This window comes from Joostella atrarenae, from assembly GCF_021764745.1.
Classification (GTDB): domain Bacteria; phylum Bacteroidota; class Bacteroidia; order Flavobacteriales; family Flavobacteriaceae; genus Galbibacter; species Galbibacter atrarenae.
On sequence record NZ_JAETXX010000007.1, the window covers coordinates 1 to 115,343 of the forward strand.

The following is a 115,343-nucleotide window of genomic DNA, read 5'->3' on the forward strand; positions in this document are numbered from 1 at the left end:
TAAGTATGACTCAAAATAATTTTGCTTAATCTTTTTACTAGGTGATCTTAAATATAAATTTAAAATCGTGCTGTCAACAATATTTCAATGAACTCGTAAATTCTTTTTTTAGCTCCACAATTTTCGTTGTTAAAGCGGGTGCAAAAGTAAATAACTTTTTAATTCCTCGCAAGCTTTTTTGAAAATAAATTAAATCTTTTTTTTAAGCTTCAACTTAACCCCCAACTTACTCGAAAACACCTTATTTTAATGAACTTCGCTTATTCCTTCTAACTACATCTCTTTCCCTAAGCGGGTGCAAATATAGATAATTATTAATCCTATTTCCAAGCTTTTTATGCCCTTTTTTTTAAAGTATTTGGTAAGCCCTTAAATAACCGACACTTAACAGCAAAAAAACTTTTTGTTAACATACAAACACTGCTCCTTTTATGGGAATCCGAAGCCGCTTCTCTTAGATTCTCAGTGGGGATTGCTGAATGCATAACTAAAGCAAAAGCTAACAAAACAAGACCCACTCCCATTATATAGAGTGTAACTCCTAGAAAAAAACTTGAAAATTAATTATTCACTCAGGAAATAATATGACTTATTCAATAAGATCGATCGTCTTATTAAAGACATCCTTATATATACTTAAAAAATGAGTCCTTATATATAGGTGTATCTAAAACTAATATTGCAAACACCGAACTATCGCGTGAGGGATAGAAGCGGCATCCTCTTAGAGGTACGAAAAGAGATATAGCGTATAGCCCGGCCAAAACTGCTTCTTTCCAAGCAGTGTAGGCACGCCATGAACGAAAAGAAAGGCGACATTATATTTTTATTCTATACATTTGACCTGATTTTGTAACTTTATATAAAATATCTAAAACTATGTTTTCAAAAAGTAATAAAAAACCACAACATGAAATTGAACTTGACCAGCATGAATTAATAGAAAATGCGCAAGCTCGAATTAAACAAAAGAAAAGACTGTACTACCACTTTGTAATATTTTTGATTGGAAGCGTGTTTATGATTATAGCCAACAAATTTCTAAAATACGGAGAGGCTTATAATTGGTTTATATGGGGAATTTCATTTTGGAGTTTTTTACTCTTACTTCATTTTATAAATGTTTACTTTGTAGATCCATTTTTAGGAAAAGAATGGGAAAGAAAGCAACGTGAAAAACTAGTTGCAATCCAGAAAAAAAGGATTAATAAAATACAACTAGAAGTAGAGAAAGAATATCCTGAAGATATTGAACCTGAAAATAACATTAATTAATGATTACAATGATAGCTGCGGCAGCAGAAAATAATGCGCTTGGAAAAGATAATGATTTAGTTTGGCATTTACCCGACGATTTTAAAAGATTTAAACGACTCACCACAGGGCATGCAATAATTATGGGACGCAAAACTTTTGAAAGTTTCCCTGCTCCGCTACCAAACAGAAAACATATTATTATTACAAGGCAAGAAGATTACAATCCTGGGGATGCTTGTGTTGTTGTTAACACATTACAAGAAGCATTGGCCGAAGCTAAAGACGACGATCAACCTTTTATTATTGGTGGAGGTGAGATTTATAAGCTCGCCATGCCATTTGCTGACAAAATAGAACTTACTCGCGTTCATGGAAAATTTGATGCTGATACTTTTTTCCCTGAAATTGAAGAAGACAAATGGGAACTTATTAATGAGGAGACCTACAAAAAAGACGAGAAACATAACTTCGATTTTACTTACCTAACATATGTTAGGAAATAGCTCCGTAATATTTAAAAGAACTACTAAATCTTCTACTTAAAAAAACGTCAAAAATGTAAATAAGAAATTGTAGCTACATCCCTATAAACTCCCAAGAAAGATTCTAAAACATCAGGGTCTGTATTAGTATAAAATTCTAATGCAGGCCTTTTTTTAGTATCATTAAGAAAATGCAAGTTATCCAAAATATTCTGGGTCTGCTTTGCTACCGCCTTTCCGGAGTCTATGATATTTACTGAAGGAGGCAGGAATTGTTTAATCTTAGGTATTAGATACGGATAATGCGTACAGCCCAAAACTAAATGATCTATATTTTCTGCTATCATAGGCTGCAAATATTCTTGCAACAAGGCATCCATTTCTGGACTCTCTATTTTACCAGCTTCGATAAGCGGCACTAAACCGTCCCCAAATTGCTCGATTACTTTTCGATCTTTAGCATACAATGCAGTCGTTTTTGTAAACAAACTACTTGTTAAAGTTCCACGAGTTGCTAGAACTCCCACCACACCTGTTGAAGAATTCAATGCTGCAGGTTTTATAGCTGGCTCTATACCAATAAATGGAACATGATAGTTTTCGCGAAGATAGTTTATTGCATTAGTCGTTGCTGTATTACAAGCCACAACAATAATCTTACAACCACGAGATAAAAGGTATTCTGTATTTTTAACGCTTAATGCTAATATATCATTCTGAGTTTTCTCTCCATAAGGAGCATGCTTACTATCTGCTAAATAAATAGTAGACTCATTAGGAAGTAACTCGTGAATTTCTTTCCAAATAGAAGTCCCTCCAATACCAGAATCGAAAATACCTATGGGTTGCGTTTTCATTAATATTATTTAATTGTACCGATTGAGAATAAATATAATCAATAAATTATTGCAGTGATATGAGAATAAAAAATAACTTCTGTATTTATTAGGCATAAAAAAACTGCCTACAGAAATGTAGGCAGTTTTTTTACTTTCTTAATGAAATTAGATTCTTAGAACCCTAATTCTTTTTTTACGTCAGCCATAATATCAGTTCCTTCAGCAAGAATAACTCCAGATCCAGGAGATGCATCTAATACATACTGGTATCCTTTTTCTCTTCCTACTTTCTGAATAGCATCATTTGCTTTTTGTAAGATTGGCTCTAACAACTCAAGTTCTTTTCCTTGAAGTTCTTTTTGAGCTTGTTGACGAGCTTGCATAATTGTTTGTTGCATCCCATCTACTTCTTGAGCTCTTTTTTGATTTTCATCTTGAGATTTAGTTGGAGCTTCATTTTTGTAAAGCTTCATTTTATTCTCTAACTCTTGGTAGCTTGTTGTAATATCTGCTTGGTAAGTATCACTTAATTTCTTAAGTTCTGCTTGAGCAGTTTTCATAGCTGGCATATCTGCCATTAATTGCTGTACATTAATGTGAGCTACTTTACTCTGTGCAGACGCAAAACTGATTGAACCTACTGCTAATACAACTGCAATTACTAATGTTTTAAAGTGTTTCATGGTTTTCTAAAATTTCTAAAATATTTACTTGTTATTGAATTACTATTCCTCCCCTTCGTTTTCCGTCGTGTTAGAATTATTATTTTCTTGTTTTAATCTTTCTCTTTCTTCGAGCTTGGCTTTTCTTTTTGCCTCACGCTCTTCCAGCATTTTTGCTCTTCTTTCTTCGTATGCCTTTTTACGAGCTTCAATTTCTTTAAGCTTAGCTTCTCTCCTTGCCTCTACATCATTAGCCATATCTTCTTTTTTCTGCTGATATGCTTCTTCTCTTGCTTTTAACTCAGGATCTACTTCTTCAAATTCATCTAAAGCACTATTAGTATCATTTCTATCACCTTTTTTTCTGGTAACATTAATACTTCTTAGCACCTGCTCACTTATGTCATATCTCTTATCGGAGTACAACATAACAACATCTGCTGATTTATCAAAAACAAAATCATATTTTTTATTAGCAGCAATTTCTTGAACAGCATTAAAAACTTGATCTTGAATAGGCTTTACTAATTGACTCCTTTGGCGAATTAAATCTCCTTGCGGCCCAAATCTATCCTGTTGGTAATCTTTCATCTGACTTTCCAACGCATTAATCTCCTCTTCTCTCTCCTGAATAAGTTCTTTTGTTAAAAGAATTTTTTCAGCATTAAGATCTGCCCACATCTTTTGGATTGTACTTTCTTGATCTTCGGCTTCTAACTTCCATTTCTGTACTTTATTAGCAAGCTGTGTATTGGCCATCTGATACTCTTCTACATTTTGCAAAATGTATTCCATATCTACATATCCAATTCTTACTGATCGCTGAGCGTCTACAGAAAAAGCTGTTAAAGCTAACAATATTAAAAGAACGTATGTTTTCATCTTTCTGCGTTTTTAATTTCTGAATACGAAGAAAACAAAAATTTATTACTTATCAACCTTTTTCTATGCAATAATAACTAAACATGACTAACATAGAAAATACCGTGCCAAAAATTAAAACTGCTGGCCAATAATGAAATGCGTTTGCCATCCACTAGGCTCAATATCTCCCGGAATAGGATCAAACCCATAACCAAAGTCTATTCCTAATAAACCAAAGGCTGGCATAAATATACGCACCCCAAGCCCTGCAGAACGTTTTAAATCAAACGGATTGTAAGTATTGAAATCGTCATATGCAGCACCCCCTTCTAGGAATGATAACGCATAAATAGACGCTGTTGGCTTTAATGTAATTGGATAACGTAATTCTAACGAAAATTTATTGTAAACCGTAGAACCATCTACTCCAGATAACGATTGGTTAGGATATCCTCTCAAAGCAATATTCTCTCTACCATCTAAAGTATAGTTCCCTAAACCATCTCCCCCTAAGAAGAAACGCTCAAAAGGAATCACCCCTCTATCATCATTATAAGCTCCTAAGAAACCAAACTCAACTCCTGTCTTTAAAACTAGTTTTGCTACAAGGTTTGTATACCAGTTTCCACTGAACTTAACTTTATAAAATTCTAACCACTTATATTTTTCTTGATCAATTTTAGGCTGATCTGGAATTATTTCATTTTGAGAATTTGTAGTTTGATACTCTTCATCATCTCCTAAATTGGCATAATCAATTCCATTAAATAATGAGTAAGGAGCTGATAATTTCAAACTAATATTAAATTCTGATCCTGCCATTGGGAAGATAGGATTCACAGAAGTATTATTTCTTGATAACGCTATAGTATATGCCAAGTTATTTGAGTATCCGTCTCCAAATGTAAATAACGAAGTGTTATAATTCTGAAGGTCATAATGCTGGAAACTCAATGCATGAGACAACTGGAAGTAGTTATCTGGCCAGTTTAAACGTTTTGCCAACCCTACTGTTGCTCCAGTAATTACGAAACGTTGATCTTTATCTGCATCTCCTGTTAAAGGATTGTACCTAAATTGTAATGTTCTAGATACTGAAGTAGAAAACTGAACTGGTTTTTTACCTCCCATCCATGGCTCTACAAATGAGAAACTATATGTTTGGAAGTATCTACTGGCTTGCAAACGCAATGATAGTCTTTGACCATCTCCCATCGGAACTGGCTTATATTCTTCTCCTTTAAATATATTTCTGATAGAAAAGTTATTAAAAGAAAGTCCTAATGTACCGATAAAACCACCACCACCATAACCACCTTGTAGTTCAATCTGGCTAGATCCTTTTTCAACAACACTATAGTTAATACCTACAGTTCCTGTTTGTGGATTTGGATCTAAGATTTCTGGATTAATACTTTCAGGATCAAAATAACCTAGCTGTCCTAATTCTCGAATAGTTCTTACAACATTATCTTTTGAATAAAGTTGCCCTGGCTTAGTTCTTAACTCTCTATAAATTACGTGGTCATTAGTTTTATCATTTCCAGAAACCGTTACATTCTCAAAGTATGCTAGTTTACCTTCAATAATTCTAACTTCAAAATCTATGGTATCATTCTTTGCAGAAACTTCTACTGGATTTATCTGAGAGAATAAATATCCATTATTCTGATATAAATTGGTAATATCTTGCCCATCTGGTTTAGTTTGATCAGCAATACGTTTGTCAAATAATACACCATTATATACATCTCCTTGTTTTAAACCAAGAACTCTGCTTAATTGCTCATCTGTATATGCTGCATTTCCTACGAAATCAATTTTTCCGAAGTAATACTTATTTCCTTCTTCTAAATCTATTTGGATATCTATCGTATTATCTTCGTTATAAATAATTGAATCTTTTGTAACACGAGCATCTCTATAACCTCTTTCTTTGTATGCATCTACAATAGAAGTAAGGTCTGTTTGATAATCTTCTGGGATGAATTTAGATTTCTTCCAAAAGCGACCAAAGAATTTCTCTTTAGTATTCTTCATGGCTTTTTTAAGCTTCTTGTCAGACAGCTTCTCATTACCATTAAAATTAATATCTTGAATCTTAACTTTCTCACCTCTATCTATACCTACTACCATTTTAACAGCATTAGCTTCTGTAGTATCCGCTATGGTATTGATATTTACTTTTGTATTTAGGTACCCTTCTTTTTTGTATTTATTTACAAGGTAATTTCTTGTATTAGAAATAAAACTTTCTGTTACTTTCTTACCCTTTTTAAGATCGGCATCTTTCTCTATATCGTCAATCTTCTTTTTCTTTATTCCAGTAATTTTAACATCAGAAAGCGTAGGAAGCTCTTTTACATTCAGCTCTAAAAAGATTTTATTTCCTTGAACTTTTGTCTTATAAATATTAATATCACTAAAGAGGTTTAGACTCCAAAGCTTATTAATTACTTCACTTATTTCTTCACCAGGAACTGTAATTGCTTGTCCATTTCTTAAGCCTGTGTAGGTAATAACGGTTTGCTCATTAAAGCTTTTTACTCCTGTTACTTCTATTCCCCCTAGAATGTATTCTTCTCCTTTATCGAAAGTAGTCTCCTGAGCACTAGCATTTTTAGCAAAAGATAGTAATAGTATTAATACACCCAAATATCGTGTCAACATGATATTCTTAGTTAAGTTGTTCGCTTGTCTTTCCAAATCTCCGTTCTCTGTTTTGATAGTTTATTATTGCTTCCCACAAGTGCTCTTTGGTAAAATCTGGCCAAAGAGTTTTTGTAAAATACAACTCAGCATAGGCTATTTGCCATAGTAAAAAATTACTAATTCTGTGTTCCCCACTTGTCCTAATAAGGAGGTCCACATCTGGCAAATCTTGCGTGTAAAGATGATTATTTATTATTGATTCGTCAATAGAATCTATAGAAATTATATTATTTTTAACTTTAGTACAAAGCTGTACCACAGCATTTTTAAGCTCTTCTCTTGCTCCATAGCTCAAAGCTAAGGTGAGCGTCATACGTGTATTACTCTTTGTTTTCTCCATTACTTCGAGTAATTCTTTACGTGCTTTTTTAGGCAAAGTTTCTAGTGTACCTATTGCTTTTAGCCTAATATTATTTTCAACAAGAGTATGTAATTCTTTCTTTAAAGAAGAAACTAGTAGCTTCATAAGGGTCTCCACCTCTAGTTTTGGTCGATTCCAATTTTCAGTAGAAAAAGCATAAAGTGTTAAGTTTTCAACTCCCAACTTCGCGCTACCTTCTATAACTTCTTTGACGGCTTTAGCTCCATTTTCATGTCCAAAAACTCTCAGCTTCCCTTTTTGCTTAGCCCATCTACCATTACCATCCATAATAATGGCAATATGTTTAGGTAGATTTTCTTTATTAATTAACTCTTCATTCATTTCTCACTAATCATAACAACTATAGCATGGCCTTTTTCCAAAAGTATACGTTAATGTTACTCCTGAAAACACGTACCAATCATCGCTATATTGACTTCCGAACTCCACAATCGTCGATGTTGGTGGATCTATTGGATTACTTCCGTCTAAATTATCGGTAAATGTATAACGAGCTCCAACTTCTGCAGCTAGAACAAAACGTTTACTAATTTTCCCTTTTATCCCTAAAATCATAGGGATTGCAAATGTAGCTTTATTTTTTGATACATCAGCATCACCAGTCGAAGGAGTTGGACTACTTGTCCTATAAAATAAATCTCCATATCTAGTATATGCAACACCACTATATATATATGGTGTAACAGATTTTGAAAATTCGGTTAAATCAAACTCTAAAAAATTGAACTCCATCCCTAGCGAACCCTCTAATATTCTATTAGAAAAACTATACCCCCGAGATTGCCTTGCAGAATTATCAGAATCTAAATCTGATGCATGTAAAGTAGAATATGTAAAAGACCCTCTATAAGCATAACGCTTACTAATATTCCATTTAAAAACACCTCCAGCAGCAAGACTATTCGGTCTTACATACCAAGAAGATCCTACATCCCCTATGTAATTACTTCCACCAACAAAGGCCCCTACCTCAAACATCTGAGCATAAGACATTGTTGATGCCAACATAAATATTATGGTTAAGATTCTAAAATTCATAGCTTTCAAAGTTTGCAAATATATACAATATGATATTTTTTGGGTAATATCGTTTAAATGAATGTGCTTTTAAAACAAAAATTGTGAGGTTTTATTGCTTCCGCAGTTTATATTACATGTGTTTTTTGCTGTAAATATCAAATCAAACTAGCGTTTTTTAGATACTCATTAGCAATCCATTGGGGACAATTAATCTTAATTACGCTTATCTTCTCCCCACAACAGCTTATTACGGAGTGTGATTAAAAAATTTTCTTCTTTAAGGTCTACTAATTTAATTGTAAAAGGCGCTCTCTCTATAAAAACCTCAGTATCATTATCTAAAGTTGCTAATCTAGAATCTAAAGACACTAAGAACGTATCCTCTCTCCCAGAAACCTTTAGTCTAATTTTAGTTTTATCAGGAATAACCAATGGCCGTGCATTTAAATTATGAGGCGCTATTGGCGTTAACACCAAAGCATCTGTACTAGGCGCAATTACAGGTCCATTACAACTCAAGGAATATCCTGTAGAACCTGTTGGCGTCGCTACAATAAGTCCGTCCGCCCAATAAGACGTGAGATATTCTCCATCCAACCAAGTAGCAATCGTTATCATCGAGGTTGTATTTTTCCTACTTACCGCGATTTCATTAAGAGCAAAATTAACTTCTGTTTGCTCTTCCATATTACAGTTGGCAGCAGTAATCTGGAGCAAAGCTCTATTTTTTACTTCAAAACCATTTCTTAACACCTCTTCAATAGCTGCTTCAATATTTTCCTTTTGTACCGTAGCAAGAAAACCTAGTCTTCCTGTATTAATCCCTAAAATCGGAATATCTAAATCGCGAACAAAAAGAACAGTTCTAAGCATTGTACCGTCTCCCCCTACGCTTAAAAAAATATCAAAAGTATCATCAAGATCTTCGAATGAAGAAAATGTTTTATAAGGATTAGTGATTCCTAGCGGCTCTTTTATCTGAAGCAAATATTCACTTTCCAAATACACATCAGCGCTATTTCTTTCAAGCACTTCCAACAATTTAAGAATGTATTCTTCTGAATCTTCTTTATAATATTGACCGTAAATACAAACTTTCATTCGCTATTTTTTATTACTGAAAAATTAACTAAATCTCCCTTTATAAAAGGATTGATAATTAGTATTAAATCTTTAAAAATCTGTCTAAATAATTTGATCGCTCTTTCAAACCTTCAATATAAGAATCCTCTTCATTACCAGAAACAACATTATAACTGTATCTTCTAAAGGTTTGAATAATCTCATTTAATCCAGTATTCCCAATTTTCATTGTTATTTGAGTTACTTCTCCTTGGTCATCAGAAATAAAAGCACCTAATAATTTCCCATCATTACTTTCTACGATCTGAGACACTTCACTAAAAGAATAATCTGCATTCCCTTTTTCTACAATCAATATCCCTCCAGGCTCGTTTAAAAAAGGAGTTTCTTTAAACAAACTCATTATATCTATCAACTCATAATAACCAATATATTCATTGTTTTCATTTAAAATTGGCAATACGTTGGTATTGAACTTCGCAAATGCCTCTAAAACATCCAACCAATTTGTTTCTTTTCGCACAAAGAAAACATCCAAAGCATAAAGGTAATCACTCACTTTACTTTCAGCATCAAATCCCTGTACATCATCTTCAGAAATGTTCCCTACCAGCATATTATCTTCTACAACAGGAATATGGGTATTTGTACAATCTGAAAACATTCCTCTCACCATTTTTACCGGATAATTAGGTAATAACGGAAGGATATCATTATTTATATAAGAATGTAAATTCATAACAAGCCTATTTCTATTGCAAATTAATCAATTTCTATTACAATAACATAGCCTTTATGCACTAAGTAATATTTTAAAGTGTCTATTCATTTATAAATAAGGCAGACACTCTCTTTTATAGTTTTAAGTTTGTTATAGCCTACTTTACGTCGTATTTTTGTAGCACTAATAATCGATTTTTTTATACTGATGACAAAACTTAGTGTTAATATAAATAAAATTGCCACCCTTAGAAATTCAAGAGGCGGTAATGTTCCTAACTTATTAAAAGTAGCTAAAGACATTCAAGAATTTGGCGGAGAAGGAATTACAATTCACCCAAGGCCAGACGAACGTCACATTAGGTACCAAGACGCTAGAGACCTTCCCAGCGTAGTGACTACGGAATATAATATTGAAGGAAATCCTATTAAGAGTTTTATGGACTTGGTATTAGAAGTTAAGCCTACACAAGTAACTTTAGTTCCAGATGCCGTAGATGCAATCACCTCTAATGCTGGATGGGACACCATTAAACATAAAGATTTTTTAGTTGATATTATTGCTGAATTTAAAGCAAACAATATTCGCACTTCTATTTTTGTAGATCCAGTTTCTAAAATGGTTGAAGGAGCAGCAGAAACTGGCACCGATAGAATTGAACTCTACACAGAAGCCTTTGCTAGTGAGTTTGAAAAAGGAAATAAAGCAGGTATAAATCCATACATTGAAGCTGCTAATGTTGCTACTAAAGTTGGATTAGGGATAAATGCGGGTCATGATTTAAATCTTGAAAACACTGCTTTTTTCAAACAAAATATTCCAAATCTATTGGAGGTTTCTATAGGACATGCGCTAATTGCGGAATCACTTTATTTAGGACTAGAGAATGTAGTACAAATGTATTTACAGAAACTTAAATAAGAAGCTAGCGGATTAGCTTTTCAACTTTATATTTTTAACTTATTTCAACTTCATTATGAATATAATTACATCTAAAATTATAGGCTCAGGAGAACCTCTTCTTATCCTACATGGCTTCTTAGGAATGTCTGATAACTGGAAAACTTTAGGTAAAAAATATGCAGATGAAGGTTTTGAAGTTCATCTTCTCGATTTAAGAAACCACGGAAAGAGCTTCCATTCTGATGATTTTTCTTACGAGCTCATGGTTGAAGATGTCGTTAAATATACTACATCAAAAAATCTATCACAAGTAAATATTATCGGTCATTCCATGGGTGGTAAAGTTGCCATGTTATTAGCTGTATCTCATCCAGATGTTGTAAAGAGACTCTTAATTGCAGATATTGCTCCAAAATATTACCCTCCACACCATCAAACTATTATAAACGGATTAAAGTCTTTAGATTTCAACAAGATCACCACCCGAACAGAAGCAGATGAAGCGCTCTCTAACTATATTAACGACTGGGGAACACGCCAATTCTTGCTTAAAAACTTGTATTGGAAAACAAAAGACAAACTCGCCTTTAGATTCAATCTTCCAGTATTAGAAAATGCTCAAGAAGAAATTGGAGAAACACTTCCGGCACAAAAAACTTTTGATGGTAAGACTTTATTTTTAAGAGGATCAAAATCAGAATATATCTCTCCTAATGATAAAGATCTCATAAAAACACATTTCCCTATTGCTAATCTAGAAACTATAGACAATGCTGGACATTGGCTTCATGCCGAGAATCCAAAGCAATTTTTCGAAAAATCCATCTCTTTTCTACAGCATTAAATGTTAATTTTTTAACGATTTTGAAATATGAAGCCTCTCAAAATTGCATATGAATAATATTGTATTAAATTTGAAGAGCTAATATTCATAATTCTAAATTAACAAATAAATGAAAAAACTTACGCTTTTGGCGATGGTGTTGCTTACTAGTGCCTTAACTTATGCAGGAGGTTACCGTATCTCCCTGCAAGGGCAGAAGCAACTTGCCATGGGACATACTGGAGTAGCTGTACTTAACTCTTCAGAATTGGTGTTTTTTAACCCCGCTGGACTTACTTTTTTAAATGAAAGATTTACTGTTAGTGGTGGCGCTAATGCGGTATTCGCCAATATTAGTTTCCAAAACGAACAATACGGATGGTCTACAGAAGCAGACAATCCTGTATCTACTCCTTTCAATGTTTACGCAGCCTATAAAATTAACGATTGGGCAAGTGTTGGTCTAGGAATTTACACTCCTTATGGAAGTGGTGTTGAATACCCTACAGACTGGGAAGGTTCTCACTTAATAAACGACATTAGCCTACAGGCTATATTTATCCAACCTACACTTTCTATTAAAATAAACGATAAAGTTAGTATTGGTGGTGGACCTGTTTACGCTACTGGAGCTGTTAATTTCAACAGAAATATAGACAGAACAACTTCTAACCTAGAAGGAGAAAGAACTAATGTAACTATTGATAAAAGCGGAATTACTGCTTGGGGGTATAACTTAGGACTAATGGTTAGACCTACAAATGAGTTTACGCTGGGTATTAATTACCGTTCAGAAATAGAAATGAATGCAGAAAACGGAGAAGCAGATTTCCAAAATGTTCCGTCTGGAGCAAACCTAAATGGAGAATTTGACAATGTTACTTTTAACGCTGCTTTACCGCTACCCGCAGAATTAACTGTTGGAGCATCATACGCTATCACAGAGAAATGGTTAGTTGCTTTTGATTATAATCGCGCTTATTGGAGTTCTTACGAAGCTTTAGATGTGATTTTCAGCAACGGACAAGAATCTCTAAATCCTCGTAACTACAAAAATGCCTCTACCTATAGATTTGGTTTACAGTACGCAGCTACGAACCGTTTCATACTAAGAGGAGGTTATTATTTCGATGAGTCTCCTGTACAAGCAGGATATTTCGCTCCGGAAACTCCTAGAAATGATTCTAATAATTTCACTGGAGGATTCTCGTTTAAAGTAAGTGAACGTTTCGCAATAGATGCTTCTTTCTTATATATCCACTTTGATGAAGTTGATGAGTCTTACGACTACTACCAAGAAAACGGACAAAATGTTCCTTTTGAAGGTACCTACAAGAACAACGCTTTTGTTCCTGGCTTAGGAGTTACTTACGGATTTTAATTAACGCTAACTATTAAGAAAATGAAAAAAATACTATATATCTCTCTTGCTGCAGCCGCAATTACCGGATGTCAACCTGAATTTAACGATCCAGTTGATGAGCAAGGTTTTTACACAAACGGCGATGCCGATTTCTCTAACTTTGTTTCGGTTGGTAACTCTCTAACTGCAGGATATGCAGATGGAGCTTTATACTTAAACGGACAACAAAATTCTTTTCCAAACATGCTTGCTACACAATTTAAGCATGTTGGAGGTGGTGATTTCACACAACCACTTGTAAACGACAACCTTGGTGGCTTACTTGCTGGAGGCGAAGAAATTGCAGACAACCGTCGCGTTATTGTTATTGGAGCAGACGGAAGTCAAACTCCACAGATTTTAGAAGGCACTCCTACTACAGATATCACCAATGTATTAGAAGGACCATTTAATAATATGGGTGTTCCCGGTTCTAAAGTTTACCATTTATCCCTTCCTGGATACGGAAACATTGCGAACCTTTCTTTAGGGGCTGCCAATCCTTATTTCATAAGAATGGCTAGTTCTCCAGACGTTTCTGTAATTGAAGACGCAGCTTCTCAAAACCCAACTTTCTTTTCTCTATGGATAGGAAATAACGATATCTTAGGATACGCTACTACGGGTGGTGTTGGTGTAGATCAAACAGGAAACATAGACCCACGCACATACGGAGGTAATGATATTACAGACCCTAATGTCTTTGCGGCTTCTTACAACACATTACTAGAAAAGCTAACTGAAAATGGAGCAAAAGGTGTGGTTGCAAACATTCCAGATGTAACAACAATTCCTTACTTTACAACAGTTCCTTACAACCCAGTACCTTTAGATGAGGCAACTGCAACTTCATTAAACACGCAATTAATTGGACCTCTAAAACAAATTCTTACAGCTTTTGGGCAAGGAGATAGAGTTGTATTATTACAACCAGGAGCAAATCCATTAATGATAAAAGATGAAGATTTAACAGATTTATCTGCTCAATTAAACGCAGCATTACAGGCAAATGGAATCCCTGCACAGCAAGCTGCTCTTATGGCTTCGCTGTACGGACAAGCTAGACACGCTACCGCAGAAGATTTAGTTACTTTACCTACTTCTTCTTTAATAGGAACAGCACAAGCTGGAATTCCAGAACCATTTAATAATGTAGGGGTGACATACCCATTACAAGATGAAAGCGTTCTAATTCCTAGCGAGCAAGCTAATATCGCTACTGCGCAAACAGCATATAATGCAACTATAGAAGGATTAGCGACTCAGTACGATTTAGCTTTTGTTGATGCAGAAGCATTAATGACACAATTAGCTAATGGAGGTATTTCTTTTGACGGAGGAAACATTACTAATACATTTGCAACAGGTGGTGCATTTTCTTTAGACGGTGTTCACCCTACACAACGTGGATACGCTGTACTTGCAAATAATATGATTAGTGTAATCAATCAAAAATACAATGCAACTGTTCCTTCATTAAATCCTGGAGCATATCCAACAATTTTTGTTGAATAGGTAAATATTAAAATGCATTAAGTTTATAAAGCGCTTGTTACAGACAAGCGCTTTTTTTATATCTTTAATACATAACAACTTAAAATAGACACATGAAATTTATAATTAGAATCTTATTAACTGCTATTTCTGTAGTTATATTAGCAAAAATACTTCCTGGAGTGGGAGTCGAAAGTTACGGAACAGCAATTATTGTAGCTGCAGTACTGGCGTTATTAAATTTTATCGTAAGACCAGTTTTAGTAATTTTGACACTTCCAGTAACCATCATCACACTCGGTTTATTCTTAATAATAATCAATGGTATTATAATATTATTAGCAGATTACTTTATAAGTGGATTTACTGTTGAAAATATATGGTGGGCACTATTATTCAGCTTATTGCTATCAATTTTACAATCCATTTTCGAGTCATTAGCGGGAGCAGAATAATTACATAAAAAATACACTTTCTATCAAAAATCAAATTTCCCCTTCATTTTTGATAGAAAGTTCAACTTCAGAAATCATAAATATTTTATAAAATAAAGCACTTCAGAAGCGATTAATCGTTATTTCGACGCCTATTTAAAGGGCTATAACACCATCTTATGATGTAAAATTCAATAATTTGTGTTTCAGCTTTTTAAAAACTTGGTTAGCTTTTGAAAATGTTTTACTTTTGCATGCCCATTTACGGGCTATTAAATATTTTTTGAGAATGGATATCACAAGAGATCAAATTGACGATTTAAACGCAATAGTAAAAGTTGCTATTACAAAAGAAGATTACAGCGATAAAGTAGATAAAATTTTAACTGACTACCGCAAAACGGCAAACATTCCTGGTTTTAGAAAAGGACATGTTCCTATGGGGTTAGTAAAAAAACAGTATGGTAAAGCTGTTTTAGTAGACGAGGTAAATAAACTTTTACAAGACTCTCTAAACAAGTACCTAACTGAAGAAAAATTAGACGTGCTTGGAAATCCACTTCCAAAAGCTCAGGATGATTTAGATTGGGACGCTGAAGATTTTTCTTTTGAATTTGAATTAGGTCTTGCTCCTGCTTTTGATGTTGACTTAAAAACTAAAAAAGCAATTACACAATATCATATCATTGCCGACGATAAAATGATCGACGAGCAAGTAGAAAGAATTGCAAAACAATACGGTAAACTAGTTTCTCAAGACGAAGTTACTGAAGAAAGTGAAGTTACTGGAGTTTTCAAAAATGAAGAAAGAGAACTTGAAAATGAAGTTACACTTACTTTAGATAAAGTTAAAGGGAAAAGAAACCTAAATAAATTTGTTGGAGCTAAAGCTGGAGACACGCTAGAACTTAAAACAAAAGGGCTTTTTAATGATGATCATGATTTAATCAACTTCTTAAAAGTTGAACATGATGAGGCTCACGACTTAGATATCGAAGTTACTTTCACTATCAAAGAAGCTAACTTAAGAGAAGCTGCAGAATTAAATCAAGAGTTATTCGATAAGCTTTTTAGAGAAGGTGTTGTTACTTCGGAAGAAGAGATGAGAGCTAAAATTAAAGAAGATGCTGAAAAGCAATTTGCTCAACAAGCAGACCAAAGACTTCTTAACGACATTACAGAACACCTAGTTGAAAATACTAAATTCGATCTTCCAGCAGAATTCCTAACAAAATGGATTCAAGCTACAGGAGAGAACAACCTTACAGATGAGCAAGCAAGTGAAGAGTATGCTAAGTCTGAAAAAGGATTGAGATATCAACTTATAGAAGGTAAAATCATTAACAACAATGACCTTCAAGTAAGTTATGACGAATTGAAAGAATTTGCTAAGAAATATGTTCGTATGCAAATGGCTCAATTTGGACAACAAGATCCTGATGAAGAAGTATTAGAGAATATTTCTGGTCGTGTTCTTTCTAACCAAGAAGAAGCTAAAAGATTATCTGAACAGATAATGAGCGAAAAATTAGTGAATCTATACAAAGAGAAAGCGAATTTAAAGACTAAAGAAGTAACATACGAAAACTTTGTTAAAGAAGTTTACGAATAAAACCTTCTAAAATAATTTAAGTATCTTTAAGGCGTTAAACTGTAAGTTTTAACGCCTTTTTACGTACTAAAAAAACAGTAATTAAAATTTATGAATTTCGAAAAAGAATTTAAGGCATTTGCCACAAAAGATAGAGGTGTAAATAGCATGTATTACGATAAAATTGTAAGCGCTATGACTCCAGTGGGACTTACTCCAAATATTATAGAAGAACGTCAATTAAACGCTGTTTCAATGGATGTTTTTTCTAGATTAATGATGGACAGAATCATTTTTATGGGAACTGGCATCAACGATCAAGTTGCAAATATTATCCAAGCTCAACTATTATTTTTAGAAAGTGCAGATGCATCTAAAGATATTCAGATTTATATCAATTCTCCGGGAGGAAGTGTTTACGCTGGTCTTGGAATTTATGATACTATGCAATACATCAAGCCAGATGTAGCTACAATCTGTACAGGAATGGCTGCTTCTATGGGCGCTGTATTATTATGTGCTGGAGAAAAAGGAAAACGTTCTGCACTACCTCATAGCCGTGTTATGATCCACCAACCTTTAGGAGGTGCTCAAGGACAAGCTAGTGATATTGAAATTACAGCACGTGAGATCCTTAAGCTAAAAGGAGAATTATATGAGATAATCGCAAAACACTCTGGACAATCTATGGATAAAGTTACAGAAGATAGTGATCGTGATTACTGGATGAAAGCTGAAGAAGCTAAAGCCTATGGAATGATTGATGAAGTATTAGTAAGAAATAGCTAGTTTTTAAAAATCTAAGCAACAAGCATAGACAAATATTTAAAGACTATTTTTAAATAGAAAATACCAAGATTGTATTTTCACAAAAGAAACACAATGGCGAAAGAAGATTTAGAATGTTCATTTTGTGGTCGTAAAAAGCCGGAAACTAGCTTGCTTATTGCAGGTTTAGATGCCCATATTTGCGATCGCTGTATTGAGCAGGCACATGGAATAGTTATAGAAGAATCGCAACAATCTAAGAATACCGAATTATCCTCTGAATTGGTTTTAAAAAAACCAGCTGAGATTAAATCTTATTTAGATCAATATATTATTGGTCAAGATGCTACCAAAAAGGTAATGTCGGTTGCTGTATACAACCATTACAAAAGATTACTTCAGCCGGCATCTCAAGATGATATTGAGATCCAAAAGAGTAACATTATTATGGTTGGACAAACTGGAACTGGAAAAACACTTATGGCAAAAACAATTGCCAAGATGTTGAATGTTCCATTGGCAATTGTAGATGCTACTGTACTTACAGAAGCAGGTTATGTTGGTGAAGATGTAGAAAGTATCTTAACAAGATTACTTCAAGCTGCAGACTACAACTTAGAAAAAGCAGAAAGAGGAATTGTTTTTATTGATGAAATCGATAAGATTGCTCGTAAAAGCGATAATCCATCTATCACAAGAGATGTTTCTGGAGAAGGAGTACAACAAGCTTTACTAAAACTTTTGGAAGGAACCGTAGTTAATGTTCCACCAAAAGGAGGAAGAAAGCATCCAGATCAAAAGTTTATTGAAGTGAATACTGAAAACATTTTATTTGTTGCCGGTGGTGCTTTTGACGGAATAAACAGACATATCTCTAAGCGTTTGAATATGCAAGCTGTAGGTTACAGTGTTGCTAAAAAAGACATGGTAGATAGAGATAACTTATTACAATATGTTATTCCAAAGGATTTAAAAGAGTTCGGATTAATCCCTGAGATTATAGGGAGACTTCCAGCACTTACCTACATGGAACCATTAGATGCAAAAACATTAAGATCGATTCTTACTGATCCTAAAAATGCTATTATTAAGCAGTACACAAAACTGTTTGAAATGGATGATATCGAATTTAAAGTTAATGATGAAGCTTTAGATTTTATTGTTGAAAAAGCTATTGAATACGAATTGGGGGCTAGAGGATTAAGATCTTTATGCGAATCTATTCTTACCGATGCAATGTTTGATCTTCCTAGTTCAGAAGAAAAAGAACTTGTAGTTGATAAAGAATATGTAGAGCAGAAATTAAATAAGACTGCTGTAAACAAATTAAAAGCAGCTTCTTAAAGTAAAAATCTCCATATTAAGTAAACAATCAAGCCTCCTCAATGGAGGCTTGATTGTTTTATTGATTTAAAAAATATATCTTGTGCTATAACTTTACAACGATTTGGGAACAACTAGCATAAATAATTCTTTTTTTATTCAACAACTGAAAAAAGGTAAGGAAACTGCTTATGAAGCCCTTTTCAATCTATACTTCAAAAAATTACACTATTTTTCATGCCAGTACATCAACAATGATGAAGACGCTAATGAGATCGTTCAGAACACATTCTACAAGCTCTGGAAAAAAAGGCATAAACTCTCTACTGACATCAATTTAAACGCATATCTTTTTGCTATTGTAAAGAATGAATGCTTAGATTATTTAAAACATCAGAAAATAAAAAGTCAGTATAAAAATCAAATTGAAAGTGAGATAAACCTCATCAATCAAGAGTCATTACAGGACAACCCGAGCCTATTACTCATTGAAAAAGAATTACACAATAAGGTAAACCAATTAATTGAACAACTCCCTCCTGCCTGCAAAGATATATTTATTAAAAGCCGCTTTAATGGTCTCAAACATAAAGAAATCGCAGAAGAATTAAGTATATCACAAAAAACTGTAGAAGCACAAATCACAAAAGCTTTAAAGTTTTTAAGACATGAACTACAAGAATACATGGGCTTCTTTCTATGAAGCTAAAGCCTTAATACTTTATACCAAAATTCACCTAACACCTCAAATAAGACAATTGTTTGCGTAAATATCTAAACAAAAATTAAAAATTTAACATTTATGCGTTAGGGTATTTTTAAGTTGAATCGTTTTATTAGTATATGGACGAGAAAAGCTTAATAAAATTTATTCAAAATAAAGGTGATAAAACTTTCAAAAAGGAAGTTATTAATTGGATAAATTCATCAAAAGAAAACAAGGAAAAATTCAATGAAATTAAAGCAATTTACGTTGCTAGATTTGATGACGAAAATAATATTGACATCCCTAATCAATACAAAAGATTTAAAAAGAGAATAAGCATAAGAAAATATTCATATCGAATAGCAGCAGCAATAACTATTCTAATCTTAACTAGCTCAGCTATTTTCTTAAGCAGCAAATCTGATAACATCTTTACGCAAGAAGAATATTATGCCACTGGTATTGGCGAACAAAAGGAATTCATTTTGAAAGACGGTAGTAAGATACAACTCAACTCCGATAGTAAATTAATAATTACTTCAAGCTTTAATGAATCAGATAGAACTGTCAAACTTTTTGGCGAAGCTTTCTTTGAAGTAGCTAGAAATGAAAAAAAGCCATTTATTGTAGATACAGAACAAGGTTTTAAAGTAAAAGTTCTTGGTACTACATTCAATGTAAAAGCATATGATAATGATCCTACCGCACAAACTACTCTACTCTCTGGAAAAGTAGAAATATACAAACGACATAAATCTATTCCTGAAGTCACTCTAAAACCAAAACAAAAAGTGGTTTTTAATAAAACAGGAAAAACAATAGCTCTTTATAAGAATGTCTCCACACAGAAATCAACATCATGGAGAAATGGTATATTAACATTCGACAACACCTCCTTTAGTGAAGTTATTAAAGACCTAGAAAGATGGTATAATGTTACCATTACAATAGAAGACCCTTCAATAAAAAACTATTCTTTCTCAGGGAAATTTATGAGAAATAATAAAGTACAAGAAGTATTAGAAATAATAAAAACCTCATCACCAATTGAATACAATTATGACATAGAAAAGCAGAAAATAATTTTCAGAAAAAGATAGAGAATAAAGGAGGTGTTGCCGCACCTCCTTTATAGTAAAATCTGTCAGAATTAATCTAACATTAAAAACCATTTAAAATTATGAAAAAAAAGCAAAACAATGCCAAGCATTTTTTATGCAAACATTGTTCCTCCAGAAAACTCTTTCGCATCATGAAGATCTACCTATTAATTCTCTGTCTAACTATCGTTGAGATTTCAGCTTCCAGTAGTGATTTATATGGACAAACTATTAGTTTAAACTATAAAGACACTGAGCTTAAAGAAGTTTTATTAAATATAGAAAAACAAACCGATTATGTTTTCTTCTATAATAACTCAATAATTAATGAGCAGATAAAAGTTAACACAACCATAACAAGTAATGATATTGACGATGTACTGCATAATGTGTTAAAACATACTGACTTTAAGTATAAGTTAATGAATAATAACATTGTATTAGCTAAGGATTTTGAGCTTACTAATTCATCAAATAAAGACTCGTATAATAAAATCTCACGCTCTAATACTTTAATCACTTCTTTACTACAAGACAAAATTGAAATTTCAGGTACAGTTCATGATGAAAGTGGCGTCCCATTGCCAGGTGTTAACATAGTCGTAAAGGGATCTTCTACAGGAACACAGACCGACTTTGATGGTAATTTCAGCATTTCTACGGATAAAAAAAGCACTTTAGTTTTTAGCTACATTGGCTTAAAAACCAAAGAAGTTAGCATTGATGGTCCTAATTCTAATCTGAATGTAACACTCAAATCTGATGCGAATGAACTTAGTGAAGTAATAGTTGTAGCATACGACACACAAAGCAAATCCTCTTATACTGGTGCTGCTGTTGATGTTGATGTTGACAAAGTAGAAAACTCTCCGCTCCCCTCTTTTCAAGAAGCACTTCAAGGAAATGTTGCGGGTGTACAAATTTCAACTCAAAGCGGTCAACCAGGAGCTGCTCCAGATATTAGAATTAGAGGAATTGGATCTATAAATGCTAATTCTGACCCTTTATATGTAGTAGATGGAATTCCTGTTGTTTCTGGTAACATATCAAGGATTGCAACTAGTTCTAACACTATTGCAGGAATAAACCCTAAAGACATTGCTTCTATTACTGTTTTAAAGGATGCATCTGCTACTGCAATTTATGGTTCTAGAGGTGCAAATGGAGTTATTTTGATTACCACTAAAAGAGGGAAATCTGGGAAAACAAAATTTGATGCTAGTACTCAATATGGAGTAAGTAGTATGATTGTAAGAGATCATAATAAACCATTAAATACCAATGAACTTTCCGAACTCCTTGTTGAAGGGCGAGTAAATATTGGTGATACTCAACAAGAAGCAGAAGATTATATATATAGTAGAATTGATAGAACTGTAAATACAGATTGGTTAGATGTTATTTCTAGAGATGGGGAATACAATCAATATAACCTAAGCGCTAGCGGTGGAGGAGAAAAAACTAGTTTTTATGCTTCATTAGGGTATTTCGACCAAAAAGCAGTCATCATTGGCATTGACTACAAAAAGTTAAATGCTAAATTAAACGTGACACACCAAGCTACTGATAAACTAAAAATCAACATGGGCGTTTCTGTTAGCAATCAGAAAATAAACACAAATGAAGATGGTGGTAATGCTGCGAATCCAGTTAGAGCTATTTATAGAACTGTTCCATGGGAGCCTGTATATAATCAAGATGGCTCTTACAATACAGATATATTATTAACATACAATCCTGTAGGACTCGTTAATGAGGATATTAGAGAAACAAAATTATATGGCATCCAAGGGAACTTAGGGCTTACCTATGAATTTACAGACAATTTAAGCTTTGAGACAAAAGGAAATGTTGATTTCAACTTAGCTAACGAGTTTGAGTACAACAATCCTGATTTTGGAGTAGCACGAAATAAAGGTGGCGAAGGAACAGCTTATGATAATAATATTTTAAACTACAATATTACCAATCTATTAAAATACAATTGGGAAATAAATAACGATCACCGCCTGAACTTTATATTAGGACAAGAAGCCCAAAAAATAGACCAAAGTGATGTCTACGCAAACGCAAGCAATTATGGAGCACCAGGATTAACAACTCTCGAAAATGCTTCAGTTTATGAAAGCGCTTCAAGCAGTAAAAGTTCATCATCAATAATTTCATACTTCTTCAATACCAATTATACATTGATGAATAGATACATTGTGAATTTAACAGCGAGAAGGGATGGCTCATCAAGGTTTGGTTCAGATGTACGCTATGCTAACTTCGGTTCTGTCGGTTTGGCTTGGAATATAAGCTCTGAAAAATTCATGGAAAACCAAAACTTCATAAAGCAATTAAAACTGAGAAGTAGCTATGGAGTTAACGGAAATCAAGAAATTGCAAACTTTGCATCACGTGGACTCTATGAAACTGGGGAAGATTATAATGGAAGTCCAGGTTATGCTTACAGCCAACAGTCTAATCCACAACTTACTTGGGAGAAAAATAAACCCTTTAATGTTGGTATGGATTTCAACTTTATAAATAGAATAAGTGGAACAGTAGAATATTATACAAGAACAACTTCCGATCTATTATTCGAAGTACCTATTTCTGCTACTAATGGTATTACGAGCTACCTAGAAAACATTGGAGAAATGAAGAATTCAGGTTGGGAGTTTGCCTTAAATACCGTTAATATAGAAAACCCAGATGGTTTTAATTGGTCTACTAGCTTTAACTATACTTCAAATAATAACGAGATTACTAAATTAGATTCTGATGAGCCTATTATTGGCGACGAATACATTAGAGAAGTAGGAGGAGATTTTTACACCTTTTATATGCCTGGATATGCTGGAGTAGACCCTAATACTGGTGATGCATTATGGTACACAGATGGCACAGAAACACAAACCACCAATGAATATAGTCAAGCAAATCCTTATGCACAAGGAAGTGCACTTCCAGATTTTTATGCTGGACTTACCAACACTTTAAGCTATAAAGACTTTAGCTTATCATTTATGTTTTATCTGAATTATGGAAATCAGGTTTATGATTATTGGGGAAGATACACAAATAGTGATGGTAGTGCAGGACTTAACGATAGAGGTAATATGACTCGTAATATATATGAAAACAGATGGCAAGAGCCCGGCGACATTACAGATGTTCCAAAAGTTGTATGGAGTAATGATCAATCTGGTAGCTCGAGCCAACATTCTTCTAGATTTCTATACGACGGAACTTATCTAAGGCTTCGTGATATTACTTTTTCATATTCTCTTCCTGAAGATATCTCCAATAAACTAAACATTAGCAATCTTAGGTTTTATATAAAAGGAACAAATACGCTCACTTGGGTAAAAGATAAAAAAATTGAAATGGATCCTGAGGTTGGAGTTAATGGTAAATCTGACTTAAGAATTCCTATTTCAAAGCAATTTTTATTCGGTATAGACTTTTCATTCTAAAAACAAAAAACATGACAATCAATATAAAAAATATAATTATTTGCTTGTGTGCTATAATAGCACTTACGGCATGTAGTAGCGATTTTCTAGACATCGATCCTGAACAGAATGTCCCTTCCGAAAATGCCGTTACAGATATTAAAACACTACAAACCGCAATTAATGGTGTGTATAGCAAACTTCAAAGCGATGCATATTACGGTAGAAGCATGTATGTAATTCCAGAGTTAATGGCAGACAATTTATATCTAAGCTCTAGAAACACAGGAAGATACTTGGACTTCGATAATTTTATAGTAAATGAAGAAAATTCTTATGTCGAAGATACTTGGAATGCAATCTATGAAGTAATAGCTAATGCTACAAAAGCTATTAATGGAGGTGAGAAATTAGAATCTACAACTCCAGAACAACAAAAAGAGATTGATCAATTAATTGGTGAGGCCTATGCAATTAGAGCATTAGCACATTTTGATTTAAGCCGTTTATTTGCGCAACCATATAACTTTACTGCCAATGCAGATCACCTCGGAGTTCCAATTGTAAGTATTTCAACTGATGAAAATATCTCACCAAAGAGAAATACAGTAAGTGAAGTTTATGCCCAGATAAATAATGACCTAAGCACAGCTATTTTAAATATGACATCAACAAATAACGATGGAAGATTTACTAAATACGCTGCTAAAGCTTTAGCGGCAAGAGTAGCTATCTATCAAGAAAACTACAGCAATGCTATAAAATATAGTTCGGAAGTTATTGCAGAAGGTGGTTACTCATTAATTTCTAATGAAAATTATAATGATATTTGGGAAAGTGAATTTAACAGTGAATCAATCTTTGAAATCATTAATACCATTGCCGATAACGAAGGCACCAACAGCTTAGGTCATTATTTTGATCCAAGTGGTTATGCTGATGCTTTAGTGACACCAAATTTGTATAGCAGTTACGACGAAAACGACGTTAGGAAAACCGCTATAACAGAAGGCTCTAAACAAGGAGCTGAAGAAGATGCCCTCTTTGTATATAAATTTCCAAAAGGAACACAATATACAGACAACATTAGAATTTTACGTCTTGCAGAGCAATATCTTATTCGTGCAGAAGCATATGCCAAAAACAATGAATATGAAAAAGCACAAACAGACTTAGAAACCATAATGAGACGTGCAAACCCTAATGCAATAGACGTAACAGAAACAGGGCAAGCCCTAATTGATAAAGTAATTGAGGAAAGAAGAAAAGAACTAGCATTTGAAGGGAATAGATTGTTCGATCTTAATAGAAATAAAAAAGATATACAAATTATACAAGGAGAGAACATCATTGATGCATCCTATCCGAACGACAAGTTCATTCTTCCAATACCATTAGACGAGCTTAATGCTAATCCAAATATAAAGCCTCAAAACCCAGGATATTAAATGCTCTCATTATTATACAAAACATATAATTTAGAAAAAAAACATGTCTTTAGAATTGCAGGGGGTGCTAGAACTAGCACCCCAGCAATCCTAATTCAATTAACGTTTGCTAACTATATTGGCTATGGAGAAGCCTCTATGCCTCCATTATATGGAGAGAGCTTTCAAACAGCAATAAGTTTTTTAAATAAAATAGATCTGTCTCCTTTTAAAGACCCTTTTAATGCTGAAGACATATTAACATATATTGATAATGTAGTACCTAAAAATGTCGCTATAAAAGCAGCGATCGATATAGCTCTTCACGATTTAATAGGTCAACTGCTTAAAATTCCACTGCATTCTTATTTTGGATTAAGAAAAGAAAATCTTTCTACCAGCAAAACGATAGGGATTGACACTCCTGATATTATAAAAGAACGTGTAAAGGAGGCTAGTCAATTTAAATATCTAAAAGTTAAATTAGGAGGAGAAAATGATAAAGAAATCATTCATACCATTAGTCAAACTACAGATAAACCCCTATTTATTGATGCCAATCAAGGGTGGAAGTCCAAAGAAGAAGCTTTAGACAAAGTACATTGGTTAAAAGAACATGGTGCTGTATTTATAGAGCAACCATTACCAAAAAATTCTTATGATAGCCTTACATGGCTAGCTGCTCATTCCCCGCTTCCAATAATTGGAGATGAAGGAATTCAACGTTTACCTGATGTGATAAATGCTTCAAATTTTTATCATGGCATCAATATTAAGCTAATGAAATCCACTGGTTTAAGAGAAGCATATAAGATGGCTCAAACTGCCAAAATGATGAATCTAAAAATAATGCTGGGATGCATGTCGGAAACTTCATGTGCGATCGGTGCTGCTGCACAATTAGGCGCACTAGCTGATTGGGTAGATTTAGACGGAAATCTTGGCATCAAAAATGACCCTTTTACAGCTCATACAGTTAAAGAAGGCGTAATTCATCTAAATAACAAACCTGGTATCGGACTTATAAATCCAAATTGGGACAGAATCCTAGCATACTAATACCATGTATGAAATGATTAGAAGTCTCAAGAGGACAAAGGAAAGAGACGTTTCTACAAACAAGTTTAAATAATTACTAATGAAATTTAACATTCAAAACATACTCTTAATTCTCTCCGTTTATAGTTTCCTATTTCTTGTGTCATCATGTAAAAAGGAGACAAAAAAAACAGTAGAATCCAAGAACGCTTTTACCAATGATATTGCTTTAGACTCTTTTTTTACTGAACTTACTGACAAAGGGATGTTTAACGGAGCCGTTGCCGTGAAAAAAGATGGTAAACTTATTTTTAAGAAAGGATATGGCATCGCTAACTTTAAATTAAATACTCCTTTCCTACCATCAACAGCTATGGAGGTAGCCTCGGTTTCTAAACAATTTACCGCAGCTGCTATCCAAATATTAGCCCAACAAAATGAATTAAATATTAACGAATATGCCTATAAATATCTGGGAGATGAATTTCCATATAAGGAAATTAAAGTATCTCATTTATTAACACATACCTCCGGCTTAAAAGACTATGAAGAATATTTTAAAAAAGAATGGGATACCACTGCTATAGCTTACAACCAAAATATTGTGAACTATTTTACAGAACAAAAACCTCCCTTAGAAAGTACTCCTGGAGAAAAATATCATTACTCTAATTCAGGTTTTGTGCTATTAGCTAGTATAGTAGAAAAAGTAAGCGGCAAAACCTTAGATGTATTCTTAGATGAACATCTTTTCAAAACAGGACACATGAATAACAGCGGGTTCTTGGAACGAGATAGTATTTGGAATATTAATAATTATGCTCCTGGTTATATGTTAAATCCTAAGACATGCTCTTTTGATAAACCTGAATTATTACAAGGTAAAAAGTATTACAGGTTTTTAAGTGGTCGATTTGGCTCTGGAAGGCTATCTACTTCTATTGATGATTTATTGAAATGGGACAGCATACTACACACTAATACCCTTATAAATGAAAAAAGTAAGTCTTTAGCTTTCACACCTCACCCACCTAGTAAAGATTCTTCAGACTATGGCTTTGGCTGGCATATACCAGACACAACAGCTCAAAATAGAATAATTTATCATACTGGGAGTTGGGCTGGAAATAAATCATACATCAAACGTTTTATTAATAAAAAAGATGTAGTTATAATTTTAAATAATACGAATAGTCCTTATATGGTTCCTATTCGAAAAGAAATAGATAAATACGTTACTAATGGCACAGCACTAACTGTTCCTCCTCTGTTAGGTGAAAATGTATTGGAAAAAGAGATTTGCAAACTATCGACTGACAATATAAAATCTTGGTACGAAAAAAATCAAGAATTGAAGTGGGATCAAAAAGACCTATCCAACCTTAAAAAATTCTATTTAAAAAATAATGAAAAAAATAAAAGTGAAATAATATCAGTCCTTCTAAAACTGATATAAAAACAAAATTCATCAGAATTAATCTTATTAATTCTGATGAATTTTACTCTTTATCCATTGCCAACAATTCTTCCAAATAATGTCTATTACTAGAAAGTCTAGGTATTTTATGTTGCCCTCCTAACTTATTGTATTTTTTCAACCAATCATAAAAAAGGTTTTTTCTAGCTCTATGGACTGTTGGTTTATTTAATGTGATGTTATTATAACGTTTCGCCTCATAATCTGAATTCAATGCCTTAAGAGCATTATCCATAATATCGGTAAATACATCTAAATCTTCGGGCTGCTTCCGGAACTCTATCAACCATTCGTGAGCTCCCTTTTCTTTTCCTTCCATAAAAATAGGACCCGCTGTATAATCGATTATTTCAGCACCTGTTTTCTGACATGCTTTTTGAAGAGCTTGTTCTGCATTCTCAATAATAATTTCCTCCCCAAAAACATTAATATGGTGTTTCGTTCTTCCTGTTACTTTGATACGATATGGGTTAATGGAAGTAAAACGTACGGTATCTCCGATAAGGTAACGCCAAAGACCAGCATTGGTAGTTATCACAATTGCATAGTTTTTATCTAGTTCCACTTCCCAAATCGGAATCACCTTTTCATTTGGTGTATCATAAACATCCATTGGAATAAACTCATAGAATATTCCATAGTCCAACATTAGCAACAATTCATTTGAATCGTTTCGATCTTGAATAGCGAAAAACCCTTCCGAGGCATTATAAATCTCATAATACCTAAAGCTCTTTCTAGGCAATATTCGTTCATACTGCTCTCTATATGGTTTAAAACTTACTCCGCCATGAAAATATACTTCTAAATTCTCCCAGATTTCAAAGAGGTGCGTTTTTCCTGTTTTTTCCAATACTTCATTCAACAATACCAACATCCAAGAAGGCACGCCAGCAAGGCTCGTTACATCTTCTCTTATGGTTTCCTCTACAATAGCAGATAATTTATGTTCCCATTCACTCATTAGAGAAACTTTATGACTCGGCGTACTACTCATTTCCGCCCAGAATGGCATATTATCTATTATTATTGCTGATAAATCTCCAAAAGAAGTATTATGGTCGTGATACAACTCTTTACTTCCTCCTAAACGTAGACTTTTTCCATTAAAAAGTTTTGACCCTTCATTATTATTAAAGTACAAAGAAAGCATATCTTTTCCTGCCTTAAAATGGCAATCTTCTAAGGATTCTGTACTTACAGGAATAAATTTACTTTTTGCATTTGTAGTACCGCTACTCTTTGCAAACCATTTTATATGAGTAGGCCAAAAAACATTGTCTTCTCCTAATCTAACTCTTTCAATCAAAGGCTCCATATCTTCATAACGCACTACAGGAACGCGATCGGCAAAGGTTGCATATGAACCAATTTCTCCAAACATATATTTTCTACCTACTTCTGTATCTTTAGCAACTGCTAATAAATGAGTAAGCACTTCTGTCTGTACTTCACTAGGATATTTGAGAAAAAGTTCAATCTGATGAAATCGCTTTTTCAAAATCCAAGAGGCAATTGAATTGAATAATGGTATTGACATATATTTAAATTATATTTGATAAAAATATGAAAAAAAAGTTATCATGTTCGAAGGCGTACTCACTAAAATGCAAACAGAATTTACAAGTCCTGTAAATTATTACCTAATTCTTGAAAACAACTTCATAAATTTTAATCAATTATTAGATAAAAACATAGAAATTAAGTTTGTAAAATTCGAGTGCCTTTCTTGTCATCTAGACAAATCTATTTACAGACAAGGTTTTTGTAAAAGTTGTTTTTTTGAAACTCCTAAAGCAGCAGACTGGATTTTAAAACCAGAATTAAGTAAAGCGCACTTAGACATAGAAGATAGAGATCTTGCTTACGAGAAAGAATCTCAATTACAGCCTCATATTGTATATTTAGCTAACTCAAGCAGTGTTAAAGTTGGAGTTACTAGAAAAAGTCAAGTTCCAACAAGATGGATCGACCAAGGAGCACATGAAGCAATAGAAATTGCTGAGCTTCCAAATAGATATTTAGCGGGAATAACTGAGGTAGCCTTAAAAGATCATGTTTCTGACAAAACAAACTGGCGTAAAATGCTTAAAAATGAGATTTTAGACGAAGACCTTGCCAAATACCGTGATGAATTAAAAAAATATATCCCAGAAGAAACGCTACCCTATTTTATAGAAAACAATACGGAAACTAATATAGAATTTCCTGTAAAGGAATATCCTGTAAAACCTAAAAGTTTAAATTTAAGTAAAACTCCTGAGTACAAAGGAAAGTTAAAAGGAATTAAGGGACAATACTTAATTTTTGAAGATCAGACAGTTTTTAACGTAAGATCTAATGAAGGATTAGTAGTTTCTATAAATGTATTGCCTTCTTAAGAGGAGAATTATATTCAATTAAATATCAAAAAAAAAGTTAGAGATTAATCCTCTAACTTTCTTTGATATTCTTGCTTATACATAGCTTTTGCAACTTCTTCTCTTCTTTGTTGAGAAGGCTTAGTAAAATGTTGGTTACTACGCAAAGTTTTCAACTGCTGTGTTTTTCTGTATTTTTGCTTGTATCTTTTTAAGGCTCTATCAATGTTTTCACCTTCTTTTATTGGAATTATAAGCATGGTAATGTATTTTAATAGTTAATAATTAAAAAAAACCACCCTTGGGAGGATGGTTTTATTTCGTTAAATGCTTAGTCAACTATTTCTACGTTAACTGCATTCATTCCTTTTCTACCTCTTTCGGTTTCAAATCTTACTTTGTCGTTTTCATTGATGTTATCAATTAAACCGCTTTCGTGTACAAAGATGTCTTCATTGGTATCAGCTTCTGTGATAAATCCAAACCCTTTGGTTCTGTTAAAGAACTTTACTGTTCCTTCTTTCATTGTATAATATTTTAAATTTTTATAAATCGGCACACAAATGACTGGATTACACTAAATCAATTAAAAACTGATTATAGCGCTTCAACAAGGAATCATGCCCCTGTGGCAAAAAGTCTATCTAGTAAAAGTGGGATAATAAATTCTCGGAAGGATAAAAAATACCAAATTTGTAATATTCTTAATTGCTATTGGGTGCAAAGTAACGCCTTTATTTCCGATTAATCTATTTATTTCAAGTTTATTTCAAGATAAACTCTGAATTTCAACAAATTATAAATTTAAACACCCACAAAAAGCTTGCTTTGATAACTAAAAACAGTAGCTGACGGCATACGCATCAATAAAAACTATCATTAAATAATATATAACAATAAAAAACAACTCTAAAAAGGCTAAGAATTAGTAAATTTATAATGTGATTTACAATCACTTAGCAATAGATTAATTAAAAACATATATTATGACAAAGAAAAAGCTTACTACTTCTGCAGGATCCCCAGTCCCATCTAACGAGCATTCTTTAACAGCTGGAAAGAGAGGTCCTGTTTTAATTCAAGACTATCAGTTATTAGAAAAATTAGCACACCAAAATAGAGAACGTATTCCAGAACGTGTAGTTCATGCTAAAGGTTGGGGTGCCCACGGAACTTTTACTGTAACAAATGATATCTCTAAGTACACTCGGGCTAAAATATTTTCTGAAGTAGGTAAAAAAACTGAGATCATGGCTCGTTTTTCTACTGTTGCTGGAGAGCTTGGTGCTGCAGATGCAGAAAGAGATGTAAGAGGTTTTTCTTTAAAATTCTATACCGAAGAGGGGAACTGGGATCTTGTAGGTAATAATACGCCCGTTTTCTTTGTAAGAGACGGTTATAAATTCCCAGACTTTATACACACTCAAAAAAGACATCCTAAAACCAATTTACGATCACCTGAAGCTATGTGGGACTTCTGGTCTTTACACCCAGAAAGTCTTCACCAAGTAACTATATTAATGTCCGACAGAGGTATTCCTGTAGCTCCGCAATTCATGAATGGATATGGATCTCACACTTATAGCTTCTGGAATAATGATGGTGAAAGATTTTGGGTGAAATTTCATTTTAAAACAAAACAAGGACATAAGCACTATACAAACGCTGAAGCTACTGAAGTAATAGGAAAATCAAGAGAATCATATCAAGAGGAACTTTTTGGAGCTATTGAAGATGGAAATTACCCTAAATGGTCGCTAAAAGTTCAAATAATGCCAGAGAAAGATGCGGAAAAGACACCATATAATCCTTTTGACCTTACTAAAGTTTGGCCACATGGTGATTATCCATTAATAGATGTGGGAGAATTAGAGCTCAACAGAAACCCTAACAATTATTTCCAGTATGTAGAAAATGCTGCATATTCTCCTTCTAATATTGTTCCTGGAATAAGTTTCTCTCCAGATAGAATGCTACAAGCACGTCTATTCTCATATGCAGATGCCCATAGATATAGATTGGGAACACATTATGAAGCACTTCCAGTAAATCAAGCTAAATCTGAAGTAAACCATTATCATAAGGATGGTGCGATGCGCTTCTTTGATAATAATAACGAAAATCCAGATGCTTATTATGAGCCAAACTCTTTTGATGGTCCTGTAGCAGATGCGTCTGTAAAAGAACCTCCTATGAATATTTCTGGTGATGTTGACAGATATGGACATGAAGATCATGATGATTTTAAACAACCTGGAGATTTATTCCGTTTATTTAATGATGAACAGAAAAACCGCCTATTTGTAAATATTGCTACAGCAATGGATGGGGTTTCAGAAGGGATTGTGAAAAGACAATTAAAACATTTTTATGCCGCTGACCCAGCTTATGGAAAAGGGGTTGAAAATGCTATTAATGAAATGAAAAAGACAAAAGATCCTAATTCTAACGAAAATCCAAAAGAACTATAAATCAAAATTGTATTTTTGGAAGGCGAAGTTTATAAGTTATAAACTTCGCCTTAATTATTTGATATCAATAAATGAGAACAGAAGAGTTATTTAATGCCATCCGAAAGGAAGAACAAGAAACAGTAGAAGCTATACTTACTGAAAACCCAACACTAGTAATGGAAAAAGATCAACGTGGATCTACACCTTTATTACTGGCTACTTATTATGGGTATAATGAAATTGCAAGGATTATCTTGAAATTTAATCCTGAAATAGATGCTAAGGATGCTTCTGGAAACACAGCATTAATGGGTGTTTGCTTCAAGGGTTTTATAACTATTGCAGAGCTTCTTATTGCTAATAATGCTAGCTTAAACCTAACAAACGGAAACGATGCAACAGCACTAATATTTGCAGCTACTTTTGGAAGAGAAGATATTGTTAGGCTCTTACTTAAAAATGGCGCTGATAAAACAATGAAGGATGCGCGCGGACTTACAGCTTTAGATCATGCGAAAATGCAAGGGATTAAAAATATTGTCGAATTATTAAACTAATCCTAAAGATTATTTGACAGCTGTTCTATTTTAACCTTATCGTTTATTTTGATTTTTTTACCATCAGTAATAATTAGTCCTTTCTTAGAGAAATCTGATATCATTCTAATCATGGACTCTGTTGCTGTACCTACAATATTTGCAAATTCTTCTCGTGACAAAGTGATTTTAAGAAATCCTTCTTCACCAGTACCAAATTCATCATTTAAACTTAGCAGTGCACTTGCAAATCTTGCCTTTACAGGTTTTTGAGCCATTTGCACAATATGATTATTAGCAAGTTTTAAATCGTAACAAATATCATTTACAATATCGGCAGAGAAGCTTGAATTTTCTTTAAATACAGTCAGGATTTCTGCTTTAGGAATAAAACAAACTTCCATATCTTCAATAGCTTTTGCTGATAAACTTACCGCATCATCACTTACAATGCTACGTTGCCCTAAAAGATCTCCCCTTTTTATAAACTTAACAATCTGACTTTTCCCATTTGAAGATAACTTGGTTAGTTTACATATTCCAGATTTAATACAATAAACTCCATTTAAATGATCTCCTTCTTTAAAAATATAAGCTCCTTTTTTAACTCTTTCAGAAGTCTTACAATCAGAAATTCCTATTAATTCAGATTTGTTTAAACTTCTTAAAGAACTAAATTTTCGCACTATACATTGCTCGCATTTACTCAATTTCGGTAGTGCCATTCTTTAATTTATTAAATTATTTGGTTATGACAAATATCATACTTTTTATTTATATATTTATAGAGATTTGCGCAGCAAAAACTTTATTTAGTGAGGGATTCATGTTTTCATTGTGGTTTAGATTGCGAACAAGACTCTTTAGTCTTCGACGATAAAATATTTTGTTGCAATGGTTGTAAGACTGTTTATGCTATTTTTTCTGAAAACAACCTAACTTCTTATTACGACCTCGAAAAGACCCCAGGAACGACTCCCACTCAAATTCAAGGTAAATACGATTTCCTTGAAAACGAAAAAATCGTTAAAAGCTTAGTAGAATTTAATGATGATGACCTACAAATTGTAAGTCTCTATATTCCTACAATACATTGTAGTTCTTGCATTTGGGTGCTAGAAAATCTTCATAAATTAAATTCAAATATAAAAAATTCTCAAGTAAATTTCCCTAAGAAAACTATAAGAATTACTTACAAAACCAGTGAATATGACCTAAAAAAGGTAGTATTACTATTAGCTTCTATCGGTTATGAACCTAAAATAAACTTAGAAAATAAAAATACAGAGATAGAATCTCTAGATCGAAGCATCATTTATAAATTAGGAATTGCAGGTTTTGCTTTCGGGAATATTATGTTTTTATCTTTCCCAGAATATTTTGAAGTTGGAGAGTTTTGGCTTGAACAATACAAACCATTTTTCCGATGGATCATGTTTGCTTTTTCTCTTCCAGTAGTTTTTTATGCTTCTTCAGATTATTTTATATCTGCTTATAAAGGGATTAAATCTAAAATTCTAAATATTGACCTTCCTATTGCATTAGGAATTGCAGTTTTATTCACAAGAAGTTGCTATGAAATTATTACTGGAGTTGGTCAAGGTTTTTTCGACAGTCTCGCCGGATTAGTATTCTTTTTACTCATTGGGAAATTTTTTCAGCAAAAAACATATAGTTTCCTCTCTTTTGAAAGAAGTTACAAAAGCTACTTCCCTATTGGCGTTACCATTATAAAGTCCGATAATAATGAAGAAAACATCCCTGTTCAAGATGTAAAAAAAGGAGATAGAATACTCATCCGAAGTGAAGAGATTATTCCTGTAGACAGCATCCTTATAAAAGGCGATGCTGCTATTGATTATAGTTTTGTTACTGGAGAATCTGATGTTGTGAAAAAAGAATCTGGTGATAAAATTTTTGCTGGTGGAAAGCAAAAAAAGAATGTCATAGAAATTGAAGCTTTAAAAACAGTTTCTCAGAGTTACTTAACGCAACTTTGGAGTAATGATGCTTTTAAAAAAGAAGGCCATGCTAATTTTAAAAGTATAACAGATCAAATTAGTAAATACTTTACTATTGTTATTTTAACGATAGCCTTCCTTTCGCTCTTTTATTGGATTTGGAAAGATGCATCCAAAGCTGCATACGTATTTACAGCCATCCTTATAATTGCATGCCCATGTGCATTAGCTCTTTCTGCTCCCTTTACTTTAGGTAACTTACTCCGAATATTCGGAAAAAAAGGGTTTTACTTAAAAGACGGACATGTAATTGAAAAGCTAGCAAAAATAGACACTGTTATTTTTGACAAAACAGGAACTATTACAGCCAGTAATCAACACGCTATAACCTATGAGGGAGACGCATTAAATGATGATGAAGAAATATTACTTAAAAGCACTTTAAGGGGCTCGAATCACCCGTTGAGCAGACAATTATACGAGCTATTGAAATCAAACAATATTATTCCATTAGATGAATTCAAAGAAACTACTGGTAAAGGCCTAGAAGCACGTATTAAGAATCAAAATATAAAAATAGGCTCTGCTAACTTCGTTACCCAAGGCAATACCAAGAGCGCCTTAAAAACAAGTGTCCATATAAGTACAAATAATCAATACAAAGGTAAATATGTCTTTTACAATCAATATAGAAAAGGCATCTCTAAATTATTCAATAAATTAAGTAAAAAATATTCGCTAGTAATTTTATCTGGAGATAATGCAAGCGAAAAAGAAAATTTATGTAAATTACTTCCTGTTAAGACAAAGTTGCTATTTAATCAGCAACCTCAAGATAAATTAATATACATAAGACACCATCAAGAAGAAGGTGCTAAAATATTAATGATTGGAGACGGACTAAATGATGCTGGAGCTTTAAAGCAAAGCAATGTTGGAGTTGCCATCTCTGAAAATGTAAATATATTCTCCCCCGCCTGCGACGCAATATTAGACGCGAAAAAGATTACTGAGATAAATAAGTATTTAAGCTCATGTAAAAAAGGTATTAATATTATAAAGGCAAGCTTCATCCTTTCTTTTATATATAATATTATAGGTTTATCCTTTGCTGTTACTGGACACTTATCGCCTGTTGTAGCAGCCATTTTGATGCCTTTAAGCTCTATTAGTGTAGTTGTTTTTACAACGTTATGCACTAACTATTGCACAAGAAAATTAAATTGATTTAGTAAGTATGACAAATGTCATTCTTTATGCTTAAGAATGACTATAATTTTGCAATAGAATATAAAAGCTATGAGTGTAATATATATCCTATTATCGATAAGTATTTTAATCGCCTTGATATTTTTCATTGCTTTTATTAGCGCCGTAAGATCTGGACAATATGATGATAGCTACACGCCATCTGTACGCATGCTTTTTGAAGATGAAATAAAAGAACAAACCAATAAAAATAAATAAACAATAATCACAAACTATGGAGATGGAACAATTTTACTACGACAACAAAATTGTAAAGAAGTTTCTTTATGCTACTATGTTCTGGGGCTTAGTAGGGATGCTGGTAGGTTTACTACTTGCTTTTTTATTCGTATTTCCACATTTAACCGACGGTATTTCGTGGTTAAGTTTTGGTAGGTTAAGACCTCTACATACAAATGCTGTTATTTTTGCATTTGTTGGGAATGCAATTTTTGCGGGAGTATATTACTCCCTACAAAGGTTACTTAAAGCCAGAATGTATAGTGACTTTTTAAGTAACTTAAATTTCTGGGGATGGCAACTTATTATTGTTGCTGCCGCTATTTCACTACCGCTAGGATATACTACATCTAAAGAGTATGCCGAATTAGAATGGCCTATAGATATTGCTATTGCAGTTATTTGGGTTGCTTTTGGTGTAAATATGATTGGTACTATTCTTAAAAGAAGACAACGCCATTTATATGTTGCAATATGGTTTTACTTAGGAACTTTTGTAACTGTTGCTGTTTTACATATTTTTAATAATATAGAACTGCCTGTTAGTGCAATGAAAAGTTATTCTGTATATGCAGGAGTTCAAGATGCATTAGTACAATGGTGGTATGGACACAATGCTGTTGCATTCTTCCTTACGACTCCTTTCTTAGGGCTTATGTATTATTTTGTACCGAAAGCTGCAAACAGACCTATCTATTCATATAGATTATCTATTGTGCATTTCTGGTCCCTAATTTTTATATATATCTGGGCAGGACCTCACCATTTATTATACACAGCTTTACCAGAATGGGCACAAAATTTAGGGGTTGCATTTTCTGTAATGCTTCTTATGCCTTCTTGGGGAGGTATGATAAACGGACTCTTAACATTAAGAGGAGCTTGGGACAAAGTTAGAGTTGACCCAGTTTTAAAATTCTTTGTAGTTGCAATTACTGGTTATGGTATGGCAACGTTCGAAGGGCCACTACTTTCTCTTAAGAGTGTAAATGCTGTAGGTCACTTTACAGATTGGATTATTGCACACGTTCACGTTGGTGCTTTAGCATGGAATGGATTCTTAACTTTTGGGATGATTTATTATCTAGTTCCAAAAATGTTCAAAACAAAATTATATTCTGTAAAACTAGCCAACTTCCATTTTTGGATAGGTACATTAGGAATTATCCTTTACGCACTTCCAATGTATGTTGCTGGGTTTACACAAGCTTCTATGTGGAATCAATTCAATCCAGATGGAACATTACTTTACGGTAACTTCTTAGAAACTGTAACTCAAATTATCCCAATGTATGCAATGAGAGCAATTGGAGGTACAATGTATCTTATCGGAGCTGCTATTGGAGTTTACAATGCTGTTAAAACAATAAGAATTGGAGTTGATGTTACTGATGAATTAGCGGAAGCTGCTCCATTAACAAGAGTATCTAAAAAGAGACTTTCTGGAGAGACTTTCCACGGTTGGTTAGAAAGAAAACCAGTACAATTAACAATTTTGGCTACCATCGCCATATTAATTGGTGGTATCGTACAAATTGTACCTACCATATTAGTAAAATCTAATATCCCAACTATATCTAGTGTAACGCCATATACTCCTTTAGAGCTAGAAGGTAGAGATCTTTATATCAGAGAAGGTTGTGTTTCTTGCCACTCTCAAATGATTCGCCCTTTTAGAAGTGAAGTGGAACGTTATGGAGAGTATTCTAAAGCAGGAGAATATGTTTACGACCATCCATTCCTTTGGGGAAGTAAACGTACAGGTCCAGATTTACACCGTATTGGAGGTAAATACAACGACAACTGGCACTTTAACCATATGTACGATCCACAGAGTACGTCGTCAGGAAGTATTATGCCATCATATCGTTGGTTAATTATGGACGAACTCGATCGTTCTGATATTGAAACAAAAATGGAAGTCATGGTAAAGCTTGGTGTTCCATATACAGAAGAAGAAATAGCAAATGCACGTCAAAATATGGATGAGCAAGCAAATGCTATACAAGAAAATCTATATCAAGATCCTGATTTTAAAGCAACATACGAAGAAGATAAGCGAGCTGCAGCAGCTAGAAATGAAGAATTCGTAGAGATGAAAGATCGTGAAATTGTAGCCTTAATCGCCTACTTACAAAGATTAGGAACAGATATTAAGATAAATTTCGATCAAGAAGAATCAACTAGTAAAAATAACTAATCATGATGAAGTTTGTTAAAAATTATATGGAGTCTATAGATGGGGTAGCAGTATACCCTATCTTCTCCCTACTCATCTTTTTTATATTTTTTGTGATCTTATTTTGGTGGGTTGCAACTGCAAAAAAAGATTATATAAATAAAGTGAGTCAATTCCCATTAGACAATAACGATAAAACCAACATAACATCATGAGAAATTTTACATCTTACTTACGTGTTATAATAATAGTATCTCTTGTTTTTTGTGCTGCTGAATATTTTATAGATTCAGGAGACAAACCAGCATTTATAGAATATCCACAAGTAGCCGTATTTTTAGTGCTATTTGCTATATTATTAATTGCGGTTGAAATTGTAGTGGCTTCGATGAACAGTCTTACAAGGGCTTTATTAAATGAAGAACAATTAGCTGAAGCTGAAGAAAACTCATGGACTAAACGTTTCCTTAAGAAAATGACCAAAACAAGGTCTATCGAAGAGGAAAGAGAAATTATATTAGACCACAATTACGACGGAATAAAAGAGCTTGATAATGATTTACCACCATGGTGGCTATATGGTTTTTATGCGAGTATTGTATTTGCTGCTATTTACCTATTCAAATATCACGTTCTTGATGGGGATAATCAAATAGTAGAATATGAAAAAGAAGTAGCGGCAGCTCAGATTGCTATTGATGAATACAAAAAAACTGCTGTGGACTTAGTTGATGCTAAAACCGTTGTTGCATTAACTGAAGATGGAGAAATTAAAAAAGGAGGAGAAATCTTTCAGGTTAACTGTGTTGCTTGTCACCGTGCAGATGGTGGTGGAGCCATTGGTCCTAACTTAACAGATGATAATTGGATTTTAGGAGGTGGAATTAAAAACATCTTTAATACCATTTCTGAAGGAGGACGAAGTGGAAAAGGAATGATTGCCTGGAAGCAGTCTTTAAAACCATCAGAAATACAACAAGTTGCTAGTTATATACTAACACTGCATGGAACTAACCCTGAAAACCCTAAAGCACCAGAAGGTGATATATGGGTGGAGCCTGCAACAGAATAAATTATAAATCACTGCCTCTTGAAAGTCTCAAGAGGTAGTGTTATTAAATAAACTTTTCCTATATTAAGTTGGAATCTACTACTTACAACTTAATAAAATTCTAAACACTAAAAATATGGAGGCGTCTGAGGGTAATTTCAGAGATTCTATTAGTACTGTCAATGAAGATGGTAAAAGGTCTTGGGTATATCCAAAAAAACCTAAAGGAAAGTTTTACAAGTATCGAAAATATGTAAGTTATTTCCTTTTAGCCTTTTTATTATTAGGCCCTTTTATTAAAGTTAATGGTAATCAGTTTTTGCTATTTAATTTCTTAGAGCGTCGTTTTAATATTTTCGGATTCCCATTCTGGCCACAAGATTTCTATTTATTTGTTATTTCCATGATTATTGGGGTGGTTTTTATTGCCCTATTTACAGTAGCTTTTGGTCGTATCTTCTGCGGATGGATTTGTCCACAGACTATTTTTATGGAAATGGTTTTCAGAAGAATTGAGTATTGGATTGATGGAGATCGAGGGGCACAAATTCGTTTGGACAAACAAGAGTGGAATGCCGAAAAAATTAGAAAAAGAGGATTAAAATGGTTTATCTTTTTCTGCATTTCTTTTCTTATCGCCAATGTATTTCTTGCATACCTCATCGGTAGCGATCAATTATTACGATACATAAAAGAAGATCCATTAGATAATATCTCTACGCTTATATCTTTACTTATTTTCACTGCTGTATTCTACTTTGTTTTTGCTTGGTTTAGAGAACAAGTATGTATAATTGCTTGCCCTTACGGTAGGTTACAAGGAGTATTACTAGATAACAAATCTATTATTGTTGCTTACGACCATAAAAGAGGTGAAGGAGATAATGGAAGAAAAAAGTTTAGAAAAGGTGAAGATAGAGATGCTATAGGTGCTGGAGATTGTATAGACTGTAAGCAATGCGTTAACGTCTGCCCTACCGGAATAGATATTAGGAATGGAACGCAGTTAGAGTGTGTGAACTGCACCGCCTGCATCGACGAATGTAATACCATAATGGAAAATGTAAATCTTCCTAAAGGGTTAATTAGATATGCTAGCGAAGATAATATTGAGAAAAAAGCTCCTTTTAAACTCACTCCAAGGCTAAAAGGTTATGCAGCCGTATTAGTAATTTTAATAGGATTACTTATAGGAATGTTGTTTTTAAGAAATGATGTGGAAGCAAATATACTTCGTCTTCCTGGACAGCTATACGAGCATAAAGGAGAACATATAATTAGTAATGTTTATACATTTAAACTGATAAATAAAACGGTTAAGGAAATTGATAATGTTCACTTTGAATTGTTAGATCCTAAAGGGGAAGTTAAATTAGTATCAGTAGAAAATTTTAATATTCCAAAAGAAGGATTACATCAAGGGACTCTTTTTGTAGAGATTGACAAAGCCTTTCTTGACAAGGATAAAACTACTATTAAAATAGGTGTATTTAGTGATGACACGCTTATAGAAACAACCACTACTACATTTATGGGACCAAGAAGTTATAGAAAATAAAAAAATTATGAAATTCAATTGGGGAACAGGTATTGTCGTTGCTTTTATATTATTTATAAGTTTCATTCTATATTTAGTTATTAGAATGAATACTGAAGATGCGTACGACCACCATTTAGTATCTAAAGACTACTATAAAAAAGAGTTAGAATATCAGAGTAAAATCGATAATGCTCAAAAAGCAAAAGAGAAAGGATACCAGCTTAAAGCAGAAAAAACTTCGGAAGGTGTTTTAGTGACATTTCCATCAGAAATGGAAGGTCAAGATATCACTGGAGAGGTTTTCTTGTATCGCCCTTCAAATGACGTATTGGATTTTAAAAGTCCGATAAAAGTTAGTAATTCTACTTTCTTAATTCCGCAATCAAAACTCCCTGGAGGAAGATGGAATATAGAAGTAAATTGGGTATACAATAACGAAAACTATTACTACAAAAAAGAATTAAGTTTATAAGACCATGTTACTTTCTGCATTTATATTAGGTTTATTAGGAAGCTTTCACTGCATTGGCATGTGTGGCCCTATTGCCTTTTTATTGCCGTTAGATCATAAAAACCAGACTAAGAAAGTATTCCAGATTTTCATTTATCACTTTGGAAGGATATTAACCTATTCTTTAATAGGCTTTATCTTTGGTTGGTTAGGCAAAGGACTTTTTGTTAGTGGTTTACAGCAGCGCCTTTCTATAATAATTGGAATTCTTATTATACTTACAGCATTAATTCCTTTACGAAAAACTAAATCTAACTTTATTTCTAAAACTGTAATGCTTTGGGTTTCTAAAGCACAATCTGCATTAGGGAAACAACTTAAAAAGAAAAAAACATCGGCCTTGTTTTCTATAGGTTTTTTAAATGGTTTCCTACCATGCGGTATGGTTTACATGGCTTTATTTGCAGCTATTGCTATTGGGAACCCATACCAAAGTTCGCTATATATGGTATTTTTTGGAATTGGAACAATTCCGCTTATGACAACAGCAGTATATTTAGGTAACTTCCTTTCTGTTTCAGCAAGAAAAAAAATAACAAAAGCTATTCCTGTTTTTGTTATCATTATCGGTGCGCTATTTATTATGAGAGGAATGGGATTAGGAATTCCATATGTTTCCCCTTCGGATCTTCAACTTATGGTGAAGTCAACTCCAAACTGTATAGTTCCTTAAAAGATCTTACACAGTCATTGAGAAAAGTTGCGTATCAGGTTTTTTCTTCAACAAATACATATCAAAAGCCATGCATATATTTCTTACAAATGGTCTTCCTTCTTCAACTATAACAAGTTTATTTTCTTTAAACTCAATAAGTCCGTCGTTAGCAAACTCTTTTAATGAAGACAATACTTTTGGAAGCTCTTCAAAATAATTAGAACTTTCTTCCCAAGAAGTACGCAAATTGCACATAAGATTTAAGATATGCTTACGAATTATTAAGTCTTGACTGTTTAATAAATGTCCTCTATAAACTGGTATTGTTCCAGCATTAACCAGTTTCGTATATTCATCAATCCCTTTGGCATTTTGAGCAAAAGCATACCAACTATCACTTATACTAGACGCCCCCAAACCAATCATTAAATTAGTTTTCTGGGTAGTATACCCCATAAAGTTTCTATGGAGTTCATTATTTTTCAAAGCAACAGAAAGGGAGTCACTCTCTAATGCAAAGTGATCCATTCCGATTTCTATATAATTCAACTCCTCTAAGAGTTTCTTTCCAGTTTCATACAAAGCTCTTTTCTCATCTCCTTTAGGGATATCATTTTCATCAAAGCCTCTTTGTCCGTTTCCTTTTATCCAAGGTACATGTGCATAGCTATAAAAAGCAATCCGTTCTGGCATAAGCAATAAAGTCTTATTGATAGAATCTACCACATGCTCCATTTTTTGGAAAGGCAATCCAAAAATAAGATCATGACTTATTGAAGTATATCCTATCTCTCTTGCCTGATCTGTAGCACGTTTTACATTTTCAAAAGGTTGAATTCTATGTATTGCTTTCTGAATGGTAGGATTGTAATCTTGAACTCCGTAGCTGACTCTTCTAAAACCTAAATCATATAAAGTTTGAAGATGTTCTTTTGTAGTATTATTAGGATGTCCTTCAAAACTAAACTCATAATCATCTGCATGATCGGCTAGCTTAAAAACACCATCTATTAGCCTCTTAAGGTTTTCAGGAGAAAAAAATGTAGGTGTTCCACCTCCAAGATGGATTTCCTTAATCTTAGGAGTACCATCAAACAAATCACAATAAAGTTTCCATTCTGATAAAACGGTATCTATATATGGCGATTCTACTTCATGTCTCTTAGTAATGCGCTTGTGGCACCCACAAAACGTACATAAGCTCTCACAATAAGGCAAGTGAATATAAAGACTTAATTCCCCGTTATTCTCATCAAAAGATTTATGCAACGATGACTCCCAACCCCCTACAGAAAAGGTTGATTCATCCCAAAAAGGTACAGTTGGGTAACTTGTATATCGAGGGCCGGGAACGTTATACTTTTGAACTAAAGAACTAGACATATCATCACAATTTATCGAGCAAAATTACTCCAATAGTAAATTACAAAAAATGATAATTATCAGCTAATCATTGCTTACAAAAAAAGTTATATTTTAATAACCCATGCTATTTCATTTTTTAGTTCTGATCTTAAACTCTTTGATATTTTTATTGTTGAAGTATTATCCTTATTTACCTTTATTTCTAAAGTTTCATCTTTACCTAGAACATGCGCAGTACTCTTATCAAGAGAAAAAGGCACATTTATTTCTGAAGAGACTTCTGCTCCTTCTTCCATCAGGTAAATTAAATAGGTAGTTCCATCTTTCTTTTCAGTGATACAAACATTATCAAATTTATATGGAGCTACAGCGTTAGTTTCATAGATAGCTTCTGAATTTACACCCATCCAATCTCCAATTTCTGATAACAGCTTATAGGCTCCTTTATCCCATTCTCCTTCAGGACTAGGAGCAATGTTAAGTAGTAAATTACCTCCCTTAGAAACTATATCTGCAAGTGTATGTACAGCTTTTCGTCCAGACATATATTTAGCATTAAAAGAGTATGACCAGCCACCTCCAGCTATAATACACGACTCCCAAGGATACGGCAATGCTTTTTCTGGAATTCTATTTTCTGGAGTTAAGTAGTTCTGGTTTTTTCCATGAACAGCACGATCTACAACAATAAGTCCTGGTTGTTTCTCTCTTGCTTTTTCTACAAGCTTATCCATTTCTATATCTTGATTGATATTTCTAGTTTTCATATAGCCTGTAGCGCTTTCCTTCACAGAACGATCATACCAGTCTACGATATCTTGAGTCGGTTTTTTAGCAACCCAACCCCCGTCTAACCAAAGGATATCAATATCCCCATAATTAGTCATCAATTCTAAAATCTGATTATGGGTAAAATCCACATACTTCTTCCACTTTTCTGGATATGCTTCTGGATCGTAATTTACATTTCTATCCTTTGGAGGGAAATACGGATCCCAATAAGAATCCATATGCCAATCTGGTTTAGAAAAATATGCCCCAGCCCACATTCCATTATCCCTAAAAGCATTAAAAATAGCCTTTGTTACATCTGCATTATCTTGTTTTGAAAATGGTGTTTCCGTATTTGTGATTTTATAATCTGAATACTGCGTATCAAACATATTATATCCGTCGTGATGCTTTGTAGTAAACACAACATATTTCATTCCTGCATCTTTAGCTGCGCTCGCCCATTTTTCAGGATTAAACTTTATAGGATTAAAAGATTTTCCCAAAGCTTCATATTCTTTTTTGTAAGCAAAGTAGTTATCTGGGTTACTCCCTTTTTTCCGAGCGCACCAACCATATTCTTCAGGGCATAAAGACCAAGATTCCACAACTCCCCATTGGCTATATGCTCCCCAATGCATTAGTAATCCAAATTTTAATCCTTGCCATTGCTCTAGCTTTTCAAGCACTAAAGGATCTGTTTCTGGAACGTACCGTTCATCTTCATAAACAGCCTGTCCAATGGCTAAATTTGTATAGATGAACAATGAAAAAAGTAACGTAATATTCTTCATTTTAGAATGGTTTGGTCGGTTATTAATTTAATTATTGGTTATTTATGCTCTTTAAGCTTGATATCAATTTCAGAAGCATTGATTAAGTCTTTATGTGTAATAAAATTATTTTTTAGTGACTTCCCATCTACTTCGATAACATCTATATATTTATTAGCATCGCTTTGATTTGATTTTATAATCAACTCTTTATTTCCATAAAAATCATTATTTAAATGAATTTTAACCTCATCGAATCTAGGCGTTGTAATTGCATAAATAGGTTTTGCTGGAACAACAGGATATATTCCCATCATTGAAAATACTGCCCAAGCCGACATAGTTCCAGTATCGTCATTTCCCGGAAGTCCATCTGGAGCATTTTTATAATAGGTGTCTAAAAGAGAAGTAACATGCTCTTGCGTTCGCCATTCTTCTCCTTGCACGAAATTGAACAAATACGGATATACAATATCTGGCTCGTTTGCCATATCATAATGATCATCATCAAATACTTTTTGAAGTTGATCTACAAATACAGTTTCTCCACCCATCATTTTTAACAAGCCTTCTACATCATGAGAAAGCATGAATGTATATTGCCATGCATTTCCCTCAATAAAACCTAGATTCTTCTCGAAATTTGCTCCTTTCAACGGATTGTATGGTGTAAGCCAAGAGCTATCATCATTTCGAGGTCTTAGTAAATTATAAGTGTCATCAAAGAGTGCTCTATAAGATATCGAACGCTTAGAAAAACGTTTATAATCATCCCTTTCATCCAACTCTTTTGCTAATTGTGCAATAGCAAAGTCGGTCATATTATATTCTTGAGTCGTAGAAACAGATCCGCTATTTGTAGTTTTAGTAGTTAAATATCCTTTTGTTATATAATCTTTTATGCCAGGACGCAACGGATTATTTTCTAACTGATCCGCGCTCTTTTTCATTGCTTGATACGCCTTGTTAACATCAAATTTGGTAATTCCCTTTAAGTAAGTATCGGCAATTACAATTCCCGCTGGATCTCCAACCATAGTAGTTGTTTCAGTAGCATTCAACTCCCACTTTGGCAACCATCCACTTTCATCATAAACTTGCAAAATGCTATTTACCATATCCACTTGCTGCTCTGGATATACCAAAGTCATTAATTGATGTAAGTTTCTATATGTATCCCATAGAGAAAAAACTGTGTAACGGGTTCCTTTTGTATTCAGTGTCTCTCTAGTTTTCATTTTTGGATAATCTCCATTGTAATCACTAAGAGTGCTCGGATGAATTAATGTATGATAAAGCGCTGTATAAAAAATTGATTTATCCTCTTCTGTACCTCCTTTTACTTCTACTTTAGATAAGTTTTCGTTCCATTCCTTTTTAGCATCAATTAGAAGTTGATCAAAAGTTTTATCCGAAGTCTCCTTTTCTAAATTGTTTCTAGCATTTTCAATACTTACATAAGAAACTCCTATTTTCATTTCTACAGTAGTAGGCTCTTCAAAATAATAATTCATGTAAGCACCTATACTATCTCCTACAACTTCTTTGGTATAGTTTTCTTTTATTCTTGCCTTTCCATTATACTCCATCCATTGCGCTTCTACCCCACTATATTTAGCTGGCTTCTTCCAAACCCCAAAGTTTTTTGCAGGCTTAGAAAAACGCGCTACAAAATAAACAGGATATGCCTCCTCAGCTTTATAATAACAAAAAGATCCGACAGAACGGATCCCTTCAATTTCTGTTGGAGACACTACTTTTACCTGGGCTCCCTGCTCATTTGTAAGTCCTAATCCTAAATTTATAAGAATGTTAGCATCTCCCTTTGGAAAAGTATATTTACTTACTCCAACTCTTGTGGATGCAGTAGCTTCTACTTTTACATTATATTTATCTAAAGTGTTAGAATAATATCCCACTGTAGCAACCTCATCAGAGTAAGTGCTCCCATATTCTTCATAATCTACATTTAATTTCCCTGTAGTCGGCATTGCAAGAATAACACCTAAATCTGGACAACCTACCCCACTGATATTTACATGACTAAAACCTGTTAAAAACTTATTTTCTTTTACATAAGGAGTAGAAAACCATCGACTATCTTTCTCCATTGGTAAGTTCTCTTTCCCTGCAACATTAAAAGGAGAAACACTAACCATTCCTCTTACAGCTATGGGTCCAGGGTTAGTCGTTCCATAGTTCGACGTTCCTATAAAAGGATTCACATGTTTTGTTACCTCATTATTTTGAGAAAACATTGCTATGCTTACAAATAACAAACTCCCTAATAAAAGTTTTTTTTTCATCTTTAAATACTTTTTTAGCCAGTAGACTATTCTACTACAATTTCATCAACAAAAAGCCAAGTTCCACCTCCATTCGGAGCTTTTCCAAGGTTTTCAGCTATCACTTTTAAATAACGTGTATTTACACCTCCTAATTCTAGTTCAAACGTTTTTAACTCTCCTTCCTTATTTTCTTTAAATGGACGATCAATCGTTTTTATCAATTTGAAATTCTCATTATCATCAGAAGTAAAAACTGAAATTTTCTTCGGAAAATAAATCCCAGATCCCTGCTTTTCTAAAGTTCCTACTCCAACATTATCAACTGTTGTTTTTTCTCCAAGGTCTATAACAATATCCATATTATCTCCAAGCCAACCCAACCATTGTCCGTCGCGGAAATTCTCTGAACCTCTAAGTACATTAACTAATGTTGGATCTCCTGCTCCCTGATAACTATCGTGGTAGTTAATATTATATATAATGTTTTTACCTACTGATTTATGGAATATAAATTTCTTTTCAAAAACTCTACCAATTGGTTTTTCATCTTCAAAACGAGCTGCTTTAATTGTAGATGTATTACTGACTTTAATCGGTTTTGTATAAGGAATGGCATCGCTTTCAAGGTTTCCATTCTCTGTAATATATCTTATATCTGAGTTTAAAAATTCATCTTGCAGCTCAACGTTAATTGATTTATCTAGACTATCAATACTTGCTGTAGATCTAATTGTGTAGGCACTTTCAGCATAATTAATATTCATAACTTCCAATCGGTTGAATAAATACTGAACACGCTCTGAAAAATCTTCCCAACTCTGATCTTTTTTAGGAGTCCACAATACTTCCGATAAAGCCGTTAAGCGTGGAAATATCATATACTCCGATTGGTCTGTTGTTGGAATATATTCTGAGAATAAGTTCGCTTGTCCTCCAAGAATATGTTGTTTTTGTGCTGAAGTCATTTCTTCTGTAACTGGAGAGAATTCATATACTTGACTTAAAGGTGTATAACCTCCCCATGCTAAAGGCTCTTCCCCTGGAGGGCCTTGATAATAATCAAAATAGCAATGAGAAACGGGAGTCATTACCACATCATGCCCCTGAGAAGAAGCTTTAACACCGCCTTTAGTTCCTCTCCAACTCATTACAGCTGCTCCCTCTGCTATTCCTCCTTGGAGGATTTCATCCCATCCTATCATTTTTCTTCCCTTACCGCTAACATATTTTTCAATACGCTTCATAAAGTAACTTTGTAACTCCTCTACATCTTTTAAACCTTCTTCCTCCATTCTCTTTTGACAATGTGGACACTTTTCCCAGTTTGTTTTTGTAGCTTCATCTCCTCCAACATGGATATATTGAGACGGAAACAATGTTATAACCTCATCTAAAACATTCTCAATAAATGTAAAAGTGGATTCTTTACCTGCGCAATAAATGTCTGTAATAGGCCATACTCCACCAGAAGGAACCATAATTTTTTGATCAAAACAAGCAAGCTCAGGATACGATGCAATAGCACTCATAACATGGGCTGGCATTTCTATTTCTGGAACAACTGTAATTCCTCTCTTTTCTGCATATGCTACGATTTCTTTAATATCTTCTTGTGTATAGAAACCACCATAAGTTGTCTCTTCACCTAACTCATTCTCCTTTCTAGTTTGCCAATGCAAATCCTCCTGATCTACTCTAAAAGCACCAACTTCTGTTAACTTAGGATATTCTTTTATCTCTATTCTCCAACCCTGATCATCTACTAAATGAAAATGTAACGTATTCATTTTTAAGAAAGCCAATCTATCAATTGTCTTCATTATATATTCCTTCTCAAAAAAGTGCCTCGCAACATCCAGCATAAGTCCTCTCCACTTATATTGAGGTTCATCATCTATAGTTACAGCAGGAATAATCCAATTAATATCTTGAACAAAACTAGTGCTCTCTATCTCATTTGGAAGTAATTGAAGAATTGATTGTATAGCATATATTGCACCGTTAAGACCATTTGACTCAACAACTATATTGTTTTCAGAAACCTTTAGCTTATAAGCCTCCTTATTCAAAGAATCATTTTCCTTAAAAACTATATAATTTGCACTTGGGGCCTCATTAACGATATCCAATTTTAAATTAGCAGCATTTTTAAATTTTTCTGATAAAATCTCTGATGCAATAATTTGAACATCATTATTCACAACTAGTTTGGTATTACTATTGAAGCTAAAAGCTCCATCTCCTAACACCATATTTTTAGGCTTAGGAATTATTTTGACGTCTTCTTTAATAAAGGAAGTTTTACTAGTTTTATTGCAACTAAAAAATAAAAAAAGCAGACTTGCTAAGTAAAAATATTTCATTGGTTATTGTTTGTTGATTTAAGTAAGCTATGTTTCTATATAACAGTATATACGGGGTACTAATTCGTTTTACTAAATTACTCCTGATATATGTTATTAAAATAATTATCAAAGCAATATAAGAAGAAAGTATTTGATAATAAAAAGATTTAGAAGCAATAACTCTTCTCTTTTCTTTTGTTATTATTCTTTATCAAGAGGTAGAAAAAACGGAAACAAAAAGAGGAGCTAAAATTAAGTTTTCAGCTCCTCTAAACGTTAAATTATTACAACCTAATTAGAAGCTTTTATAGCTTCAAGCTGCTCATCTGTTAAAGCATTTCCATCAAAAAAGGAAATTCCTTTTGCTCCATTATCTTTGGCTAGCTTAATTGCTTTAGTCACATCAGCAGCAGACATTGGTGGAACAAAAATCCCTGTATGTAATTCTGTATTCTTCCCTTGAAGATCCTTTACTCCTTCTCCTGTAGCAAAACCAATCCAATCTATTTCTTCGTTATAAAAATTGTTATAAATCATAGGTAAAACCATATCTATATTCCATTTATCCCAACGTTGACGAACCATATGATCTGCCATTTCTGGATAAGGAAAAACTGCAGCGGTTAATTTTTTATCATATTTATGAGCTATCTCATATGCATCATCTACTACCGCTTTTACTTTATTTAAGCGGAATTGCTTCCATTCCATATCAATCGCTGGATTTTCAAAGTCCCTTGGATTTTTATGATGTATTTTTTCAAATTCTGCTACGCAAACATCACAATAACAAAAATCAAATTCTGGTAACTCTTCTTCTTGTTTCAAGTCATACTTAGGTAAAAGTCCGATTGGTAAAAAGATATCCGAATATCTTATATAATCCAAATGTACACTTGCTACTCCCTCAACTTTCGCCAAACCTTCTACCAAATCTAAAACATGACCACGAGAAGCCTCTCTTGTTGGGCATAACCACTGATAATAACCAACGTATGGGCGTGTATCAAAACATGACTTCCCTTCACGACTCACCGCATACCAATCTGGATGTTGCAAAGCCACAGAATCTCCTGGTCTATTCATTGCCATTATCCACGCATGAACTTCTAAACCTTCTTTTTTTGCTATTGGTGTTAATCGCTCTAAAAGTTTAGGGTCGGTATTTGTATTTATTAAAACAGCATCAATTCCACCAGCTTTATATTTAGCAAATTCCCTTTGATACGAAGTATCAGCTCGTTGTTCACTTGCTGTTGTCCACGTCCAATATTTGAAGTCGCTTTGTTCTTTTACAACTGCTACTTCTTCTGGTTTAGCCTCATCATTAGTGGCTTTCTTCTCACTGCAGGATGCTAACACGAATAGCATTGCCAACATAGATAGTTTTAATAATCGCATAGTATATTAAGTTTAGTTTATTGCTCTTTTATTATAAAATCTCCATCCTCTTTTAATATTAATTGCTTTCCAGTAAAAGGACTCACTACAGAAAGATTCCAACCAAAATTATGGACCTCCAAAGTTGGTTTTATTTTTTCTCCATCAATTTTTATAGAATTTGAAATCAATTGATCAATCTCCTTTATCCAACTTCCATGCTCACGATGATATGATTTTTGCTTCCTATACAAGCTATAAAGCTCCCATTTAATCTTTTCATCAGCTGAAATTACAAACTCACTCTTTTTAGAGGTAGCCTTTCTTTCAGTTGAAAAATATACATATCCCCACCATTCTGGCTCGTGCATATTTATAACCCATTGTGGCGACCATACCCAATTATATTCAGGTAGAAAATTTCCACTTTCATCTTTTTTTCGCTGATATGTATCCCCTACCAATTCATAATCCCAATTAACCCTAGAAAAGTTAATTCGCCAATAGTCATCCGCCGGAACTTTATTATTACCAGCTTCTTTTAAAGCATTCCAAGGCATTGCAATCTCAACACTCCAACCTTTGTCTTCATCGGAAGCATCGTTTATAGTTCCATTTATCGCTACCGCTGTTTTAATCCCTTTTATATCCCAACTATCTACTACTTTCCCATGTTCTCTATATGGTTTTGTTAGATATAAATCCCATACAGTATTAAGCGCATTCATCTCAAACTCCATATAATCATGAGTATCCCCGTCAGGATCAATAAAGATTTCAAAATCATTATTATAAAAAATAATTGTATCCCGCTGCTTTAATGTCGCCCATACATGAGGCTCTTCCATTTCTGCATAAAAATATAAATAGTCATCATCCCACAGCATTTTTACTTGAGTCTTGTATTTTGGGGTTTTCTCTCCTTCAATATCTATAAAGTCTACTGTCCATTTTGTCTTTTTCCAAGATGACTCCTTCGCTTTACCATCAATTTTTATAGTTTCTGATATTTTTGGAGCTACATAAGCATTTGGGGGTATTATTTTATCTTGAGCTGTAAGATTAGCCGACATCAGAAAAACACTTATACCAAACAATAAACCTTGGATTCCTATCTTCATATTTTAAATTCTTTGAAACTAAAAAGGACACTTACGTGCCCTTTCTTATTATTCTAAATTTTCAACTTTAATATCACAATATAAAAACATTTAGACAAACAACATCAATTTGTTGCCATACGCCTATAATCAAACGATATTAAGCAGCTCCTAATTTGTCTTTGTAGTATCTTTTTTCTTCCCAAACAAACCATTAATAATACTATTCGCAGTATTTTTAATTTTATCTGTAGTGACAGAATCCTTAGTTGATGTTGTGTTTGTAGCTGTAGAATCTTTAGTTTTACTACCTCCTAAAAAGCTATTCAGAGCATCTTTTACCTTATCGCTCCCTTGATTAATAAGCTTATCTTTTTGCATAGTCACCAACTTCTTGGTAAGCTCAGTCGCTGTAGAGCTTAAGTTTGTCGAAATGGAAGGACTACTGTAAGTTCCGCCAATGGTAGCAGATACAGGCACTGTTATATTTTCAGCCTCAGGATCATTTAGCTTAGCTAATAAACTTGTAACATCTTTCCCTAAATATTTAGCAGGAACCTCAAAACTTGCATTATAATCAATCGATTTATCAAAACCATGACTTCCAGCCACCTGAATATCTATGTCTTTATATTTTAAGTTGAATGGTTTTACATTTACTCGACCATCTTCAAATGTCAAACTTGTTTTAATATCTTTTGTTTCCCCTTCTTCAAGTTTCAAGAAATTTAATTGACTACTAAGAGCGCTTAAAACTTTTCCTTTTTCAGGATCAAAACCGTTTATAATAGCTTCCGCCAAGGCATTACCAGAAAGAGAATTTAAATTCGGAGTAAAATCATTATTAAGATTTCCTTTTAAAGACAAATTAGAATTAAGATTTCCTTGCAAAGCATTTGCAATTGGAGTTATTGCTTGCAACATATCTAATCCCTGAAAAGACTCTGTGATATCAAAACTCTTAATTCCTAAGTCCATGTCAAAAGTTGGTGTTGCATTTTTAGTAGACACCGATCCATTTAAAGCTATCTTTCCGCCAAAAATTGAAGAATTAAGATCTTTTAATGTTACCGTTTCATCCCTAACTATTAATGTTCCTGAAACATCTTTAAGCGTCAAATTATCATAAATTACAGTATTCGCTTTAGCAGCAATTGTAGCATCTAAAAATGATGGTATTTTTATCTGTTCCTCTCCTGTTGCTACTGTATTTTCAGGCTTTGTTGTTTCCGATTTTTCTTCTGACGTAGCTTCACCCTGAGACTTTCCTGAAGACGTATCCTCTGTTTCTTCTACCATAAAATCATTTACAGCAAATGTGTTTGAGTTTAATGTGAAATTACCTTTTAACGTCTCCTTATTAAACATATATCCCAATAAGTTTTCTATGGAACCCTTTGCTGAAAGATCTGTTTTTCCTGTTTTAGCTTCAAATGCGTTTAAAGAGACATTTGATGTGTTGAAAGTAATTGCTGCATTTGAAATTTGTAATGGATTTTTCATTTCCTCTGAAACAAATTCAAAATCTTTCAATCCTAAAGAACCACTATTTTTGGTATTCTCATATCTTTCATTTTCGATAGATTGCATGTCAAAAGCTGTTGAAAGGTCTGCATCTAAAATTCCTTTTAAATCTAAATCAGAAGGAAAAGGATATGCACTAGAAAGATTAGAAAGATTAATTCTCCCCTTAAGATTAGCATTTACTTGAGGATTTGCTGTAAGGTTTTTTATGTGCGCCTGTGCACTAAATACATCTTGTGCTATCTTAAAACTTAATTTATTTATATCTACCAAAGTATTCTCCACCAATCCCGTCTTATTAGTAATCTTTGTATCGATACTAATATTATTTACTGATTGCGGTAAGTCTGGATATTTAAAAGAAGCATTATTTGAAGATATTGCTATATCGAAAGTTGGAATATGAGTTTCATCTACAACTCCAGCCAACATACCTTCTACAACAAAATCTCCAGTAGTTTCTACGTCTTCAATATCTTTAGAGTACTCACTTGGAATTAAAGCTAAGAAGTTTTTAAAATCTGATGATGGTGTTTTAAAAGTAATATCCATTTCTTGATTATCATCATTTAATTTTACAAAACCATCAAACACCAATTCTAACTGATTGATAATTGCTTTATTTTCTAAAAAAGTATATTTATTCTCTTCTAAATCCACTCCTAACTTGGCATCCCATTTTATAGAGTTTCTACTGAAGTAATTAACGCTATCCATTTCAAAAGATATAAGCGCACTTGTTTCTGTATCTAATTCTGATTTTACTGCTGAAAGGTCTCCTTTCCCTGAGTGATTTAATTCTTCTAACTCAAAATACATTTTCCCTTTCTCATCATAATATTTTACTCTAGAATTAGTTATTTCATAACTCTGAATAGACAAAGAAACATTACTGCTTGAAGGTGAAGATGCTGTTTCTGTAGATGCTTCAGGAGCAGCAGGAGCGCTATTTGATGTTTCGTCCTTCTTCGCAATATCATAATTCACATTTCCATCCTTATCAATAAAAACATTTACCACGGCTCCGTCAATACTGAATGAGTTTACCGAATATGGTTCTCCTTCTTTATTAAATATTTGCATAAAAGGAACACTTATATTAGCCTTTTTAGCAAATACCAAGGTATCTCCAGCAAAAGGAGCCTTATTTATAATACTCATGTCTTCCACTGTTACGGATGCATCTGGGAAGTTTTTTATAAGACTTATGTCTGCATCTGCAAAATTAAATTCTGCATTGATATTTTTATTGACTGTATTTTTTACAATTTTTAGTATTTTTCCTTCAAATAGAAAAGGAGCGGCAATAAGAAACACAACCAACAACCCTACTATTATACCTACTATCTTGAGAACTTTCTTCATTTTTATCTTATTTTCTACTAGCTAATTTTATTATTCAATATAATAACAAAAATGTAGTAAACTTTACACACTTTCGCTTATTTTAATAAAAATTTAATGTTTGTATATGTATATACGAATAATCTACACTGAAAAGATTATCATAAAAGAGATTATAAAACAGGTTTAAATTCCCATATCTATTTCTTCTCCCACCTTTAATTTAAATCGTTTTCTAAAAAAGAATACAAATAAATAGAGTAATGGTGTGTCTAGAACCGCAACAAACACTTTAAAAAGGAAACCGCTTATTACCAATCCATAAAACAAATCCCATGGTAAAACTTTAAAAACACACAATAAAAAAACTACTGTAAAAGTGTCTATAAACTGAGACGTAAAAGTTGAAAAATTGTTTCGTAACCAAAGGTACTTTCCATTAGTTAGCTTTTTCCAAAAGTGGTAAATAGTAATATCGATATACTGTGCAAAAAGATATGCTATCATCGAGGCAAAAACAGCCACTGGCGACAATGCAAAAACATGTGTAAAGGTATCATCTTGTATTGGAGAAGTTGGCAATGCAGGAACACGTTCGGCAATTAAAATAATAGCCATCGAAAAGAATGAGGCAAATATCCCAGCAGTAACCACTTGATTTGCCTTTTTCTGACCATATATTTCTGAAATCAGATCGGTTATTAAAAATGTAATAGGATACGGTAAAATTCCAACCGAAATCTCGAATAATGAAGCTCCAAAAACTTTAGTTTCTCCAAAAGGATACCAATAAAAGAATTTCTGAAAAATAAGATTCGACACTACCAGCGAAGTAATAAACAACGCTCCTAAATACAGATATATTTTAAATGCTAACTTCCTATCTTTATCAGTCATTCACTATTTTATATTCATTTCAAAAGGCATTCTAGCTTGAACTCCTTTCTGATTTGTTAAGGATTTCATTTGTTGCATGATATTATAAATCTCCTCCCCTAGTTCTTCTTTTAAAAGCTCTTCTTTGCTTTTCACAAAACCAAGACCAGAGAACCCTTGCAATAATTCTTCAATACTTGTTTCATAAACAGGAAGGTTTTTAATCGTGTAATCTTCAACTCCGCTAGAAGATGCTGCATAAGCTATTGCTTCTTCTAAACCTCCAATCTCATCTACCAAACCACGCTCTTTGGCTTGAGTACCAGTCCAAACTCTACCCTGAGCAACGCTATCTACATCCGCAATACTCATATCTCTTCCATCTGCAACACGTTGTAAGAAAGTTTTATAAAAATCTTCAATCCCTTCTTTAGCATACTTTTTAAAGCTCTCATTATCAGATTCAAAAACACTATAAGTAGTAGAATTCTTATTGGTATTTACCTGCTCTGCATTAATTCCCCATTTATCTGCTAACTCACTAACATTTGGGATTGTAGCAAAAACACCTATAGATCCTGTAATCGTAGAAGGTTCTGCAAAAATCTTATCTCCAGCAACTGCCATATAATACCCTCCAGAAGCAGCTAAATTCCCCATAGATACAATTACAGGCTTCACTTTTTTAGTGATTTCCATTTCTCTCCAGATAATATCTGAAGTTAAAGCCATCCCTCCAGGAGAATTAATACGCATAACGATAGCCTTTACATTATCATCTTCTCTTGCATCTTTTAGAGATTTAAACATCGTTTCTTGACCGATATAATTATCGTTTCCTTTACCATAACCGATCTCCCCTTGCGCATAGATAACTGCAATCTTATTTTTACCAACTGTTTTTACTTTTTTTGAAGCATATTCAGCATAATCAAGAATATTAATTGTGTTGATCTTATCATCTTCTGTTAAGTCCATTTTACTTCTTAGCAAACCATTATATTCATCAATATAACTTAACCCATCTACGAATTTATTTTCCAGGGCTAATTTTGGTGTACGGGTAGCCAATTCATCTGCGAAGGTATTTAACTGAAGCGTGTCTATATTTCTACTTTCAGAAATATCTTGTAAATAAGTACTCCAAACAGACTCCAAAAGTTCTGTGATTTGCTCTCTATTGGCTTCACTCATCTTGTTATTAAGATAAGGCTCTACAGCGCTCTTATACTTACCATGACGAATAACTTCCATTTTTATTCCTGAATTCTCTTGAAGATCTTTTAAGTATAATACTTCTGAAGAAAGTCCTCTAAAATCTAAATTCCCAGTAGGATTCAAAAAAACAGAGTCTGCTACAGAAGCCAAATAGTAATCTTTTTGAAGGTAAATATCACCATAAGCATATACAAACTTCCCAGATTCTTTAAACTTCTCAATCGCTTCTCTTATGGTTCTTGTGTTTGCAGAACCTGTAGTGATAAAAGAATTGTGAATACTAATTCCTTTAATCTTATCATCTGTAGCTGCTTTATTTATGGCAAGCAGCACATTATTGAGTCCGTTATATTCTTCAAATTTATACTCGATATCTGTAAATTCATATTTCCCTCCATAATCTTTTAGAGGCTCCTTGAAATTAATTTCTAAAACAGAGTTGTTTTTTACTGTTACTTGTTCTTCACTCCCTCCAGCAACTGCAGCGATAACAATAAAAAACATAAAAATTATTCCGATAGCAATAAGCGTCCCTAAAATGGCCGCCATTAAATTTCTCAAAAATTTCATATAAATAAACTTAGGTATAAGTCTTCCAAAGATACTTGCAACTCAACAAAAAACAAATTAATAAGGCGAAAATGAATGTTTTTTAAAAACAAGCTACAACTATATATCTAATCAAATTAAAAATCCATTCTTAAAAGGAGTCTACATTCTAACACAAGAGATTAAATCTAAAACCTCCGACATAAGAAAATACGCTCTTATAATTATAAAACGATTAAATAGAATTCAACATTTTTTTAGCACCATCATAGCATTTCTTTTTGTTATTTTGCGGTTTCTTATGATTCACTACAAACGCACATACCTCTCCATTGGAAGTAACTTAGGAGATAAATATAAAAATCTCAATAAAACCGTCGAACTCATTAAAGAGAGTATTGGCAATTTAATCTCTTGCTCTCCAATCTACCAAACACCGGCTTGGGGTTTTGAGAGTGATGATTTTTATAATATTTGTATTGGAATAGATACGGAGTTACAACCTCTAGAATTACTCGATTGTATCTTACAAATTGAAGAAAAAATGGGAAGGGTTCGTTCTCAAACTGAAGGTTATGCCGCTCGGACCATAGACATCGACATTATATTTTATGAGGATGCTATGATAAGTGAGCCAGAACTTATAATTCCGCATCCTAACTTACATCTTCGGAAATTTGTACTCCAACCGCTTGCTGATATCGCTCCTGGTAAAATACATCCAAAATTGAACAAAAGTATTACAGAGTTACTAGAGGCATGCGAAGATAATAGTGAGTTAGAAAAAATCAGCTTAGAGATTTCTTTAGAAAAAAAAGACTTCACGAAATTTAATTTTATTGCTATTGAAGGAAATATTGGCGCAGGAAAGACAACCCTAGCTAATAAAATAGCAGAAGATTTTAATGGCAAGTTAATCTTGGAAAGGTTTGCCGACAATCCTTTTCTTCCTAAATTTTATGAGGATAAAAATAGATATGCATTTCCTTTAGAAATGTCATTTTTAGCTGATCGTTATCAACAATTTACAGACGACACTTCACGCCCTGATTTGTTCAAGAACTTTATGGTAAGCGATTATGATATTTTTAAATCGCTAATTTTTGCTAAAGTCACATTACAGGAAGATGAATTTAAACTTTACAGAAAAATTTTCAATTCCATGTATAAAGAGGTTGTAAAGCCTGATATATACATCTATCTACATCAGAATACAAAAAGACTGCTGCAGAACATTAAAAAACGTGGTCGAAGTTACGAACAGAGTATTCCTACTGAATACTTGGAAGAAATTAATAATGGATATTTGGATTTCATAAAAACACATCCAGAAATAAACCCTTTGATTATTGATATTTCCGAATTAGATTTCCTACAAAACAAAAATGATTACCAGTTTATCATCGATAAAATACACGATTTTTAAGACGAGAAGCTTTGTTCCTTAAAAAAATGTTAAGCTTATTTTTGTTTTTCTCGTTAAAGTTTACTTAATTCGTAGAGAATTTAAAAAAAGAAACTAGCTAACTTTACTTAAATATATTTACCAGGGATTCGTTACTTCGAATCCCTTTTTTTATAGTTTTAATTTAGCGAACAGATCCCAAACCACAACTCCAGCACTTACTGAAATATTTAAAGAATGTTTTGTTCCAAATTGAGGGATTTCTACCACATTCGAAACCATAGAAACTACTTTTTGATGAACACCTTTAACTTCATTTCCAAAGATAACAGCATATCGTTTCTCTTTTTCAATATTAAAATCGTTTAACATAGTAGCATTCTCAGCTTGTTCAATTGCTACAGTCACAACACCCTCCTCATGCAAAGTAGCAATTAGCTCTTCTGTATTTTCTACATACTCCCAAGCAACACTATCTGTAGCCCCTAAAGCTGTTTTATTAATGTCTTTATGTGGTGGCTTTGCAGTAATTCCACACAAATATATTTTTTCAATTAAAAAAGCATCTGCTGTTCTAAAAACAGATCCGATATTATTTAAACTACGGATATTATCTAAAATAATTATAAGGGGTGTTTTTGTAGCTTCTTTAAATTCTTCTACATTTAAACGCTCCAATTCATTATTCTTTAACTTTCTCATCTGAATACTTTTTTGCAAAAGTAGGGAATCTTATTAGACAAAAAAACGAAACCTCCTAGCCCCGATAGAGCTGACACCGCGTATAGGCGAAAGCGGGCAACAGCTTTTACTAAAAACAACTAATAAAGCGCTCCATAATATTATCTATCAACAAAAGTTGTTTATAATAGATACCTTTAAAAATGGTTTAAAAAAATAAAAAATAATACTTTCGCTATGAAACCTAATTTATAAGATTTGGCAGCAACAAAGAAAAAAAAGACTACCCCTTTAATGACGCAGTATAATACCATTAAAGGCAAATACCCTGATGCACTTTTGCTATTTAGGGTGGGAGATTTTTATGAAACTTTTGGAGAAGATGCTGTGGAAACTGCTAAAATATTAGGCATTGTTTTAACTCACCGAAATAATGGTGGCGATAGAACAGAATTAGCTGGATTTCCACATCATTCGCTAAACACTTACCTTCCAAAATTGGTGAAATCGGGTTTACGGGTTGCTATATGCGATCAATTGGAAGATCCAAAACAGACAAAAAGCATCGTAAAAAGAGGAGTTACAGAGTTAATTACTCCTGGTGTTGCATTAAATGATGATATTCTTACTGCAAAATCTAATAATTTCTTAGGAGCAATCCATTTTGGAAAGAAAACACTGGGTATCTCTTTTCTTGATGTTTCGACAGGCGAATTTTTAACCGCTGAAGGTAATGAAGAGTATATTGCTAAACTTCTTCAAAACTTTTCTCCTAGTGAAATATTAATTTCTAAAAAACACAAAGCAGATTTCTTAACTAGTTTCGGAAAAGGATTCCATACTTTTTTTATGGAAGATTGGATCTTTCAAGAAGATTACACACAAGAAACGCTTAATAATCACTTCCAAACAAAATCTTTAAAAGGTTTTGGAGTTGCTCATTTACAACATGGAATTGTAGCAGCTGGAGCTGCTTTACACTATCTTTCGGAAACCCAACACAAGAAATTACAACACATAACTTCTATAGCGCGAATTGCTGAAGAAGAGTATGTGTGGATGGATCGCTTTACCATTCGCAATTTAGAATTATACCAAGCTCCATCAGCAAATGCAGTAACCCTTCTTGATATTATCGATAAAACGATTTCTCCAATGGGTGGACGTTTGCTAAAGAGATGGCTTGCCTTGCCGCTTAAAAATATCGATAAGATCAACCAACGTCATGAGATTGTACAGTTTCTTTCTGATAATGACAATACAACGGCTAGTTTTAGAGATCAGATAAAACAAATTAGCGACCTAGAGCGACTTATTTCTAAGGTTGCTACAGGAAAGATTAATCCGAGAGAAGTCGTTTTACTTAAAAATTCTTTGGAGGCAATTATTCCTATCAAAGAAATAGCTACAAAAAGTGATAATGACGCCTTAAAAAGCATTGGAGATCGTTTAAACTTATGTGATGTTCTTAGGGATAAAATAACGCAAACAATTCATGAAGAAGCTCCTGTAAACATAAATAAAGGGCAAACTATAGCCACTGGATTCTCTTCGGAATTAGATGAGCTTCGGAATCTTGCATTTTCTGGTAAAGACTATCTAAATAACATGCTAGAGCGAGAAATGAAAGCCACAGGAATCTCGTCATTGAAAATTGCTAGTAATAACGTATTTGGATATTATATAGAAGTTAGAAACACGCATAAAGATAAGGTGCCAGAAAATTGGATTCGTAAGCAAACTTTGGTTAATGCGGAGCGTTATATTACTGAAGAATTAAAAGAATACGAATCTAAAATATTAGGAGCAGAAGAGAAAATTGCAATTTTAGAGCAACAGCTTTTCTCACAATTAATATCTTGGATGCATTCTTATATCCAATCTGTACAAACTAATGCGGCTCTAATTGCACAATTAGACTGCCTCTGTAGTTTTGTTCAATTAGCAAAAGACAATAATTACAACAGACCAGAAATAAACGATTCTTACGATCTTGAAATAGAAAATGGAAGACACCCCGTTATAGAAAAACAACTTCCTTTAGGAGAAGCTTATATTGCCAACAATGTGGTTCTTAATAGAGATGAGCAGCAAATTATAATGATTACAGGACCAAATATGAGTGGTAAGTCGGCTATTTTGAGACAAACAGCTCTTATAGTTTTACTAGCACAAATGGGAAGTTTTGTTCCAGCAGAAAAAGCTCGTATTGGTATTGTCGATAAAATTTTTACGCGTGTAGGTGCTAGTGATAATATCTCTTTGGGTGAATCTACATTTATGGTTGAAATGAATGAAACCGCTTCTATTCTTAATAATGTTTCTGAAAGGAGTTTAATTTTACTTGATGAAATTGGTAGAGGTACAAGTACATATGATGGTATTTCTATTGCGTGGGCTATTGCAGAGTATATCCACGAACATCCAGGGAAAGCAAAGACACTGTTTGCCACTCATTACCATGAGCTAAATGAAATGACAGAAACTTTCTCTAGAATAAAAAACTTTAATGTTTCTGTAAAAGAATTAAAAGACAATGTCCTTTTCTTAAGAAAACTTGTTTCTGGAGGAAGTGAACATAGCTTTGGAATACACGTAGCAAAAATGGCTGGAATGCCACAACAAGTAATCCATAGAGCAAACAAAATATTAAAGAAGCTAGAGAAATCTCACAGCAGTGAAGAACTTACAGACAACCTAAAAGCATCTCAAAATGAAATGCAGCTAAGCATTTTTAATTTAGATGACCCACTTTTAGAAAATATAAAAGAAGAGATTCTACATACTGATATAGATACATTGACTCCTGTAGAGGCTTTAATGAAATTAAATGAGATAAAAAGAATGCTTGTTAAGAAGTAGATAATCTGACAGTTATAAATAATTTTAAAATTTATTTAATTCTTTTTCAAAAAAAGCTTTGGTTTTTGAAGAATTGTTTTAAATTTGCATCCGCAATCAGAGATATACTGAGCGCCACAAAGACCAAGTGTTCTTTTATTTATTTAAAACCAATGCGAAAATAGCTCAGTTGGTAGAGCGCAACCTTGCCAAGGTTGAGGTCGCGGGTTCGAATCCCGTTTTTCGCTCAATAAAATGAGCGAACAACAAAAGAAGTTATCAGAACAAATTCTGATTTTCAGAATCGTTTTCGTTCTTTAAAAATATTTCGCTCGAGTGGTGGAATTGGTAGACACGCTGGACTTAAAATCCAGTGGGCAGTAATGTCCGTGCGGGTTCAAGTCCCGCCTCGAGTACTTAAACCCTAGTAAATCTTACGATTTTCTAGGGTTTTTTGCTTTTATAAACATTGGTTTACTGCCCCACCGCAAACCAAAAAGCAACATCAAGAATCTCAGGCGTAAGCCATAAGACAGATATCATAAGCTATTTTAGAAACTACACCTAAAAATAGCTCTCACAGGCAAGGAACTCGCAATAAGTTATAGCCATTAACTCGCATTACCATATTCCTTCTGTACGCTATCCTGTAGATTAACATACAGCAAAGGACTTTTAAACTCTGATCGTTGTAATATTTCAGATTGCTTTTCAACACTCAATCGTGTTTGACTCAATGCCTCCATATCAAAATGCAAAGCATACTTTCTGCGTGCATCATAAATAAGCCATTTTTTATTCGGATATCTACGCTTAAAATAATTCCCTATAAGCGGAATCATATTAAAATTAGAATTTAAAACCGCGACATCCATATCATCATCAGTTGTCTTAAACTCCAAATAAGTTTGAATATGATGCATTTCCCTAGTAACCATACGAGCCACCTGAGACACACGAAGCGCACTTACATTTGAAAGATCTGTATAATTAAAAGACTCCGTAGCATACACATGCATGATATATTGCAACAACACATCTTCCGTACCTTTAATTTCGCTCAGAAAAGCCTTATACATCTCCTTAGCTCCATGTTTTGTAATCTTCACCTCCAAAGAACTCCAAACACGCCTAGCATGCTCCTCATTAGCCTCTATTCGCTTTCCTTCTGCAAACATATCTGGAACATAATGTTTAGGCTTCACTATAGAAACATTTTTAAGTCCTTTATCAAAAACATGGTATACTGCAGATAGAAATCCTGAAAAACTCTCATCGTAAATTAAAATAGTGTTCATAGTAGTCTTGTTTTTATTGAAAAGCCTTTCAACCATTATTTTCTTAATTTTAGGAAATATTCCAATATTTAATAGTCCTAGCTTCATATTTTGATTAAATTAGCAACTGTTATCATTAATAACAATCCAAATATATGGAAAATTTCCAATAAAAAGGAATTATTCCAAAATATTTTATATATTTACATTGCTAAAAAGCACAATATGAAGTCGGAACTCCCTATAGAAGTAATTAGATTTAAAGAGGTAAGAGAAAAGCTAAACCATACACAACAAAGCTTTGCAGAGGTTTTGAATGTAAAAAAATCTACTGCAGATATAGAGCGAGGAAAATCTAAAATTACAGGGAGCGTCGTTGTTGCTCTTATGGAAAATTTCCAAATCAATCCACTTTGGCTCTATGGAAAAAGTAATCAGAGAACTTTAGACACCTCCATCAACACTTCTCCTAAAGTCATTACTATTACACCAGAAAACAACGAAGGCATTGTATTAGTCAATGTAAAAGCGGCAGCTGGGTACCCTAACAACATTCAAGATCTAGATTGGTACGAAGAGCTTCCTGCGTTCACCATTCCACTTCCAGAATACAGAAATACGACCTATCGTGGCTTTCAAGTAGAGGGAGACAGTATGCTACCAAGCCTACACCCAAAAGAGTGGGTTTTAGGAAAGGCCGTGGAAAGTATTTCTATGCTTAAAAATCACTCTATTTGCGTAGTCGTTATGCAAGATAGCGTACTTGTAAAAAAGGTGCAAAAGCATGAAAATAACAACGAATCCCTATCGCTTATATCCTTAAATCCGGATTACCCACCCATTACTATTAACACCTTTCAGATACAAGAATTATGGGAGGTAAGTAGCAAAATCAGCTCTGAAATTAACGATAATTCTGGTTCACTTGCATTAACGCAAATTCAACAATCTTTAATAGACTTAAAGAATGAAATTAACTCATTAAAGAAATAGCAAACTGCATGGACTAATAGCAACAACTATAGTATTTCTGCTAATAATATTTCATAGAAGCAAGCAAGCTTATTACTTCAATAAATCGCTGTTGCCCTCTATCGCCCATACACGGTATTTGGCTCTATCGGGGCTAGTTATATTCTTTCTGGGTTATAAGCTATCAGCAGTAAAAAAATAAATTATTGTTCTATACTTTCAGCAGAAAAAGAAGTAAGCTCATTGTTCTCAAAAGTAACATTCAACTCAATAGGATTACAGCATACCTCACAGTCTTCTACATAAGTCTGACTCACAGAAGGGTCTAATAGCATCGATATTTCTTCCCAGCAATATGGGCATTGAAAATAGTGTTCAAACATATTATTTAGTTCGAAAATCAACCGAAAACTTACAGTTTAAAACTCAAAATTTAAAATCTGACCACTTACCTGCAACACTTCAAGTTCTGCAAGCTTAGCAGTATATTTCGCTCTATTTTTTGCTAAAACAGCATTCAATAAATTTATCTGTGCTTGTCGAAATTCTAAAGATGTGGCCGTTCCGAATTTATAACGTTCTTCAGTTCGATTAAAATTATTTAAACTCGTTGCTACATTCTTTTTCTGAGTTTCCAGAATAAATAATGAATTCTGATACGTTTCCCAAGCATTTCTAATATCTCTCTCTACCGTTAAGTCAACTTGCTTACGCTGTAACTCCTGATTCTCATATTGGATTTTAGCGTTTCTAAGTTGCGTAATACTTTGTCCGCCATCAAACAAGTCCCAAATTAAATTCACACCTCCAGAAAGTCCCGTAGTTGTACTCGTAATAGTAAAAGCCAACGGATTATCATTAGAGCTTTCGTTCCAACCATAAGAACCTGTTAAACCAATTGTAGGCAAGAAATTACCCTTGGCCATCTTTACAGAATAATCATTTATTAGCAGTCCTTTCTCGGTTTGTAGCAAAACCACATTGTTCTGTTTCGCTTGGTTAAGAATATCTTCCATTACTAAGTTCGGGATAAACTCTACCAAAGTATCAACAACAAAATGATTTGAAAGATCTCTATTCATTATCAAATTAAGATCGCGCTTTGTGTTTTTTAATACCTGCTCTTGTTGCAATAAATTTATACTATCGGTATTTACATCCACTTCAGCATTTAAAACATCTAAACCAGTATTCTGACCATATTCAAATTGATATTTAGCACGCTGTAATCGATCTTTAGAAATAGCCAATGCCTGTTTTAAATTAGAAGTATTCTCTGTTAAACGAGCAACTTCATAATACACACTAAAAAGCTGAAGAATAGTTGTCTCTATAGTCTCTCTTGCCTGAAGTTCTGTTAAACCAGATTGCTCTTTTAAAGCTTTATAATTATACAACCTTCCAAGGCCATCAAACAAAGTATAATTAACATTAATAGAAGCGTTATACCTTCTTGTCTCCACATCTTCTGCCGAACGAACTTCTCCATTCGCAAGCTCTCCTTCGGTATCTTCTTTATTAATGCTTGCGCCACCATTTCCTGTAAGAGTAGGTAAATAACCAGAGTTTAAAATTCCAGCGTTATTAGCGGCAATCTCACTCTCATTATTCGCCATTTTTATCCCTAAATTATTATTCAGCGTATAAGAAATAGCATCCTCTTTAGTAAGCATATCTTGTGCAAACAAATTATTTCCAAGAAGAAAAAATCCTATAATTATTATAAGTTTCATACTATTCATGATCTTCTGCATTTTGTTCTTTTACTGCTCTTTCTACTTCTCTAGGTTTTACTTTTTTTCCACTCTTTAACCAAACAGTAGCCACTTTTGTCCTATTACTCATCGATAATAAAATAGGAAGCATTAACAACGTTAAAAGTGTTGCAATAGCAATTCCAAAAGATATCGCTATTGCCATTGGCTTTAAAAACTGAGCTTGTCTACTTTTTTCAAATAATAAAGGAGCTAAACCAGCAATTGTAGTGATGGACGTTAAGAAAATAGCTCGAAATCTAGATTTACCCGCCATTAATACAGACTGAGAGTAACTTTTACCTTCTTTAAGAAAACTATTAAACTTCCCTATTAACACCAATCCATCGTTTACCATAATCCCTATCAAGGCAATAATTCCTAACATAGAAAGTACATTTATAGGGAAACCAAGTAAGTAATGTCCCCAAGCAACTCCTATTAAACTAAAAGGAATCATAAGTAATAATAATAACGGCTGACTGTAACTTCTGAAGGTAAATGCTATAACGGCATATATTAGGAAGATAATTACAGGAAATACTTTCCAAGCGGAATTCGATAACTTCTCCGCCTCTCTATTTTGCCCTTCGTAAGAAGCAGTAACCGTAGAATAATGAGATTGTAATTCAGGCATAATATTGTCCTGAATGTCTGCTAAAATATCAGTAGCACTTTCATCTGGATCGCTTAAATCTGCTTCCACCCGAATTTCTCTAATCCCATTTAAATGCGCAATAGATTCATCTCCCCTTGCGATGTTATAATTTGCAATCTCTCTAAACGGAACTCGCTCACCGGAAGGAGTAATAATTCTCATTTCATCCAAATCATTGATAGAAGCTCTATTTGTTCTATCATAACGAACCCAAACTCGAATTTCATCTTGGCCACGCTGAAAACGTTGTGCTTGAAACCCAAAGAAACCACTTCTTACCTGCGTCATTACAGTACGAAGATCTAAGCCCAAAGCATAGGCACTTTCTTTCAGTTTAATTCTAATTTCTTTAATTCCTTCAGGATCTGTATCAATAACATCTTTTAGCAAAGGATGGGCTTTTAGACGTTCTTTTAAAAATGTCTTAGCTTCTTTTAATTCCTCTCTATTATTACCTAAGAGCGAAACAGAAACTGGTTTACCTCCAAAGTTACCTCCAGAACCAAAAGTTAAACGCTCCACTCCATACACTTCTCCAACGGTATCTCGTAAACTATTAGTGATTAGAAAAGACTCAAAATCACGCTCTTCTCCAGCCAATAAATTAATACTAAGAGAAGCTTTATTGGTTCCAGGGCCTACTCTTTTAATTACATTCTGAACTACTTGCTTATCTCCTTCTTGAATTTCTGAGTATTTCTCATTTACTTTCCATACATTTTCTTCTACTAAACTTATAATAGAATCTGTAACACGTGCATTTGTTCCTTCTGGCATTAATAAATCTACAGAAACACGATCACTGGCTATACTAGGAAATAAAGTTGTACCTATAATACCTCCTCCAATAGCTCCTATTGTTACTATAAAAAACATAGCAAAAATTCCGAAAGCTAATATTTGATATCTCAAACAAAACTTTAGTGCTGGTCCATATACATTATCACGCAAATAGTCCATCATCCTATCTCCATACTTATTAATCTCTTTCATTTTTGAGAAAAATTGTTTTATGGCAGATTTATCTTTTCTAGCCTCTTCCGCTTTATCTACTTTTATCAACGCCTTTGAATGCGCAATATGAGCAGGTAAAATAATAAGAGCTTCAAAAAGAGAAACTATCAATGTTATAATAACCACTGTAGATACTTCTCCAAAAAATTCTCCAATACGGCTATCTAAGAACAAAAATGTAGAGAATGCTAAAACGGTAGTTAAAATAGCAGATATAATAGGCGGTAACACTTCCATCGTTCCATCAACAGCTGCCTTTATTGGCGAAGCTCCTCTCTCGTAATGTTGATAGATATTTTCTGCTATTACAATCCCATCATCCACAAGAATTCCGATTACAATAATCATCCCAAAAAGAGATAATACATTTATAGTAACATCGAACATTCCCCCAAAAATAAATAATCCAAGGAATGAAATCGGAAGACCGAAAGCTACCCAAAATGCCAATCTAGAGTTTAAGAAAATAGACAAGAAAACAAGAACCAATAATATTCCTTGCCATGCATTTGTAGCCAACAACTCTGTACGTTGTTTTAACCTTATTGAAGAATCGGAAACTACATCTAATTTTACATTATTGTATTTATCATTAAATTCTTCAATATAAGCATTCACCTTATCTGCCGCAGAAATCAAATCCTCACTATTGGTATTACTAATCGTAATATTTACTGCTAGGTTCCCATTAAAATAGGAAGCATTTGGCGTTTCTTCAAAACGGTCTCTTATTTCTGCTACATCTCTTAACCTTACCGTTGTTCCCCCAGGTAAAGCCTTTACCACAATATTATTAAGTTCATCTCCATAATAAGAACGGTTATTTGCTCTTATTAAATACTCCTCATTATCTGTCTTTATATTCCCTCCTGTTACTAATAAATTAGTTTGTGAAATTGCAGAAGCCACTTCAGAAAAAGTAAGGTTATAAGCTAAAAGATCTAACTCTCTAACTGCTATTTCTATTTCTTCTTCTGGAAATCCATTTATTTCAATTTGAGAAACTCCATCAAAGCGACGCATATCATTCTCTACATCGCGAGAAATTTTCTTTAATGTAGGTAAAGAGACATTATCTCCACTAACAGTAAAACTTATTGTTTCTCTAACGCTTCTCTGCTTACCTACAATTAAGGGCTCCATTCCAGCAGGGAATGTAGGAACTTGATCTACTGCATTCTTAACTTCTAGCAGCATAAAATCAATATCGTAGCCTTTAAGAATTTCAACTGTTATAGATCCTCCATTTTCTCGAGAAGTAGAGGTCACTCTATCTATTCCTTCAATCCCTTTTAGATTGTCTTCAATTTTTATTACAATTCCTTCTTCTATTTCCTGTGGTGCTGCTCCTGGATATGCAACACTAATATTTATGATTTTAGAATCTATGAGAGGAAAAAAGGAAGACTTTAAGGTAAGTGCTCCGAATATTCCGAAAATTACAAATGCTAGAATAAAAACATTTACTGCAACATCGTATTTTATAAAATAGGCTAGTAATTTTCTCATTCTGCTGCTTCTTGTTTTGTGGTACCATTAATATTAGATGCATCAGAAATTTTAACTACCATCCCTGGGTATGCACCCGGAATAGATCTAGTAATTATTTTTTCTCCATCAGGCACATCTTTCAAAACAACTTCTCTATCAGAATAAAAAATTGGATTTACCTTCAAAAGACTTAAAACTGTATCTTTAACCGCATAGATATGTGATTCATCTACCATAAGAGATCTATCTATTTTTATAGCACTTGGCTCATCCATTGCTACTAAACTAGCCTCCATATACATTCCTTCTTTTAATGTAGCTCCTTCTGCCTCTATAAATACTTTAACTGTTTGCGTAGCCTGATCAATTTTTCCATTAATTCTACTAACCTTTCCTTTCCAAGACTCTGTATGCTCTAAATTGGAAAGCGTCACCTCTTCTCCTACTCTTAAAAACTGACTATAAGATTTATTAACTGCAACTTCCATTTCATAAACATTAGGATCAATAAATTCACCTAATTTCTGCCCGTTTCTAATCAAAGTTCCTTCGTTTACTAAAGCTTCTGTAAGAACCCCTGTAAATGGCGCTACAATTGTATACTTCTGTAGGCGTTGTTCTAAATTCCTAATATTATAATATGATGAATTAATTCCTCTTCCGATAATAAAATTAGTCTCCTGAACAGACGACGACTCTGGAAGTGTCGGAATAGGTTTGTCCATATTAAAACTAGAAAGATATTCCTGCCATTTAGGATAAGCATCTGGATAATCTAATCTTAAATCTGGCATTATAGAAGTAATCAGATTTATAAAACTACTTTTTTGAGACTGCACAGAAGCATAAAATTCCCCGTCATTAATTCTTAATAACACACTTCCTTTCCTGTACTCTTGACCTTCCTTGAACAGCTTGCTACTTCTCTCAAAAACGCCTTGTACTTCAGAATAAATTTCTATTCTATGTTTTGCTAAAAGGTTTCCGTTATTTGTTACAACGATTGGTATCTCCTTATTCTTAACTGTTTCTACGAATACAGTTTTTACTACTCTTTTTACATTTCCTTCAGATTTTTCTTTTGAATCGATAAGGTAATTCGCAATAAAAATTGCAAAAACGATTAAGAGTACCCCAAGGATACCTAATATAATTTTTCTCATTGTAGTGGATTAGTTCAGTAACTCACAAAACTATTTATAAGAAAGCGAGCATAAGGTTAAATGTTTCTTAAAAAACTAAAAAAAATCTTAAACCCAAAAAAAAGAGTGTTGGTACGATACCAACACTCTGTAAATCAATCAAACTAACTAAAATATGGAATCATTGCTTACGTTCCATTATCATATACGCAAATTCAATGTTGTTGATTAATGCGTTACGAATATATTAAAGTTAGCATAATATTCTTTTAAATGCATATATTTTCGATGAAATGCACAATTATTTAATATTTTGCAACTCTTCAGTAAGAGAATACCACTCTTCTGTTTGCCTTTCCAACTCCTCTTTTTTCTTATTATAGTTCTTAAAAAAGTCTGGTTTTGCGATCAACTCATCGTGGTTAGTTGCAAGCTCTTTATCTATAATTGCTATTTCTTGTTCTAAACTAGCAACGGTACTTTCCGCCTTACTAATTCGGTTTTTTAAAGATTTAAGCTTTTTTTGGTCTTCAAAAGATAACTTTTTAACAGGCTCTGATTTCTGCTTAGTCTTTACGACTTCCGTTTTCTTTTCTACTGCTCTAAAGTCCTCTGCTTTTCTTTCCTCAAGATAAAAATTAATATCTCCCAAGAATTGTTTTATCTTTTGATCTCTAAACTCATAAACACTATCTGTAAGTCCTTGTAGAAAATCTCGATCATGAGAAACTAATAACAAAGTCCCTTCAAAGTTCTTTAAAGCCTCTTTTAAAACATTCTTAGATTTTATATCCAAGTGGTTGGTAGGCTCATCCATTACTAAGACATTAAAAGGATGCAATAGCATTTTACACAATGCCAACCTATTTCTTTCTCCTCCAGAAAGAACCTTTACCTTTTTATCAACCTCATCTCCTCTAAACAAGAAAGAACCCAACATATCTCTAACCTTAGATCTATTACTATCTCTAGCATCATCCAGCATGGTGTCTAAAACTGTCTTTTCTCCATCTAAATATTCCGCTTGGTTCTGAGCAAAGTATCCAATCTGCACATTGTGTCCTAGTTTTAGTTCTCCACTGTTTTCTATCTCTCCAACAATAATTTTAGCAAGCGTAGTTTTTCCTTGTCCATTTTGACCAACAAAAGCAGTTTTTACGTTACGCTCAATAAGCATATCGACATCGTTAAGCACAACTTTATCTCCATATTGCTTACTTACTTTATTAGCTTCTACAACAACCCTTCCTGGCTGAACAGAAACTGGGAAACGGATATTCATTACCGCATTATCCTCTTCATCAACCTCTATACGATCTACTTTATCTAATTTCTTAATCAACGATTGCGCCATAGAAGCTTTAGAAGCCTTAGCTCTAAATTTCTCAATTAATTTCTCAGTCTGCTGAATTTGTTTCTCTTGATTTTTCTGAGCATTTAATTGCAACTCTCTCATTTCTGATCTCAATTCTAAATATTCAGAATATGGTTTGTTATAATCGTATGCTCTCCCTAGTGATATTTCGATGGTTCTGTTTGTAACATTATCTAAAAACATTTTATCATGCGATACAATTACAACAACTCCAGCATATGTTTTTAAAAACTGCTCTAACCAAATTATAGATTCAATATCTAAGTGGTTGGTAGGCTCATCCAGTAATAGCACATCGTTATCTTGAAGCAATAATTTTGCTAATTCGATACGCATACGCCAACCTCCAGAAAAAGTATCTGTAAGCTTATTAAAATCTTCTCTTTTAAAACCTAAACCTAATAGAACACGTTCTGTTTTTCCTTGATAATTATATCCACCAATAATCTCATAATGATGCGTAAGATCACTAAGATTTATCATTAACTGGTTATAACCTTCACTTTCATAATCAGTTCTCTCCGCTAGTTGAGTGTTAATCTCATCTAACTGTAGTTCCATGGCTTTAATTTCTTCAAAAGCTTGGTAGGCTTCTTCAAGAACCGTATTCCCTAAAACAAAATCGATATCCTGTTTTAAAAAACCTATGCGTACTTCTTTATCCGTAGAGATTACACCACTATCTGGCTCCATCTCTTTAGAAAGTAACTTTAACATAGTAGATTTACCGGCTCCATTTTTTCCAATAAGACCTATACGGTCTCCTGGGCTTAATCGAAAAGCGATTTCTTCAAATAAATATTCTCCTCCAAAAGAGACAGACAAATTATGGACGTTCAGCATTTTATTGTTTTTGTTACATTCTACTATAATAGATATAGTATATTTGCATAAATTTTTTGCAAATGTTAAAAAAAGGAAGCAAACTATACAGTATTTTAACAGGAAGTTGTCCTAAATGTCACGAAGAAAGCATGTACGCTAGTAAAAACATGTACGATCCTCGTGAAACGATACATATGAACGAGCATTGTTCTAGCTGTGGATCAAAATATAAAATCGAACCTTCTTTCTTTTACGGAGCTATGTATGTTAGTTACGCAGTTGGAACTGCCTTTGCTGTAGCTGCTTTTATTATTTCTTATCTTTTCATCGGATCAGATCTTAAAACTTCATTTATTGCAATTATTGGAACTCTAATTCTTTTCATGCCTGTAATCATGAGATTATCGAGAAATATTTGGATTAATTTCTTCTTCAAATACGATTCGAAAGCTGTAGAGAACAATCAGAAATCAAAAGACATCAACATTTAAGCATCCGTTTTACCTACATATTTTGTTGGGTACTTCTTTTTATAACGAACGATATCTATTTCTTTTTCCAAAGGAATATTATTTTCTATAGCTTCAAAAAGTCGTTCTGATACATACGGTGCAATCATAACACCTCGACTTCCCAATCCGTTTAAAATATATAACGGAGTATGTTTTGGATGGTTACCAATTAAAGGTCTTCGATCTACCACTGTTGGCCTAACGCCTGCTATATGATCCACTACCTTATAATCACACTTTAAAAAGTTTTGTAGCTTCTCTTCCAATTCATTCCTAGAAGCTTCTGTAGGCGTATTAGTTTTATCTTTCCATTTATTAGTTGCTCCTATCTTAAATCTTTTTCCTCCTAATGGAATAATAAAAACGCCCGATTTTAAAATAAAGTCCAATTCTAACTCATCACACTCTATTTCTAATAGCTCTCCTTTAGTTCCTACAAGTGGCAAATAATTAAAATAAGGATTGCGATTAAGTCCAAAACCTTCACAAAAAACGATATGCTTAGCTTCAATCCCTTTATAATTCACACTCGCTTTATTAATTTCAAGCGCATGATAATCAAAATGCTCTTTTTTTAAGCGCCCTTTATCATCTAAATATTTGGTATAACTTACTTGCAATAAATCGGTATGCACCCTTCCTGTATGTAAAACCTCTCCAAAACCCAATGGAGCATCAACAGATGGATTATCATTTTTTATAAGCTTTGTAGATAAAAAAGGTTGCAGTCCTGGCTTATCAGAAGCTTCAAACCACATATTTTGCTCTTCAATAGATACAAATCTTCTATATACAGGAATCTTATGATCTACTTTTACAGAAAGCTTATTTTCTAAAGCCTTATAAAATGGTGTTAGCATCTTTAATTGCTCTTCGGAACGCCAAACACTTGTAAAACGCTTTAAAGTAACAGGATTATACATTCCACCAGCTACATTTGATGATTGCTGTGAATCATCGTCAAAAACAATAAAATCCTTATTGTTTTTTTCTAACTGCTCACAAAATGCAATTCCTCCAAGTCCAATTCCTACAACTATATAATCTATCATATCGCAAAAGTACTATTTATGAACGAAACTATGTAAAAAGAAAAACCACGCTTTCGCGTGGTTTCTGTGTTATTATGTATAGAATTGGAATTAATACACTCTTAATAACTCCACATATCTTGTTCTTTATCTCTAATCTTCTCCTCCAAACGTTGAGATTCTAAGAGCTGGAACATTGCATTATCTGGAATATAATCGTTTATAGATCTATCTCCCTGAACATTCTCTTCTTTATAAATAACAGCATTAAAACGTCTGCTATTTAACAACTGATCAAAAGAAATGGGTCTTGAAGAGTTCTGATTATTAAATGCTTTCGCATCGTGAAGAATTTCTCTTGCGCTTGGAAACCAAACCCAAAACAATTCTACCAAATCTGAACTTTCACTATCAATAAAGTTTACATCTGGAGCAACAGGCGCCAAACCTAGTAAACGATATTTAAGCTCTCCTTGGCGTTTATCAAAATACCAAAGCCCTTTTATACGCCATTCTTGAATATCTGCTGCAGTAAGCTCTCTCCTATTTACATATTCTAAAGAAACTTGCTCTCCTGCATTTAACTGCTCATACCCAAGATCTGTAGTATCTACTTTTTGCAAAGTAGCTTCTAAATCTCCGAACTTACGTTTCTCCGTAAAATACGAATCAACATAAATATCTTTTAGATTTCCACTTTTGATGTTTTTAATAATAACATCATATAAAGATCTACGGTCACTTCCTATATCGATTGTATCGATAGGATAGTAAAATGGGAAGTTTATACGCTCGTCTAAGTCGATACGTTCCCAAACAGTTTTAGACCAAAGGATATCCCTATCATCGACATAACCATATGGCAATGGCTCATCGTTATCGGCCTCTATCTGATCCGCTGTTTTTTCACCAACTTCTTCTGGAGTCTTCGCATTAAGCAAATTTGCCTGTGCAAAGGTTGTTCCAGATACAAGAACAGCTGCTATAGTTAATACAATACCTTTCCAATTCATAACAATAATGATTTATTAATTCGTAAGCTCAACTACAACAGGAGAAACTTTTTTAAGCTTATAAGACCTGTTATTAGTTATGTAAGCTTCAATATCAAAAATTTGAACTGCCTCTCCTCTTCCTGCTCTTTTTAATGCAGATTTAGCACGGCTATCCAATTTATTCCCTCTTACAGATACTGTTGGTTGTCCAGGAACTTTAAATTTAAATCCGCTAATTGCTAAATTTAAATCAAAGTCAAAATCTTCTAACATCGCTCCAACAGTTGAAATTTCAAGGTTGTTTCTTGGCATTTTAACTTCACCATATTCACCTCTAATTGTTCCTGAAGGACGTGGAATATCTTTAATTCTGAATTCTGATGTTGAAGAAACTCCTTGTCCGTCTGGCAGTGTACCACTAGCCTTAATAGACACTGTTCTTCCTGTACCAGGAACCATAGCATATTTACTTCCTGAAACTTTTTTAAGTCCAGATGCAGATGCGCTAACTTTATTATCTGGAATACCAGGAATAGAAATCGTAATCGGATTTGAAACTCCACGGTAAACAACATTCATTTTATCTGCTGAAATTACAGCTGCATTAGGCTTTGTAATTGTAGCAAACTTTTGAGATACAGGAACTTCAATTGGCTCTCCGTCTTGCTTAAAGATTAAATTCCCTTTTAACTCATGATCTCCAGCACTTCCTGCACTTACTTTAAGCTTAACGCGACCGTTCTCAATAACAAAATCGTCACCTTCTTTAAGATCTCTACCATCCAGTTTAAGGTTAACTTCGTTTGGTTTTGTAGAACCATCTTTTCTACCTAAAACAATAGCTCCATCAAAAGTCTCTCCTTGATAGTAAGCAGATTTTGGTTGCTCTAACAAAGTTGTATAGTTAGTCATAGATAAACTAGACGCCATTTGTTCTTGCAACATCGCTTTTAAGATATCATCTTGAGTAGACTTAATATCAGATTGTAATAAAGTAAGTTTTGTTAAAGATGCTACTAAAGGAAATCCTTCATAATGATAATTCAACCAATCGATTTTCTTACCATCTCTATTTTCAGACTTTCCATTTTCATCCCCTGTATTAAAGCGCTCTATTATAGTAGCCTTTAAACGATCTTTTTTATCAGCCCTCATCAAAGTATCAGGAATTTCCGTGATAGTTTTGATAGTTGTTTCTCTGAAATTATTAATATAATTAATGAATCTCTGTCCTTCTGCTGAATAACGATCTCCTTGAAAGAAAGCCTGATCTAAATAATCTGACTTATCCATCACTTCGTAATCCTTAAGATCCTCCTGAGGAATTTTCGCAACCATTTGAGATTTTAAACTATCCAAATAGTTATTAAACTGCCCTGATGTTTCTTTTATTTCCTGTACATCTTCAAAAAGCTCAGCGTACTCTAAAGGCGAATCTTGTGATTTTTGTTGTAAATCGTTGAATGCAGCTAAATTACGTTCTGTAGCTTTATTATTAAAGTTTGTAAGCTTTTCGTTTAATAAACCGAAAGCAGACAATACCTCTTTACTCATATTCAACGCCAGCATTGCGATGAAAACCAAATACATTAGGTTAATCATCTTCTGACGTGGTGATAAACTTCCTCCTGCCATTTTAAATAAGTTTTAAATTAATAATTATTAGTTCAATAAAACCTATTAATTAGCAGGTCTATTCATAGCAGAAAGCATTCCACCATAAACACCATTTAATGAAGATAAATTTGTCGTTAGAGACTGCATTTGATCCTTAAGTTTCCCAGCATTAGCAGCAACTTCTTCTTGAATAGTAGCTTGCTTGTTAGCACTTTCTAATTGTACTTTATAAAGGCTGTTTAAAGATTCCATTTGTGCAGCAGCTAAAGAAAGCTCCTCACTATATTTTTTAGTTGAAGTTAATGCTTCTGCAGTTGGAGAAATATTTTTTGCAGCTCCTTCAAAGTTTCTGATACTATCTCCAAGACTTGACATTAATGAAGAGTCAATTTTTGCTTCTTTAAGCATTTCATCTAACTTCTTAGATAGTTGCCCTTCCGCTTCTTTAACTTCAACTGCGTCTTTTTTTCTATTAACAGCAGCTCCTCCAGATAATTCAGGATAAACTATTGTCCAGTCTAAATCGTCATCAACAGGTTCAAAAGCAGATATTGCAAAAATTAATGCCTCTGTAATAAGACCAACAGCAAGTAAATGCCCTCCGTTTACGGGACCTAATTCCCAGTGTAAAATTTTAAATAACGCACCGAGTATTACAACCGCTGCTCCAAGCCCGTAGGCCATGTTAAAAAGTTTCTTTGATGATTTTGATTGTGCCATAGTGATAAATTTTTTAGTTAAGTAATTTTAATAAGTAGTAATTTGGTTTAAAGCTTAATTTTGGGTAGTTTCTGTACCCATGTAATCTTGAACTGTTCTAAAGCCGATATAACTTCTTGCAGAATCTTGATACTCATAATCTCTAGTACTTACCTGTAAAAAGTAAGCCACGTCTTTCCAAGAACCACCTCTTATAACCTTACGTTTGTTTTCGCCATCATAAGTGTTTGGGTTCATTGTAGAAACGTACTCGTACGAATTGGGGTCGTATGATGAATTTGTCCATTCAGAAACATTACCTGCCATATTATAAAGGTTATAGTCATTAGGATCGTATGACTTTGCCTCTACAGTATAAAGCGCTTGATCTGCAGCGTAATCCCCTCTTAAAGGCTTAAAGTTTGCCATAAAGCAACCTCTATCATTTAAAATATAAGGACCACCCCAAGGATATGTTCCAGACTCGATTCCTCCTCTGGCAGCATATTCCCACTCCGCTTCAGTAGGTAATCTAAACTGATTTACAAATTGTTGATTTTTTTGCTTCTGAAAATCATTTTTGTACTTTGTTCTCCAAGCACAAAAAGCTTTCGCTTGTTTCCAAGACACACCAACTACAGGATAATCGCTATAAGCTTCACTCCAAAAGTAGTCGTTATGCATTGGCTCGTTATAAGAATAACTAAAGTCTTTTATCCACACCGTAGTATCTGGATATACTAAAACCTCTTCATGCTTGATAAAGTCTTTACGACTTCCACCTGATTTTGCTCTAGCTGCCGCTTGGATATCCATCCAATCGTACTGAAACTTTAATTTAGTTACATCGATCGTACGTTGACCATTATATGATTCCTCAATAGGAATATACATGGTATCCATAACTTCTGTGTAGTATTCATCTGGGTATTCAGACACATCCCAAATAAGGTCCATATCTTTATTCAGTTTTCTTCCTTCGAAACCTGTTTCTCCCATTCCAGCATAATTAAAAAGCATGTACTTTTCATACTCGGTAAGGTCGGTAGTATCTGCATCTTTAAACGCAAACTCTCCAATCCCTCCACTTCCTGGAATTTCACCTAATTCATCGGCAAGGATAGCTAATTTCGTGCGAACGATTGAATCTTTCACCCATTCTACAAACTGGCGATATTCGCTGTTTGTAATCTCAGTTTCGTCCATATAAAATGAACGCACTGTTACGGTCTTAGTTGGGGCATTGAGAACATCGGCCATGTCTTCTTCAGACCTTCCCATTATGAAAGCTCCTCCGGGTACAAGTGACATTCCGTAGGGCTTTTCGGGATGCCATTTTTCGCCGCTCACGCCAACTAATTCTCCTCTGTCATTAGAACCACAGCTGGTTAATAATAATGTAACAGATGCTAATAGAAATAGCTTTTTCATATACATAATTGAGGTTAAATTACATTCTTAGATTTAAGATGGTAAACCTATTTAATAAAATTCAAAAAAACAATAAACTCTTAATTTTTGTTGTCAAACGACTATAAAGTACAGTCAATTTTAAATATCGTGTTATTTCTATACTCGTTAAATCAACATTTTCTTATACGCTTTCCACCATCTTTCTGGCACTACGCCATTGCTAGCTTCAAGATATTCACTATGTGTGCAAGGTAATAACGTGTGTCTTTTGAATTTATTATTCAAATTTTCTATTTGAGGTACTTCAATCCACCATCTTCCTGAGATATTACTCTCAAAAAAACAGATGTCCATATCCTCCAATGGCACGATATACTTATTGTAGTTAATATTTGTTATATACGGGTAGTCTTTTTTTCTATAGTTAAAACCTTCTATAAAATACCATAAAATTTGTGCAGATAATTGTGCACTTTGCAATGTTTCGCCTGTATTAAACAGTCCAAAAGCGGTCACTTTATCACTAATTCCTGCATATCTTGCTATTGCACAAATCTCTCTTCCATCAAATCCATTAGGAGAAGTGTTTGCAGCATAACCAAGTTCCGCTGCTTTTACAGAAGTCAAATCTAGACTTACTAAATCGGTATCTCTAAAAACAGGTTCTACAACAGTTACATCATTTATAATCTCCCCTAATCTATAAGCATCAAAAAATAGCTTCTCCATTAAATCTATCTCCTCCTGAGCATTAAAATAGGTCTGATAGCCTACAATTGAGAAATTAAAAAGATTATTTGGCTGCTCCATAATAACCTTACTCATATACGCATTAGATGCAATTAACTCATCAGAACTACTAAAATCAAATTTGCTATCTATAGAAGTTAAATTCACCATTTGCTCCAACTGATCGTAAGCACGATACATAGCATATGTTAGATCTTGACTTCCACCAATAACTAAAGGAATGATATTTTTCTTTAGAAGATCTGCGGTAACTTCAGAAAGGGCATAATAAGTGTCTTTTAATGTATTTCCAGGCTCAATATCACCTAGATCTACAATTCCGCTATGCCAATTCCCAGAAAAAAGTTTATAAAGCTCCAATCGTATGGCCTGAATATCTATCGCCCCATTATAATCGGTGATTTCACTACGAATCTCATTAACCCCAATAATTGCAATCTGGGCATTTTCTAAATCTGGAACATCTCCCTTTTCTGTATGGATACGTATTGATCTCCCTAAAGAATGCTTAGGGAGTAATTCATTATGCGCCAATACTAAACTTTTAACAGGCGCTAAAAAATCAACATTCATGCTTACTTCTTAGTTTTAGCTTTAGTTGTTGCTTTCTTTTTAGCAGGCGCTTTCTTCTTAGCTGCTTTTTTCTTAGGAGTCTTTTTCTCAATAAGATCTTTAACCTCTTCTAAGGTTAATTTAGTAGCATCTATATCTTTAGAAAGCTCAATCTTTGTTTTTCCTTTGATAATATTTGAGCGTCCCCATCTAGCTTTTTCTACACGAATTCCCTCTTCTTCCCAATTATGAATAACTTTTTCCCTCTCTTTTCTTAATTTATCTTCAATAAGCTCTTCGATATCTGCTTGCGATAAATTATCGAAATCATATTTTTTATTCACATTGATAAACATTCCGTCCCATTTAATAAACGGTCCAAAACGTCCAACTCCTTTTGTTACATCAATATCTTTATAAGAAGCTATAGGTGCATCTGCTTTTTTCTTCTGAAGAATTAGCTCCGTTGCACGATCCATATCTACCTCAAAAACATCTTCGCCTTTATCTAAAGAAACAAAACTCTTACCAAAACGAACATAAGGACCAAAACGACCTACATTAACCTCAACATCTTCCCCTTCATAAGTTCCTATATGACGAGGCAGTTTAAATAAATCTAAAGCTTGATCGAACGTTATTGTATCGATAGACTGATCTGGAAGTAAACTAGCAAACTTTGGTTTCTCTTCCTCTTCCGCTGTCCCAATTTGTGCCATCGGACCGAAACGTCCTAAACGAACACTTAACTGCCTTCCGCTTTCTGGATCTTTTCCTAAAACACGCTCTCCACTTTCTCTATCTGCATTCTCTTCTACATCTTTTACCTTCGGATGAAAATCTTTATAGAAAGACGATATCATCTTTGTCCAATCTTCTTCTCCTGAGGCAATATCATCGAAACTCTGCTCTACTTTAGCCGTAAAGTTATAATCTAGAATTCCTGAGAAATGATTCACTAGGAAATCATTTACAATCATTCCGATATCCGTAGGAACTAATTTTCCTTTATCAGAACCTACATTTTCTGTAAGCTTCTCTTCTTTAATATTATTATTCTCTAAAACAAACTGAACATAAGCACGCTCCACTCCTTCTATTGTTCCTCGTTCTACATAACCTCTATTTTGAATGGTAGAAATTGTAGGCGCATAAGTAGACGGACGTCCAATACCCAACTCCTCTAACTTCTTAACCAAAGAAGCCTCTGTATACCTGTATGGAGGTCTTGTAAAACGTTCCGTAGCAGAAATATAATTATCATAAACAGTCTCTCCTACTTTTAGAGCTGGCAACATCCCTGCTTGCTCTTCGTCTTCATCATCTGTTCCTTCTAAATATACTTTTAAGAATCCTTCAAATTTCAATACCTCTCCATTCGCAGTAAACAACTCATCATGCTTGTCTGCTTCTATCTTTACATTTGTACGCTCTAACTGAGCATCACTCATTTGAGAAGCCAATGTTCTTTTCCAGATCAATTCATACAATCGCGCTTGATCACGTTCTATTTGAACACGGTGACGCGTCATATCTGTTGGGCGAATTGCTTCGTGAGCCTCTTGAGCTCCTTTTGATTTCCCAGTATATTTTCTTGGCTTGCTAAATTCCTTACCATAAGATTTTATAATCTCATCTTTAGCAGCTTCTACCGCTTCAGAAGATAAGTTTACACTATCTGTTCTCATATAGGTAATAAGTCCAGCTTCATACAAACGCTGCGCCATATTCATCGTTTTCCCTACAGAAAAGTATAGCTTTCTAGCTGCTTCCTGCTGCAAAGTGGATGTTGTAAATGGAGCTGCTGGTGTTTTCTTAGCTGGCTTTGTATCTAAATCAGAAATCTTAAAATTGGCTGATACATTTTTATCAAGAAAAGCTTTTGCTGCTGATTTCGATTTAAAGCTTTTATTTATTTTAGCCTTAAAGCTCTTACCTTCTTCATTCTTAAATTCGGCAACAATCTTAAATGAAGCTTCTGGAGTAAATTCTTTAATTTCTCTTTCTCGCTCCACAATAAGACGTACAGAAACCGATTGAACTCTCCCTGCAGAAAGCCCTGTTCTAATCTTTTTCCATAAAACTGGAGAAAGCTCATAACCTACCAATCTATCTAATACCCTTCTTGCCTGCTGCGCATTCACCAAATTATAATCAATGCTTCGCGGGTTATCTATCGCTTTTTGTACAGCACTTTTGGTAATGGAGTTAAAAACAATACGTTTTGTTTTACCTGCTTCCAGTTTAAGTTCTTCCGCCAAGTGCCAAGCAATCGCCTCTCCTTCTCGGTCTTCATCACTTGCTAACCAAACCGTTTCTGCTGATTTTACAAGATCTTTTAATTTCTTAACAACCGTTTTTTTATCAGAAGAAACAATGTATTTAGGCTTAAAATCCTTTTCTACATCTACTCCTAATTCTTTTGAAGGAAGGTCTGCTATATGCCCAAAACTAGAAGCTACCTTAAAATCTTTTCCTAAAAATTTCTCGATAGTTTTCGCTTTCGCAGGAGACTCAACAATAACCAAATTCTTTGCCATAAGCCAATTTTTATGTGTACAAAAGTATACAGATTTTTTAATTTCCAATACATCACACCTTTTAAAGACACTAATTAATCCTTAAAATGAAGATAATATTGAAGATTTTACATAGAATTATCATATAATTTACTTCAGCTTAAAACTGCGAAGTTCCTATCTGAGAAATCTCACTTTCGTCATCGAAACCTACAACTTTTTTATAAATGAAATATGCTGGTAAATAAACAAACGACATTGTAAATAAAATTCCAATTCCACAAAGTAACATACCAACCATTTCCGCAAGAATACCTGCTACGAGCATCAAACCGAAGCTTAATAACCACTTGCTGTTTCCTAATTTAAAGCTAAGCCTTAAAATTTCTTTAGCAGACAATTCAGAATTAAAAGCAAATATTAAAGGAATAAAAGCCAATGGAACGGACACATATAATAAAGGAAAAAAACATAGAAGCGCCGCTAATATTGTTATCACAATACTGAAGAATGATAATTTAAAAAGTTTTCCTAAATATTCTTTCTTAAAAAAGAACAAAAGACCATTATTTTCTAATTCGATGTCAGAATCTTTACTTTTCACGACCTTATAAAACCCAGCCATCAAACCTAAACTTATTGTTTGAATTATCATCATTACTGGCAAAAACAACAATACAAAAAGAAACATTATTACAGGAGACACTTCTGACGACGCTTCTGGATCATATGCTCCTGCAACAAAACCACCAACAAATGGAACGTAAAGTAAAAGTACCGCGGGAATTATTAGTATAAAGGAGAAAAGCAATAAAAGCACTCCTTGCCCCCATGTTTTTTTGAATAACTCTATAGATTCCCCAAAAATATTCCCGAAGTCAAGAGGTTTATTTTGTTCTATTTTTGACAAGATGTTGTTGTAGTCCATTAGATTTTTTTATATGATTGTTTTAATTATCCCCAAAACTAATATTTATTTTCCTACGAGAAATTAAATATTTCGGAAAATAGTCTCTGAAAATCACTTTTAACCTAATTTTAATCTAGCTGAATTACAAACCCATCAATCAAATAAAATAACCATTTAATATTATAAAAGAAGGCAATATGCACTCCCTCTTTGGTATTTCATTAGAGTTAATATTATTTAAAATATTTCTTCTACTGATAATTCACCGCAAAGGGAGAAGCATTTTGAGGGGAACCTTAAAGTCTGTTTTCCCATCGTTATTACTGAAGCTACTTTTACAACCTCATAATCGTCATCATCATAACATAACACGATACAAAACAATAACAGAATTAAGGATGGTGTTACAGCTTCCATTGCTTTGGTATTATGGCTATCACTTACAGGATTCGATTATATTGAAAAAGTTGCGTTAAATTTGCGCTGACAATTTGTCACTATGCCATATTTAATCTTATCTTTGCAGTCAAATTGATTTTTAAGGACCCGATGGAGAAGATTATTGACGAAAATAAACAAGGAAATACTTTAGTTTTAGATCCTAACAAAAGTAACTCCCGAAAGCTCTATATAGAAAGCTATGGTTGCCAGATGAATTTTTCTGATAGCGAAATTGTAGCCTCTATTTTAGCTAAAGAAGGTTTTAATACTACACAAGAACTTGAAGATGCAGATTTGGTTTTGGTAAACACTTGTTCTATTAGAGACAAAGCCGAGCAAACTGTAAGAAAGCGTCTTGAAAAATACAATGCCGTAAAACGCATCAATCCTAAAATGAAAGTAGGCGTTCTTGGCTGCATGGCTGAACGTTTAAAAGATAAATTTTTAGAAGAAGAAATTGTAGATATGGTTGTTGGACCAGATGCCTATAAAGATCTTCCTAATCTTCTTGAAGAAATAGACGAAGGTAGAGATGCCATGAACGTTATTCTTTCTAAAGATGAAACGTATGGAGATATTTCTCCCGTACGTCTTAATACAAATGGTGTAAGTGCGTATGTTTCTATTACACGTGGATGTGATAATATGTGTACTTTTTGCGTGGTTCCGTTTACCCGCGGAAGAGAGCGTAGCCGTGAGCCTGAATCTATTTTAAATGAAATAGAGAACCTTTGGAATCGTGGGTATAAAGAGATTACACTTTTAGGACAAAATGTAGACAGCTATTTATGGTATGGCGGCGGACTAAAGAAAGATTTTGAGAAAGCTAGTGAAATGCAAAAGGCTACCGCTGTTACTTTTTCAGACTTACTAGACCTTGCTGCGCTGAGATTCCCAAAAATGAGAATTCGTTTTTCTACTTCCAACCCACAAGACATGACGTTGGATGTTATAAGAACTATGGCGAAACATAAAAACATTTGTAAACATGTGCATTTACCTGTACAAAGCGGAAGTAACAGAATTCTAAAAGCGATGAATCGTCTTCACACACGTGAAGAATATTTTGAGCTTATTGATAACATTCGTGAAATCCTACCAGAATGCTCTATTTCTCAAGATATGATTATTGGTTTCCCAACAGAAACTGAAGAAGATCATAAAGACACCTTGGACTTAATGGAGTATGTAAAATACGACTTCGGTTATATGTTTACTTATTCTGAACGCCCTGGAACGCTTGCAGAAAGAAAACTAGAAGATGATGTTCCTGAAGAGGTGAAGAAAGAAAGACTTACAGAGATTATTAATCTTCAGCAAAAAAGTAGCGCTTTTAGAACAAAAGCACATCTAAATAAAATTGAAGAAGTACTTATAGAAGGGAGTTCCAAGAAATCTGATGCCCACTGGATGGGACGTAACACTCAGAACACAGTAGTGGTTTTCCCTAAAGAAAATTATAAAATAGGAGAATTTGTAAATGTTAAGATCAACGATTGTACTACCGCTACTCTAATAGGAGAAGCTGTAGGATATTCTGATAATAACTAACATTACCTACCTAAATAAACAATATATAAATGGAAGGTGTTCAAGCTATAAAACAACGTTTTGGTATTATTGGTAACGACCTAAAGCTTAATCGCGCCATAGAGAAAGCTATTCAAGTGGCTCCTACCGATATTTCTGTATTAATTACAGGAGAAAGTGGTGTAGGGAAAGAAGCACTTCCTAAAATAATCCATTCGCTATCTCATAGAAAGCATGGTAAATATATTGCTGTTAACTGCGGTGCTATTCCTGAAGGGACTATAGATTCTGAATTGTTTGGGCATGAGAAAGGGGCTTTTACAGGAGCTTCACAAACTAGAAGCGGTTATTTTGAAGAAGCAAATGGCGGAACTATTTTTTTAGATGAAGTTGGAGAATTACCACTTACCACACAAGTACGACTATTAAGAGTTTTAGAAAATGGAGAGTTTTTAAAGGTAGGTTCTTCAAAAGTACAGAAAACGGATGTTCGTATTGTTGCCGCTACAAACGTGAATATGTTTGAAGCAATTGAAAAAGAGAAATTCCGTGAAGATCTTTATTATCGTTTGAGCACTGTAGAAATACACCTTCCTCCATTACGAGAACGTAAAGACGACATCCATTTATTATTTAGAAAATTCGCATCCGACTTTGCTCAGAAATATAAAATGCCAACTATTCGTTTAGAAGATCCCGCAATACAACTTTTAAATAAATACCGTTGGTCTGGAAATGTACGTCAGCTAAGAAATATAGCAGAGCAAGTTTCCGTTCTAGAGAAAAACAGAACTATAGACTACGATACGCTAAAGGGATATTTACCAGATGCCGGAAGTAATCTCCCAGCCGTTATTAAGAGTCAGAAGTCAGAAAGCGACTTTAGTAGTGAACGAGAAATCCTTTATAAAATCCTTTTTGATATGAAGGGAGATTTAAATGATTTGAAAAAACTCACTATGGAGTTAATGAAAGACGGCGGAAATGGAGAGAAAGTTCAAAAAGAAAATAAAACGCTCATTAATAAAATCTACGGAAGCGAAGAAGATGATATAGATTTTGAACACGCTGATGAAGAAGATGCTATGGAAATTCTTCAAATAGAACACCAAAAGAATTTACCTCACGCTCCAACAATAGAAGATAAATATCATTTTGCTGAAGAAATCGAAGAAGAAGAAACACTTTCGCTTCAAGATAAAGAGCTAGAGCTTATAAAAAAATCGCTGGAGCGTAATAAAGGAAAAAGAAAAGCCGCAGCAACAGAACTCGGAATATCAGAAAGAACATTATATAGAAAGATAAAACAATACGATTTGTAATAAATTTTTTGTTCTTTTGAACCTTACACAATTTTAATAATGAAGAAATTTTTTATACTATTCATAGCAGTCATAACCATGCAAGGCTGCGGACCTTATTCTTTTACTGGAGTTAACACAACTGCGGAAAGTTTCCAAGTGAATTTTTTCCAAAATCAAGCTCCAATTGTAGAGTCAGGATTGGACTTTACATTTACCAACGCCTTACAGGATTTAATATTAAATCAAACCAACTTACAATTAGTAAGTAGAAATGGAGACCTTTTATATGAAGGAGAAATTGTAGAATACCGAGTATCTCCAATGTCGGCTACTGCAGACCAAACAGCTGCTCAAAACCGATTAACAATCGCTGTAAATGTTCGTTTTTATAACAATGACGACCCTGAAGATGATTTCGAAAAGAGATTCTCTTTTTTCTATGATTACCCAGCTGCAACGCAGCTTGTAACAGTAAAGCAAGCAGCACATGACGAAATATTTGAGCGTATCACACAAGATATTTTTAACGAAACTCTGGCAAACTGGTAATAAATGAACGTTTCTGATTTTTCTTATTTATTACAGAAACCTGAAAAAATAACTCAGGAGCATGTCGATTCTCTAAAAAAGATTGTCGATGAGTATCCTTATTTTCAAGCGGCAAAAGCTATCTATCTAAAAGCTTTAAAAAACCAAGAGAGCTTTAAATATAATGAAACGCTTAAACAGACTGCTGCTTACACTACAGATCGTTCTATCTTATTCGAGTATATAACTTCTGATGAGTTTAACCAACACGAGGTAGCAGAAAAAATAATGCAGCAAACTGCTAACGAGACATTATTTGCTATTCCTGTGGAAGCAGAAGAAATTATAATTCGAGATCAAAAAACCTCTTTTGATTTTAATGAAGTAAATGCAAATGCAGTTATGGATCCTGAGCTTTTCTCTCCAAAAGAAGAGCAAGACCCTAAAGAAAAAGAAATTCCTGAGACTAAACCTTCAGAAGAAGATTCTAAAGAAGAGAATTCTTTAGAAATTGGCAAGCCGTTAGCCTTCAGCAGAAAAGAAACACATTCTTTTATGGAGTGGATGCAACTTTCATCTACGTTAGAACCCATCAAAAGAAACGAAGAAAAAGAAATTCCTGAAGCTAAATCTTCCGAAGAAAGAAAAGAAAAAAAATCTTCTATTGAAGGAAAACTTAAACTAATTGATCGATTTTTAGAGAAAAATCCTAAGATTCCCCCTGTAACAGACGCCGTTAACAAAGCCAATCTTGCAAAAGAAAATACCCCTGAAAAAAGTGAACTTATGACCGAAACTTTGGCTAGGGTTTACTTGGAACAAAAGAAGTATAAAAAGGCAATTCAAGCATATAAAATTTTAAGTTTGAAATATCCAGAAAAAAGTGGTTTCTTTGCAGACCAAATTAACGCAATAAAGAAATTAAAAGACATTAATTGATATACAAATGAGTACGTTTTCAATATTTTTGGTACTAATTATAATAGTAGCCTTTTTATTAGTTTTAGTGATTATGGTACAAAACCCTAAAGGAGGCGGATTATCTTCTTCGTTTGGTGGTGGCGGAAGTCAAATCGTAGGAGGAGTTAAAAAAACAGGAGATTTTCTTGATAAAAGTACCTGGATTCTAGCAACTGTTTTAGTCGCTTTAATTTTACTTTCTAACATCACATTGATGTCTAACGACTCTTCTGGGTCTAAATTACTAGAGAACAGAGAAGTTAATTCTACACCAAATACAACTATGCCTGCAGCAGAAACTCCTGCTACAGACAGTACAGAACAAGAATAATACTTCCATACAATATTTATAAAAAATGCCAGCTTGTCATTAAGCTGGCATTTTTTATTTAATAAACTTTCCCACTACACAAGCTATTCCAGCTCCTACATTTCCCTTAGTCACAAAAAGAAGACACACAATATGAATTCTCTGACGAAAATGGTAGCCTTTTACTCTTAAAACTTATTTATAGCGTAAAATTGTCAGTTTAATTTCAATGGCACAATTTCTGCCTACTTAAAGGAAGAAAATTTTAAATTAATTAATCAAATATTAAAGATATGTCGAAGTTAAACATTAAACCACTTGCAGATAGAGTTCTTATCGAACCACTTGCCGCGGAAACTAAAACTGCTTCAGGGATTATCATTCCAGATAACGCTAAAGAGAAGCCTCAAAAAGGTACTGTTGTAGCTGTTGGTCCTGGAACTAAAGATGAAAAAGTAACTGTTAAGATTGGTGATTCTGTATTATATGGTAAATATGCTGGTACAGAATTAAAATTAGAAGGTAACGATTACCTTATGATGCGCGAAAGCGATATTTTGGCAATTGTTTAATTACAACCACAACACTTTAAAATTAAATTCTAACAACAAGTTTAACTTGTTCTAAAAAATAAAAAATGGCAAAAGATATAAAATTTGACATTCAAGCTCGTGACGGATTAAAACGTGGAGTTGATGCTTTAGCAAATGCAGTAAAAGTTACTTTAGGTCCTAAAGGGCGTAATGTAATTATCAATAAATCTTTTGGAGCACCACAAGTAACTAAAGATGGTGTTTCTGTAGCAAAAGAAATCGAATTAGAAGATGCGCTAGAGAATATGGGAGCGCAAATGGTAAAAGAAGTAGCTTCTAAAACCAACGATTTAGCTGGAGATGGTACCACTACTGCTACCGTTCTTGCACAAGCTATCGTTAAAGAAGGACTTAAAAACGTTACTGCTGGAGCAAACCCAATGGACCTTAAAAGAGGTATCGATAAAGCTGTAGAAGCAATCGTTGCAGATCTTAAAAAACAAGCACAAGCAGTTGGAGATTCTTCTGACATGATCAAGCAAGTTGCTGCTATTTCTGCTAACAATGACGATACAATTGGAGATTTAATTGCACAAGCATTTAGCAAAGTTGGTAAAGAAGGTGTTATTACTGTTGAAGAAGCTAAAGGAACAGATACTTATGTAGATGTTGTTGAAGGAATGCAGTTTGATAGAGGATACCTTTCTCCTTACTTCGTTACTGATACAGATAGAATGATTGCAGATTTAGACAATCCTTACATCCTTTTATTTGACAAAAAGATTTCTAACCTTCAAGAGATTCTTCCAATTTTAGAGCCAGTTGCTCAATCAGGAAGACCTCTTTTAATTATTGCTGAAGATGTAGACGGACAAGCACTTGCTACTTTAGTAGTAAACAAATTAAGAGGAGGACTTAAAATTGCTGCTGTTAAAGCTCCAGGATTTGGAGATAGACGTAAAGCAATGTTAGAAGATATCGCTATCTTAACTGGTGGTACTGTTATTTCTGAAGAAAGAGGATTCTCATTAGAAAATGCTTCTTTAGATATGCTTGGTTCTGCTGAAACAGTAACTATAGATAAAGACAACACTACAGTTGTTAATGGAGCTGGAGATGCAGATACTATCAAAGCTAGAGTTAACCAGATTAAAGCACAGATAGACGTTACTACATCTGATTACGATAAAGAAAAACTTCAAGAGCGTTTAGCTAAATTAGCTGGAGGTGTTGCTGTACTATATGTTGGTGCTGCTTCTGAAGTTGAAATGAAAGAAAAGAAAGATCGTGTTGACGATGCTTTACACGCAACAAGAGCTGCTGTAGAAGAAGGTATTGTTGCTGGTGGTGGTGTTGCTTTACTTAGAGCGAAAGCAGTATTAAGCAATGTAAAAGCTGACAATGATGATGAAGAAACTGGAATCCAAATTGTAACACGTGCTGTAGAAGCGCCGCTTAGAACAATTGTTGGAAATGCAGGAAACGAAGGTTCTGTAGTTGTTGCTAAAGTTTACGAAGGAAAAGGAGACTTTGGATACAATGCTAAAACAGGAGAATATGTACAGATGTTAAAAGCTGGTATCATCGATCCTACTAAAGTAACTAGAATTGCATTAGAAAATGCAGCTTCTGTTTCTGGTATGATTTTAACTACTGAATGTTCTTTAACAGATATTAAAGAAGATGCTCCTGCTATGCCTCCAATGGGAGGTGGTGGTATGCCAGGGATGATGTAATAATCACCTTAGCGTCTACAAAAGAAGGACACTTAAATACTATAAAAACCGCGTTGAAATTTTCAACGCGGTTTTTTTATGCAGTATTCTTATCTTTATAAAAACTGTTATTTATGTCCAACAAAGGATTAATTATAGAAGAACGAGCGCGAGATATCGGCGACTTTTTAGTGGGTAGACTATTACCCTTCAGAAAAAAGAGAATGGTTGGCCCCTTTATTTTTATAGACCATATGGGTCCAGCAACTATCAATGCAGATAATTATGTAAATATCGGGCAGCATCCACACATAGGACTTTCTACGCTTACTTATTTATTTGAAGGCGAAATAAGACATCGTGATAGCATTGGAAGCGACCAAATAATATCGCCTGGTGCTGTAAATTGGATGACAGCTGGAAAAGGAGCTACACATACCGAACATACGCCAGACCACTTAAAAAACACCCAAGATTCTAAAATGCATGGTTTTCAAATTTGGGTTGCCCTCCCAAAAGAATTAGAAAAGATGCATCCAGAATTTCATCATATAGAGAAAAAGGACTTGCCAAAATGGGAAAAAGATGGAGCTAAATTTACCCTCATCGCCGGAGATGGATTTGGTAAAAAATCGCCTGTTCCAGTCCACTCCCCACTTTTTATGATTGAAATAAAAACTAGCAATAGCACCGACCTACAGATTACAGATCAATTAAAAGGAGAAATAGGAATTTGCGTTGTAAAAGGAAGCATCAACGCTTGCGATGAAAAAATAGAAGCTGGTAACATGATTGTTTCTAAAACAGAAGAAACATGTAAAATAACTGTTTCAAAAGAAACACATCTGCTCTTGTTCGGTGGAGAAGCACTCCCTGAAGAAAGATATATTTTTTGGAATTTTGTAGCTTCAGAAAAAGAAACAATTGAAAAAGCTAAACAACGTTGGGCAAATAAAGAATTCCCAAAAGTTAGCAATGATGATAGCTACATAGAAATGCCAACATAAAGACAAATAAAAAAGCCTGTAAGAATTTTATATTGCTTACAGGCTCTTAATATCATTGCTTTTTAAACAAAGGTATTCAGACTACTCATCTCCTATTTTTTCGATAGTTTCGTCTATCTCTTCATTAACTTCAGTATCTACTTCCTCTCCAACACGTTCTAAAACTCCTTTATCTTCTTCCTCTGCTGCAGGAGCTTCTTTAACAATTACTTCTTTTTCTTTCGTAGTCTCTTTACAGGAAACAAAAGCACCAGCTATAACCAATAGCATAGATGCACTTAAAATTATCTTTTTCATTGGTTTATTTTTTTTAGTTATAACTACAATGTAAGAATTAATATCTAAAGTAAAAATTTTCTTGTTAAAAAAATGATGGTTGCTGAATTTAGATTGCATTTTTTAAGCCTTCAAGTTTTATATGAATTGAACTTTACCATACTTTTGTAAAAAATATTACGAGATGACATTTGATGCTTTAAAACCTGAAGTTAACAACATAATTACCAATAAAGATTTATCTGTTAATGCTAGACTAACAAAAGTCTGTGAGCTTTTGCAAGAAAACATAGCATACTACGACTGGGTTGGATTCTATTTTAAAAATGGAGACAAAGAAGAGCTGAAATTAGATGCTTATGCAGGTGAACCTACAGACCACACAATAATTCCTTTTGGCAAAGGTATTTGTGGACAAGTTGCTGTATCGAATGCAAATTTTGTTGTACCAGACGTAAAGGCACAAGACAATTACATAGCATGCAGTATTTTTGTGAAAGCAGAAATTGTAATTCCTCTATTTGTAAACGGAGAAAACATTGGTCAGATTGATATTGATTCTCATACAGCAGATCCTTTTTCTAAGGAAGATGAAGAGTTTTTAGAGTTTGTAAATGAAAAAGTAGCTAGTATACTCTAATTTTAGCCATATCTCCGCTATCAGAAATAAATGAGTTAATTCATAACTATTAATTTAATAACCAAATAAGGGATTCTCGTTTGGATATTTCATTAAAAGAATATTTTTCTTATTTACAAGGCAACTTTTTAATGCAAATAAATTACTTTTGCAAACCTAAATAACACAATAATAATGAGCAATCTAAAGCAAGCTAAATCGGCATTAATTTCTGTTTTTAGCAAAGACGGATTAGAACCCATCGTAAAAAAATTAGACGAATTAGGTGTAACCATCTATTCTACTGGAGGAACTGAAAGTTTCATTAAAGATCTTGGTATCAACGTAATTCCTGTAGAAGATGTAACTAGCTACCCTTCTATATTAGGAGGACGTGTAAAAACATTACACCCTAAAGTTTTTGGAGGAATTCTAAACAGACAAGATCATGAAGGTGATGTTGCTGAGTTAGAAAAGTTCGAAATCCCACAACTAGACATTGTTATTGTAGATTTATATCCTTTCGAAAAAACTGTTGCTAGCGGAGCTAGTGAACAAGATATTATTGAAAAGATAGACATAGGTGGAATTTCTTTAATTAGAGCTGCAGCAAAAAACTTCAAAGATGTAATTTGTGTTTCTTCTATGGAAGATTATGCAGAGTTTTTGGAGGTTATCTCAACTCAAAATGGAGAAACTTCTCTTGCCAACAGAAAACGTTTTGCAGCTAAAGCTTTTAACGTTTCTTCTCATTATGATAGCGCTATTTTTAATTACTTCAATCAAACAGAAGAATTAGAGGCTTTCAAAGTAAGTGAGTCTAAAGGAAAGACTTTACGCTACGGAGAAAACCCTCATCAGAAAGGGTATTTCTACGGAAACTTAGATGAAATGTTCGATAAACTTCACGGGAAAGAACTTTCATATAATAATTTACTAGATGTAGATGCAGCGGTAAATTTAATTGGTGAGTTTAAAAATGACGATCCTACTTTTGCAATTCTTAAACATAATAATGCTTGTGGAGTTGCTACTAGAAAAACTATAAAAGAAGCTTATGTTGATGCATTAGCAGGAGATACTGTTTCTGCATTTGGTGGTGTTTTAATTTCAAATAAAGAAATTGATACCGATACAGCTAATGAAATTCATTCTTTATTCTGTGAAGTAGTAATTGCTCCTTCTTATTCTGATGAAGCATTAGAGATTCTTAAAGGAAAGAAAAATAGAATTATTTTAGTTCAGAAAGATATTGAACTTCCTAAAACAACAGTTCGCTCGAGTTTAAATGGCGTTTTAGTTCAAGAAAAAGACCTTAAAACAGATGTTATTGAAGATCTTTCTTATGAAACCAACAATAAACCTACAGAAAATGAGTTAGAAGACTTAATGTTCGCATCTAAGATATGTAAACATACAAAGTCTAATACTATTGTTTTCGCGAAGAACAAACAACTTTGCGCTAGCGGTACAGGGCAAACAAGTAGAGTGGATGCTTTAAGACAGGCGATTGAAAAGGCACAGTCTTTTAATTTCGACCTTAAAGGGGCAGCAATGGCAAGTGATGCCTTTTTCCCGTTCCCAGACTGTGTTGAGATTGCAGATAAAGCTGGAATTACAGCAGTAATTCAACCAGGAGGTTCGATAAAAGACAAGTTAAGTATCGATTATTGTAATGAAAATAATGTAGCGATGGTATTCACTGGAACACGCCATTTTAAACATTAATTTATTACATTTGAAAGATTATAATTTATTTATTCCCTCTTGGGTTACATTAAGAGGGAATAAATAATAACAAACAATAAGTTCTCAAGTGTAAACTTCGAGATTTTTACCCACACAATGTGGGAATAACCAGATTAATATTAGAATAATTCATGGGATTTTTTGACTTCTTAACCGAAGAGATTGCTATAGATTTAGGAACAGCGAACACGCTGATAATTCATAATGACAAGGTTGTTGTGGATAGCCCTTCTATTGTAGCCAGAGATAGAGTTACTGGCAAAATAATTGCAGTTGGTAAGGAAGCCAGCATGATGCAAGGTAAAACCCATGAAAATATTAAAACAATTAGGCCTTTAAAAGATGGGGTTATAGCCGATTTTGATGCTTCCGAAAAAATGATCAATATGTTCATTAAAGGAATTCCTGCATTAAAAAAACGTTTCTTTCAGCCTACATTAAGAATGGTTATCTGTATTCCTTCTGGGATCACAGAAGTAGAAATGCGAGCGGTAAAAGAATCTGCAGAGCGTGTTAATGGTAAAGAAGTTTACTTAATTCACGAACCTATGGCTGCTGCAATTGGTATCGGTTTAGATATTATGCAACCAAAAGGGAACATGATTGTAGATATAGGTGGTGGAACTACCGAGATTGCAGTTATTGCTCTTGGAGGGATTGTTTGTGATAAGTCCGTTAAAATTGCGGGAGATGTTTTTACGAACGACATAATATATTATATGCGTACGCAGCACAACTTATATGTTGGAGAAACTACTGCTGAAAATATAAAAATTGCTATTGGAGCTGCTACGGAAGATCTTGAGATTCCACCAGAGGAGATGAGTGTTCAAGGACGTGATTTATTAACTGGAAAGCCGAAGCAAGTTCAGATCTCATACCGTGAGATAGCAAAGGCTTTAGATAAATCAATTTTAAGAATTGAAGATGCTGTAATGGAAACATTATCGCAGACTCCGCCAGAATTGGCAGCAGATATTTACAATACTGGAATCTATTTAGCAGGAGGTGGATCTATGCTTCGTGGACTTGATAAACGTATTTCACAAAAAACAGATCTTCCTGTTTATATTGCTGAAGACCCATTAAGAGCCGTAGTAAGAGGAACTGGAATTGCGTTGAAAAACTTAGAAAAGTATAAACCAATCTTGATAAAATAGAATTAGTGAATGCAACAAATAGTCAATTTTCTAATAAGGAATAAAACCTTTATTACCTTTTTATTGCTTTTTTGCTTTTCGCTTTTTCTTACTTTTCAATCACATACTTATCAAAAAGCTAAGTTTATAAATTCAGCGAATTGGGTATCTGGAAAGGTGTACAATGGCTCCAATAATATATCAGATTATTTCCATCTTAAAAAATATAACGAACAATTAGTAGAGGAGAATTTGCGCCTACGCAAAACACTTCTTAACATTCCAGAAGCAGCTATAGACACTACTCAGAGTAAGGACTCGCTTCTTACTGATTATAACTTATACAGCGCTTCAATTATAAAAAACAGCTTTACTAAAAAAAGAAATTACCTCCTTATAAACAAAGGAAGCAGTGATAGTATTAAGCAAGATATGGGTGTTATTACATCGAGAGGTATTGTTGGAATTATAGAAAACACTTCTAATAAGTTTGCAAACGTACAATCGGTGTTAAATTCACTTTCAGAAATAAACGTATCTATTAAGAGCACCAATAATTTTGGATCACTAAAGTGGAACGGAAACAATTATAATACGGTACAATTAGTAGATATATTAAGATCTGCTGAAATAAAAAAAGGAGATACCATAATTACTGGAGGAATGTCTAGCATTTTTCCAAAAGGAATTCCAGTAGGAACTATAAAAAACTTATCATTAGATGCTTCAAAAAACTACTACTTAATTGATGTAGAGCTTTTTAATGATATGACAACTTTAGACCATGTCTATATCATTGAGAATTTAAACAAGGAAGAGATATTAACCCTAGAAAATAGCATCGATGAATAAGACAGCTTTAGTGTTAATACTCCGTTTTATTATATTGGTACTCCTACAAGTTACCATCTTTAATAATATCAATTTCTTAGGATATATTAATCCATATATTTATATCCTTTTTTTAATTCTTTTTCCTTTTGATAAAGACAATAGGATTTTATTTATTTTTTGTTCATTTTTAATAGGACTCACAATAGATATGTTTAGTGATAGTGGCGGTGTACATGCAGCTGCATGTGTAACTACAGCTTATTTTATACCACTAATGATGCGCTCTATTTTTGGTGTTAGCTATGATTATCACAACATTAAAATTGAAAAGACTTACTTCGGACAAAGAATTAATTACCTCATTATCTTAATTTTAACACATCACTTCATTCTATTCAGCCTAGAGATTTTTAGTTTTGCACATATTTTGTTAATTCTAAAAAAAACACTGTTTTCCGCAATATTCACGCTAATTTTGTGTTTAATTTTTATCTCACTGTTTAGTAAGAAGAGTACATGAAAAAATTACTTTTATCATCAATAATTGTTATCATCGCTATTGTTTACATAGGGAGGCTATCTTATTTGCAATTGTTAGACAATAGTAATAAAAACCCACTAAACGATGCTGCAATTAAAGCCGTTTACGATTATCCAGAACGTGGGCATATTTATGATAGGAATGGAAAATTAATGGTTGCCAACCAACCATCGTACGATGTGATGGTTATTCCTAAAGATGTAAAAAAACTAGACACTTTGGAGTTTTGTAATCTTTTGAATATCTCTAAAGAAGATTTTGAAAAGAAATACCATAAAGCAAAAGTTTATTCTCCAAGATTACCATCGGTATTTGTCTCACAACTTTCCAAAAAAGAGTACGCCATTCTTCAAGAGAAAATGCGTAAGTATGAAGGGTTTTATATTCAAAAGAGATCCTTAAGACATTACATGACAAATGTAGGAGCTAATCTACTGGGTTATATTAGTGAAGTAAACGAAAGAGATCTTAAAAAATATAAATATTACCAGTCTGGAGAGTTAATTGGTCGTCAAGGAGTAGAAAAGGAATATGAAGAAACGCTACGTGGTCAAAAAGGGGTTAAATTCATTCAAAAAGACAGATTTAATCGTGTTATTGGGCCTTATAAAGATGGAATATTCGATACGCTTCCGGTACCGGGTAAAGATATTCACCTAACGATTGATAATGACCTTCAAAAATATGGAGAAGAGTTAATGATTCATAAAAGAGGTGGTATTGTAGCTATAGACCCTAAAACTGGAGAAATACTTTCTTTAGTGTCTGCTCCAACCTATGACCCTGAGCTTTTAGTTGGAAGAAAAAGATCAAAGAATTACACAAGACTTTATTATGACTCTATTGCAAAACCACTTTACGACAGAGGACTAAATGCTATGTATCCTCCTGGGTCGCCTTTTAAAACTATAAATGCTCTGATCGGACTTCAAGAGGGAGTTATAGATCCAAGTACTACGTTTACTTGTTACCACGGTTATCGCTACGGGAGAAATTCTTTTATGGGATGCCATTGCGTCTCCGGAACCAGAAATGACTTGAAAAGAGGGATTCAAGAGTCTTGTAATGCCTATTTTGCAAATACCTACAGACGTATAATAGAAAAATACCCAACTTCCGCTGAAGGAATGAATACTTGGGAGAAGCATGTGGAAAGTTTCGGTTTAGGTGATTATCTAGGCTATGATTTACCTACGGGAAAATCTGGTAAAATTCCAGATGCAGATTACTACAATAAAGTATATGGTGAAAGACGCTGGTTTGCTACCAACACACTCTCTAATGCAATTGGACAAGGGGAAGTATTAACAACGCCGATACAATTAGCAAATCTAACTGCGACCATTGCTAATAGAGGTTATTATTACACACCTCATATTATTAAAAAAATCGAAAATGACTCTGTTCCACATAAATTTGTAGAGAAACATCAAACCACTATTGATGCAAAAAACTTCGAACCTGTAGTAAGTGGAATGGCGTCTGTATATACAAACGGAACTGCAAAATGGCTTCAAATTCCTGAAATTAATATTGCAGGAAAAACTGGAACAGCAGAGAATTTCGCCAAAATAGAAGGAAAAAGAGTTCAGCTTACTGACCACTCTATCTTTGTAGCATTTGCTCCTGTAGAAGACCCAAAAATTGCTATTGCTGTATTTGTTGAAAACGGATACTGGGGAAGTAGATGGGCTGGTAAGATTGCTAGTTTGATGATTGAAAAATATATCAAAGGAGAAATCACTAGAACAGATATGGAAGATTATTTATTAGAGGGTAGTCTAGAAGATGAATATGCAAAACCTATCAGCGGAAAATCATTTACAATCAATGATGGAAAAGTATTTATTAAATGGCCTGAAACTGAAAAACCAGTACCCTAAATGAACGATTTCTTAAAAAAAGTAGATTGGATTAGTATTCTTCTTTACGCTATTTTAGTTTTTATCGGTTGGCTTAATATATACTCTGCATCTTATGACGGTGGACTAGATGGTATCATAAACACAGATACTTTCTACGGAAAGCAAATGATATATATTATTGTAAGTTGTATACTCATTATTCTAATTCTTTCGATAGAAGCCAAATTCTATGAACGTTTTTCTAGTCTAATATACCTTATATCACTGCTATCTCTAGCTGGTTTATATGTGTTTGGGAAAAATGTAAATGGAGCAACATCATGGTATTCTATTGGGGGAATGACGTTACAACCATCTGAGTTTGCTAAAGCTGCAACTGCGCTTGCATTAGCTAAATTTTTAAGCGATATTCAAACAGATATTCAGAACCCTAAAGACCTTTTAAAAGCCTTTATAATTATATTTCTCCCTGCATTGCTTATAATTCCTCAACCAGACCCAGGGAGTGCTTTAGTATATGTGGCGTTCTTTTTTGTTTTGTACAGAGAGGGGCTGCATCCTATGTATCTCTTTGTTGGCTTTTTTACAGTTTTATTATTTGTATTCACTTTACTTTTTGGAACAATATGGGTTGGTTTAGGCTGTACTTTACTCTTAGGTTTAATATATTATTTCTTTAAAACGAAGAAGAAAAAAATATCAGGTATCCAACTGCTTATTGTTTTAATCATTTCTATGGTATTCTCCTATTCTGTAGACTTCATTTACAATAATGTATTTGAACAACGCCATAGAGACCGTTTTAGCTTATGGTTGCGATTAGAAGACGACCCAGTGAAACTGGAACAGATAAGAAGAACAATAGGCTACAACACGCATCAATCTGAATCTGCAATTGGTTCTGGTGGACTCATGGGGAAAGGCTTTTTAGAGGGCACAAGAACAAAGGGGAATTTTGTACCTGAACAACATACAGATTATATTTTTAGTACCGTTGGAGAAGAATGGGGATTTGTAGGAACATCGTTAGTAGTTATTCTATTCTCTTTATTGATTTTAAGACTCCTATTTCTTGCTGAAAGACAAAAGTCTACTTTTAGTAGGGTTTATGGATATTCTGTAGCCGCAATCATTTTTTTACACTTTGCAATTAATATTGGGATGGTAATTGGTTTACTTCCTACAGTAGGTATACCACTCCCCTTTTTTAGCTATGGAGGCTCTGGTTTATTAGGATTTACAGTGCTATTATTTATTTTCTTAAAACTCGATGCTAATAGAATTAACGAGTGGATGTAATAATATAAAGATACAGTGAAAATCAAAAAAGCGATTAAGTATTTATTTACTTAATCGCTTTTTTGTTGGCAGTCGATATATTAAGGGCTTACCCCTTTACCTGAACTACTTTATTCTTCTTTATATTATTTATTTTTAAATCCTCTAAGACATTTAAAGCCTCTTCGATATAAACATCTTTAGATAAATTTTTATGCCAACGCTCTCTCTTTTCCTTAAGAATACTGTCTTTAACCATTAACTCATCTTCATAAGGCAATGACTTAAAAGAAAGATCTGTTTGGTAATCAGTGATTTTTCTGAAACGTTTTAACACCTCTTCATCTTTTTCAATCTCTGCTTTATATTCATCGATATTTAAAGGATAGACTTTCTCTTCTTGCTGTGCTTTTACCCACTGAGCATTTTCATCTATAAGCTTCAACTGACTGTTGTTTGCCATACGAGCTTTACTTTTTTCTATTGTTTCTTCATAATCAATATATCCAGCCCAATCTTTATAAGAAACAGCCTCTATTTTATCCCATGGAAGAGGATTCTCTTGATCTTTCTCTCCAATATTGCTATAGCTATATCTGTCTGGAACTACTACATCACTTTTCACTCCTTCAAGCTGTGTAGACCCTCCATTAATTCGATAAAACTTCTGGGTTGTCATTTTTAGAGCTCCAACATCTCCATATTCAGTATTCCCTCTTAAAAATTGATTTAAATCGATTACATTCTGAACAGTTCCTTTTCCATAAGTTTGCTTACTTCCTAAGATAATTGCTCTCTTATAATCCTGCATAGCAGCAGCAAGTATTTCAGAAGCAGAAGCAGAAAGCTCATTAACAAGTATCACCAAAGGACCATCCCATTGCACGCTATCATCTGTATCAGAAAGCACTTCTTTTTTCTGACCAGTAGACTTCACTTGTACAATTGGACCTTCTTTTATAAATAGTCCAGCCATATCTACCACAGTTTTTAAAGAACCTCCTCCGTTATCTCTAAGATCAAGAACAATTCCTTCTACTCCAGCAGCTTTAAGCTCTTCTATTTCTTTAGCAACATCTGATGCTGCATTTCTATTTTTATAATCTTCAAAATCTATATAAAACTTAGGCAAGTTTATAATTCCAAAAGTTCTCTCTCCTTTTTTAACGGTAGAAGATTTAGCATAAGATTCTTCTAACTCTACGATATCACGCTCAATAGCAATTTCATCTACAGTCCCATCTAAACGCTTCATTGTTAATAAAACTTTAGATCCTTTTGGTCCTTTTATTAACTTGACCGCATCTTCTAAACGCATACCTACAACACTCACAGGAGTTTCTCCTTCTTGTCCCACTTTCATAATCTCGTCACCAACTTCCATGTTGTTAGCTCTCCAAGCTGGTCCTCCAGAAATAATTTCAACTATTTTTATATGGTCATTTTTCTTTTGCAATCTAGCTCCAATCCCTTCAAACTTACCAGACATACTAACATCAAATCTTTCTTTATCATCTGGTGCAAAATAAAAAGTATGAGGATCGAATTCTTCAACAATAGAATTGATATACACTACAAACCAATCTTTACGTTGTAAATCTCCCATGAACTCAAAATATTCTGTCAATGTTTTTTGAGTAGCTTCACGGGTTTCTTTTTCTAAAGCAATAGGATCTTTCGGAAGTCCTTCATCTTCATCAGCACTGCTACTCTCTGGATTAACAGGTGTTCCTTTTTCATCTACAACAACTCCATTAACACCATGCTGTGTCATTTCATTCTTAACGTCTTCTTCATTTTCTACATCTTCAGTAGCACTTACATAACGCTCTATAGTAGAAAATTTAAGCTGAGTTCTCCAGCGTTGCCACAACTCATCCTTAGTCTTAGCATAGGATAAATTTTCATAATCCACATCAATTACTTCATCTTCATTATAATCATATGGAGTTTCTAAAACATCTTTATACATTACAGAAGCTTCGTCCATACGCTGCATAAGTCTATCGTATGTTAGGTTAAAGAAAGTAATATCAGATGTTTTTATTTGGTCATCTATCGCAGATCTATATTTACTAAACTCATCGATATCACTTTGCAAGAAATAGCGCTTTAGCGGATCTAAAGCCTCTATATAATTATCATACACGTGTTCAGAAAAATCATCATCTATATCTTTAGGATTAAAATGACCATTTTCTAGCACATAGGATATCAAGTCTAGAAGAAGTTTATCTTTATCTGGATTGTCAAATGTCTTATTCGTAAAACTACAAGATGCAGCAGATATTAATAACGCTGCTAGCAAATACACAAAATTCCTTTTCATTTACATTTTTTTTATAGAGATCTACATCTCTCAAACATTAAATATTTTCATTTATAAAACGAAGTATTTTTAAAATCGATAAACACGAAAATACTTACGTAATTTAATAAAATATACTAACAGAATTCATTTTTATACGTTTTCTCTTAGATTTTATTTTTCCATTTTCTCAGTTAAGATTAACTAAATTAAGGAAAAAATCGTGCCACAACATTACAAATCAACTAATATTTTGTTAAACCCTAATTATTCAGCAATTCTTTAAGAAATCCCTAGATTTACTAGCAATATAACAAGACAATAAAGTAGGCTCTCCATTGGAAATAAACTTCTATGCATGTATAATTACTTTAAGTATTAAAATGATTATTTTAGCAACACAAATGAAATTTGAACATGAAAAAAAGACCCTTAATACTGGTAACAAACGACGATGGAATTACTGCTCCTGGAATTAGAGCATTAATAGATGTAATGAATGAAATCGGTGATGTTATTGTAGTTGCTCCAGACAGCCCTCAAAGTGGAATGGGGCATGCTATTACTGTTAATTCTACTCTTTATTGCAGTCCGATTACAATTAAAGAAGAGGATGTACAATTAGAGTATAGTTGCAGCGGAACCCCTGTAGATTGTGTAAAGTTGGCTGTAAATGAAATTTTAAATAAACGCCCTGATATTTGCGTAAGCGGAATTAATCATGGTTCTAATTCTTCCATCAACGTAATTTACTCTGGAACGATGAGTGCTGCTGTAGAAGCTGGTGTAGAAGGAATCCCTGCAATAGGTTTTTCTTTATGCGATTATTCTTGGGAAGCAGATTTTGAATCCGTAAAAAAATACGTAAAGGCAATTACCATGAATGCTTTAAAAAATGGAATGCCAAAAAATGTAGTTCTAAACGTTAATTTCCCGAAATTAAAAGAAAAAGACATCAAAGGAATTAAGGTTTGTAGACAAGCAAATGCAAGATGGGTTGAAGAGTTTGACAAACGTACCAATCCGATGGGAAGAGAATATTACTGGCTTTCTGGTAAGTTTGTAAATCAAGATAAGGGTGAAGACACAGATGAATGGGCTCTTGCAAACGGATATGTTTCTTTGGTTCCTGTACAGTTTGATTTAACAGCTCATCATGCTATTCAAGATTTAAATACATGGAATTTAAATGACTAAAAAGGAAATATTAATAGGCTTCGCTGTTGGAGTTATAGCTAATATTATAGGAACCTTGTTATATGTTTTACTTTTTTCTGACTTTAGTATTGAAGAAAGTTTTATTATAGCTCGAGAGCAAGGTCAATTTGGTAGTTTATTAGCTTTAGGAGCATTATTAAATCTAGTTGCTTTCTTTGGTTTCATTAAACTTAAGAGAGATCTCCGAGCCAAAGGGGTTTTAATAGCAACTTTCTTGACTGCTTTTATTATCTTGTTATTGAAAATATTTTAAAGTAAAATCTATATCACGTGAAGTATTATATTATTTCTGGAGAAGCTTCTGGAGACTTACATGCCTCTAACCTTGTAAAAGAGCTTACAAAAGTGGACCCCAATGCATCTTTTAGAGGCTGGGGTGGTGATCTTATGCAGGCTGCTGGCGTAGATTTAGTAAAACACTATAAAGATCAGTCTTTTATGGGCTTTTTTGAAGTGGTTATAAATTTGCGTAAGATATTTACAAACATAAAGTTCTGTAAAGAAGATATAGAAAAATACAATCCAGATGTACTCCTATTTATAGATTACTCTGGTTTTAACCTCCGAATTGCAAAGTGGGCAAAACAGCAAAATTATAAAACTTTTTATTATGTATCTCCACAAATATGGGCTTCTAGAGAAAGTAGGATAGAAGCCATAAAAAGAGATGTCGATGAAATGTTTGTGATTCTTCCTTTTGAAAAAGAATTTTACGAAGACAAACATAATTACCCTGTAAACTTTGTTGGTCATCCCCTACTCGATGCAATTGGGAATAGACCACAGGTGCTTCCTGATGACTTTAGGAAAGAAAATAATTTAGATAATAGAGAAATCATAGCATTGCTTCCAGGAAGTAGGAAGCAAGAAATTACAAATATGCTCTCAATAATGTTGAGTGTTGTAGATGATTTTACAGATTATCAATTTGTAATTGCTGGTGCTCCTAGTCAAGAATACCATTTTTATGAGCAATTTATCGGAAAAAAGAACGTTCATTTTGTAACTGGAAAAACCTATGATTTATTAAGTGTTTCCAAAGCTGCTTTGGTAACCAGCGGAACGGCAACCTTAGAAACAGCAATTTTTAAAGTTCCTGAAGTGGTATGTTATAAAGCTAATTGGATAAGTTACCAGATTGCAAAACGTATAATAACCCTTAAGTTTATCTCTTTAGTGAATTTAATAATGGATAAAGAAGTTGTTAAAGAACTTATCCAAGATGATCTAAATACCAAAAATCTAAAAGCAGAATTGACAAAAATTCTTGATCCTCAGATAAGGGAACGCATTTTTTTAGATTATTTTGAATTAGAGAAAAAACTAGGAGGAAAAGGAGCTAGTAAAAATGCAGCCCAACTTATTTACAGTAAAATTTCTTAATTTACCCCCAAACCCAAATTTAAATAATGAAAAAAGTAATTTTAATCCTTTTTATTACAGCTGCAATAGCCTCGTGTAAGTCGACTAAAAAAACAGTTTCTGTAAAGGGAGGAAAGCCTACAAAAAGTGAAGTTTCTTATAAAGAAAGTAAAGGCTCTAAAGAGGCTAATGAAATTATAAAATCTGCATTTTCTTATAACGGTACTCCATATAAATATGGCGGAACTACCAAAAGAGGGATGGATTGCTCGGGTCTTATTTACACTTCTTTTAAGGAGAATGACATCGCATTACAAAGAGCCTCTTATATGATGGCTACTCAAGGAAAGAAAATTAAGTTAAATGCTGTTGAAAAAGGAGATCTCCTATTTTTTACAACCAATAAAAGCAGTCGTAAAATAAACCATGTTGGCCTTGTTGTAGACGTAAAAGGGAATGATATTCGTTTTATTCACTCCACAACATCGCGAGGAGTTTTAGTATCCTCATTAAGTGAAGGTTACTGGAATTATGCTTTTAATCACGCCAGAAGAGTTTTATAGATTATTTTTTATATATTTAGTGTTTAAGCGCTGTGAAAACACTAAAATATCCTATTTTAAAACTCCTAATTTTCCTCTTACTAGGAATTTATAGCGGCTATACTTTTGAAATAGAACTACAGTATACTTTATATCTATTATCTTCATTTATAATAGTTTCACTACTATTTTCCTATCATAAAAAGATTGCCACCAGCACAATCTATAGTTTACTACTACTAGCTACAGTTTTCTTAATTGGAGTACTAAATGCTACTATTCATTCTGACCAAAATCCAGAACACTATTCAAAAAAATACCAATTAGGAGACTCTATATTTTTAAAAATCTCTAAGCAACTTAAACATAGTGATTATTATTATAAATATGAAGCAAATGTATATCGCATCAATAACAAAAAAAGCAATGGTAATATTATCCTTAATTTAGTTCGGGATAGCATTTCCGAGAAGAACTTACCAAAGACTGACTTTGAATATAGTACGAACACTCTCCTAAAAGAGGTGAATGCACCACTAAATCCGCATCAATTCGACTATAAAAAGTATTTGGCTACGCAACAGATCTATCATCAGTTAACTACTAAATCAAACGAATTAAAACGCATTCCTAACTCCCATAAAACAATTAGAGGGTATGCAGCTATATTTAGAGAAACTATCAACAAAAAACTCTCCAAATACCCTTACAAAGAAGAAATAGCTGTAGTAAACGCTCTTTTATTAGGACAACGAGAAGGAATATCAAAAGACGTTTATCAAGAATATGCAGCAGCTGGAGCAATACACTTATTAGCTATTTCTGGTTTACACATTGGAATTCTATACTTACTACTGAGTTTTTTATTAAAACCCTTAAATAGAATAAAGCATGGTAAGACTATAAAAGTGATAATAATAATTACACTGCTATGGATCTTTGCTATAATAGCTGGATTGAGTCCTTCTATTGTCCGTTCGGTAACTATGTTCACCTTCATAGCATATGCAGAAAAATTAAACAGAGCTAAAAATATAAACCACGCTCTTATTGGGTCTATGTTTATACTTCTTCTAATTAAACCTAGTTTTATATTTGATGTTGGCTTCCAACTAAGTTATGTTGCTGTTTTTGGAATTGTTTGGATCCAACCTACGTTAGTTACGCTATGGAGTCCTAGAAATAAGCTTGTTTTATACTTGTGGAAGCTACTAACAGTGAGTGTCGCCGCTCAACTGAGTGTCTTACCTCTTACACTATATTATTTTCACCAATTCCCAGGATTATTCTTTATTTCCAATTTGGTAATCGTTCCGTTTATAGGTATGCTTTTAGGTTTTGGATTTGTAATTATTCTCCTCGCTCTTTTAAACATTCTCCCAAATTTTATTGCTGAAATATATTTTACGATTATTAAAATCATGAATTTATTTATAGGATGGATTGCTAATCAAGAAGATTTCATCTTTAGGAAAATCTATTTTACTGGAGCTAATCTAATTACAACATCCATATTAATTATTGCCTTGATGATTCTATTGAAGAATTATTCAAAAAGAAATTTAGTAATGAGTATTGGAAGCTTTCTAATGTTCTCATCCACCATTTTATATCAAAACCATCAGTCTCAACTACAAAGCAAATTTACTTTGTTTCATCGGACTAGAATCTCATTATCATCAATACAAAAAGGAAGATTACTTCAGATAAATGACACTTCAGTAGCAACAAAAAACATTATTAAAGCGTATAGCATCGGAGAAAACATAAAAACTATAAGCCATTTGAAGTCGCCACAAATATTTCAGCTTAAAAAGAAGAACTTTACAATTATAGATAGTACAAATGTGTATCAAAAGAATAAAACTGACTTGCTAATACTCACTTATTCTCCTAAGATTAATTTAGAGAGGGTATTATTTCAACTAAAGCCTAACAAAGTTATTGCAGATGGGAGTAACTATAAATCGTTTATAAAAATGTGGAGAGCGAGCTGTATAAAACAAAAAATCCCTTTTCACTATACTGGTGAAAAGGGAGCTTTTATATTAGATTAATTTTGAATAAATACTATTTTATTCCATGCATTTTACGTTTCATCATCGGGTTCAGCAATAATAAGATTAATGCTGCTGTAATTGGAATTATAGTAAAAATAAGGAAGAATGTTGAAAGCCCATAAGCTTCCGATATATCATCAATAAAACTACCTGTTACACCTCCCAATAGGTTTGCTATAGAGTTAGCTCCAAACCATATTCCGAACATCATCCCTACTAATTTAACTGGAGACAATTTACTTACATAAGACAATCCAACAGGAGACACACAAAGTTCTCCTAGTGTATGGAAGAAGTATGCAAACACTAAAAACATTAAACTTACTGAAGCTGTTTGCGCTCCCTCTGGAATTGTATAAGCTCCATAAGATAAAACAGCGAAACCTACTCCTAACAAAATTAAACCAATAGCGAATTTAACTGGACCTGAAGGATTAAATTTACTTTCCCATATTTTTGAGAATAAAGGAGCAAAAAGTATAATAAATAAAGAGTTTAGTACAGAAAACCAAGAAGCAGGAACTTCTGTTGCATCAGCTGAGAATTCTCTTTTCAACATCCATATAACGATTCCCCATATAATAACAAAACTTAAACCTAACCAAACATTAGATAAGGCAAATTTCCCAAACGTTTGTCTAAACAATTGCAATAATACCCAAGTTACTACTAACATAGGCACTATTATTATAATAGCATTGACTATTTTAAATGTTGCAGCTGCACTTCCTTCAAGACCTCTATCTGTATAATCAGCAGCAAAAATAGTCATCGATCCACCTGCCTGTTCAAATGCCCACCAAAAGAAAACAGTAAATAATGCAAAAATAGAAATTACTATTATCCTGTCCTTAACTACTTTAGGTGACTCTTCTTCTACTTTTTTAGCCTTATGATTCTCATCACTAACAATCGCACTCTTTTTTGATTCTTCACTTTGCACAGTAGACAATCCGATATCTCCAAATATCTTTTGAGCAAAGTAAAATTGAAGCATTCCTAAGAACATAAAGATTCCTGCTAAACCAAATCCATAATGCCATCCTACTTTTTCACCAATATAACCACATAATAAAATCCCTAAGAAAGAGCCTGCATTAATACCCATATAAAAAATGGTATATCCAGCATCCTTTTCCTTTCCTTGATTTTTATAAAGTTGCCCAACCATAGAAGAAATGTTTGGCTTAAACAACCCGTTCCCTAGGATTAATCCCAACAAACCAATATAGAAGAAATAATTAGAAAATCCTTCTAATGCCATGGAAGCATGTCCCAAAGTCATTATAAATGCTCCTAGTACTACTGCATTCCTATAGCCTAAAAACTTATCTGCAATAAAACCTCCAATTATTGGTGTTACATATACTAAACTAGTATACCATCCATATAATAAGAGTGCGTCACCTCTTTCCCATCCCCATCCAGCATCTAAAAGTGATGATGTTAAAAATAAAACCAATAGCGCACGCATTCCATAATAAGAAAAGCGTTCCCACATTTCTGTAAAGAACAGAACAAATAACCCCGAAGGGTGACCTAAAACAGTCTTTTGATTTGTTTCTGAACCACCAAATTTAAACTCCATCTATAATTATTTTAATTAGTATTGTTATCGTTAATCTTTTTTGAACTTCTTATTTTTTTGATTCTGCACCTAAATGCTCATCGATAAAGTTGGTCATTTTAGTATATAACTGTAAACGTGTATTACCACCATAAATACCATGGTTTTTATCTGGGTAAATTGCCCAATCAAATTGCTTATTTGCTTGAATAAGCGCTTCTGCCATTCTCATCGTGTTTTGAACATGCACGTTATCGTCTCCAGTTCCGTGGATTAACAAGTAATCGCCTTTTAACAATTCAGGGTAACTTAACGGTGAATTCTCATCATATCCGCTTGCATTTTCCTGTGGAGTTTGCATATATCTTTCTGTATAAATACTGTCATAAAAACGCCAGCTTGTAACTGGAGCAACAGCAATTGCCATACTAAATACATCATTTCCTTTTAAAATACTATTCGTACTCATAAAACCTCCATAACTCCATCCCCAGATACCGATTCTTTCTTTGTCAATATACGGAAGATTTCCTAATTTCTTAGCAACTGCTATTTGGTCTTCTACTTCGTATTTCCCTAATTCTTTATAAGTTACTTTTTTAAACTCAGCTCCTTTAAATCCTGTTCCTCTTCCATCTACACAAGCAATAACATATCCTTTTTCTGCAAGCATTTGGTACCAGTAATCATTAGATGCCATCCATCTATTAGCTACTTGCTGAGAACCTGGTCCAGAATATTGAAACATAAACAATGGATATTCTTTATTTGGATCAAAATCTTTAGGCTTGATAGTCCACATATTTAAATCATTACCATTGATATTAATGGTAGAAAATTCTTTTGGTGAAATTTCATAAGCAGACACTTTTTTAAGCAATGCCTCATTATTTACGATCTCTTTTAACTCTTTTCCAGTTTTACTATCGTTTAATGTATATCTAGCTGGTGTTGAAGCACTAGAATATGAATTGATAAAGTAACTGAAATCGGCACTAAAAGTCGCATTATTTGTTCCTTCTTCAGTAGAAAGTCTTTTTTTACCTTTCCCATTTAGCTTAATGGCATAAACATCTCTGTTTATAGAACCATTCTCTACTGATTGATAAAAGACACGATCGTTCTTTTTATCATATCCATAGTAGTTAGTAACTTCCCAAGGACCTTCTGTTACTTGATTAAGTAATTTCCCTGTTTTGTTGTAGTGATAAATGTGATTATAACCATCTTTTTCACTTGTCCAAATAAAGCTATTATCAGCTAAAAAGGTAAGGTTATCTGTTACATCAATGTATGCCTTGTCTGTTTCATGAAGTACTACTTCAGCACCTTTATTTACATTATAAAAATAAAGCTTTAAATCGTTTTGATGACGATTCATTACTTGTGCACTTAAAACATCTGCATCGTTTGTCCACTCTATTCTAGGAATATAATAAGCATCATTCAATGCTACTTCTTCTGTTTTCTTTGCAGCAACATCATAAGTAAAAAGGCTTACTTTTGAGTTGTTTTCTCCTGCTTTAGGGTACTTAAACTCATGTTGTGTAGGGTAAAGTGTTTTACCATAAACATCCATTGAAAATTCTGGAACTTCTCTTTCATCAAAACGAATGTAAGCTAAATAAGTTCCTGTTTTATTCCAATCGAAAGCTCTTACAAAAGCAAATTCTTCTTCATACACCCAATCGGTAACCCCATTGATGATTTTATTCTTCTCACCATCTGTAGTCACTTGAGAAGTACTCCCATCACCTAGGTTTTTTATATAAATATTATTTTCGAAAACATAAGCTACTTTAGAGCCATCTGGAGAAAGTGTTGGCTCTTGTATTTTATCTTCTGAAATTAGTTCAACTTCTTTTGAAGCGATATCATACACATAAAATTTCCCTAAAGTAGACCTTCTAAAAATTGATTCTACATCTGTTGCCAAAATCAACTTTGACTCATCTTCACTAAATGTGTAAGATGAAAAATATTTAATTCCATCTAAATCCGCAGAAGAAACGATGGTTTCTACTTTCTCTAAAGTCTCATAATTGTATTTATCGATTGCAGAACTTTTAGAACTTCTATCAAAATTTAAAACAGTGTATTGCTTACCATCTTTCATGGAGTGTAAAACATCCATTCCTTCGGTGCGAAAAGCACCTCCCCATATTTCTTCTAATGTAATTTTTTTATCTTGTGCAGTTGTTGTGAGGGAAACTAATCCTATCATTACTAGGAGTAACGTATAATGTCTCTTCATTAAATTGTTATGTATTGATTAAAAAACCGTCAAGTTTACTAAAAATTTCACATATACGATAACTTTTGACGTTAAACATTACTTATAATAAGGACTTATAAGGTTTAATTAATAATTTTTCTATTTACTGTAGGCAGTAGGCTACAAAGTGGGTTATAATATGAATATAAACAAAGCAAGCCCCACAAAAAATAAGTTCCAATTACATTACACAGATCAATACTATTACTAAAATAAGTAGTCTTTTTAGTTCTTATCTTCTCCAATGAGAATCATTATCTTTGCCATTTAATAATCATACATTCAAATGGCAATACCTGTAAACGGATTTTCTAAGCTTACCAAAGATCAAAAAATTGAGTGGCTTGCAAAGAATCATTTTATAAACAAAGAAGAAGGAAAAACAATAGTAGCTCAATATTGGAATAGCGATGCTAAGCTCCAATTGCTTCATGATGAATTTATAGAAAATACCATTTCTAATTTTTACCTTCCTCTAGGAATCGCTCCAAATTTTTTAATCAATGGAAAGTACCACACCATCCCAATGGCCATTGAAGAAAGTTCTGTTGTAGCCGCAGCAGGTAAAGCTGCCAAATACTGGCAACAACGTGGAGGCTTTAAAACAGAAGTTCTAGGCACTGAAAAAATAGGTCAGGTACATTTCATGTTTTATGGTGACAACTCTAAATTAGAGACTTTCTTTTCAGAAATAAAATCAAAATTAATTGCTTCCACAAACGACATTACAGAGAATATGCGTAAGCGTGGTGGTGGGATTACAGATATAACTTTAAGAAATAAAGCTTCTAAACTTAACAGCTACTACCAGCTTCATTGTACTTTTGAAACGTTGGACGCAATGGGAGCTAACTTTATAAACTCCTGTTTAGAGCGTATTGCAAAGACTTTTAAAGAAGAAGCTCAACACTTTTCTTTATTTACTACTGAAGAAAAAGATCTTGAAATAGTGATGAGTATCCTTTCCAATTATGTTCCTAATTGCATTGTAAAGGCTTCTGTAAGTTGCAAGGTTGAAGATTTAAATGAAGACAAAAACTTAACTCCTAAAGCTTTTGCTGAAAAGATTGTTCGTGCGGTTGCCATTGCAAATGCAGAACCACACAGGGCAGTTACACATAATAAAGGGATTATGAATGGTATTGATGCCGTTGTACTAGCTACTGGAAATGATTTTAGAGCTATTGAAGCTGGAGCTCATGCTTACGCTGCAAAATCTGGAAGCTACAAAAGCTTAACTCATGCAGAGATTGAAAATGGTATTTTCAAGTTTTGGATAGAAATTCCATTAGCAATTGGAACTGTTGGCGGGCTCACAAGCTTACATCCTTTGGTGAAATTATCATTAGAAATTTTAGAAAAACCTTCAGCAGAAGAATTAATGCAAATAATTGCTGTAGCTGGTTTAGCTCAAAACTTTGCTGCATTACGATCTCTTGTTACAGACGGTATTCAGAAAGGACATATGAAAATGCATCTTATGAATATCTTAAATCAACTGGGAGCTACTGCAAAAGAGAAAGAATACTTTGTAACTTATTATAAAGACAAAACCATTACTCATAGCGGAGTAATTAGTGCTTTTAACTCATTAAGAGAAAAAGATGCCTCATAAATATCATAGCAACGGTAAGTTATTAATTACAGGGGAATACACTGTTTTAGATGGTGCTAAAAGCTTAGCGCTACCAACCAAATTTGGACAAACATTAACTGTTGAAGAAACAGAAAGTAAAACCATTTTATGGAAAGCCCTTCGTCATAACAATGAAGAGTGGTTTACAACAGAAATAGACCTTCTGAGACTAGAAAATAAAACTGAAGATGCTATAATAAACACAACTAACAATCAGATCACAGAAACATTACTTAATATATTAACCGAAGCAAAGCTTCTAAACCCTAGTTTTTTAAAAGGATCTAAAGGAGTTAAAGTCATTACAAAACTGGAATTTCCAGAAAATTGGGGATTGGGTTCTTCCTCTACACTAATTAACAACATAGCATCTTGGGCAAATGTAAATGCTTTTACTTTGCTATGGAATAGCTTTTCTGGAAGTGGGTATGATATTGCTTGCGCACAAAATGATAGTCCCATAGTTTATAAATTAGAACATAAAAACCCACAAATAGAAACTGTAAAATTTGATCCTGCTTTTAAAGATCAGCTGTTTTTTATCCACTTGAATAAAAAACAAAATAGCAGGGAAGGAATTGATAGGTATCGTAAAACTACATCTTTAGAAGATAAAGCTAAAGCAATAAAAAGCATCGATATAATTACTGAAAAAATACAAAACGCACAAAACCTAACTCTATTTGAAAACCTCCTTAAAGAACACGAAGAAGTAATAGCCTCTATCATTAAACTACAGCCTGTAAAAGACTACCTTTTTAAGGACTTTAAAGGTGAAATTAAAAGCCTTGGAGCGTGGGGAGGAGATTTTATATTAGCAACTGGAGAAAAAGCTTATATAACCAATTACTTCAATGAAAAAGGATATCACACTATTCTCTCTTATAAAGAAATGATTGCATAAAAAAAGCTCCCTTCAAAGGGAGCTTTTTTATTATGATCTATTTTTAAACAGCATTTACATTAGTAAATATCTGCTCTTTCATCTTCAATTTCTGCAGCATTTTTCAATGCATTATAAGCAGCCAAACTTGCTCTATTTCTATTAAGTGATTTTTGAGTGTTTGCGTATGTAGTATAGTTCTCTAAAGAAGG

93 protein-coding genes, 2 tRNA genes and 1 pseudogene (1 of these 96 running past the window's edge) are annotated in these 115,343 nt (G+C 33.5%); 54 read left to right on the forward strand and 42 right to left on the reverse strand.

The genetic code is table 11. From position 1 onward, the window contains the following. The first annotated feature begins 879 nt into the window (after positions 1-879). Positions 880-1,275: a 2TM domain-containing protein gene (locus JM658_RS11025; protein WP_236959323.1), complete on the forward strand. Its 396-nt coding sequence runs from the start codon at positions 880-882 to the stop codon at positions 1,273-1,275. Then, positions 1,275-1,760 (forward strand): dihydrofolate reductase, encoded by a 486-nt coding sequence (locus tag JM658_RS11030; RefSeq protein ID WP_236959324.1) that lies wholly within the window; start codon positions 1,275-1,277, stop codon positions 1,758-1,760. The genes JM658_RS11025 and JM658_RS11030 overlap by 1 nt, the downstream gene beginning before the upstream one ends. 47 nt (positions 1,761-1,807) lie before the next feature. Here JM658_RS11030 and murI read toward each other — a convergent pair whose 3' ends face one another. The 8 genes from murI to JM658_RS11070 form a co-directional block, all read right to left on the reverse strand. Then, entirely contained in the window at positions 1,808-2,596 is a 789-nt protein-coding gene (gene murI / locus JM658_RS11035) for a glutamate racemase (RefSeq protein WP_236959325.1), read from the reverse strand. 155 nt (positions 2,597-2,751) lie between these two features. Next, positions 2,752-3,261, reverse strand: a complete 510-nt coding sequence (locus JM658_RS11040; RefSeq protein ID WP_236959326.1) for an OmpH family outer membrane protein — start codon at positions 3,259-3,261, stop codon at positions 2,752-2,754. 42 nt (positions 3,262-3,303) lie between these two features. Next, the gene (locus JM658_RS11045; protein WP_236959327.1) at positions 3,304-4,122 is read right to left on the reverse strand and encodes an OmpH family outer membrane protein; all 819 of its coding nucleotides are present in this window, start codon (positions 4,120-4,122) and stop codon (positions 3,304-3,306) included. Between the two features lie 114 nt (positions 4,123-4,236). Beyond that, positions 4,237-6,774: an outer membrane protein assembly factor BamA gene (bamA, locus tag JM658_RS11050; RefSeq protein ID WP_236959328.1), complete on the reverse strand. Its 2,538-nt coding sequence runs from the start codon at positions 6,772-6,774 to the stop codon at positions 4,237-4,239. Between the two features lie 7 nt (positions 6,775-6,781). Next, complete coding sequence (locus JM658_RS11055; protein ID WP_236959329.1) at positions 6,782-7,519, reverse strand: isoprenyl transferase; 738 nt, start codon at positions 7,517-7,519, stop codon at positions 6,782-6,784. A gap of 6 nt (positions 7,520-7,525) precedes the next feature. Beyond that, complete coding sequence (gene porG / locus JM658_RS11060) at positions 7,526-8,236, reverse strand: type IX secretion system protein PorG (RefSeq protein WP_236959330.1); 711 nt, start codon at positions 8,234-8,236, stop codon at positions 7,526-7,528. A 195-nt stretch (positions 8,237-8,431) separates the two neighbouring features. Next, complete coding sequence (locus JM658_RS11065; protein WP_236959331.1) at positions 8,432-9,319, reverse strand: NAD kinase; 888 nt, start codon at positions 9,317-9,319, stop codon at positions 8,432-8,434. 64 nt (positions 9,320-9,383) lie between these two features. Then, positions 9,384-10,040 (reverse strand): CBS domain-containing protein, encoded by a 657-nt coding sequence (locus JM658_RS11070; RefSeq protein WP_236959332.1) that lies wholly within the window; start codon positions 10,038-10,040, stop codon positions 9,384-9,386. A 189-nt stretch (positions 10,041-10,229) separates the two neighbouring features. Between JM658_RS11070 and JM658_RS11075 the strand changes: the two genes are divergently transcribed. The 14 genes from JM658_RS11075 (at position 10,230) to JM658_RS11140 (ending at position 27,930) form a co-directional block, all read left to right on the forward strand. Then, complete coding sequence (locus JM658_RS11075) at positions 10,230-10,943, forward strand: pyridoxine 5'-phosphate synthase (RefSeq protein WP_236959333.1); 714 nt, start codon at positions 10,230-10,232, stop codon at positions 10,941-10,943. Between the two features lie 55 nt (positions 10,944-10,998). After that, entirely contained in the window at positions 10,999-11,769 is a 771-nt protein-coding gene (locus JM658_RS11080; RefSeq protein ID WP_236959334.1) for an alpha/beta fold hydrolase, read from the forward strand. A gap of 109 nt (positions 11,770-11,878) precedes the next feature. Then, positions 11,879-13,129 carry an OmpP1/FadL family transporter gene (locus tag JM658_RS11085; RefSeq protein ID WP_236959335.1) on the forward strand — a complete coding sequence of 417 codons (1,251 nt, stop codon included), beginning with the start codon at positions 11,879-11,881 and terminating at the stop codon, positions 13,127-13,129. A gap of 21 nt (positions 13,130-13,150) precedes the next feature. Next, positions 13,151-14,665, forward strand: a complete 1,515-nt coding sequence (locus tag JM658_RS11090; RefSeq protein WP_236959336.1) for an SGNH/GDSL hydrolase family protein — start codon at positions 13,151-13,153, stop codon at positions 14,663-14,665. A gap of 92 nt (positions 14,666-14,757) precedes the next feature. Continuing rightward, positions 14,758-15,099: a phage holin family protein gene (locus tag JM658_RS11095; RefSeq protein ID WP_236959337.1), complete on the forward strand. Its 342-nt coding sequence runs from the start codon at positions 14,758-14,760 to the stop codon at positions 15,097-15,099. A gap of 268 nt (positions 15,100-15,367) precedes the next feature. Next, positions 15,368-16,690: a trigger factor gene (tig, locus tag JM658_RS11100; RefSeq protein ID WP_236959338.1), complete on the forward strand. Its 1,323-nt coding sequence runs from the start codon at positions 15,368-15,370 to the stop codon at positions 16,688-16,690. A 90-nt stretch (positions 16,691-16,780) separates the two neighbouring features. Then, a complete protein-coding gene (gene clpP / locus JM658_RS11105; RefSeq protein ID WP_262911755.1) occupies positions 16,781-17,458 on the forward strand; it encodes an ATP-dependent Clp endopeptidase proteolytic subunit ClpP in 678 nt (225 codons plus the stop codon). A 93-nt stretch (positions 17,459-17,551) separates the two neighbouring features. Then, positions 17,552-18,781: an ATP-dependent Clp protease ATP-binding subunit ClpX gene (gene clpX / locus JM658_RS11110; RefSeq protein WP_236959339.1), complete on the forward strand. Its 1,230-nt coding sequence runs from the start codon at positions 17,552-17,554 to the stop codon at positions 18,779-18,781. A 103-nt stretch (positions 18,782-18,884) separates the two neighbouring features. Further along, positions 18,885-19,463: an RNA polymerase sigma-70 factor gene (locus JM658_RS11115; protein WP_236959340.1), complete on the forward strand. Its 579-nt coding sequence runs from the start codon at positions 18,885-18,887 to the stop codon at positions 19,461-19,463. Positions 19,464-19,603: 140 nt separating this feature from the next. Beyond that, positions 19,604-20,566, forward strand: coding sequence for a FecR family protein (locus JM658_RS11120; protein WP_236959341.1), 963 nt, complete (start codon positions 19,604-19,606; stop codon positions 20,564-20,566). A 152-nt stretch (positions 20,567-20,718) separates the two neighbouring features. After that, on the forward strand, positions 20,719-24,030 hold the full coding sequence (locus JM658_RS11125) for a SusC/RagA family TonB-linked outer membrane protein (RefSeq protein WP_236959342.1): 3,312 nt from the start codon (positions 20,719-20,721) through the stop codon (positions 24,028-24,030). A gap of 11 nt (positions 24,031-24,041) precedes the next feature. Beyond that, positions 24,042-25,457 carry a RagB/SusD family nutrient uptake outer membrane protein gene (locus tag JM658_RS11130; protein WP_236959343.1) on the forward strand — a complete coding sequence of 472 codons (1,416 nt, stop codon included), beginning with the start codon at positions 24,042-24,044 and terminating at the stop codon, positions 25,455-25,457. After that, positions 25,458-26,495, forward strand: a complete 1,038-nt coding sequence (locus tag JM658_RS11135) for a dipeptide epimerase (RefSeq protein ID WP_236959344.1) — start codon at positions 25,458-25,460, stop codon at positions 26,493-26,495. It begins immediately after the preceding gene. 79 nt (positions 26,496-26,574) lie between these two features. Continuing rightward, a complete protein-coding gene (locus tag JM658_RS11140; protein WP_236959345.1) occupies positions 26,575-27,930 on the forward strand; it encodes a serine hydrolase domain-containing protein in 1,356 nt (451 codons plus the stop codon). A 43-nt stretch (positions 27,931-27,973) separates the two neighbouring features. Here JM658_RS11140 and JM658_RS11145 read toward each other — a convergent pair whose 3' ends face one another. After that, the gene (locus JM658_RS11145; protein ID WP_236959346.1) at positions 27,974-29,491 is read right to left on the reverse strand and encodes a GH3 auxin-responsive promoter family protein; all 1,518 of its coding nucleotides are present in this window, start codon (positions 29,489-29,491) and stop codon (positions 27,974-27,976) included. A gap of 40 nt (positions 29,492-29,531) precedes the next feature. Here JM658_RS11145 and JM658_RS11150 point away from each other — a divergent pair, with 40 nt between their 5' ends. Continuing rightward, entirely contained in the window at positions 29,532-30,332 is an 801-nt protein-coding gene (locus JM658_RS11150) for a DUF2797 domain-containing protein (protein ID WP_236959497.1), read from the forward strand. Positions 30,333-30,376: 44 nt separating this feature from the next. Here JM658_RS11150 and rpsU read toward each other — a convergent pair whose 3' ends face one another. Both rpsU and JM658_RS11160 read right to left on the reverse strand, forming a co-directional pair. After that, positions 30,377-30,571, reverse strand: coding sequence for a 30S ribosomal protein S21 (rpsU, locus tag JM658_RS11155; protein WP_236959347.1), 195 nt, complete (start codon positions 30,569-30,571; stop codon positions 30,377-30,379). 71 nt (positions 30,572-30,642) lie between these two features. Next, the gene (locus tag JM658_RS11160; protein WP_236959348.1) at positions 30,643-30,837 is read right to left on the reverse strand and encodes a cold-shock protein; all 195 of its coding nucleotides are present in this window, start codon (positions 30,835-30,837) and stop codon (positions 30,643-30,645) included. Between the two features lie 460 nt (positions 30,838-31,297). Here JM658_RS11160 and JM658_RS11165 point away from each other — a divergent pair, with 460 nt between their 5' ends. Together JM658_RS11165 and JM658_RS11170 are read left to right on the forward strand one after the other, a co-directional pair. Continuing rightward, positions 31,298-32,782, forward strand: a complete 1,485-nt coding sequence (locus tag JM658_RS11165) for a catalase (RefSeq protein ID WP_236959349.1) — start codon at positions 31,298-31,300, stop codon at positions 32,780-32,782. A 71-nt stretch (positions 32,783-32,853) separates the two neighbouring features. Continuing rightward, positions 32,854-33,321, forward strand: coding sequence for an ankyrin repeat domain-containing protein (locus tag JM658_RS11170; RefSeq protein WP_236959350.1), 468 nt, complete (start codon positions 32,854-32,856; stop codon positions 33,319-33,321). 2 nt (positions 33,322-33,323) lie between these two features. On the opposite strand, the gene JM658_RS11175 is transcribed toward JM658_RS11170, so the two are convergent. Continuing rightward, on the reverse strand, positions 33,324-34,025 hold the full coding sequence (locus JM658_RS11175; RefSeq protein ID WP_236959351.1) for a Crp/Fnr family transcriptional regulator: 702 nt from the start codon (positions 34,023-34,025) through the stop codon (positions 33,324-33,326). 90 nt (positions 34,026-34,115) lie between these two features. Here JM658_RS11175 and JM658_RS11180 point away from each other — a divergent pair, with 90 nt between their 5' ends. From JM658_RS11180 to JM658_RS11215, 8 genes are all read left to right on the forward strand, one after another. Beyond that, positions 34,116-36,488 (forward strand): heavy metal translocating P-type ATPase, encoded by a 2,373-nt coding sequence (locus JM658_RS11180; RefSeq protein ID WP_236959352.1) that lies wholly within the window; start codon positions 34,116-34,118, stop codon positions 36,486-36,488. Positions 36,489-36,560: 72 nt separating this feature from the next. After that, a complete protein-coding gene (gene ccoS, locus JM658_RS11185) occupies positions 36,561-36,728 on the forward strand; it encodes a cbb3-type cytochrome oxidase assembly protein CcoS (RefSeq protein WP_236959353.1) in 168 nt (55 codons plus the stop codon). A gap of 16 nt (positions 36,729-36,744) precedes the next feature. Continuing rightward, complete coding sequence (gene ccoN, locus JM658_RS11190; RefSeq protein WP_236959354.1) at positions 36,745-38,949, forward strand: cytochrome-c oxidase, cbb3-type subunit I; 2,205 nt, start codon at positions 36,745-36,747, stop codon at positions 38,947-38,949. Positions 38,950-38,951: 2 nt separating this feature from the next. Continuing rightward, positions 38,952-39,143 carry a CcoQ/FixQ family Cbb3-type cytochrome c oxidase assembly chaperone gene (locus tag JM658_RS11195; protein WP_236959355.1) on the forward strand — a complete coding sequence of 64 codons (192 nt, stop codon included), beginning with the start codon at positions 38,952-38,954 and terminating at the stop codon, positions 39,141-39,143. Continuing rightward, on the forward strand, positions 39,140-40,000 hold the full coding sequence (locus JM658_RS11200; RefSeq protein WP_236959356.1) for a cbb3-type cytochrome c oxidase N-terminal domain-containing protein: 861 nt from the start codon (positions 39,140-39,142) through the stop codon (positions 39,998-40,000). The genes JM658_RS11195 and JM658_RS11200 overlap by 4 nt, the downstream gene beginning before the upstream one ends. Positions 40,001-40,115: 115 nt before the next feature. Next, the gene (gene ccoG / locus JM658_RS11205; protein ID WP_236959357.1) at positions 40,116-41,537 is read left to right on the forward strand and encodes a cytochrome c oxidase accessory protein CcoG; all 1,422 of its coding nucleotides are present in this window, start codon (positions 40,116-40,118) and stop codon (positions 41,535-41,537) included. A gap of 7 nt (positions 41,538-41,544) precedes the next feature. Continuing rightward, positions 41,545-41,991 (forward strand): FixH family protein, encoded by a 447-nt coding sequence (locus JM658_RS11210; RefSeq protein ID WP_236959358.1) that lies wholly within the window; start codon positions 41,545-41,547, stop codon positions 41,989-41,991. Positions 41,992-41,995: 4 nt separating this feature from the next. Continuing rightward, complete coding sequence (locus JM658_RS11215; RefSeq protein ID WP_236959359.1) at positions 41,996-42,703, forward strand: sulfite exporter TauE/SafE family protein; 708 nt, start codon at positions 41,996-41,998, stop codon at positions 42,701-42,703. Between the two features lie 6 nt (positions 42,704-42,709). On the opposite strand, the gene hemN is transcribed toward JM658_RS11215, so the two are convergent. The 9 genes from hemN to sppA form a co-directional block, all read right to left on the reverse strand. Continuing rightward, positions 42,710-44,068: an oxygen-independent coproporphyrinogen III oxidase gene (hemN, locus tag JM658_RS11220; RefSeq protein WP_236959360.1), complete on the reverse strand. Its 1,359-nt coding sequence runs from the start codon at positions 44,066-44,068 to the stop codon at positions 42,710-42,712. Between the two features lie 86 nt (positions 44,069-44,154). Beyond that, positions 44,155-45,615 carry an alpha-L-fucosidase gene (locus tag JM658_RS11225; RefSeq protein WP_236959361.1) on the reverse strand — a complete coding sequence of 487 codons (1,461 nt, stop codon included), beginning with the start codon at positions 45,613-45,615 and terminating at the stop codon, positions 44,155-44,157. A gap of 38 nt (positions 45,616-45,653) precedes the next feature. Beyond that, positions 45,654-47,900 (reverse strand): GH92 family glycosyl hydrolase, encoded by a 2,247-nt coding sequence (locus tag JM658_RS11230; RefSeq protein ID WP_236959362.1) that lies wholly within the window; start codon positions 47,898-47,900, stop codon positions 45,654-45,656. A 26-nt stretch (positions 47,901-47,926) separates the two neighbouring features. Continuing rightward, positions 47,927-50,245 (reverse strand): glycoside hydrolase family 20 protein, encoded by a 2,319-nt coding sequence (locus JM658_RS11235; protein WP_236959363.1) that lies wholly within the window; start codon positions 50,243-50,245, stop codon positions 47,927-47,929. A gap of 273 nt (positions 50,246-50,518) precedes the next feature. After that, on the reverse strand, positions 50,519-51,628 hold the full coding sequence (locus tag JM658_RS11240) for a glycoside hydrolase family 10 protein (protein ID WP_236959364.1): 1,110 nt from the start codon (positions 51,626-51,628) through the stop codon (positions 50,519-50,521). Between the two features lie 17 nt (positions 51,629-51,645). Continuing rightward, complete coding sequence (locus JM658_RS11245; protein ID WP_236959365.1) at positions 51,646-52,728, reverse strand: carbohydrate-binding family 9-like protein; 1,083 nt, start codon at positions 52,726-52,728, stop codon at positions 51,646-51,648. A 150-nt stretch (positions 52,729-52,878) separates the two neighbouring features. After that, complete coding sequence (locus JM658_RS11250; protein ID WP_236959366.1) at positions 52,879-55,596, reverse strand: AsmA-like C-terminal region-containing protein; 2,718 nt, start codon at positions 55,594-55,596, stop codon at positions 52,879-52,881. A gap of 165 nt (positions 55,597-55,761) precedes the next feature. Then, positions 55,762-56,472: a queuosine precursor transporter gene (locus JM658_RS11255; protein ID WP_236959367.1), complete on the reverse strand. Its 711-nt coding sequence runs from the start codon at positions 56,470-56,472 to the stop codon at positions 55,762-55,764. A gap of 3 nt (positions 56,473-56,475) precedes the next feature. Beyond that, positions 56,476-58,239, reverse strand: coding sequence for a signal peptide peptidase SppA (sppA, locus tag JM658_RS11260; protein WP_236959368.1), 1,764 nt, complete (start codon positions 58,237-58,239; stop codon positions 56,476-56,478). 280 nt (positions 58,240-58,519) lie between these two features. Between sppA and folK the strand changes: the two genes are divergently transcribed. Then, a complete protein-coding gene (folK, locus tag JM658_RS11265; protein WP_236959369.1) occupies positions 58,520-59,644 on the forward strand; it encodes a 2-amino-4-hydroxy-6-hydroxymethyldihydropteridine diphosphokinase in 1,125 nt (374 codons plus the stop codon). A 150-nt stretch (positions 59,645-59,794) separates the two neighbouring features. Here the strand turns inward: folK and JM658_RS11270 are convergent, their stop codons facing one another. Then, entirely contained in the window at positions 59,795-60,325 is a 531-nt protein-coding gene (locus tag JM658_RS11270; protein ID WP_236959370.1) for a TrmH family RNA methyltransferase, read from the reverse strand. Positions 60,326-60,598: 273 nt separating this feature from the next. On the opposite strand from JM658_RS11270, the gene mutS reads away from it, so the two are divergent. The 3 genes from mutS (at position 60,599) to JM658_RS11285 (ending at position 63,561) form a co-directional block, all read left to right on the forward strand. Then, on the forward strand, positions 60,599-63,166 hold the full coding sequence (mutS, locus tag JM658_RS11275; protein ID WP_236959371.1) for a DNA mismatch repair protein MutS: 2,568 nt from the start codon (positions 60,599-60,601) through the stop codon (positions 63,164-63,166). A gap of 154 nt (positions 63,167-63,320) precedes the next feature. Next, a tRNA-Gly gene (locus tag JM658_RS11280) sits at positions 63,321-63,393 on the forward strand. 82 nt (positions 63,394-63,475) lie between these two features. Then, positions 63,476-63,561 (forward strand) — tRNA-Leu (locus tag JM658_RS11285). Between the two features lie 195 nt (positions 63,562-63,756). On the opposite strand, the gene JM658_RS11290 is transcribed toward JM658_RS11285, so the two are convergent. Continuing rightward, entirely contained in the window at positions 63,757-64,443 is a 687-nt protein-coding gene (locus tag JM658_RS11290; protein WP_236959372.1) for a TIGR03915 family putative DNA repair protein, read from the reverse strand. A 204-nt stretch (positions 64,444-64,647) separates the two neighbouring features. On the opposite strand from JM658_RS11290, the gene JM658_RS11295 reads away from it, so the two are divergent. Beyond that, on the forward strand, positions 64,648-65,415 hold the full coding sequence (locus JM658_RS11295; protein ID WP_236959373.1) for a LexA family transcriptional regulator: 768 nt from the start codon (positions 64,648-64,650) through the stop codon (positions 65,413-65,415). 182 nt (positions 65,416-65,597) lie between these two features. Here JM658_RS11295 and JM658_RS11300 read toward each other — a convergent pair whose 3' ends face one another. From JM658_RS11300 to JM658_RS11320, 6 genes and pseudogenes are all read right to left on the reverse strand, one after another. After that, positions 65,598-65,777, reverse strand: a complete 180-nt coding sequence (locus JM658_RS11300; RefSeq protein WP_236959374.1) for a CPXCG motif-containing cysteine-rich protein — start codon at positions 65,775-65,777, stop codon at positions 65,598-65,600. A 36-nt stretch (positions 65,778-65,813) separates the two neighbouring features. Then, positions 65,814-67,136 carry a TolC family protein gene (locus JM658_RS11305; RefSeq protein ID WP_236959375.1) on the reverse strand — a complete coding sequence of 441 codons (1,323 nt, stop codon included), beginning with the start codon at positions 67,134-67,136 and terminating at the stop codon, positions 65,814-65,816. After that, positions 67,129-70,305 (reverse strand): efflux RND transporter permease subunit, encoded by a 3,177-nt coding sequence (locus tag JM658_RS11310; protein WP_394800477.1) that lies wholly within the window; start codon positions 70,303-70,305, stop codon positions 67,129-67,131. Before JM658_RS11310 ends, JM658_RS11305 begins: the two co-directional genes overlap by 8 nt. Continuing rightward, a pseudogene (locus tag JM658_RS17260) lies at positions 70,283-70,357 on the reverse strand (hypothetical protein); the annotation flags it as partial. The gene JM658_RS11310 and the pseudogene JM658_RS17260, both read right to left, overlap by 23 nt. Beyond that, entirely contained in the window at positions 70,326-71,474 is a 1,149-nt protein-coding gene (locus JM658_RS11315) for an efflux RND transporter periplasmic adaptor subunit (protein ID WP_236959377.1), read from the reverse strand. The pseudogene JM658_RS17260 and the gene JM658_RS11315, both read right to left, overlap by 32 nt. Positions 71,475-71,754: 280 nt before the next feature. Continuing rightward, positions 71,755-73,671: an ABC-F family ATP-binding cassette domain-containing protein gene (locus JM658_RS11320; protein ID WP_236959378.1), complete on the reverse strand. Its 1,917-nt coding sequence runs from the start codon at positions 73,669-73,671 to the stop codon at positions 71,755-71,757. 62 nt (positions 73,672-73,733) lie between these two features. On the opposite strand from JM658_RS11320, the gene JM658_RS11325 reads away from it, so the two are divergent. Beyond that, positions 73,734-74,144: a DUF983 domain-containing protein gene (locus JM658_RS11325; RefSeq protein WP_236959379.1), complete on the forward strand. Its 411-nt coding sequence runs from the start codon at positions 73,734-73,736 to the stop codon at positions 74,142-74,144. Here the strand turns inward: JM658_RS11325 and JM658_RS11330 are convergent. The 8 genes from JM658_RS11330 to JM658_RS11365 form a co-directional block, all read right to left on the reverse strand. Next, a complete protein-coding gene (locus JM658_RS11330) occupies positions 74,141-75,217 on the reverse strand; it encodes an NAD(P)/FAD-dependent oxidoreductase (protein WP_236959380.1) in 1,077 nt (358 codons plus the stop codon). The genes JM658_RS11325 and JM658_RS11330 overlap by 4 nt on opposite strands. 101 nt (positions 75,218-75,318) lie before the next feature. Continuing rightward, the gene (gene porN, locus JM658_RS11335) at positions 75,319-76,209 is read right to left on the reverse strand and encodes a type IX secretion system ring subunit PorN/GldN (RefSeq protein WP_236959381.1); all 891 of its coding nucleotides are present in this window, start codon (positions 76,207-76,209) and stop codon (positions 75,319-75,321) included. A gap of 15 nt (positions 76,210-76,224) precedes the next feature. Next, positions 76,225-77,826, reverse strand: coding sequence for a type IX secretion system motor protein PorM/GldM (porM, locus tag JM658_RS11340; protein WP_236959382.1), 1,602 nt, complete (start codon positions 77,824-77,826; stop codon positions 76,225-76,227). Positions 77,827-77,871: 45 nt separating this feature from the next. Beyond that, complete coding sequence (gene porL, locus JM658_RS11345; RefSeq protein WP_236959383.1) at positions 77,872-78,528, reverse strand: type IX secretion system motor protein PorL/GldL; 657 nt, start codon at positions 78,526-78,528, stop codon at positions 77,872-77,874. Between the two features lie 54 nt (positions 78,529-78,582). Continuing rightward, complete coding sequence (gene porK, locus JM658_RS11350) at positions 78,583-79,938, reverse strand: T9SS ring complex lipoprotein PorK/GldK (RefSeq protein ID WP_236959384.1); 1,356 nt, start codon at positions 79,936-79,938, stop codon at positions 78,583-78,585. 147 nt (positions 79,939-80,085) lie between these two features. Continuing rightward, positions 80,086-81,243 carry a formimidoylglutamase gene (locus JM658_RS11355; protein ID WP_236959385.1) on the reverse strand — a complete coding sequence of 386 codons (1,158 nt, stop codon included), beginning with the start codon at positions 81,241-81,243 and terminating at the stop codon, positions 80,086-80,088. 2 nt (positions 81,244-81,245) lie between these two features. Then, a complete protein-coding gene (gene topA, locus JM658_RS11360) occupies positions 81,246-83,762 on the reverse strand; it encodes a type I DNA topoisomerase (protein ID WP_236959386.1) in 2,517 nt (838 codons plus the stop codon). A gap of 139 nt (positions 83,763-83,901) precedes the next feature. Beyond that, positions 83,902-84,669 carry a hypothetical protein gene (locus tag JM658_RS11365; protein WP_236959387.1) on the reverse strand — a complete coding sequence of 256 codons (768 nt, stop codon included), beginning with the start codon at positions 84,667-84,669 and terminating at the stop codon, positions 83,902-83,904. 531 nt (positions 84,670-85,200) lie between these two features. Here JM658_RS11365 and miaB point away from each other — a divergent pair. The 8 genes from miaB (at position 85,201) to JM658_RS11405 (ending at position 92,979) form a co-directional block, all read left to right on the forward strand. Next, positions 85,201-86,643 (forward strand): tRNA (N6-isopentenyl adenosine(37)-C2)-methylthiotransferase MiaB, encoded by a 1,443-nt coding sequence (gene miaB, locus JM658_RS11370; protein ID WP_236959388.1) that lies wholly within the window; start codon positions 85,201-85,203, stop codon positions 86,641-86,643. A 29-nt stretch (positions 86,644-86,672) separates the two neighbouring features. Then, on the forward strand, positions 86,673-87,944 hold the full coding sequence (locus JM658_RS11375; protein WP_236959389.1) for a sigma-54 interaction domain-containing protein: 1,272 nt from the start codon (positions 86,673-86,675) through the stop codon (positions 87,942-87,944). 39 nt (positions 87,945-87,983) lie between these two features. After that, positions 87,984-88,475, forward strand: coding sequence for an LptE family protein (locus tag JM658_RS11380; protein ID WP_236959390.1), 492 nt, complete (start codon positions 87,984-87,986; stop codon positions 88,473-88,475). Positions 88,476-88,478: 3 nt separating this feature from the next. After that, a complete protein-coding gene (locus JM658_RS11385; RefSeq protein WP_236959391.1) occupies positions 88,479-89,393 on the forward strand; it encodes a hypothetical protein in 915 nt (304 codons plus the stop codon). A 7-nt stretch (positions 89,394-89,400) separates the two neighbouring features. Beyond that, positions 89,401-89,745, forward strand: a complete 345-nt coding sequence (gene secG, locus JM658_RS11390) for a preprotein translocase subunit SecG (protein WP_236959392.1) — start codon at positions 89,401-89,403, stop codon at positions 89,743-89,745. 272 nt (positions 89,746-90,017) lie between these two features. After that, complete coding sequence (locus JM658_RS11395) at positions 90,018-90,296, forward strand: co-chaperone GroES (RefSeq protein WP_236959393.1); 279 nt, start codon at positions 90,018-90,020, stop codon at positions 90,294-90,296. Positions 90,297-90,361: 65 nt separating this feature from the next. After that, complete coding sequence (gene groL / locus JM658_RS11400; RefSeq protein WP_236959394.1) at positions 90,362-91,993, forward strand: chaperonin GroEL; 1,632 nt, start codon at positions 90,362-90,364, stop codon at positions 91,991-91,993. Between the two features lie 113 nt (positions 91,994-92,106). Further along, positions 92,107-92,979 (forward strand): pirin family protein, encoded by an 873-nt coding sequence (locus JM658_RS11405; RefSeq protein ID WP_236959395.1) that lies wholly within the window; start codon positions 92,107-92,109, stop codon positions 92,977-92,979. Positions 92,980-93,060: 81 nt separating this feature from the next. Here the strand turns inward: JM658_RS11405 and JM658_RS11410 are convergent, their stop codons facing one another. Continuing rightward, entirely contained in the window at positions 93,061-93,276 is a 216-nt protein-coding gene (locus tag JM658_RS11410) for a hypothetical protein (protein ID WP_236959396.1), read from the reverse strand. Positions 93,277-93,439: 163 nt separating this feature from the next. Between JM658_RS11410 and JM658_RS11415 the strand changes: the two genes are divergently transcribed. The 6 genes from JM658_RS11415 to rodA all read left to right on the forward strand — a co-directional run bounded on the left by JM658_RS11415 (position 93,440) and on the right by rodA (position 101,301). After that, positions 93,440-93,895 carry a GAF domain-containing protein gene (locus tag JM658_RS11415; protein WP_236959397.1) on the forward strand — a complete coding sequence of 152 codons (456 nt, stop codon included), beginning with the start codon at positions 93,440-93,442 and terminating at the stop codon, positions 93,893-93,895. 174 nt (positions 93,896-94,069) lie between these two features. Continuing rightward, a complete protein-coding gene (gene purH / locus JM658_RS11420) occupies positions 94,070-95,602 on the forward strand; it encodes a bifunctional phosphoribosylaminoimidazolecarboxamide formyltransferase/IMP cyclohydrolase (protein WP_236959398.1) in 1,533 nt (510 codons plus the stop codon). A gap of 152 nt (positions 95,603-95,754) precedes the next feature. Continuing rightward, positions 95,755-96,783 (forward strand): rod shape-determining protein, encoded by a 1,029-nt coding sequence (locus JM658_RS11425; RefSeq protein WP_236959399.1) that lies wholly within the window; start codon positions 95,755-95,757, stop codon positions 96,781-96,783. A 9-nt stretch (positions 96,784-96,792) separates the two neighbouring features. After that, a complete protein-coding gene (mreC, locus tag JM658_RS11430; protein ID WP_236959400.1) occupies positions 96,793-97,614 on the forward strand; it encodes a rod shape-determining protein MreC in 822 nt (273 codons plus the stop codon). 498 nt (positions 97,615-98,112) lie between these two features. After that, entirely contained in the window at positions 98,113-100,020 is a 1,908-nt protein-coding gene (gene mrdA / locus JM658_RS11440) for a penicillin-binding protein 2 (protein WP_236959402.1), read from the forward strand. After that, positions 100,021-101,301, forward strand: a complete 1,281-nt coding sequence (rodA, locus tag JM658_RS11445; RefSeq protein WP_236959403.1) for a rod shape-determining protein RodA — start codon at positions 100,021-100,023, stop codon at positions 101,299-101,301. It abuts the gene before it with no gap. A gap of 88 nt (positions 101,302-101,389) precedes the next feature. Here rodA and JM658_RS11450 read toward each other — a convergent pair whose 3' ends face one another. Further along, complete coding sequence (locus JM658_RS11450) at positions 101,390-103,609, reverse strand: carboxy terminal-processing peptidase (RefSeq protein WP_236959404.1); 2,220 nt, start codon at positions 103,607-103,609, stop codon at positions 101,390-101,392. A 396-nt stretch (positions 103,610-104,005) separates the two neighbouring features. Here JM658_RS11450 and surE point away from each other — a divergent pair, with 396 nt between their 5' ends. Genes surE through JM658_RS11475 form a run of 5 tightly spaced genes read left to right on the forward strand, consistent with a single transcriptional unit; the run spans position 104,006 to position 108,767 of the window. Further along, on the forward strand, positions 104,006-104,785 hold the full coding sequence (surE, locus tag JM658_RS11455) for a 5'/3'-nucleotidase SurE (RefSeq protein WP_236959405.1): 780 nt from the start codon (positions 104,006-104,008) through the stop codon (positions 104,783-104,785). Beyond that, a complete protein-coding gene (locus JM658_RS11460; protein ID WP_236959406.1) occupies positions 104,778-105,059 on the forward strand; it encodes a hypothetical protein in 282 nt (93 codons plus the stop codon). The genes surE and JM658_RS11460 overlap by 8 nt, the downstream gene beginning before the upstream one ends. 17 nt (positions 105,060-105,076) lie before the next feature. Beyond that, positions 105,077-106,189 carry a lipid-A-disaccharide synthase gene (lpxB, locus tag JM658_RS11465; RefSeq protein ID WP_236959407.1) on the forward strand — a complete coding sequence of 371 codons (1,113 nt, stop codon included), beginning with the start codon at positions 105,077-105,079 and terminating at the stop codon, positions 106,187-106,189. 26 nt (positions 106,190-106,215) lie between these two features. Then, positions 106,216-106,731, forward strand: a complete 516-nt coding sequence (locus JM658_RS11470) for a C40 family peptidase (protein WP_236959408.1) — start codon at positions 106,216-106,218, stop codon at positions 106,729-106,731. A 32-nt stretch (positions 106,732-106,763) separates the two neighbouring features. Beyond that, positions 106,764-108,767, forward strand: a complete 2,004-nt coding sequence (locus JM658_RS11475; RefSeq protein WP_236959409.1) for a ComEC/Rec2 family competence protein — start codon at positions 106,764-106,766, stop codon at positions 108,765-108,767. A gap of 13 nt (positions 108,768-108,780) precedes the next feature. Here the strand turns inward: JM658_RS11475 and JM658_RS11480 are convergent, their stop codons facing one another. Both JM658_RS11480 and JM658_RS11485 read right to left on the reverse strand, forming a co-directional pair. Continuing rightward, positions 108,781-110,358: a peptide MFS transporter gene (locus JM658_RS11480; protein WP_236959410.1), complete on the reverse strand. Its 1,578-nt coding sequence runs from the start codon at positions 110,356-110,358 to the stop codon at positions 108,781-108,783. Positions 110,359-110,407: 49 nt separating this feature from the next. After that, positions 110,408-112,591 carry a S9 family peptidase gene (locus JM658_RS11485; RefSeq protein WP_236959411.1) on the reverse strand — a complete coding sequence of 728 codons (2,184 nt, stop codon included), beginning with the start codon at positions 112,589-112,591 and terminating at the stop codon, positions 110,408-110,410. Between the two features lie 307 nt (positions 112,592-112,898). Between JM658_RS11485 and JM658_RS11490 the strand changes: the two genes are divergently transcribed. Further along, a complete protein-coding gene (locus JM658_RS11490) occupies positions 112,899-114,227 on the forward strand; it encodes a hydroxymethylglutaryl-CoA reductase, degradative (RefSeq protein WP_236959412.1) in 1,329 nt (442 codons plus the stop codon). Continuing rightward, on the forward strand, positions 114,217-115,152 hold the full coding sequence (locus JM658_RS11495; protein ID WP_236959413.1) for a GYDIA family GHMP kinase: 936 nt from the start codon (positions 114,217-114,219) through the stop codon (positions 115,150-115,152). The genes JM658_RS11490 and JM658_RS11495 overlap by 11 nt, the downstream gene beginning before the upstream one ends. A 59-nt stretch (positions 115,153-115,211) precedes the next feature. Here the strand turns inward: JM658_RS11495 and JM658_RS11500 are convergent, their stop codons facing one another. Continuing rightward, positions 115,212-115,343: the end of a peptidylprolyl isomerase gene (locus JM658_RS11500; protein WP_236959414.1), read on the reverse strand. Its footprint extends 1,974 nt past the window's final position; only the last 132 of its 2,106 coding nucleotides appear in the window; its start codon lies off the right edge, out of view; it ends in the stop codon at positions 115,212-115,214.

Excerpts from the sequence above, each read along its gene's own strand:
- JM658_RS11240 (WP_236959364.1), bottom strand. The coding sequence starts at position 51,628 with ATGCGATTATTAAAACTATCTATGTTGGCAATGCTATTCGTGTTAGCA.
- purH (WP_236959398.1), top strand. The coding sequence starts at position 94,070 with ATGAGCAATCTAAAGCAAGCTAAATCGGCATTAATTTCTGTTTTTAGC.
- JM658_RS11470 (WP_236959408.1), top strand. The coding sequence starts at position 106,216 with ATGAAAAAAGTAATTTTAATCCTTTTTATTACAGCTGCAATAGCCTCG.
- JM658_RS11215 (WP_236959359.1), top strand. The coding sequence starts at position 41,996 with ATGTTACTTTCTGCATTTATATTAGGTTTATTAGGAAGCTTTCACTGC.
- JM658_RS11075 (WP_236959333.1), top strand. The coding sequence starts at position 10,230 with ATGACAAAACTTAGTGTTAATATAAATAAAATTGCCACCCTTAGAAAT.
- JM658_RS11330 (WP_236959380.1), bottom strand. The coding sequence starts at position 75,217 with ATGATAGATTATATAGTTGTAGGAATTGGACTTGGAGGAATTGCATTT.
- JM658_RS11480 (WP_236959410.1), bottom strand. The coding sequence starts at position 110,358 with ATGGAGTTTAAATTTGGTGGTTCAGAAACAAATCAAAAGACTGTTTTA.
- JM658_RS11490 (WP_236959412.1), top strand. The coding sequence starts at position 112,899 with ATGGCAATACCTGTAAACGGATTTTCTAAGCTTACCAAAGATCAAAAA.
- JM658_RS11485 (WP_236959411.1), bottom strand. The coding sequence starts at position 112,591 with ATGAAGAGACATTATACGTTACTCCTAGTAATGATAGGATTAGTTTCC.
- JM658_RS11065 (WP_236959331.1), bottom strand. The coding sequence starts at position 9,319 with ATGAAAGTTTGTATTTACGGTCAATATTATAAAGAAGATTCAGAAGAA.
- JM658_RS11200 (WP_236959356.1), top strand. The coding sequence starts at position 39,140 with ATGAGAAATTTTACATCTTACTTACGTGTTATAATAATAGTATCTCTT.
- porL (WP_236959383.1), bottom strand. The coding sequence starts at position 78,528 with ATGGCACAATCAAAATCATCAAAGAAACTTTTTAACATGGCCTACGGG.
- JM658_RS11495 (WP_236959413.1), top strand. The coding sequence starts at position 114,217 with ATGCCTCATAAATATCATAGCAACGGTAAGTTATTAATTACAGGGGAA.
- JM658_RS11230 (WP_236959362.1), bottom strand. The coding sequence starts at position 47,900 with ATGAAAAAAAAACTTTTATTAGGGAGTTTGTTATTTGTAAGCATAGCA.
- JM658_RS11425 (WP_236959399.1), top strand. The coding sequence starts at position 95,755 with ATGGGATTTTTTGACTTCTTAACCGAAGAGATTGCTATAGATTTAGGA.
- ccoS (WP_236959353.1), top strand. The coding sequence starts at position 36,561 with ATGAGTGTAATATATATCCTATTATCGATAAGTATTTTAATCGCCTTG.
- JM658_RS11235 (WP_236959363.1), bottom strand. The coding sequence starts at position 50,245 with ATGAAATATTTTTACTTAGCAAGTCTGCTTTTTTTATTTTTTAGTTGC.
- JM658_RS11140 (WP_236959345.1), top strand. The coding sequence starts at position 26,575 with ATGAAATTTAACATTCAAAACATACTCTTAATTCTCTCCGTTTATAGT.
- JM658_RS11320 (WP_236959378.1), bottom strand. The coding sequence starts at position 73,671 with ATGCTGAACGTCCATAATTTGTCTGTCTCTTTTGGAGGAGAATATTTA.
- JM658_RS11365 (WP_236959387.1), bottom strand. The coding sequence starts at position 84,669 with ATGGACTACAACAACATCTTGTCAAAAATAGAACAAAATAAACCTCTT.
- JM658_RS11165 (WP_236959349.1), top strand. The coding sequence starts at position 31,298 with ATGACAAAGAAAAAGCTTACTACTTCTGCAGGATCCCCAGTCCCATCT.
- JM658_RS11135 (WP_236959344.1), top strand. The coding sequence starts at position 25,458 with ATGCTCTCATTATTATACAAAACATATAATTTAGAAAAAAAACATGTC.
- groL (WP_236959394.1), top strand. The coding sequence starts at position 90,362 with ATGGCAAAAGATATAAAATTTGACATTCAAGCTCGTGACGGATTAAAA.
- ccoN (WP_236959354.1), top strand. The coding sequence starts at position 36,745 with ATGGAGATGGAACAATTTTACTACGACAACAAAATTGTAAAGAAGTTT.
- JM658_RS11245 (WP_236959365.1), bottom strand. The coding sequence starts at position 52,728 with ATGAAGATAGGAATCCAAGGTTTATTGTTTGGTATAAGTGTTTTTCTG.
- JM658_RS11045 (WP_236959327.1), bottom strand. The coding sequence starts at position 4,122 with ATGAAAACATACGTTCTTTTAATATTGTTAGCTTTAACAGCTTTTTCT.
- JM658_RS11055 (WP_236959329.1), bottom strand. The coding sequence starts at position 7,519 with ATGAATGAAGAGTTAATTAATAAAGAAAATCTACCTAAACATATTGCC.
- JM658_RS11170 (WP_236959350.1), top strand. The coding sequence starts at position 32,854 with ATGAGAACAGAAGAGTTATTTAATGCCATCCGAAAGGAAGAACAAGAA.
- murI (WP_236959325.1), bottom strand. The coding sequence starts at position 2,596 with ATGAAAACGCAACCCATAGGTATTTTCGATTCTGGTATTGGAGGGACT.
- JM658_RS11040 (WP_236959326.1), bottom strand. The coding sequence starts at position 3,261 with ATGAAACACTTTAAAACATTAGTAATTGCAGTTGTATTAGCAGTAGGT.
- JM658_RS11300 (WP_236959374.1), bottom strand. The coding sequence starts at position 65,777 with ATGTTTGAACACTATTTTCAATGCCCATATTGCTGGGAAGAAATATCG.
- porK (WP_236959384.1), bottom strand. The coding sequence starts at position 79,938 with ATGAAAAAGCTATTTCTATTAGCATCTGTTACATTATTATTAACCAGC.
- JM658_RS11160 (WP_236959348.1), bottom strand. The coding sequence starts at position 30,837 with ATGAAAGAAGGAACAGTAAAGTTCTTTAACAGAACCAAAGGGTTTGGA.
- mrdA (WP_236959402.1), top strand. The coding sequence starts at position 98,113 with ATGAAAAAATTACTTTTATCATCAATAATTGTTATCATCGCTATTGTT.
- tig (WP_236959338.1), top strand. The coding sequence starts at position 15,368 with ATGGATATCACAAGAGATCAAATTGACGATTTAAACGCAATAGTAAAA.
- JM658_RS11315 (WP_236959377.1), bottom strand. The coding sequence starts at position 71,474 with ATGAGAAAAATTATATTAGGTATCCTTGGGGTACTCTTAATCGTTTTT.
- mutS (WP_236959371.1), top strand. The coding sequence starts at position 60,599 with ATGACGCAGTATAATACCATTAAAGGCAAATACCCTGATGCACTTTTG.
- JM658_RS11380 (WP_236959390.1), top strand. The coding sequence starts at position 87,984 with ATGAAGAAATTTTTTATACTATTCATAGCAGTCATAACCATGCAAGGC.
- JM658_RS11395 (WP_236959393.1), top strand. The coding sequence starts at position 90,018 with ATGTCGAAGTTAAACATTAAACCACTTGCAGATAGAGTTCTTATCGAA.
- sppA (WP_236959368.1), bottom strand. The coding sequence starts at position 58,239 with ATGAAATTTTTGAGAAATTTAATGGCGGCCATTTTAGGGACGCTTATT.
- JM658_RS11325 (WP_236959379.1), top strand. The coding sequence starts at position 73,734 with ATGTTAAAAAAAGGAAGCAAACTATACAGTATTTTAACAGGAAGTTGT.
- bamA (WP_236959328.1), bottom strand. The coding sequence starts at position 6,774 with ATGTTGACACGATATTTGGGTGTATTAATACTATTACTATCTTTTGCT.
- JM658_RS11385 (WP_236959391.1), top strand. The coding sequence starts at position 88,479 with ATGAACGTTTCTGATTTTTCTTATTTATTACAGAAACCTGAAAAAATA.
- JM658_RS11070 (WP_236959332.1), bottom strand. The coding sequence starts at position 10,040 with ATGAATTTACATTCTTATATAAATAATGATATCCTTCCGTTATTACCT.
- JM658_RS11295 (WP_236959373.1), top strand. The coding sequence starts at position 64,648 with ATGAAGTCGGAACTCCCTATAGAAGTAATTAGATTTAAAGAGGTAAGA.
- JM658_RS11080 (WP_236959334.1), top strand. The coding sequence starts at position 10,999 with ATGAATATAATTACATCTAAAATTATAGGCTCAGGAGAACCTCTTCTT.
- JM658_RS11175 (WP_236959351.1), bottom strand. The coding sequence starts at position 34,025 with ATGGCACTACCGAAATTGAGTAAATGCGAGCAATGTATAGTGCGAAAA.
- JM658_RS11290 (WP_236959372.1), bottom strand. The coding sequence starts at position 64,443 with ATGAACACTATTTTAATTTACGATGAGAGTTTTTCAGGATTTCTATCT.
- miaB (WP_236959388.1), top strand. The coding sequence starts at position 85,201 with ATGGAGAAGATTATTGACGAAAATAAACAAGGAAATACTTTAGTTTTA.
- JM658_RS11030 (WP_236959324.1), top strand. The coding sequence starts at position 1,275 with ATGATTACAATGATAGCTGCGGCAGCAGAAAATAATGCGCTTGGAAAA.
- topA (WP_236959386.1), bottom strand. The coding sequence starts at position 83,762 with ATGGCAAAGAATTTGGTTATTGTTGAGTCTCCTGCGAAAGCGAAAACT.
- JM658_RS11090 (WP_236959336.1), top strand. The coding sequence starts at position 13,151 with ATGAAAAAAATACTATATATCTCTCTTGCTGCAGCCGCAATTACCGGA.
- JM658_RS11405 (WP_236959395.1), top strand. The coding sequence starts at position 92,107 with ATGTCCAACAAAGGATTAATTATAGAAGAACGAGCGCGAGATATCGGC.
- surE (WP_236959405.1), top strand. The coding sequence starts at position 104,006 with ATGAAAAAAAGACCCTTAATACTGGTAACAAACGACGATGGAATTACT.
- JM658_RS11025 (WP_236959323.1), top strand. The coding sequence starts at position 880 with ATGTTTTCAAAAAGTAATAAAAAACCACAACATGAAATTGAACTTGAC.
- secG (WP_236959392.1), top strand. The coding sequence starts at position 89,401 with ATGAGTACGTTTTCAATATTTTTGGTACTAATTATAATAGTAGCCTTT.
- JM658_RS11460 (WP_236959406.1), top strand. The coding sequence starts at position 104,778 with ATGACTAAAAAGGAAATATTAATAGGCTTCGCTGTTGGAGTTATAGCT.
- JM658_RS11210 (WP_236959358.1), top strand. The coding sequence starts at position 41,545 with ATGAAATTCAATTGGGGAACAGGTATTGTCGTTGCTTTTATATTATTT.
- JM658_RS11130 (WP_236959343.1), top strand. The coding sequence starts at position 24,042 with ATGACAATCAATATAAAAAATATAATTATTTGCTTGTGTGCTATAATA.
- rpsU (WP_236959347.1), bottom strand. The coding sequence starts at position 30,571 with ATGCTTATAATTCCAATAAAAGAAGGTGAAAACATTGATAGAGCCTTA.
- porG (WP_236959330.1), bottom strand. The coding sequence starts at position 8,236 with ATGAATTTTAGAATCTTAACCATAATATTTATGTTGGCATCAACAATG.
- ccoG (WP_236959357.1), top strand. The coding sequence starts at position 40,116 with ATGGAGGCGTCTGAGGGTAATTTCAGAGATTCTATTAGTACTGTCAAT.
- JM658_RS11255 (WP_236959367.1), bottom strand. The coding sequence starts at position 56,472 with ATGACTGATAAAGATAGGAAGTTAGCATTTAAAATATATCTGTATTTA.
- JM658_RS11120 (WP_236959341.1), top strand. The coding sequence starts at position 19,604 with ATGGACGAGAAAAGCTTAATAAAATTTATTCAAAATAAAGGTGATAAA.
- porM (WP_236959382.1), bottom strand. The coding sequence starts at position 77,826 with ATGGCAGGAGGAAGTTTATCACCACGTCAGAAGATGATTAACCTAATG.
- JM658_RS11125 (WP_236959342.1), top strand. The coding sequence starts at position 20,719 with ATGAAGATCTACCTATTAATTCTCTGTCTAACTATCGTTGAGATTTCA.
- folK (WP_236959369.1), top strand. The coding sequence starts at position 58,520 with ATGATTCACTACAAACGCACATACCTCTCCATTGGAAGTAACTTAGGA.
- JM658_RS11305 (WP_236959375.1), bottom strand. The coding sequence starts at position 67,136 with ATGAATAGTATGAAACTTATAATAATTATAGGATTTTTTCTTCTTGGA.
- porN (WP_236959381.1), bottom strand. The coding sequence starts at position 76,209 with ATGAATTGGAAAGGTATTGTATTAACTATAGCAGCTGTTCTTGTATCT.
- clpX (WP_236959339.1), top strand. The coding sequence starts at position 17,552 with ATGGCGAAAGAAGATTTAGAATGTTCATTTTGTGGTCGTAAAAAGCCG.
- JM658_RS11085 (WP_236959335.1), top strand. The coding sequence starts at position 11,879 with ATGAAAAAACTTACGCTTTTGGCGATGGTGTTGCTTACTAGTGCCTTA.
- JM658_RS11415 (WP_236959397.1), top strand. The coding sequence starts at position 93,440 with ATGACATTTGATGCTTTAAAACCTGAAGTTAACAACATAATTACCAAT.
- JM658_RS11145 (WP_236959346.1), bottom strand. The coding sequence starts at position 29,491 with ATGTCAATACCATTATTCAATTCAATTGCCTCTTGGATTTTGAAAAAG.
- JM658_RS11195 (WP_236959355.1), top strand. The coding sequence starts at position 38,952 with ATGATGAAGTTTGTTAAAAATTATATGGAGTCTATAGATGGGGTAGCA.
- JM658_RS11450 (WP_236959404.1), bottom strand. The coding sequence starts at position 103,609 with ATGAAAAGGAATTTTGTGTATTTGCTAGCAGCGTTATTAATATCTGCT.
- JM658_RS11225 (WP_236959361.1), bottom strand. The coding sequence starts at position 45,615 with ATGAAGAATATTACGTTACTTTTTTCATTGTTCATCTATACAAATTTA.
- JM658_RS11375 (WP_236959389.1), top strand. The coding sequence starts at position 86,673 with ATGGAAGGTGTTCAAGCTATAAAACAACGTTTTGGTATTATTGGTAAC.
- JM658_RS11410 (WP_236959396.1), bottom strand. The coding sequence starts at position 93,276 with ATGAAAAAGATAATTTTAAGTGCATCTATGCTATTGGTTATAGCTGGT.
- JM658_RS11270 (WP_236959370.1), bottom strand. The coding sequence starts at position 60,325 with ATGAGAAAGTTAAAGAATAATGAATTGGAGCGTTTAAATGTAGAAGAA.
- clpP (WP_262911755.1), top strand. The coding sequence starts at position 16,781 with ATGAATTTCGAAAAAGAATTTAAGGCATTTGCCACAAAAGATAGAGGT.
- hemN (WP_236959360.1), bottom strand. The coding sequence starts at position 44,068 with ATGTCTAGTTCTTTAGTTCAAAAGTATAACGTTCCCGGCCCTCGATAT.
- JM658_RS11250 (WP_236959366.1), bottom strand. The coding sequence starts at position 55,596 with ATGAAGAAAGTTCTCAAGATAGTAGGTATAATAGTAGGGTTGTTGGTT.
- rodA (WP_236959403.1), top strand. The coding sequence starts at position 100,021 with ATGAACGATTTCTTAAAAAAAGTAGATTGGATTAGTATTCTTCTTTAC.
- JM658_RS11095 (WP_236959337.1), top strand. The coding sequence starts at position 14,758 with ATGAAATTTATAATTAGAATCTTATTAACTGCTATTTCTGTAGTTATA.
- JM658_RS11355 (WP_236959385.1), bottom strand. The coding sequence starts at position 81,243 with ATGAATGTTGATTTTTTAGCGCCTGTTAAAAGTTTAGTATTGGCGCAT.
- mreC (WP_236959400.1), top strand. The coding sequence starts at position 96,793 with ATGCAACAAATAGTCAATTTTCTAATAAGGAATAAAACCTTTATTACC.